At 64.4% G+C, this 115,343-nt stretch carries 82 protein-coding genes, 2 tRNA genes and 1 pseudogene (1 of these 85 running past the window's edge); 34 read left to right on the forward strand and 51 right to left on the reverse strand.

Features of this window, described 5'->3' with window-relative positions; genetic code table 11:
- Together CR105_RS28255 and CR105_RS08090 are read left to right on the forward strand one after the other, a co-directional pair.
- Positions 1-217, forward strand: a pseudogene (locus CR105_RS28255) (transposase); the annotation flags it as partial.
- Between the two features lie 32 nt (positions 218-249).
- Positions 250-1,293 carry an IS3 family transposase gene (locus CR105_RS08090; RefSeq protein WP_441295118.1) on the forward strand — a complete coding sequence of 348 codons (1,044 nt, stop codon included), beginning with the start codon at positions 250-252 and terminating at the stop codon, positions 1,291-1,293.
- A gap of 299 nt (positions 1,294-1,592) precedes the next feature.
- Here CR105_RS08090 and CR105_RS08095 read toward each other — a convergent pair.
- A tRNA-Ser gene (locus tag CR105_RS08095) sits at positions 1,593-1,683 on the reverse strand.
- A 95-nt stretch (positions 1,684-1,778) separates the two neighbouring features.
- On the reverse strand, positions 1,779-3,779 hold the full coding sequence (acs, locus tag CR105_RS08100; RefSeq protein WP_099787949.1) for an acetate--CoA ligase: 2,001 nt from the start codon (positions 3,777-3,779) through the stop codon (positions 1,779-1,781).
- A 204-nt stretch (positions 3,780-3,983) separates the two neighbouring features.
- Between acs and CR105_RS08105 the strand changes: the two genes are divergently transcribed.
- The 4 genes from CR105_RS08105 (at position 3,984) to CR105_RS08120 (ending at position 7,167) form a co-directional block, all read left to right on the forward strand.
- Positions 3,984-4,595, forward strand: a complete 612-nt coding sequence (locus tag CR105_RS08105) for a TIGR00645 family protein (protein WP_099787950.1) — start codon at positions 3,984-3,986, stop codon at positions 4,593-4,595.
- Between the two features lie 19 nt (positions 4,596-4,614).
- Positions 4,615-6,156, forward strand: a complete 1,542-nt coding sequence (locus tag CR105_RS08110; RefSeq protein WP_099787951.1) for a fumarate hydratase — start codon at positions 4,615-4,617, stop codon at positions 6,154-6,156.
- Between the two features lie 3 nt (positions 6,157-6,159).
- Complete coding sequence (gene murI, locus CR105_RS08115) at positions 6,160-7,008, forward strand: glutamate racemase (RefSeq protein ID WP_099788310.1); 849 nt, start codon at positions 6,160-6,162, stop codon at positions 7,006-7,008.
- 83 nt (positions 7,009-7,091) lie between these two features.
- Positions 7,092-7,167, forward strand: a tRNA-His gene (locus CR105_RS08120).
- A gap of 401 nt (positions 7,168-7,568) precedes the next feature.
- Here CR105_RS08120 and CR105_RS27735 read toward each other — a convergent pair.
- On the reverse strand, positions 7,569-7,964 hold the full coding sequence (locus CR105_RS27735) for a hypothetical protein (protein WP_131021659.1): 396 nt from the start codon (positions 7,962-7,964) through the stop codon (positions 7,569-7,571).
- A gap of 149 nt (positions 7,965-8,113) precedes the next feature.
- Here CR105_RS27735 and tnpA point away from each other — a divergent pair, with 149 nt between their 5' ends.
- Positions 8,114-8,407: an IS66 family insertion sequence element accessory protein TnpA gene (gene tnpA, locus CR105_RS29630; protein ID WP_441295117.1), complete on the forward strand. Its 294-nt coding sequence runs from the start codon at positions 8,114-8,116 to the stop codon at positions 8,405-8,407.
- Between the two features lie 476 nt (positions 8,408-8,883).
- Here the strand turns inward: tnpA and CR105_RS08125 are convergent, their stop codons facing one another.
- Positions 8,884-9,414 carry a hypothetical protein gene (locus CR105_RS08125; RefSeq protein WP_131021660.1) on the reverse strand — a complete coding sequence of 177 codons (531 nt, stop codon included), beginning with the start codon at positions 9,412-9,414 and terminating at the stop codon, positions 8,884-8,886.
- Positions 9,415-9,501: 87 nt separating this feature from the next.
- Between CR105_RS08125 and CR105_RS08130 the strand changes: the two genes are divergently transcribed.
- The gene (locus CR105_RS08130; protein WP_099787953.1) at positions 9,502-9,951 is read left to right on the forward strand and encodes a GNAT family N-acetyltransferase; all 450 of its coding nucleotides are present in this window, start codon (positions 9,502-9,504) and stop codon (positions 9,949-9,951) included.
- A 32-nt stretch (positions 9,952-9,983) separates the two neighbouring features.
- Here CR105_RS08130 and CR105_RS08135 read toward each other — a convergent pair whose 3' ends face one another.
- Genes CR105_RS08135 through CR105_RS08145 form a run of 3 tightly spaced genes read right to left on the reverse strand, consistent with a single transcriptional unit; the run spans position 9,984 to position 13,767 of the window.
- Positions 9,984-10,940, reverse strand: coding sequence for a UDP-glucuronic acid decarboxylase family protein (locus CR105_RS08135; protein WP_099787954.1), 957 nt, complete (start codon positions 10,938-10,940; stop codon positions 9,984-9,986).
- Positions 10,937-12,028: a glycosyltransferase family 9 protein gene (locus CR105_RS08140; protein ID WP_229413744.1), complete on the reverse strand. Its 1,092-nt coding sequence runs from the start codon at positions 12,026-12,028 to the stop codon at positions 10,937-10,939. The genes CR105_RS08135 and CR105_RS08140 overlap by 4 nt, the downstream gene beginning before the upstream one ends.
- Positions 12,028-13,767 carry a carbamoyltransferase family protein gene (locus CR105_RS08145; RefSeq protein ID WP_099787955.1) on the reverse strand — a complete coding sequence of 580 codons (1,740 nt, stop codon included), beginning with the start codon at positions 13,765-13,767 and terminating at the stop codon, positions 12,028-12,030. The genes CR105_RS08140 and CR105_RS08145 overlap by 1 nt, the downstream gene beginning before the upstream one ends.
- Before the next feature lie 146 nt (positions 13,768-13,913).
- On the opposite strand from CR105_RS08145, the gene CR105_RS08150 reads away from it, so the two are divergent.
- The 8 genes from CR105_RS08150 (at position 13,914) to CR105_RS08190 (ending at position 26,423) form a co-directional block, all read left to right on the forward strand.
- Positions 13,914-15,713, forward strand: coding sequence for an ABCB family ABC transporter ATP-binding protein/permease (locus CR105_RS08150; RefSeq protein ID WP_099787956.1), 1,800 nt, complete (start codon positions 13,914-13,916; stop codon positions 15,711-15,713).
- Positions 15,714-15,717: 4 nt separating this feature from the next.
- Complete coding sequence (locus CR105_RS08155; RefSeq protein ID WP_099787957.1) at positions 15,718-16,731, forward strand: glycosyltransferase family 2 protein; 1,014 nt, start codon at positions 15,718-15,720, stop codon at positions 16,729-16,731.
- An 8-nt stretch (positions 16,732-16,739) separates the two neighbouring features.
- Positions 16,740-17,687 (forward strand): glycosyltransferase, encoded by a 948-nt coding sequence (locus tag CR105_RS08160; RefSeq protein ID WP_099787958.1) that lies wholly within the window; start codon positions 16,740-16,742, stop codon positions 17,685-17,687.
- Between the two features lie 68 nt (positions 17,688-17,755).
- The gene (locus CR105_RS08165) at positions 17,756-19,027 is read left to right on the forward strand and encodes a glycosyltransferase (protein ID WP_180288148.1); all 1,272 of its coding nucleotides are present in this window, start codon (positions 17,756-17,758) and stop codon (positions 19,025-19,027) included.
- A gap of 2 nt (positions 19,028-19,029) precedes the next feature.
- Positions 19,030-19,770 (forward strand): SDR family oxidoreductase, encoded by a 741-nt coding sequence (locus CR105_RS08170; protein ID WP_099787959.1) that lies wholly within the window; start codon positions 19,030-19,032, stop codon positions 19,768-19,770.
- Positions 19,767-20,333 carry a D-glycero-alpha-D-manno-heptose-1,7-bisphosphate 7-phosphatase gene (locus CR105_RS08175; RefSeq protein ID WP_099787960.1) on the forward strand — a complete coding sequence of 189 codons (567 nt, stop codon included), beginning with the start codon at positions 19,767-19,769 and terminating at the stop codon, positions 20,331-20,333. The genes CR105_RS08170 and CR105_RS08175 overlap by 4 nt, the downstream gene beginning before the upstream one ends.
- A complete protein-coding gene (locus tag CR105_RS08180; protein WP_099787961.1) occupies positions 20,330-21,433 on the forward strand; it encodes a glycosyltransferase family 9 protein in 1,104 nt (367 codons plus the stop codon). The genes CR105_RS08175 and CR105_RS08180 overlap by 4 nt, the downstream gene beginning before the upstream one ends.
- A gap of 832 nt (positions 21,434-22,265) precedes the next feature.
- Positions 22,266-26,423, forward strand: coding sequence for an ATP-binding protein (locus tag CR105_RS08190; RefSeq protein ID WP_099787963.1), 4,158 nt, complete (start codon positions 22,266-22,268; stop codon positions 26,421-26,423).
- 20 nt (positions 26,424-26,443) lie between these two features.
- Here the strand turns inward: CR105_RS08190 and CR105_RS08195 are convergent, their stop codons facing one another.
- From CR105_RS08195 to dusA, 5 genes are all read right to left on the reverse strand, one after another.
- Entirely contained in the window at positions 26,444-27,658 is a 1,215-nt protein-coding gene (locus tag CR105_RS08195; protein WP_099787964.1) for an MFS transporter, read from the reverse strand.
- A 172-nt stretch (positions 27,659-27,830) separates the two neighbouring features.
- A complete protein-coding gene (locus CR105_RS08200) occupies positions 27,831-28,181 on the reverse strand; it encodes an energy transducer TonB (protein ID WP_099787965.1) in 351 nt (116 codons plus the stop codon).
- A gap of 33 nt (positions 28,182-28,214) precedes the next feature.
- Entirely contained in the window at positions 28,215-28,556 is a 342-nt protein-coding gene (locus tag CR105_RS08205) for an energy transducer TonB (protein WP_099787966.1), read from the reverse strand.
- A gap of 49 nt (positions 28,557-28,605) precedes the next feature.
- Positions 28,606-30,375, reverse strand: a complete 1,770-nt coding sequence (locus CR105_RS08210; protein WP_229413752.1) for a methyl-accepting chemotaxis protein — start codon at positions 30,373-30,375, stop codon at positions 28,606-28,608.
- 492 nt (positions 30,376-30,867) lie between these two features.
- Positions 30,868-31,869, reverse strand: a complete 1,002-nt coding sequence (gene dusA, locus CR105_RS08215) for a tRNA dihydrouridine(20/20a) synthase DusA (protein WP_099787968.1) — start codon at positions 31,867-31,869, stop codon at positions 30,868-30,870.
- Between the two features lie 303 nt (positions 31,870-32,172).
- Between dusA and CR105_RS08220 the strand changes: the two genes are divergently transcribed.
- Positions 32,173-34,677, forward strand: coding sequence for a TonB-dependent receptor (locus tag CR105_RS08220; protein WP_099787969.1), 2,505 nt, complete (start codon positions 32,173-32,175; stop codon positions 34,675-34,677).
- 50 nt (positions 34,678-34,727) lie between these two features.
- On the forward strand, positions 34,728-35,855 hold the full coding sequence (locus tag CR105_RS08225; RefSeq protein ID WP_218968676.1) for an ElyC/SanA/YdcF family protein: 1,128 nt from the start codon (positions 34,728-34,730) through the stop codon (positions 35,853-35,855).
- A 457-nt stretch (positions 35,856-36,312) separates the two neighbouring features.
- Here CR105_RS08225 and typA read toward each other — a convergent pair whose 3' ends face one another.
- From typA to aroG, 17 genes are all read right to left on the reverse strand, one after another.
- Positions 36,313-38,145 (reverse strand): translational GTPase TypA, encoded by a 1,833-nt coding sequence (gene typA, locus CR105_RS08235; protein WP_099787970.1) that lies wholly within the window; start codon positions 38,143-38,145, stop codon positions 36,313-36,315.
- 223 nt (positions 38,146-38,368) lie between these two features.
- Positions 38,369-38,911 carry a DUF2059 domain-containing protein gene (locus CR105_RS08240; RefSeq protein ID WP_099787971.1) on the reverse strand — a complete coding sequence of 181 codons (543 nt, stop codon included), beginning with the start codon at positions 38,909-38,911 and terminating at the stop codon, positions 38,369-38,371.
- A 206-nt stretch (positions 38,912-39,117) separates the two neighbouring features.
- Entirely contained in the window at positions 39,118-39,783 is a 666-nt protein-coding gene (locus CR105_RS08245) for a DUF2059 domain-containing protein (RefSeq protein ID WP_099787972.1), read from the reverse strand.
- 70 nt (positions 39,784-39,853) lie between these two features.
- Positions 39,854-40,777, reverse strand: a complete 924-nt coding sequence (gene truB / locus CR105_RS08250; protein ID WP_099787973.1) for a tRNA pseudouridine(55) synthase TruB — start codon at positions 40,775-40,777, stop codon at positions 39,854-39,856.
- Positions 40,777-41,202: a 30S ribosome-binding factor RbfA gene (gene rbfA / locus CR105_RS08255; RefSeq protein ID WP_099787974.1), complete on the reverse strand. Its 426-nt coding sequence runs from the start codon at positions 41,200-41,202 to the stop codon at positions 40,777-40,779. The genes truB and rbfA overlap by 1 nt, the downstream gene beginning before the upstream one ends.
- Positions 41,203-41,286: 84 nt before the next feature.
- Complete coding sequence (gene infB, locus CR105_RS08260) at positions 41,287-44,109, reverse strand: translation initiation factor IF-2 (protein WP_099787975.1); 2,823 nt, start codon at positions 44,107-44,109, stop codon at positions 41,287-41,289.
- Positions 44,110-44,155: 46 nt separating this feature from the next.
- Positions 44,156-45,721 carry a transcription termination factor NusA gene (gene nusA / locus CR105_RS08265; protein ID WP_099787976.1) on the reverse strand — a complete coding sequence of 522 codons (1,566 nt, stop codon included), beginning with the start codon at positions 45,719-45,721 and terminating at the stop codon, positions 44,156-44,158.
- The gene (rimP, locus tag CR105_RS08270) at positions 45,718-46,206 is read right to left on the reverse strand and encodes a ribosome maturation factor RimP (RefSeq protein WP_099787977.1); all 489 of its coding nucleotides are present in this window, start codon (positions 46,204-46,206) and stop codon (positions 45,718-45,720) included. Before rimP ends, nusA begins: the two co-directional genes overlap by 4 nt.
- 294 nt (positions 46,207-46,500) lie before the next feature.
- Entirely contained in the window at positions 46,501-48,495 is a 1,995-nt protein-coding gene (gene rluB / locus CR105_RS08275; protein ID WP_099787978.1) for a 23S rRNA pseudouridine(2605) synthase RluB, read from the reverse strand.
- Positions 48,482-49,264 (reverse strand): SMC-Scp complex subunit ScpB, encoded by a 783-nt coding sequence (gene scpB / locus CR105_RS08280; RefSeq protein ID WP_099787979.1) that lies wholly within the window; start codon positions 49,262-49,264, stop codon positions 48,482-48,484. Before scpB ends, rluB begins: the two co-directional genes overlap by 14 nt.
- 365 nt (positions 49,265-49,629) lie before the next feature.
- The gene (locus CR105_RS08285) at positions 49,630-50,667 is read right to left on the reverse strand and encodes a glucokinase (protein ID WP_099788314.1); all 1,038 of its coding nucleotides are present in this window, start codon (positions 50,665-50,667) and stop codon (positions 49,630-49,632) included.
- A 136-nt stretch (positions 50,668-50,803) separates the two neighbouring features.
- Positions 50,804-51,730 (reverse strand): VTT domain-containing protein, encoded by a 927-nt coding sequence (locus CR105_RS08290; protein WP_099787980.1) that lies wholly within the window; start codon positions 51,728-51,730, stop codon positions 50,804-50,806.
- Positions 51,731-51,793: 63 nt separating this feature from the next.
- Positions 51,794-53,479, reverse strand: coding sequence for an ABC transporter ATP-binding protein (locus CR105_RS08295; RefSeq protein WP_099787981.1), 1,686 nt, complete (start codon positions 53,477-53,479; stop codon positions 51,794-51,796).
- Positions 53,480-53,489: 10 nt separating this feature from the next.
- Complete coding sequence (locus CR105_RS08300) at positions 53,490-54,578, reverse strand: ABC transporter permease (RefSeq protein ID WP_099788315.1); 1,089 nt, start codon at positions 54,576-54,578, stop codon at positions 53,490-53,492.
- Between the two features lie 14 nt (positions 54,579-54,592).
- Positions 54,593-55,531 carry an ABC transporter permease gene (locus CR105_RS08305; RefSeq protein ID WP_099787982.1) on the reverse strand — a complete coding sequence of 313 codons (939 nt, stop codon included), beginning with the start codon at positions 55,529-55,531 and terminating at the stop codon, positions 54,593-54,595.
- Between the two features lie 214 nt (positions 55,532-55,745).
- On the reverse strand, positions 55,746-57,563 hold the full coding sequence (locus CR105_RS08310; protein ID WP_099787983.1) for an ABC transporter substrate-binding protein: 1,818 nt from the start codon (positions 57,561-57,563) through the stop codon (positions 55,746-55,748).
- Between the two features lie 465 nt (positions 57,564-58,028).
- Entirely contained in the window at positions 58,029-59,087 is a 1,059-nt protein-coding gene (gene aroG / locus CR105_RS08315; protein WP_099787984.1) for a 3-deoxy-7-phosphoheptulonate synthase AroG, read from the reverse strand.
- Positions 59,088-59,622: 535 nt separating this feature from the next.
- On the opposite strand from aroG, the gene CR105_RS08320 reads away from it, so the two are divergent.
- A complete protein-coding gene (locus tag CR105_RS08320) occupies positions 59,623-62,475 on the forward strand; it encodes a TonB-dependent receptor (protein WP_099787985.1) in 2,853 nt (950 codons plus the stop codon).
- Between the two features lie 69 nt (positions 62,476-62,544).
- On the opposite strand, the gene CR105_RS08325 is transcribed toward CR105_RS08320, so the two are convergent.
- The gene (locus tag CR105_RS08325) at positions 62,545-63,873 is read right to left on the reverse strand and encodes a S41 family peptidase (protein ID WP_099787986.1); all 1,329 of its coding nucleotides are present in this window, start codon (positions 63,871-63,873) and stop codon (positions 62,545-62,547) included.
- A 21-nt stretch (positions 63,874-63,894) separates the two neighbouring features.
- Here CR105_RS08325 and CR105_RS08330 point away from each other — a divergent pair, with 21 nt between their 5' ends.
- The gene (locus tag CR105_RS08330; RefSeq protein ID WP_229413754.1) at positions 63,895-64,578 is read left to right on the forward strand and encodes a winged helix-turn-helix domain-containing protein; all 684 of its coding nucleotides are present in this window, start codon (positions 63,895-63,897) and stop codon (positions 64,576-64,578) included.
- Positions 64,579-64,816: 238 nt separating this feature from the next.
- Complete coding sequence (locus tag CR105_RS08335) at positions 64,817-66,685, forward strand: ABC transporter ATP-binding protein/permease (protein WP_099787988.1); 1,869 nt, start codon at positions 64,817-64,819, stop codon at positions 66,683-66,685.
- Positions 66,686-66,741: 56 nt separating this feature from the next.
- Here CR105_RS08335 and CR105_RS08340 read toward each other — a convergent pair whose 3' ends face one another.
- The 4 genes from CR105_RS08340 to CR105_RS08355 all read right to left on the reverse strand — a co-directional run bounded on the left by CR105_RS08340 (position 66,742) and on the right by CR105_RS08355 (position 73,861).
- Complete coding sequence (locus tag CR105_RS08340; RefSeq protein WP_229413755.1) at positions 66,742-67,191, reverse strand: GNAT family N-acetyltransferase; 450 nt, start codon at positions 67,189-67,191, stop codon at positions 66,742-66,744.
- Positions 67,192-67,328: 137 nt separating this feature from the next.
- On the reverse strand, positions 67,329-68,789 hold the full coding sequence (gene tldD / locus CR105_RS08345; RefSeq protein WP_099787989.1) for a metalloprotease TldD: 1,461 nt from the start codon (positions 68,787-68,789) through the stop codon (positions 67,329-67,331).
- Positions 68,790-68,849: 60 nt separating this feature from the next.
- Positions 68,850-69,647, reverse strand: a complete 798-nt coding sequence (locus CR105_RS08350; protein ID WP_099787990.1) for a carbon-nitrogen hydrolase family protein — start codon at positions 69,645-69,647, stop codon at positions 68,850-68,852.
- Between the two features lie 20 nt (positions 69,648-69,667).
- Entirely contained in the window at positions 69,668-73,861 is a 4,194-nt protein-coding gene (locus CR105_RS08355; protein ID WP_099787991.1) for a YhdP family protein, read from the reverse strand.
- A 213-nt stretch (positions 73,862-74,074) separates the two neighbouring features.
- Here CR105_RS08355 and glnE point away from each other — a divergent pair, with 213 nt between their 5' ends.
- Positions 74,075-76,825 carry a bifunctional [glutamate--ammonia ligase]-adenylyl-L-tyrosine phosphorylase/[glutamate--ammonia-ligase] adenylyltransferase gene (gene glnE, locus CR105_RS08360; protein WP_099787992.1) on the forward strand — a complete coding sequence of 917 codons (2,751 nt, stop codon included), beginning with the start codon at positions 74,075-74,077 and terminating at the stop codon, positions 76,823-76,825.
- Between the two features lie 80 nt (positions 76,826-76,905).
- Here the strand turns inward: glnE and CR105_RS08365 are convergent, their stop codons facing one another.
- The 5 genes from CR105_RS08365 to tkt all read right to left on the reverse strand — a co-directional run bounded on the left by CR105_RS08365 (position 76,906) and on the right by tkt (position 85,798).
- Positions 76,906-78,216: a phenylacetate--CoA ligase family protein gene (locus CR105_RS08365; RefSeq protein ID WP_099787993.1), complete on the reverse strand. Its 1,311-nt coding sequence runs from the start codon at positions 78,214-78,216 to the stop codon at positions 76,906-76,908.
- 9 nt (positions 78,217-78,225) lie between these two features.
- Positions 78,226-79,314, reverse strand: a complete 1,089-nt coding sequence (locus tag CR105_RS08370) for an NAD/NADP octopine/nopaline dehydrogenase family protein (RefSeq protein ID WP_099787994.1) — start codon at positions 79,312-79,314, stop codon at positions 78,226-78,228.
- A 205-nt stretch (positions 79,315-79,519) separates the two neighbouring features.
- Complete coding sequence (locus CR105_RS08375; protein WP_099787995.1) at positions 79,520-82,378, reverse strand: TonB-dependent receptor plug domain-containing protein; 2,859 nt, start codon at positions 82,376-82,378, stop codon at positions 79,520-79,522.
- 273 nt (positions 82,379-82,651) lie between these two features.
- Entirely contained in the window at positions 82,652-83,665 is a 1,014-nt protein-coding gene (gap, locus tag CR105_RS08380; RefSeq protein WP_099787996.1) for a type I glyceraldehyde-3-phosphate dehydrogenase, read from the reverse strand.
- An 87-nt stretch (positions 83,666-83,752) separates the two neighbouring features.
- Positions 83,753-85,798, reverse strand: a complete 2,046-nt coding sequence (gene tkt / locus CR105_RS08385; RefSeq protein WP_131021661.1) for a transketolase — start codon at positions 85,796-85,798, stop codon at positions 83,753-83,755.
- Between the two features lie 84 nt (positions 85,799-85,882).
- Between tkt and CR105_RS08390 the strand changes: the two genes are divergently transcribed.
- The 4 genes from CR105_RS08390 (at position 85,883) to CR105_RS08405 (ending at position 95,002) form a co-directional block, all read left to right on the forward strand.
- On the forward strand, positions 85,883-86,608 hold the full coding sequence (locus CR105_RS08390) for a 16S rRNA (uracil(1498)-N(3))-methyltransferase (protein WP_099787998.1): 726 nt from the start codon (positions 85,883-85,885) through the stop codon (positions 86,606-86,608).
- A 645-nt stretch (positions 86,609-87,253) separates the two neighbouring features.
- On the forward strand, positions 87,254-90,250 hold the full coding sequence (locus tag CR105_RS08395; protein ID WP_099787999.1) for a TonB-dependent receptor: 2,997 nt from the start codon (positions 87,254-87,256) through the stop codon (positions 90,248-90,250).
- Between the two features lie 182 nt (positions 90,251-90,432).
- Complete coding sequence (locus CR105_RS08400; RefSeq protein ID WP_099788000.1) at positions 90,433-92,091, forward strand: NAD(P)/FAD-dependent oxidoreductase; 1,659 nt, start codon at positions 90,433-90,435, stop codon at positions 92,089-92,091.
- A 190-nt stretch (positions 92,092-92,281) separates the two neighbouring features.
- Positions 92,282-95,002 (forward strand): TonB-dependent receptor, encoded by a 2,721-nt coding sequence (locus CR105_RS08405; protein ID WP_099788001.1) that lies wholly within the window; start codon positions 92,282-92,284, stop codon positions 95,000-95,002.
- A gap of 67 nt (positions 95,003-95,069) precedes the next feature.
- Here the strand turns inward: CR105_RS08405 and corA are convergent, their stop codons facing one another.
- The 5 genes from corA to glnA all read right to left on the reverse strand — a co-directional run bounded on the left by corA (position 95,070) and on the right by glnA (position 100,866).
- Positions 95,070-96,035, reverse strand: a complete 966-nt coding sequence (gene corA, locus CR105_RS08410; protein WP_099788002.1) for a magnesium/cobalt transporter CorA — start codon at positions 96,033-96,035, stop codon at positions 95,070-95,072.
- A gap of 79 nt (positions 96,036-96,114) precedes the next feature.
- Complete coding sequence (gene ntrC / locus CR105_RS08415; protein ID WP_099788003.1) at positions 96,115-97,596, reverse strand: nitrogen regulation protein NR(I); 1,482 nt, start codon at positions 97,594-97,596, stop codon at positions 96,115-96,117.
- A gap of 66 nt (positions 97,597-97,662) precedes the next feature.
- On the reverse strand, positions 97,663-98,757 hold the full coding sequence (glnL, locus tag CR105_RS08420) for a nitrogen regulation protein NR(II) (RefSeq protein ID WP_099788004.1): 1,095 nt from the start codon (positions 98,755-98,757) through the stop codon (positions 97,663-97,665).
- Positions 98,754-99,269 (reverse strand): DUF4124 domain-containing protein, encoded by a 516-nt coding sequence (locus CR105_RS08425; RefSeq protein WP_099788317.1) that lies wholly within the window; start codon positions 99,267-99,269, stop codon positions 98,754-98,756. Before CR105_RS08425 ends, glnL begins: the two co-directional genes overlap by 4 nt.
- A 181-nt stretch (positions 99,270-99,450) precedes the next feature.
- On the reverse strand, positions 99,451-100,866 hold the full coding sequence (gene glnA / locus CR105_RS08430; RefSeq protein ID WP_099788005.1) for a type I glutamate--ammonia ligase: 1,416 nt from the start codon (positions 100,864-100,866) through the stop codon (positions 99,451-99,453).
- Between the two features lie 38 nt (positions 100,867-100,904).
- Here glnA and CR105_RS27745 point away from each other — a divergent pair, with 38 nt between their 5' ends.
- Entirely contained in the window at positions 100,905-101,162 is a 258-nt protein-coding gene (locus CR105_RS27745) for a hypothetical protein (protein ID WP_131021662.1), read from the forward strand.
- Positions 101,163-101,193: 31 nt separating this feature from the next.
- On the forward strand, positions 101,194-101,652 hold the full coding sequence (locus CR105_RS08435; RefSeq protein ID WP_099788006.1) for a rhodanese-like domain-containing protein: 459 nt from the start codon (positions 101,194-101,196) through the stop codon (positions 101,650-101,652).
- On the opposite strand, the gene CR105_RS08440 is transcribed toward CR105_RS08435, so the two are convergent.
- From CR105_RS08440 to CR105_RS28260, 4 genes are all read right to left on the reverse strand, one after another.
- Positions 101,649-102,986 (reverse strand): TAXI family TRAP transporter solute-binding subunit, encoded by a 1,338-nt coding sequence (locus CR105_RS08440; RefSeq protein ID WP_099788318.1) that lies wholly within the window; start codon positions 102,984-102,986, stop codon positions 101,649-101,651. The two genes, CR105_RS08435 and CR105_RS08440, sit on opposite strands and share 4 nt — an antisense overlap.
- Positions 102,987-103,108: 122 nt before the next feature.
- Positions 103,109-106,765: a transglycosylase domain-containing protein gene (locus tag CR105_RS08445; protein ID WP_099788007.1), complete on the reverse strand. Its 3,657-nt coding sequence runs from the start codon at positions 106,763-106,765 to the stop codon at positions 103,109-103,111.
- A gap of 303 nt (positions 106,766-107,068) precedes the next feature.
- Positions 107,069-107,905, reverse strand: coding sequence for an EI24 domain-containing protein (locus CR105_RS08450; protein WP_099788319.1), 837 nt, complete (start codon positions 107,903-107,905; stop codon positions 107,069-107,071).
- 37 nt (positions 107,906-107,942) lie between these two features.
- Positions 107,943-108,104, reverse strand: a complete 162-nt coding sequence (locus CR105_RS28260; protein ID WP_180288135.1) for a hypothetical protein — start codon at positions 108,102-108,104, stop codon at positions 107,943-107,945.
- Positions 108,105-108,253: 149 nt separating this feature from the next.
- On the opposite strand from CR105_RS28260, the gene CR105_RS08455 reads away from it, so the two are divergent.
- Together CR105_RS08455 and CR105_RS08460 are read left to right on the forward strand one after the other, a co-directional pair.
- Complete coding sequence (locus CR105_RS08455) at positions 108,254-108,610, forward strand: FKBP-type peptidyl-prolyl cis-trans isomerase (RefSeq protein ID WP_099788008.1); 357 nt, start codon at positions 108,254-108,256, stop codon at positions 108,608-108,610.
- A 29-nt stretch (positions 108,611-108,639) separates the two neighbouring features.
- Positions 108,640-108,897 carry an acyl-CoA-binding protein gene (locus CR105_RS08460; protein ID WP_099788009.1) on the forward strand — a complete coding sequence of 86 codons (258 nt, stop codon included), beginning with the start codon at positions 108,640-108,642 and terminating at the stop codon, positions 108,895-108,897.
- Positions 108,898-108,975: 78 nt separating this feature from the next.
- On the opposite strand, the gene CR105_RS08465 is transcribed toward CR105_RS08460, so the two are convergent.
- Positions 108,976-109,251: a polyhydroxyalkanoic acid system family protein gene (locus CR105_RS08465; RefSeq protein ID WP_099788010.1), complete on the reverse strand. Its 276-nt coding sequence runs from the start codon at positions 109,249-109,251 to the stop codon at positions 108,976-108,978.
- Positions 109,252-109,391: 140 nt separating this feature from the next.
- Between CR105_RS08465 and CR105_RS08470 the strand changes: the two genes are divergently transcribed.
- From CR105_RS08470 to CR105_RS08485, 4 genes are all read left to right on the forward strand, one after another.
- Complete coding sequence (locus CR105_RS08470) at positions 109,392-110,882, forward strand: gluzincin family metallopeptidase (protein ID WP_229413757.1); 1,491 nt, start codon at positions 109,392-109,394, stop codon at positions 110,880-110,882.
- A 4-nt stretch (positions 110,883-110,886) separates the two neighbouring features.
- Entirely contained in the window at positions 110,887-111,174 is a 288-nt protein-coding gene (locus CR105_RS08475; RefSeq protein WP_229413759.1) for a protealysin inhibitor emfourin, read from the forward strand.
- 190 nt (positions 111,175-111,364) lie between these two features.
- The gene (gene fdxA / locus CR105_RS08480; RefSeq protein WP_099788011.1) at positions 111,365-111,688 is read left to right on the forward strand and encodes a ferredoxin FdxA; all 324 of its coding nucleotides are present in this window, start codon (positions 111,365-111,367) and stop codon (positions 111,686-111,688) included.
- Positions 111,689-112,085: 397 nt separating this feature from the next.
- Positions 112,086-113,321: a polyhydroxyalkanoate depolymerase gene (locus tag CR105_RS08485; RefSeq protein WP_099788012.1), complete on the forward strand. Its 1,236-nt coding sequence runs from the start codon at positions 112,086-112,088 to the stop codon at positions 113,319-113,321.
- A gap of 92 nt (positions 113,322-113,413) precedes the next feature.
- Here the strand turns inward: CR105_RS08485 and CR105_RS08490 are convergent, their stop codons facing one another.
- Together CR105_RS08490 and CR105_RS08495 are read right to left on the reverse strand one after the other, a co-directional pair.
- Positions 113,414-114,610 (reverse strand): ABC transporter permease, encoded by a 1,197-nt coding sequence (locus CR105_RS08490; protein ID WP_099788013.1) that lies wholly within the window; start codon positions 114,608-114,610, stop codon positions 113,414-113,416.
- Positions 114,610-115,343: the 3' portion of an ABC transporter ATP-binding protein gene (locus CR105_RS08495; RefSeq protein ID WP_099788014.1), read on the reverse strand. Its footprint extends 46 nt past the window's final position; only the last 734 of its 780 coding nucleotides appear in the window; its start codon lies beyond the right edge, outside the window; the stop codon is at positions 114,610-114,612. The genes CR105_RS08490 and CR105_RS08495 overlap by 1 nt, the downstream gene beginning before the upstream one ends.

The following is a 115,343-nucleotide window of genomic DNA, read 5'->3' on the forward strand; positions in this document are numbered from 1 at the left end:
GTTCGTGCATCATCTGGAGGAATGGCGTACGGCATTCTGCCTTGACACGAAACCTGTCAACGCCGCCGTCGAGACACGCGAGGTACGCAGTCTGCAGCAAGAAAACGATAAGCTCAAAAAGGATCTGGATCGTAAAGATAAAGCCCTGGCGGAGGCCGCAGCGCTGCTTTTACTGCAAAAAAAGTTCAATGCGCTGTGGGAGGACGAGGTCAAATGACCTCACCTGCAGCGCGTATCGACATCGTCACGATGATAGACCAGGCAGTTTGCTCCGGGGCGCGCCAGTCCATGGCGTGCAATATCGTAGGTCTGAGCCTGCGCACAGTGCAACGATGGAAGCTGGCAAGCAGTGCAGAGGATGGGCGCACCACGCGCGTTCAACAGCCGTCGAATGCGCTTACGGCCCCGGAGCGCGAACAAATTCTGGCGATTGCAAAATCCGCCGAATTTGGCCAACTACCGCCGAGTCAGATTGTTCCGCGTCTGGCCGACCAAGGCATCTACATCGCGTCCGAATCGACGTTCTACCGGGTCATGAGGGAAGAAAATCTGGTCAAGCACCGGCAGGCGGCGCGTCCGGCTCAGGAGCGCAGCAAGCCGCGCGCCATTTGCGCCACAGCGCCGAACCAGCTCTACAGCTGGGACATCACCTATCTGCCAAGCGGGGTAAAAGGAATCTATTTTTACCTGTACATGTTCATCGATATCTACAGCCGAAAGGTCGTCGGGTGGCAGGTCTATCGAGATGAAAATAGTGACCAGGCGGCAGCGGTTATGCAGGACATTTGCGCGCGTGAAAAAATCCAGAAGCACCAAGTGATTCTGCACTCCGACAATGGCAGCCCGATGAAGGGGGCGACCATGCTGGCCACCTTGCAAACGCTCGGCGTCATGCCCTCGTTTAGCCGACCGGCCGTCAGTAACGACAACCCGTATTCCGAATCGATGTTCAGGACCTTGAAGTATCGTCCCGACTATCCAAAAAAAGCATTTGCGGACGTCGCGCAAGCGCGGAATTGGGTGACCAGATTCGTATGCTGGTACAACAACGAACATCGTCACAGCGCGATCAAATTCGTGACGCCTGCCCAACGCCACGCTGGCCGAGATATTGATCTGCTGACGGCTCGCACAGCCGTGTATGAGGCTGCCCGTGCTGCAAACCCGCTGCGGTGGTCAGGATCGATACGCAACTGGTCGCCGGTCAAAGAAGTACACCTCAATCCTGACGTGTCGATCAACGAAGCAACAATGCCGGCGTCGAATATGCCAGCGTTTAAAAAGGCGGCTTAGCGGCTGCTGACACGACAACTAGCTTGACAACCATCGCAATTGGACACGAACTCGAGCATTGCCGCAGTGGCGTAGTGTTGAGGGAATATTGCAGCTTGTAAAGCGCGCTTCGCGCTGGCGCCTCCGGCGCGCCACCGCTCACGCGGTGGCAAATGGGCGATTCGGAGCGGCACGCGCGAGTACGCGCGAGGCCTTCGAAATTGCCGCCTTGGCGACCCCGTAGGCCGCGCAGGCGGCCTACTTCTCTCCACCAAGAAATAAAAAAAGCCACCCGCAAGGGGTGGCTTCTTTTTATTTCTTGGCGGAGAGAGGGGGATTCGAACCCCCGGTAGAATATTATCCTACACACGCTTTCCAGGCGTGCGCCTTCAGCCGCTCAGCCATCTCTCCGGCTAAACTACAACTTCCTCGCTTTCACGAAGCCGCAGATTATAACAAACATTCAGCTGAGTACCAAGACATTCGCCCCGCCACTACTTCCCGCATCAGGACGCTTCCTTGAGCTGCTCCAGAATCGCCGGATTCTCTAACGTCGAGATGTCCTGCGTGATCGTCTCGCCTTTGGCCAGCACGCGCAATAACCGCCGCATGATCTTGCCCGATCGCGTCTTCGGCAAATTGTCGCCAAAACGGATTTCCTTCGGCTTGGCGATCGGCCCAATCTCCTTCGCGACCCAGTTGCGTAGCTCCTGGGCAATGCGCTTGGCTTCTTCGCCAGTCGGCCGCGCTTGCTTGAGCACGACGAACGCGCAGATCGATTCGCCCGTCGTGTCGTCCGGCTTGCCCACTACCGCCGCTTCGGCCACGATCGGATTGGCCACCAGCGCCGATTCGATTTCCATCGTGCCCATCCGGTGGCCCGACACGTTCAGCACGTCGTCGATGCGCCCCGTAATCGTGAAGTAGCTGGTGTCGCTGTTGCGAATCGCGCCGTCACCAGCCAGATAATATTTGCCGCCCAGCTCGTCCGGGAAGTAGCTCGTCTTGAACCGCTCCGGATTGTTCCAGATCGTGCGGATCATCGACGGCCATGGCCGCTTCACCACCAGGATGCCGCCTTGTCCGTTCGCCACGTCGGCGCCCGCCTCGTCGACAATCGCCGTCATGATGCCCGGCAGCGGCAGCGTGCACGAGCCCGGCACCATCGGCGTCGCCCCAGGCATCGGCGAAATCATGTGGCCACCCGTCTCAGTCTGCCAGAACGTGTCGACAATCGGGCAGCGCTCGCCGCCAACGTTCTTGTAGTACCACATCCACGCTTCCGGATTGATCGGCTCGCCGACCGATCCGAGCAGCCGCAGGCTCGACAAGTCGTAGTTTTTCGGATGTACTTTCGGGTCGACATCGGCCGCCTTGATCAGCGAGCGGATCGCCGTCGGCGCCGTGTAGAAAATGCTGACCTTGTGCTTGGCGATCGTCTCCCAGAACCGGCCCGCGTTCGGGTAGGTCGGAACGCCCTCGAACACGACTTCGGTCGCGCCCACCGCCAGCGGACCGTAGGCGATGTAGCTGTGCCCGGTCACCCAGCCGATGTCGGCGGTGCACCAGAAGACGTCGGCCGGCTTGATGTCGAACGTCCACTTCATCGTCAGCGCGGCCCACAGCAAAAAGCCGCCGGTCGAATGCTGCACCCCTTTCGGCGTGCCGGTCGAGCCGGATGTGTAGAGAATGAACAGCGGATGCTCGGCGCTGACCCACTCCGGCTCGCAATCGGCAGCCTGCGCGTCGACCAGGTCGCCAAGCCAGATGTCGCGCCCTTCGGTCCACGCGATGTTGCCGCCGGTGCGCTTGTAGACGATGACGTCGCGGATCGTGTCGCAGCCGCCCAGCGCCAGCGCCTCGTCGACGATCGCTTTCAGCGGCAGGTGCTTGCCGCCGCGCAGCTGCTCGTCGGCGGTGATCACCGCCACCGCGCCGGCGTCGATGATGCGCTCCTGCAGCGACTTGGCGGAAAAGCCGCCGAACACCACCGAGTGGGTCGCACCGATGCGCGCGCACGCCTGCATCGCCGCCACGCCTTCGATCGACATCGACATGTAGATGATGACGCGGTCGCCCTTCTTGATGCCGCGCGACTTCAGACCGTTGGCAAACTTGCAGACGCGCTCGTGCAATTCCTGGTAAGTCGCGCGCGTGACGGTGCCGTCGTCGGCCTCGAACACGAGCGCCGTCTTGCCGCCGTTGCCAGCCTTGATGTGGCGGTCCAGGCAGTTGTAGGAGGCGTTCAGCTCGCCGTCCTCGAACCACTTATAGAACGGCGCCTGCGATTCGTCGAGCACCTGCGCAAACGGCTTGTGCCAGTCCAGTTCCTCACGCGCCAGGCGCGCCCAGAAACCTTCATAATCGGCCTCCGCTTCGGCGCACAGCTTTTCGTACGCTGGCATGCCGGAGATGGCGGCGTTTGCGACGAAATCCGGCGGCGGCTGGAAAATACGACTTTCCTGCGCGCCCTGGTTTTCTTGCTGGTTGATGTCTGTTCCGGCCATGTTTGTCTCCCACGTAATTTTTTATCAACTGTAGGCGGACTCGCTTACTGAGCCCTTACAGTAGTAGGCAACGCTGGTGTGTCGTTGTCGATTCTACCAACCTTTTAACGACCCTTCGCGCTTATCGGCAGCCGCGCGCGGCGCGTGTAAAATGACGCGTAGAAAAATTTACCTTGAACCTGCTCGTCATCTGGAGTTTCACACATGTCCGTACCCGACTCGAATCGTCCACCTACCCAGCTGGCATTTCTGCCACGCCTTATTTTCGCCAGCCGCTGGCTGCAGCTGCCGCTGTACCTGGGCCTGATCCTGGCCCAGTGCGTCTACGTATTCCACTTCTGGGTCGAGTTGAAAGACCTGATCGGCGCCGTGATGGGCAACCAGACGGCACTGCAACATATCCTTGACGTCGTCGCCATCAGCGGCCAGGTGCGCCCCACCAAACTGACCGAAGCGACCATCATGCTCGTCGTGCTGGGACTGATCGACGTCGTCATGATCTCGAATCTGCTGATCATGGTCATCATCGGCGGCTACGAAACCTTCGTCTCGCGTCTCGGACTCGACCTCCACCCCGACCAGCCCGAATGGCTCTCACACGTCAACGCCTCGGTGCTCAAGACCAAACTGGCAATGGCGATCATCGGCATCTCCTCGATCCATCTGCTAAAGACGTTCATTAACGCCGCGGCGTACACGCCGGAAGTGATCATCGCGCAAACCGTCATCCATATGGTGTTCCTGTTTTCGGCCCTCGCCATCGCCTATACCGACCGCATCATGATCGGTACCCAGAACCAATCGAAGCCACACTAACTCTCATCGAGAATACTTCATGACTGTCATCAAGCAGGAAGACCTGATCGAATCGGTCGCCGCCGCCCTCCAGTACATCAGCTACTATCACCCGGCCGACTACATCGCGCACCTGGCGCGCGCCTACGAGGCCGAGCAAAGCCCGGCCGCCAAGGACGCCATCGCGCAGATCCTGACCAACTCGCGCATGTGCGCCGAAGGCAAGCGCCCGATCTGCCAGGACACCGGCATCGTCAACGTGTTCCTGAAAATCGGCATGGGCGTGCGCTTCGAAGGTTTCTCCGGCACCGTCACCGACGCCATCAACGAAGGCGTGCGCCGCGCCTACAACTTCGACGACAACAAGCTGCGCGCCTCGATCGTCGCCGACCCGCAGTTCGATCGCAAGAACACCAAGGACAACACGCCGGCCGTGGTCCACATGGAACTGGTCGAGGGCGACACCGTCGACGTCAAGGTCGCGGCCAAGGGCGGCGGCTCGGAAAACAAATCGAAATTCGTCATGCTCAACCCATCCGATTCGCTGGTCGACTGGGTCATGAAGACGGTGCCGACGATGGGCGCCGGCTGGTGTCCACCCGGCATGCTCGGCATCGGCATCGGCGGCACCGCCGAAAAGGCCATGCTGATGGCCAAGGAGGTGCTGATGGACGACATCGACATGTTCGAACTGAAGCAGCGCGGCCCGCGCAACAAGACCGAAGAGCTGCGCATCGAACTGTGCGACAAGGTCAACGCGCTCGGCATCGGCGCCCAAGGCCTCGGCGGCCTGACCACCGTGCTCGACGTCAAGATCATGATGTACCCGACCCACGCCGCCTCCAAGCCGGTCGCCATGATCCCGAACTGCGCCGCCACGCGCCACGCCCACTTCGTGCTGGACGGCTCCGGCGCCGCCTACATCGAGCCGCCTTCGCTGTCGAGCTGGCCGGAAGTGCACTGGACGCCGGACACCGAGAAATCGCGCCGCGTCGACCTCAATACCCTCACCAAGGAAGAAGTCGCCTCGTGGAAGCCGGGCCAGACCTTGCTGCTCAACGGCAAAATGCTGACCGGCCGCGACGCCGCTCACAAGCGCATCCAGGACATGCTGGCCAAGGGCGAGCCGCTGCCGGTCGACTTTACCAACCGCGTCATCTACTACGTCGGCCCGGTCGATCCGGTGCGCGATGAAGCGGTCGGCCCGGCCGGCCCGACCACCGCGACGCGGATGGACAAGTTCACCGACATGATGCTGGAGAAAACCGGCCTGATCGCGATGATCGGCAAGGCCGAGCGCGGCCCGGTGGCGATCGAATCGATCCAGCGCCACAAGTCGGCCTACCTGATGGCCGTCGGCGGCGCCGCCTACCTGGTGTCGAAAGCGATCAAGAGCGCCAAGGTGCTCGGCTTTCACGACATGGGCATGGAAGCGATCTACGAGTTCGATGTCACCGACATGCCGGTCACTGTCGCGGTCGATTCGAACGGCACCTCGGTCCATACCACCGGACCGAAGGAATGGGCGGCGAAGATCGAATCGCTCTCCAGTGTCGGCCAGATTCCGGTCGTCGTCGCGTAATTGATGGTCGCCGCTGCCAACGCCCCGATCGGGGTGTTCGACTCGGGCGTGGGCGGCCTGTCGGTGCTGCGCCACATCCGCGCGCAGCTGCCGCACGAGCATCTGCTGTATTTTGCCGATTCCGCGTTTGCGCCCTACGGCGACAAGCCCGAACAGGTCGTCGCCGAGCGCTCCCTGGCGATCGCCGGCTTTCTCGTCGCGCAAGGCGCCAAGGCGCTGGTCGTGGCCTGCAACACCGCCACCGTCGCCGCCATCAAGCTGCTGCGCGCACATTATCCTGACATGCCGATCGTCGGCGTCGAGCCTGGCCTCAAGCCTGGCGCGGCGGCCAGCCGCAACGGCAAGGTCGGCGTGATGGCAACCGATGGCACGCTTGCCGGCGAAAAGTTCCTGTTGCTGCGCGAGCAGATCAGCCAGGCGAGCAGCGCGCAGTTCGTGCTGCAGGGTTGCACCGGCCTGGCCGACCAGATTGAACTGGGCGAGCTCGATTCCGACGCCACCGCCGTCATGCTGAAACGCTACATCCTGCCGCTGCTCGACCAGGGCGTCGATACGCTGGTGCTCGGCTGCACCCACTATCCGCTGGTGCAGGCGACGATCGAGACCATCATCGCGGCCGCGACGCCGCGCGCCATCGTGCTGGTCGACACCGGCGAAGCGGTGGCCCGTCAGCTCGGCCGGCTGCTGGCGGCCGGCGGCAAGGAGCACGCCGAAGGGAGTTCTGCGGCCTCGCTCGACGGTTACACCAGCGCCAGCGCCACCGCGCTGACGCTGGCGTTTTCCAGCCTGCTCGGGCTGCAGGTGGCGGTGCAGGAGGTCGAACTCGGAACAAAGTCAGCCGATTCGGCGTGATCAGCAATTAGATTTGCCTGTTTCCTCGGATCTTTGTATAATATCGCTCTGTTCCGGAAGCATCGGAACTTTGTCAGACAGTGGTGGCTGTAGCTCAGTTGGTAGAGTCCAGGATTGTGATTCCTGTTGTCGTGGGTTCGAGCCCCATCAGCCACCCCACAGAATAAGTAGGAATATCAAAGACTTACACGCTTCGGCTTGTGAGTCTTTTTTGTTTCCAGCCTCGTACACACGTCCATGTAACCGCTGTGTAACCCGATTCGATAAATGCATTGCGGCCTTGTTGCCTGGTCGTCGCGGACACGGCGGCGGCGTTCTTGCAGTCATGTGCCCCATTGGCGTATCTGCAAGAGGGCGAATTTCGCAGATGCGCCCTTGAACCGCGTAACTTGCGCAACTGCTCGCCACGAAAGGTGCGCAACCATTTTCCGGCAATCTCCCTGTTGCGCGCGTATACACGCGCGCACGCGCATGGGTGTAAGAAAATTGCCGCAACTTTCGCCCCGTAACATTGCGAGTCACCTCAGAGCAATGCAACCAATCGCGCCAGTAGTAACACATCACGCAAAATCCACATCAGTGAAAGCCCCTTCAACCCGCTTTGCTATGGTCCCGTTTTTTACCACTTGTTCCCGTTTTGGTTTTTTGGTCGGAAATGCCGCTTTCCCGTTTTGTCCCACCACACCTATAGGAGGTGGGACAGAGCGGGGGATTTTTGGAGGGAAACGTTCATGGAACAAATGATTAATTGGTCCACTCCACTGAAGATGGGCGATGGAATAGGAACCACAGCGCCCGAAGTCTTCGTCCCGCGACAAGAACAGCAGCAGCTCCAAAATGGTCCCGGCCTCGGTGCTGGCACAGGCTGCTAAGGAGCGTCGATTTCGGGTTAGACGCCCGGTTGCTGGTGTAAAATCCAGTTTCAGTGCAAAGGCCGGTCTTCCGGCCGTTTTCACATGGCGGACGCCTTCAATCCGATGGCGCGAACGGATTCACTTACACTGGTAAAGCATGGCAAATCAACGTAAGCGTCCGGCCGTCCCATCTATGATTTTCTGATCACCCCGTCCACACTATTTCCCTTTCTACTCGAGGGAAGCCACCGATGAAGTTTGTAGAACGCGAGGCGCTTTGGCGGGAGCGCGTGGAGCAATGGCGTGGTAGCGGGTTGTCACAGCGCGCATTCGCGCGGAAGCATGGCTATCCTGTGCGGCAGGTGGGCTATTGGGTACGCCGGCTGGCGGCTCCGCAGTCGACACCACTGATGTTGCCGGTCGCAGTCGATAGCGCTGCGGCGCCGGCGGGGGCAATGAGCTTGCGCTGCGAGCGCGGCTGGATGTTGACGTTGCCGGGCGACGTGCCGGCAGTCTGGCTGGCCGAGCTGCTGCGCGCTCTGTAATGGAACTGCGCGCCGAATCGATCTAGCTGGCCACGGCACCAGTGGACATGCCCAGTTGCAGGCGACGAAGATGTTCGAGTTCAGTCACCACGTCTACCAGTGGCGAATCGAACGCGGGGTTCAGCAGAGTCAGGTCTTGGTGACGAAATGCGGGCATGATAGGACTCCGTGAAAACATCTGGAATAGTATCGCAAATTATCCCGAATTCGTCTCGATGTTATCTGTAAGAAGGCACTGCAACCCACTGAAATTGCTGCGTTTTTCGCACTCTCCGCACTTAAGTATCTAGGATAAGGGGCCTTCAGCATCTGCAATTCGAGCTTCCCGTTTTCTCCCACTGGTTCCCGTTTTGGTTCTTTGTGGGAAGGCCTCTCCCGTTTTTTACCACCAACCCTATAGGCGGCGGGAAACAGCGGGCGCAAACAGGAGGGAGTTTGAAAATTGGCTGTTTGACATCACCGTTGGTGCCCGACGGCTACGCGCGCGCCAGATACTCCCCCTTCAATACGATAACCTCTTTCGCTACAAGTGTGGCCAACGCTTGCTGGGCACGTTCAGTACGGCGCTTGGGCTCGCACGTCAGGCGCGCGGCAATAAGACCGATAGCCTCATCCATTCGAATGCATGGAGCTTGACCTGGCTCGCCGCCGTTATTGAACTCCACAGATTTGGAGAGCAACTCGTTCAACGTATCAAAGGCAATTTTTTGATTCCCTCCGGTCGGCAGCTTCGTCCGCTTCACTGCGCCCATCGTCGTCTCAGGCCCAGCCACGCACGAAGTGATGTCTTCGCCGTCAATGTCGCGTCCTACAGTCACCACGTCAAGTTTGAAGGAGCACAGTCCCCGTTTCATCGTCTTTTGACTTCGCCACACGCCATTCCCGGCGACTGTCGGTCTTGTTGACTTCAATCGCACCATCGAGCGCGGCGTAACACGCTTCGGCTTGTCGCCTTTTTTGTTTTTGTATTTATCGCCGTGCGCCGAGGCTGTTACATTCAGTAACATTGCCGCCGGCTGATTTACAAATACCTACCGGCAACACGCGGGCGCGCCCCATACACTTGTGCATCTCCCAAAACTTGAGATGCACAGATGGATTTTCCCCTCGTTTTTCGCCCTTTGCCGGCGCCACTTAGTAAGAAAACGATCCAGGCGTTTCGCAAGGATGCCGGTTGGCCCCCAGGTGGCGACGCGCCTGGCGGCAGCAAACCAACGCACGGCAAAGTGCAATGGGTCACGGTCGACTGCCGCAACAAGATGATTGGCATTGCACGACTGGAGCTGGCACCCCCGCAATTTTGTTACCTCTCTGACTTGATCATCTCGAGCGCATACCGCCGCAAGGGTGTGGGCGACTGGTTCATGAAAAACATCGAGCGCTATTGCCTTCAATTCGGCGTACCGCGCCTGTTGCTCGAACCGCGCGACGGCACCCGGGAATTCTATGAAAAGATGCACTTTGTCGCCGATCCGTATGTTGGCGGCTTCCTCAAAAAGGACTTGAATCCCTTCCAGCGGCGCACGCTTGCATTGAGCCGCTGATCAGTGGGCGGCTTCGCCAATGAAGCCGCCGGTCACCCCGCTTCACGTAGCTGCCGGAAGTAAGCAATTGTGCGCTCCAGCCCTGCTTGCATCGCCACCTGCGGCTCCCACCCCAGCGCTTGCCGTGCCAGCGAGATGTCGGGCCGCCGCCGCGCGGGGTCGTCGCTCGGCGCCGGCCGGAAATCAATGCCGGAGCGCGAACCGGTCAGCTCCGTCACCATCGCCGCCAGTTCCAGCATCGTGCATTCGACCGGATTGCCAAGATTGACCGGTCCGGTGAATTCGTCGGGACTCTTCATCAGCCGGTCGAAGCCGTCGATCAGGTCGTCGACATAGCAAAATGAGCGCGTCTGCGAGCCGTCGCCATAAATCGTGATCGGCCGCCCTTCCAGCGCTTGCATGATGAAATTCGATACTACCCTGCCGTCGTTGGGATGCATGTTCGGGCCGTATGTATTGAAAATACGCGCGACCTTGACGCGCATGCCATGCTGGCGCCGGTAATCCATGAACAAGGTTTCGGCGCAGCGCTTGCCTTCGTCGTAGCACGAGCGCAGCCCGATCGGATTGACGTGGCCGACATAGCCTTCCGTCTGCGGATGCACCTGCGGGTCGCCATACACCTCGCTGGTTGACGCTTGCAAAATGGCTGCCTTCACGCGCTTGGCCAGCCCCAGCATGTTGATCGCGCCATGCACGCTCGTCTTGGTCGTCTGCACCGGATCATACTGGTAATGCACCGGCGAGGCCGGGCACGCCAGGTTGTAGATCTGGTCCACCTCGACATACAAGGGAAACGTGATGTCATGGCGCAGCAGCTCGAAATTCGGCTCATCGAGCAGCGCAGCGATGTTGCGCTTGCAGCCGGTGTAGAAATTATCGAGGCACAGCACGTCATGGCCTTGCGCCAGCAAGTGCGCGCACAAATGCGAGCCGAGGAAGCCGGCCCCTCCGGTGACCAGGACGCGCTTGCTGTGCTGCTCTTTCATGACGTCATCTCCGATGCGCGCACGGGGCCGCTGCCGCACAATTCCAGCGCTGCATCGAGCACGCGCTCGGCGCTCACGCCCAGCGCGCACGGGTGGCCGATCGGACACGCTTCGAACGCGCACGGACGGCACCCGGCAGCTGCATACAGCACACGGTGGCGCGCGCGGTCGAGCGGCGCCCACCGTAGCGGATCGCCGCCGGAACTGATGATCACGCTCGGCGTGCCGCTGGCCGCTGCCAGATGCGACACCGCGGTGTCGTTGCTCACGACCAGCCCGGCGCGCGCCACCAGCAGCGCCAGCGAACCTAAGGTGGTGCGCCCGGTCAGGTCGAACGCGGGCGCCGCCATCTGCGCCATCACTTCGGCCGCGACCGCTTGTTCCTCGATGCTGCCGGTGAGCACCACCTGCCAGCCGCGCGCGGCAAGGCCGTCGGCCACCTGCCCGAACCGCGCCGCCGGCCAGCGCCGCGAGCGCATGCGGGCACCGGCATGGATGCAAACGAAGCGCCGCTCCGGCGGCAGCGGCCCAAGTGCGGCCACTGCGGCCCGGTCGGTCACCTCGAACGGGAATTCGAGCGCCGTGTCGTCGCCGCTGCAGCCGAGCGACTGCATCAGCCGCAGGTAGCGGGTCACTTCATGCTCGGGCTCGCCCCACGGCAAAAAGGTGGCCGGGTCGGGGCACCAGCCGTCGGCTTGGTGGAATCCGGCCATGCGCCGCGCGCCCAGCAGGGCGACGATCGAATTGCTCAGCGCGCCGCTGCCGTGCAGCTGGATCGCCAGGTCGAAGCGGCGCATGCGCGCATCGGTCAGGAAACGCGGCAGCGCGGCCACATCCGGAATGCGCTCGGGCAGCCCGGGAAAGCCGGGAAACACCATGAAGGCGTCGATGTAGTGACGGAAGCGGTCGGCAAATTCGCGCGCCCACGGCAGGCCGATGAGGGTGATCCGTGCCTGCGGCGCAGCGCGGTGCAAGGCCCGCAGCGCCGGCACCACGCACAGCATGTCGCCCAGCTGCAGCGCGCGGAACACGGCAATGCGCCGCATTGCCGCCAGCGCCGCAGGCGGGTATCCGGACATGTCGTCCATCACGCCCCTCCTCCGCCGGCGGCCACGCCGTGCTTCTCGAGCAGGAATGGACCGATCGCCAGCACATCGAGCGCCGTGCTGCAAAAAGATTCGAGCGCATCGCGCGGCGTGCAGACGATCGGCTGGCCGCGTGTGTTGAACGACGTGTTTACCAGCACCGGCACGCCGGTCAGCTCGCCGAATGCGCGCACCAGGTCGTAGTAGGCGCCGTGCTGGGCGCGGTTGATGGTCTGGATGCGCGCGCTGCCATCGACGTGGCGCACCGCCGGTATGCGCTCGGCCTTGTCGGGTCGCACCTTGTAGACAAACAGCATGAACGGCGAACGGCCGGCATCGACGAACCAGTCGGCCGCCGCCTCTTCCAGCACCAACGGCGCCACCGGGCGGAAGTCTTCCCGGTCCTTGATCTGGTTCAGCCGTTCCTGCATCGACGGATCGATCGGCGAGGCCAGGATCGACCGCGAGCCCAGCGCGCGCGGTCCGAACTCCATGCGTCCCTGAAACCAGCCGACCACCTTGTCCTGCGCCAGCAGGCGCGCCGTTTCCTGCACGATGTCCGCTGGGCGCCGGTAGGCCAGTTTCGATTCGCGCAGCAACTGTTCGACTTCGTCGTCGGGCCATGCCGGACCAAGGAAGGCGTGCTCCATGTGCCAGCGCCGCGCGCCTTGGCGTTGTTGCGCATCGACCCACAGCGCGACGCCGAGCGCGGTGCCGGCGTCACCGGCCGCCGGCTGCACCCAGATGTCAGCAAACGGCCCCTGCTCGCGCAGCCGCGCATTCATGACGCAATTGAGCGCCACGCCGCCGGCCATTGCAAGTTGCCGCATGCCGGTGCACTCGTGCAGCCAGTTGGCTATCCGCAGCACCGTTTCTTCCAGCACCAGCTGCAGCGAGCGGGCGATGTCGGCATGGCGCGCCTCGAGCGGCCCGCCGCGCGCGCGCGGCGGCCCCAGCGCCGCGGTCAGGTCGCATGGCAGCACCTGGTAGCGACCGGAACCGCCGTACCGCACCATCTCGTTGAACTGCGCGGCGAAGCGCGGCGCGCCGTACGACGCCAGCGCCATGACCTTGTACTCGTCGCTCGAGCGCAGAAAGCCCAGGTGGCTGGTGACGTCTTCATACAGCAGGCCGAGCGAATCGGGGTAGTCGATCTGGTCGATGCGCCGGTAGTGCCCGTCCTTGAATTCGCCGTAGCTCGAACACGCCCGTTCGCCACGCCCGTCCATGACCAGCACCGCGCACTGCTCGAACGGCGCCGCCAGGTACGCACTTGCCTCGTGCCCCAGGTGGTGCTCGACGAAATGCCAGCGGTAGGCCGGCCCTCCCTCGCCAGGCCGAAACAGCGCGGCCAGATGGTGCGGGGCGCCGCTGGCAAGCTGGCGCGGCGCATTGACGACGTACGACAGCGCCAGCGGATCCCATGGCGACAGCCAGTCCGACGGTTGAGCCGAGGGCTCCAGCGGCAAGGCGATGCTGGCGCGCTCGGCCCAGTCGGCCAGTTGCAGCGCCGGATCATATGAATATGCCGCGTGCGCAACGTCGCGCATGCTGATGCCGGCCTCGCGCAGGCAGCTGGCGATGGCGTGAAACGGCAGTTGCCATACCGTGAACGGCAATGGCCGCTTGCCGTGCTTCTGGCGCGTGAAGCGTTCTTCTTCAGCGGCCGCGATGACGACGCCATCTTCCACCAGGCAGGCGGAGCAATCATGAAACGCAGCGTTGATGCCAAGTGTGTACATGCAACCGCTCCATAGGTTGGGTCTACAGAGCTCAACATACTTGGCGCGCGTCGATTTGCAAGGCCGGCCTGCCAGTTCCGCGTCGCCGTTTGAGTTGGCACAGCGTTGATGCGCATCGACTGAGCGGCCGCCATGGTCGAACAGGTATGGACCCAACCGCCACCGCTCCACACGCACCAGCCCGCATGACGCAGGAGCTGTGGGACGTGCTGTCGCGCTACCGCTGGCGCATCGCCGCCGCGCTGGCCTTCCTGATCCTCGCCAAGCTGGCCGCGGTCGCGGTACCGCTGCTGCTCAAGCGAATCATCGACGCCTTTTCCCAGCCGGCGCCGCTGGCCGCCATCCCCTTGTATCTGCTGGCCGGCTACGCCGTCGTGCGCTTTATCGCCACCATGTTCAATGAATTGCGCGACCTGCTGTTTGCGCGCGTGACCCTGGACACCGTGTCCGCGTACGCCCGCCGGGTATTTGCCCACTTGCTGGCGCTCGACGCCGGCTTTCATGCGCGCCGCCAGATCGGCGCGCTGATGCCTGAGATCGAGCGCGGCACCAACGGCATCGCCTTCCTGCTCGGCGTGGGCATCTTCACCATCATCCCGACGCTGGTCGAAATCAGCCTGGTGCTGGGCATCATGGTGAGCCGCTACAGCATCTGGTTTGCCGTCATCATCGCGCTCACTTTCATGACGTACGCCGGCTTCACACTGATGTTTGCAGCGCGCCGCGTGATGTACCAGCGCCGCGTCAACAAGCTCGACTCGGTCGCCAAGAGCCACCTGGCCGACAGCCTGATCAACTACGACACGATCAAGTACTTCGCCAATGAAGCGGTGGAATCGCAGCGCTTCGCCGCCATGATGCGGCACTGGATGGATGCCGGCCAGGGCAACCAGCGCGCGCTGTTCGCCCTGCACATCGGCCAGAGCGCCATCATCGCGCTTGGCGTGGCGTTCATCATGCTGCTGGCCGGCGACGCGGTGTGGCGCGGCCGCATCAGCGTCGGCGACCTGGTGCTGGTCAACGCCTACGCCTTGCAACTGTGCCTGCCGCTAAACGCGCTCGGCTTCGTCTACCGCGAAGCGCGCGACGCCCGCGTCAATACCGAGCGACTGTTCGAGCTGCTGCGCGAACGCCCGGCCATTGCCGACGAGCCTGGCCTGGCGCAGCAGCAGCCTGGGCCGGGCGAAGTCACGTTCGACCATGTCGACTTCCACTACGACGCGGCGCGCCCGATCCTGCGCGACGTCAGCTTCCGCATCCCGCCGGGGCGCACCGTTGCGGTGGTGGGCAAAAGCGGCTCGGGCAAGTCGACCTTGGCGCGCCTGTTGTTGCGCTTCTACGACCCGGACGGCGGCGCCATCGCTATCGACGGCCAGGACATTGCCACAGTCCGGCCCAGCAGCGTGCGCGGTGGGGTCGGTGTGGTGCCGCAGGAAACCGTGTTGTTCAACGACACCATCGGCTACAACATTGCCTACGGGCGCATCGGCGCCAGCCACGACGAGATCGTCGCCGCCGCGCGCGCGGCCCACATCGACCAGCTGATCGACAGCCTGCCCGAAAAATACGACACGCCGGTCGGCGAACGCGGCGTCAAGCTGTCGGGCGGCGAAAAGCAGCGCATCGCCATTGCGCGAGTCATCCTGAAGAACCCGCGCATCCTTGTGTTCGACGAAGCAACGTCGGCACTTGATGCGGATTCGGAGCAGGCGATTCAGCAGGAACTGGAGCGCTTGTCGGCGAATCGAACCACTCTCGTCATCGCGCACCGCCTGTCCAGCATTGTCGCCGCGTACCAGATTCTCGTGATGGACCGCGGCAGCATCGTCGAACGCGGCACCCACACAGAACTGTTGCGGCGCAAGGGACTGTACGCCCGCCTGTGGCTGCTGCAACAGCGGATGGCGCGCGATGACACCGACCAGATGATTCCTACACCGGGGTAATGGGATGCAGACCGACGATACCGCTTCAGCCGCCGCCCCGCCCGCCATCTCCGTGGTCGTGCCTACCTGCGGCCGCGTGGAACTGCTGGCGCGCTGCCTGGCGGCGCTGGCGCATCAGAGCCTGGCCGCGCAGCGCTACGAGGTCATCGTCGTCGACGACCAGCCCAATGCGCAGACGCGTCAGCTGGTCGCTGCCTGGCACGCGGGCGGCGCCGGCTCCGGCACCGGCCCCGCCATCACTTACCTGCCCAACGAAGGCCGCCACGGGCCTGCGGCGGCGCGCAACCTCGGCTGGCGCGCCGCGCGCGCACCCATCATCGCGTTTACCGACGACGACACCGTGCCGTCGACCGGCTGGCTGCAGCACGGCCTCGACGCCTTCGGCGATGGCGTCGACGCACTGTGCGGGCGCGTCGAAATGCCGCTGCCGGCCAGTCCCACCGATTACCAGCGCGACGCCCAGCAGCTCGAAAGCGCCGAATTCGTCACGGCCAACTGCTTCCTGCGCAAGTCGGTGCTGGCGGCGCTGGGCGGCTTCGACGAACGTTTCCGGCTGGCCTGGCGCGAAGACAGCGACCTGCACTTCGGCCTGCTGGCAACGGGTGCGCGCATCGCACGCTCGGCGCAGGCACTGGTGGTGCATCCGGTGCGGCCGGCACCTTGGGGCGTCAGCCTGCTGCAGGTGCGCAAGATTGCCTTCGATGCCCTGCTCTACAAAAAGCATCCTCGCCTGTACCGGCAAAAAATCCGCGCCACGCCGCGCTGGGACTATTACGCCATCGTCGCCGCCATGCTGACGGCCCTGCTGGCGGCTGCCGCCGGGTCCATGGCGCTCGCCGCCGCGGCCGCCGCCGCCTGGGGCGTGGCGACCATGCTGCTGTTCGCACGGCGCTTGCGCGGCACGTCACTGCGCTTGTCGCACATTGCCGAAATGGCGCTCACTTCCATGCTGATCCCGCCACTGGCGGTGTTCTGGCGGCTCGCCGGCGCCATCCGCTACCGCGTCGCTTTCGCCTGAGGCCCGCCATGCGCCCACTCAATGTCCTCACCTGGCACACCCATGGCAGCTACCTGTATTACCTGAGCCAGGCGCCGCACAATTTCTACGTGCTGTCCAGACCGGACCGCCCGCCCGGATATGGCGGGCGCTGCGGCCACATTCCGTGGGGCGACAACGTACACGACATGCCGCTCGAGCAGGTTCGCGAGCACCAGTTCGACTGCATCGTGTTTCAGCAATGGCAGCAGTTCGAGCACGACCAGCATGCGTACCTGAGCGCGGCGCAGCGCGCGCTGCCGCGCATCTACATCGAACACGATCCACCGCGCGTGCATCCGACCGACACGCCGCATCCGGTCGACGACGCCAACACGCTGCTGGTGCACGTCACCCATTTCAACGCGCTGATGTGGGACAACCGCCGTACGCCCGTGCGCGTCATCGAGCACGGCGTGCGTATCCCGCCCGGCGTCGCCTACCGCGGCGACCTGGCGCGCGGGCTGGTGGTCATCAACCACCTGGCGCGGCGCGGCCGCAGGCTCGGCGCCGACGTCTTCTGCGCGGCGCGCGCCGAGGTTCCGCTCGAGCTGGTCGGCATGGAAGCTGAAACGCTGGGCGGGCTGGGCGAGATCGAACACGCCGCGCTGCCGGCGTTTGCCGCGCGCTACCGTTTCCTGTTCAATCCGATCCGCTACACCAGCCTCGGGCTGGCGGTGATCGAAGCGATGATGGTTGGCCTGCCGGTGGTCGCGCTGGCGACGGCCGAAATGGCGACCGTCATCGACAATGGAAAATCCGGCTTCATCGACACCGACCTGGCGCCGCTGCTGGCGGCGATGCACGAGCTGGTGCACGACCCCGGGCTGGCGCGCCAGCTTGGCGAGCGCGCGCAACGCCGCGCGCGCGAACGCTTCGGCATCGAACGCTTCAGCGCTGACTGGGACGCCGCTTTGCGCCACGTCTGCAGCGCGTGATCCAACCGCAGGGAGTCAACGTGGCACCGGACGATACCTTTCTTGTCTCCGCCCAGCGCCGGCCGGCGCTGCGCCGCATCGCCATCGTCAGCGAGCATGCGTCGCCACTGGCGCCGCCCGGCAGCATCGACAGCGGCGGCCAGAATGTCTATGTCGGCTGCCTGGCGCGCGAACTGGCGCGCAGCGGCTACCTGGTCGACATCTTCACCCGCCGCGACGCCGTCGGCCAGCGCCAGCTGGTGCACTGGAGCGACAACATCCGCGTCATCCACGTGCCGGCCGGCCCGGCCCACTTCATCCCGAAAGAACAAATGCTGTCGCACATGGACGCGTTCGCGCGTTTCGTGACCCGCTTCGCGCGCCGCCAGGGCGCCCCGTACGACATCGTGCACGCCAATTTCTTCATGTCCGGCATGGTCGCGCGCCATCTCAAGCAGGCCCTCGGCATCCCCTTCGTGATCACCTTCCATGCGCTTGGCCACGTGCGCCGGCTGGCGCAAGGGGCCGCCGATGCCTTCCCGCCGGCGCGGCTGGCGATCGAGACGGCGTTGATGCGCGAAGCGGACCGCATCATCGCCGAGTGCCCGCAGGACCGTCACGACATGCAGCAGCTGTATGGCGCGCCGCCCGAGCGTATCGCGCTGGCGCCATGCGGGTTCGATCCGCGCGAACTGTGGCCGTTGCCGGCCGGCGTCGCGCGCGGCACGCTTGGCCTGGCGCCGGACAAGTTCATCGTGCTGCAGCTGGGCCGCATGGTACCGCGCAAGGGCGTCGACAACGTCATCCGCGCGCTGGCCCTGCTGCGCGGCCGCCACGCCATCGACGCCGAATTGCTGGTCGTCGGCGGCGGGCCGGACCCGCAGGCCGACGCCAGCACCGACGAAGGGGCGCGCCTGCGCGCACTGGCCGCCGGCCTCGGCGTGGCCGAACACGTCACCTTCACCGGCCGCAAGGAACGCGACCAGTTGCGCTACTACTACAGCGCCGCCGATGTCTTCGTCACCACGCCATGGTACGAGCCATTCGGCATCACGCCGGTCGAAGCGATGGCATGCGCCCGGCCCGTAGTCGGCGCCAACGTCGGCGGCATCAAGAGCACCGTGGTCGACGGCGAGACCGGCTTCCTGGTGGCGCCGCGCGACCCGCAGGCGGTGGCGCGGCGCCTCACGGTGCTGCACGACAATCCGGCACTGGCGCACGTCATGGGCGAGTGCGGGCTGCGCCGCGCGTACCAGCACTACACCTGGCGCAGCGTCGCCGAGCAGTCCGTTGCCATTTACGCCGCCGCGCTGGCCGACGCCGCCGCGCGCGCCATCCCCAACCTTTCCAGCCAGGAGTGAGCATGCCGACGACCAACCAACCCACGCTGCGCGAGCAGAGCATCTTCATCACCGGTGCCGCCAGCGGCCTGGGCGCCGCGCTGGCCGGCCTGCTTGCCGCCGATGGCGCCAATATCGTACTTGGCGACATCGACGGCGCAGGCGCCGCCGCCACCGCCGCCCTGATCGGCGCCCATGGCGGGCGACCCCATGCGATCGGCTTCGACGTCGGCGACCCGGCCGCGGCGGCGCGCGCCATCGAGGAGGCGGTCGATACCTTCGGCACCATCGACGTACTGGTCAACAACGCCGGCACCGACGTCACACTGCCGATCGCCGAGCTGACGACCGAGCAATGGCTGCGCGTCATCAACACCAACCTGAACGGTCCTTTCGTGCTCGCCAAGCACGCCGCGGCGCACATGCGGCGCAGCGGCGCCGGCCACATCGTCAACGTCGCCTCCACCGCCGCCAAGCGCGCCTGGCCCAACGCCAGCGCCTACCACGCCAGCAAGTGGGGCCTGCTGGGCCTGTCGCACGCGCTGCACGCCGAACTGCGCGCGCACGGCATCAAGGTCACCGCGGTGATTGCCGGCGGCATGCGTACGCCGTTCCTGCTCGACCGCTTCCCCGACCTCGATGCCGCCATCTTGCAGGATCCATTGACGGTCGCCAACGCCATCCGCTCGGTGCTGCTGTTGCCGCAAGAGAGCGTCGTTGCCGAAATCACCGTGCTGCCGATGCGCGAAACATCCTGGCCATGAATGCCATTTTCCTCGACAAGGACGGCACCTTGATCGACGACATTGCCTACAACGTCGAGCCGCAGCGCATGACCTTGTGCAGCGGCGCCGGCCCGGCGCTGCGCCTGCTGACCGCGCTCGGTTACCGGCTGTTCGTCGTCAGCAACCAGGACGGTATCGGCAACGGCCGCTTCGGCGAAGAGGCGATGGTGGCGGTCGGCGCGCGCCTGGCGCAATTGCTGTCGCGCGAGCGCCTGTCACTGACGGGCTTTTATTATTGCCCGCACCACCCGAGCGCGGCGCTGGCGCGCTACGCCCGCCATTGCGCCTGCCGCAAGCCGCAGCCTGGCATGCTGCTGCAGGCCGCGCGCGAGCACGGCATCGACCTGGGCGCGTCGTGGATGATCGGCGACATCCTGCACGACGTCGAAGCGGGGAATCGCGCCGGCTGCCGCAGCGTGCTGCTCGACAAAGGCCACGAGACCGAATGGCTGCCCGGCCCGCAGCGCACGCCGACCCACACGGCGCCCGACCTCGATGGCGCGGCGCAACTGATCGCCGCCGCGCACGGGGCGCGCCGATGAGCGCGCCTGGCTGGGACGGCGCGCGCAACATATTGTGCGTGCGGCTCGACGCCCTCGGCGACGTGCTGATGTGTACGCCGGCAATGCGTACGTTGCGGCATGCCTGCCCAGGGCGCCGCCTGACCCTGCTCACTTCGCACAGCGGCGCCGCCGCCGCGCCCTTCATCGACGAGCTCGATGCCGTCATCGCCTACCAGGCGCCGTGGATGAAAAGCAGCGCCGTGCACGCGCCGTCGACCGACGCCGCCTGCGCCGAGGCGCTCGCCGCCGAGCGCTTCGACGGCGCCGTCATCTTCACGTCGTACAGCCAGAGCGCGCTACCGGCGGCCATGCTGTGCTATCTGGCGGGCATCCCGCTGCGGTTGGCCCACTGCCGCGAGAATCCCTACCAGTTGCTGACCGACTGGGTGGCCGACCCGGAGCCGGACGCGACGGTGCGCCATGAAGTGCGCCGCCAGCTTGACCTGGTCGGCGCCATCGGCTGCCGCGGCGGTGACGGCCCGCTGTCGTTTCGCGTGCGCGAGCGCGACATCGATGCGATGCGCGGCCGGCTCGATGCCGCCGGTATCGATGTGCGCAGCCGCTGGATCTTGCTCCATCCCGGCGCCAGCGCGCCGTCGCGGCGCTACCCGGCCGACAAATGGAGCGCGGCGATCCGCGCGCTGGCAGCGCGCGGCGCGGGCGCCTTGGTGCTGAGCGGAAGTGGCGAAGAACTGGCATTGATCGAGCAGATCCGTGCCGGCTGCGGCGTGCCGGTGCAGTCGCTGGCCGGCCAGGTCGATCTGGGCGAACTGGGCGCCGCGATCAGCCTGGCGTCGGTGATGGTGTCGAACAATACCGGGCCGGCCCACATGGCCGCCGCGCTCGGCACGCCGCTGGTCGACCTGTATGCGCTGACCAATCCGCAGCACACCCCGTGGCACGTCGAACACCGGCTGCTGTTCCACGACGTTGCCTGCCGCTTCTGCTACAAGAGCGTGTGCCCGCAAGGCCATCATGACTGCCTGGCAAGGGTCGATCCGGACGACGTCGCCGACGCCGTGTGCAGCCTGCTCGACTCGCCTGCACAGCAGTTGCGCAAGGCGCCGGGCCGTTTCTAGAGAAGCTGGCGGCGGCAATCGAGCAGGCTGACAGCAGTTCTGGCGGCATTGGTTCTGCGGCCGACCGTGCCATCGAGACGCTCATCCCAATGATCGCGAAGGCCGATGTCAGCCGAACGGTGCGCGAGAAATAGGCAGGCCGATTGTGGGACGCCCCTCAGGAAAACAATGTGCCCTATCTCATCTCTCGCCGCGTACTGCGGAGCGCTGTACTCGACGGCGGAAATTGCGTCCAACTGGGCCGACTGTCTGTCGCCAACGTTGACGACGTTGCGAAAGCACTGCGCGCAGTGGAGAAGATGGACATTTCAGGGCGCCGAGCGCGTGCCTTAGCGATGTATGCGGCTGGCCGCGATGACGACCTGCTGGCATTGATTGGGAGATCCGAGTACCGGTGCAAGTCGTGCACAACAGAGCGTGGAGGTTGGCGGTATGACATTACCAATGGCGACGTTCACGAGGCGTACGCGCGGCCGTAATGGCAGCGGCCGTGGCGGCGAGCGTGCATGACACTGTGGTCAAGGCGGATGTGCGGAAGCTGATGACTGCCTGCGGGTGATGGCGGCGACTTTGTTCTTAGGATGCTGACCAAACAGTCGCCTGACAGCACCCAAGAACGGCAGGGTGATTAGCAGCGTCGGTGATCAGCAATGGCGCTGCAATCACGGACGAGCCGCCCGCCATCCCCCCAATGGCAGATCGAGAAGGCGGCCACCGATCCGCGCATATGCAGCACATGAGCCAACGTCCGATTGTGGCGTCCGTGCGCCAAACCCTTGGCTGTAATACAATATTGCTACGCTGCCCAAACCATTCGATTGCCAACGCATCCATGTCCCAGACGCCACCGCACGCCCCCGACACGCACGACCTGAGCTGGCTTGGCGGCGGCGGCGAGATGGGCGCGCTGATCCGTTCGATGGACTGGTCACGCACACCGCTGGGGCCACTCCAGGACTGGCCGCAGAGTCTGCGCACCTCCGTCAGCCTGTGCATGTCGTCGACCTTTCCGATCCTGGTGGCATGGGGGCCGCACGACATCCAGCTCTACAACGACGCCTACCGCCCGATCTGCGGCGAACTGCATCCGCGCTCGATGGGCGCGCCGTTCAAGGAAATCTGGGCCAGCGCCTTGCCGGTGGTCGGCGCCGCCTTCGACCGCGCGCATAAGGGCGAAGGCGCCTACATCCGCGACCAGCGCATGTTCCTCGACCGCCACGGCTATCTCGAGGAAGCGTTCATGACGTTCTCGTTCTCGCCCATCCGCGACGAGTCGGGCGACGTGGGCGGCATCTTTCACCCCATCACTGAAGCGACCTCGGCGGTGCTGAACGCGCGCCGCAGCCAATGCCTGCGCGACCTTACCGCCGCCATCGCCGATAGCCGCAGCATCGGCGACGTCGGCCGCGACCTCGAGGCCCACTACGCCAGCATGGCGCTCGACCTGCCCTTCGTGCTGCTCTATCAGCTCGAGCCGCACAGCGGCCATTTGCTGCTGCGCGGCGGCGCCGGCCTCGACGCGCACCCGTCGCTGGCGCCGGCGCTGACGGACCTTAACGACGCCTGCTGGCCGTTTGCCCGCGCCATGGATGCGCGCGCCGCGCGGCAGGTCGACGGCCTCGCGGCCCGCTTCGCCGCCGCGCGCTGCGGCCCGTACGACAACGCGCCCGATGCGGCCCTGGTGCTGCCGATCCTGGTGCCGGGCCTGCAGGATCTGTACGGCTTTGTGGTGGCCGGCGTGAGCGCGGCGCGCGCGCTCGACGCCGATTACCGACACTTCTACGAACTGCTGGGCGCGACGATCAATACCGCGGTCGGCAACGTGATCGCCTACGAGCAAGAACAGCGCCGCGCCGAAGAGCTGGCCCAGATCGACCGCGCCAAGACGGCCTTCTTTTCCAACGTCTCGCACGAATTTCGCACACCGCTGACGCTGATCCTCGGCCCGCTCGAGGACGCTCTGGCCGACCAGACTGAGCCGCTCGGCCCGGCCCAGCAGCGCCGCCTCGAACTGACCCGCCGCAACGCCCTGCGCCTGCTCAAGCTGGTCAATTCGCTGCTGGACTTTTCGCGCATCGAGGCTGGCCGCGTGCAGGCGACCTACGCGCCGCTCGACCTCGCGCGCCTGACCGCCGAGCTCACAGGCGTGTTCGAATCGGCAATGAAACAAGGCGGGCTCGGCTACCGGATCGCGCTGCAACAGCTCGACCGGCCCGTGTATGTCGACCGCGACATGTGGGAAAAGATCGTCTTCAATTTGCTGTCGAACGCCTTCAAGTTCACCCTGCAGGGCAGCGTGACTGTGACGCTGGCGCAGCATGGCGAGCTGGCCCGGCTGTCGGTGCAAGACACCGGCAGCGGCATCGCCGCCGACGAATTGGCCAGCGTTTTCGAGCGTTTCCACCGTATCGAGGGCACGCCGGGACGCACCTACGAAGGCACTGGCATTGGCCTGGCGCTGATCGAGGAACTGGTGCGCCTGCACGGCGGCACCATCAGCGTGCACAGCGAACTGGGAGTGGGCAGCCGCTTCGACGTCGACATCCCGTTCGGCCACGCCCACCTGCCGGCGGAACGGCTGAGCCAGCCTGACGCCGACGCCGAGCCGGCCGGCGCCGGCACCACGGGCGCCGCTTTCGTCGAGGAAGCGCTGCGCTGGCTGCCGGACGACTCCCCGGCGGCGGCGACCGGCGCCGCCAGCGCGCCGGCGCGGGCGCTGCCGCGCGTCCTGATCGCCGACGACAATCACGATATGCGCGCCTACCTGAAGGCGCTGCTCGAGCCGCACGCCGAGGTCAGCGTGTGCGCCGACGGCGAAGCCGCGTTCGCGCTGTTGCAGCGCCAGCCGGTCGATCTGCTGGTGAGCGACGTGATGATGCCGCGGCTCGACGGCTTCGGCCTGATTGCGCGCATTCGCGCCGACCCGGCGCTCGGCGCGCTGCCGGTGATGCTGCTATCGGCGCGCGCCGGCGAAGAAGCCAAGGTCGAAGGCTTGCAGGCCGGCGCCGACGACTACATGGTCAAGCCGTTTGCCGCCACCGAACTGCTGGCGCGCGTGCAGCGCCAGCTGGCGATGGGCCGCGAGCGCCGCCTGCAGCGCGAGGCGCTGGAAATGCGCGAACATTATTTCCGTTCGCTGGTCGACCTGGCGCCGGTGATGCTGTGGACCATCGACGCCGACGGCGCCTGCACCTATTTCAGCCAGCGCTGGTGGGACTACACCGGCCGCAGCGCCGCGCGGGACCTGGGGCTGCGCTGGCTGCGCAACGTGCATCCGGACGACAGCGAGCGGGTCAGTGACCTGTTCCACAACGCCCTGACAATGCACGCGCCGTTCTCGTTCGACTACCGGCTGCGCCGCCACGACGGCGCCTACCGCTGGTTCGTGGCGTCGGCCAGCCCGCGCAGCGACGACGATGGCAGGTCGGCAGGCTACGTCGGCACCAGCGTCGACATCCATGCGCGCACCATGCTCAAGCAGCGTCTCGACCACGTCACCCGTGCCGCCGACATCGGCGTGTGGTACGCCGATGCGCCGTTCCACAACTACCACCTCAACGAGCAGCTGGCCGCGCAAATGGGCCTGGGCCATCTGCGCGACGCCACGCCGGCGGCGCTGCGGGCAGCCGTCAGCGACGCCGACCGCGCCCGCTTCGGCAGCGCGCTCGCGCTCGCCCAGCACCGCGGCGCCGCGTTCGACCTGGAGTACCGCAGCGCGGCCGACCAGCGCTGGCTGCGCGCGATCGGCTGGTGCGACCTCGGCGCCGACGGCCAGCCGGTGCGCTTCGACGGCGTCAGCCTCGACATCACCAGCCACAAGATTGCCGAGCATGAACTGCGGCGCCTGGCCGACGAGCTGCGCGAAAAGAACCGCATGCAAAGCGAATTCCTGTCCACGCTGGCGCACGAACTGCGCAATCCGCTGGCGCCGATCCGCACTGGCCTAGACCTGATGCGGATGATGCCGGCGACGGCCTCCACCGGGATGGTGCAGGCGACAATGCGGCGCCAGATCGATCACATGGCCCACTTGCTCGAGGACCTGCTCGACATGGCGCGCTTGTCGGAGGGAAAAATCGTGCTGAAGCGCGAATCGGTGTCGCTCGAGCAAGTTGTCGGCGATGCCATCGAGATCAGCATGCCGCTGATCGATGCCGGCGGTCATACCCTGGAGCGGCGCCTGCCCGCCGCGCTGACGCTGCACGTCGACCGCCACCGCCTTACGCAGGTGCTCAGCAACCTGGTCAACAATGCGGCCAAATATACGCCGCCGGGCGGGCGCATCGCGCTTGAGGCGCGGGTCCGCGCAAACAGCATCGCCATCTCGGTGACCGACAACGGCATCGGCATCGATGCCGCCATGCTGCCGGCAGTCTTCGATATGTACGCCCAGGCCCATCGCAGCCACAACATGTCGCGTGGTGGCCTCGGCGTCGGCCTGAACCTGGTCCGGCGGCTGGTCGAACTGCATGGCGGCACGGTCGAGGTGGCCAGCGGCGGCGCCGGCCAAGGCAGCCGCTTCACGGTCTGCCTGCCGCTCGACGAGGTGGCGCCAGCGGTGCCGTCGCCATCGGCTCCCGCGCCGGCAGCGACTGCGGCGACCGGCGCCGGCGCCTTGCGCGTGCTGGTGGTCGACGACAACGTCGACGCCGCGCAAATGCTGGGCGCCCTGCTCGAAATGCGCGGTCACGCGGTCACCCTGGCGCACGACGGCGCCGGCGCGCTGGCGGCGGCCGCGAGCGTGCACCCACAACTGGTGTTTCTCGACATCGGTTTGCCCGACCAGAGCGGCCTCGACATCGCCCCGGCGCTGCGAACGATCGACGGCATGGCGAATGCCACGCTGGTGGCGCTGACCGGCTGGGGAACCGAGCGCGACCGCGAGCGCACGCGGGCGGCCGGCTTCGACGCCCATCTCACCAAGCCGGCCGACCTGCCCAGCGTGGAACGGCTGCTGCGCGAGGTGGCACCGCCGCCGGGCTCTACCTAGACGCGCAGGGGCAATGTTGATCAGCCGCTGGCGGCCGCCGGCGCCGCCAGGCGCACGCTCCAGCCGCGCAGCCGCCAGCCGGCCCAGGCCGACAGCAGCGCGCCGAGCAGCAGCACCAGCCGGGTGTCGACCAGGGTCAGCACCGCGCCAGCCAGCGCCATCAGGATGTTGGCCAGGCAGAAGATGGTCGACAGCAGCCCCATCACCGCGCCCTGCCCGTAGCTGCCGAAGCGCTCGGCGCACCAGCCAGGCATGATGGCGTTGTAAAACGCATTCGGGATGCCAAACAGGATGATCGCCCCCATGCCAATCCAGAAGTTGCCGGCGGCGACCAGCGCCACCGCGCCGGCCACGCCGAACGCGTACCAGGCGGCGCGCCGCAGCGGCGCCACGCTGGCCGGGCCGCCGGCGAACACGAGCGAGGTAACGGTCATCAACGCGCACAGCCCGGCCGTGGTCCAGGCAATGCCGCGCGCGTCATAGCCGGCAACCTCCACCAGCCACAAGGGATAGAACTCGTAGAACGCCGTCACGCCGCAGGTATAGGCCAGCTGCACGATGAACAGCACGCGCATCTCCGGGTAACGCAGCAGGTCGAACGAATGCTGGTTGCGGGCAACGTGCCACCACGACGTCGTCGCCGTCGACGGCGCCTCGCGCGGCAGCACCGCCGCCACCAGCAGGGCCATCAGCGACAGCATGCCCACCGCCACCCAGAACGGCACCGTGATGCCCCAGCCGACAGTGACGCCGGCCATCAGCGGTCCTGCCAGCCAGCCCATGTAGAAGGCGCCGTTCAGCCATGAAAAGGCGCGGATGCGCAGATCGCCTTCGAGCTTGTCGGCCAGCAGCGCGCGCGCCACCGAGCCGTTGCCCTGGAACAGGCCGGTGCCGAAGCGCGCCACCAGGAACAGCGGATACGACTCGGCCAGCAGCGCCAGTGCGGCGAGCGCGTGGCCGGCGGCGCCGCCGAGGGCGGTGATGAGCAGCACCGGGCGGCGGCCGTAGCGGTCCGACAAGGGACCGAGCAAGGCCGAACCGAGCATCATGCCGAGTGGATTGATCGCCAGCGCAATACCCAGCAGCAGCTTGGGCGGCAGGGCGAGAAAGTTGTTCAGGTCGGTGGCAGTGCCGGCGGCAAACAGCGGCGCCAGGATCGGATATGGCAACGAGGCGCCGATGGTCGAGAACAATGCCAGCAGGCAGGCCGCGGCAATCAGGAGAACGGAAGTCATGCGGCGAATATACGGAAGGGCGCGCGTGGCGTATACGAAAGAATCGCGCTCGCCTGCCCGGCAGAACGTTCCGGCGACGCAAATTGCCGCGCAGCGAGCTGCTGCGGGCGGTTCGATGGCAAGAAAAAACCCCGGCGGCGCAGGCGGCCTGCCGGGGTCGTATGTCTACCGCCTAATCGAGCTTCCAGGCATAGTCGACCTTGGCCCAGGTCTGCGCCGGCGAGCCGTCCTTGGTGCCCGGCTTGAACTTGCAGGCGCTGATCGATTTCATCGCCGCCTTGTCGAGGTTCTTGAAGCCGCTGGTCTTGTCCAGTTTCGACTCCGTCACCGAACCGTCCGACGCCACCAGGAACGACATCGACACGGTGCCCTGCTCCTCGTTCATCAGCGACGCTTTTGGATACTCGGCCTTGCAGGTCTTCGGATCGAAGACCGCCGACACTTCAGCGGCCACTACAGCGACGGTCATACTGGACATCAGCACGGCAGCGAGGATACTCAGATAACGCGAATTTGTAGACATACCATTTCCCCAAAAAGTTGAAACGCTAAACGATTACAGCTTCCAGACGTAGTCGACCTTGGCCCAGGTCTGCGCCGGGGCGCCGTCCTTGGTACCCGGTTTGAATTTGCAGGCGCTCAGGCCCTTGACGGCGGCCTTGTCGAGGTTCTTGTGGCCGCTGGTCCTTTCGATCTTCGAATCGACCACGGTGCCGTCGGTCGACACCAGGAACGCCACTTGCACGTTGCCTTCTTCTTCGTTCATCAACGACGCTTTTGGATACTCGGCCTTGCAGGTCTTGGAGTCGAAGGTAGCGGCGACGTCTGCCGCGAAGGCGCTGCCAGCTGCTGCCGACAACAACATTGCTGCGATGAGACTGATTGAGCACTTGTTCATGATGCGATTTCCATTTCTTGTTAATAAATTCAAAAGGTGACGGTGTGACTTAAAACTCTTCCCATTCGTCGGCCGAGGCGGCGACGGCCTTCTTCGGCTTCGGTGCCGACGGCGCCGGCGAAGGAGCCGCTGACGGCGCCGGCTTTTTCAGCGCCGGACGGGTGCTGCGCAGTTGCGCCGGCCTGGCGGCGGCGGCCCTGACGGCGCTTGGCGCGGCCACAGCGGCCGGCTGCACCGCCTGATGCGTTTCCTCGCCTTCGACCAGCTTGAAGATGCTCACCACATGGGCCAGCTCGCTGGCCTGGTCCTGCAGGCTTTGCGCGGCGGCCGCGGCCTCTTCCACCAGTGCCGCGTTCTGCTGCGTCATGCTGTCCATCTCGATGATCGACAGATTGACCTGTTCGATGCCGGCGCTTTGCTCCTGGCTGGCGTTGGCGATCTCGCTCATGATGTCGGTGACGCGCTTGACGCTGGCGACCACTTCGTCCATCGTCACACCGGCCTGGCCGACCAGCTTGCTGCCGCGCTCGACCTTCTCGACCGAGTCGCCAATCAGGGTCTTGATTTCTTTTGCCGCTGCCGCGCTGCGCTGCGCCAGGTTGCGCACTTCCGACGCCACCACGGCAAAACCGCGGCCCTGTTCACCGGCACGCGCTGCCTCGACGGCCGCGTTCAGCGCCAGGATGTTGGTCTGGAAGGCGATGCCATCGATCACGCCGATGATGTCGACAATCTTGTTGGCCGATGCATTGATCGAACCCATCGTGTCGACCACTTGCGACACCACTTCGCCGCCTTTGCGGGCGACGTCCGACGCGGTCGCGGCCAGCAGGTTCGCTTCGCGTGCGTTGTCGGCGTTCTGCTTGACGGTCGAGGTCAGTACTTCCATCGCCGAGGCGGTCTTTTCCAGCGAGCTGGCTTGCATTTCGGTACGTGACGACAGGTCGATATTACCGGCTGCAATTTCACGCGATGCCGTGCCGATCGTTTCGGTGCCGACGCGCACCTGGCCGACGATGTTGACCAGGCTGTTACGCATTTCCTTCATCTCGACCAGCAGCGAACCCTTGTCCGAATCGGCGGTGTGAATGGCGATCGACAGGTCGCCGTGGGCGATGCTGCCGGCAATCTTGGCCGTGTAGTCCGGCTCGCCGCCAAGCTGCTTGAGCAAGCCGCGGGTAATCAGCACCGCTGCCAGGACGCCCATGCCGACTGCGAGCAGGCCCATCACCAGCATGAAGTTGCGCGCATTCTTGAACGCATCTTCGGCGTCGAGCTGCGACTGGGTATTGAGCTTGTCTTCCAGCGCGGCCAGCTGTTCCAGCGCTTCCATCCATTTTTTCTGCGCCGGACGGATTTCCTTGATCATCACGCGGGTCGCTTCTTCGGCCTTGCTGGCCAGCCACAGCTCGGACGCCTTGGCAATTGCCGGCATCGCTACCGCTTCGTGTTCCTTGACCTGGACCAGCAGCGCCTTTTCCTGCGGCGACGATTCAGCCGCGAACTTGTCGGTGAGCTTCTTTTCGATTTCGTCGTACTTGGCCGTCTGCGCCTTGATGCGGTTCATGTCCGTTTCCATCTCGTCCGGGCTCGACATCATGGTCAGGATGCGCAGCGAGTTGATGCGGTCGCTGACGTTGCCGCGCATGTCGATGACGAGGCGCGTGACGACGTTGTTGACGCCCACGACGTGGTCAAGACGGTCCTGGATCTGCGCCATGCGCACGATACCGATGACGGTGACGGCAACAAGGAAGAACAGGACCAGAGCGAATCCGAGGCCCAGGCGCGTTCCCACTTTCATGTTCGATAAATTCATTGCGTGGTCTTTTTATTAATAAAAACGATTAGTCGATTCGCCTGTGCCACCGGCATCCGTCATCCCATTGCCTTCGCGCCGATTGAACGCGGAGGGCAAGTATTGCTGTCAGGATAGAACAAAAATGACTGCGGATGCAAAATTATGAAGCCCAGAAGCAATTGTTTCGCTGGAACAACAGTTTAGGGATGAAAACTGCCGAAAATCGATGCCGAGCAGCAATTATAGAGCGTATATTTGCCTTGCAGCAAGAAAATTGCGGACTGTCTAGGAGTGTGTTGTTTCTATGCGGCAATTTAACGCGCAAATGTGGCGGGCTTGTCTATACCGCCTGCGAGAGACCAGCAGGGGTTTGACCCGCTTCCTTTGGATCAGACCCTGGATTTTCGGGCGTTAACTGATCCGGGGTCTGACCCCAGAAGAAAAATCGGGTCAGACCCCTGCTGCGGCGGCCCGCTGCTGGGACACCGCATGGTGCACGGCAACAACCAGCTAGGCCGCTTGTTGCATGCGCGCAGCCGCTTCCAACAGCAGGTGCGGGTCGGCGCTGGCCAGCTTCTTCGGATCCGACATCACCTGCCGGAAGCTGCGCGCCCCGGGCAAGCCGGCCATCAGCCCGAGCATGTGGCGGGTGATGCTGTTGAGCTTGAGCCCGCGCGCGGCGTGCGCATCGAGCTGCGCTTGTATATATGGAATCATCGCGGCCAGCACTTCCAGGCGCGTCTTCACTGCCGTATCGTCGCCGTAGAACCTGGCGTCATAGTCGGCCATCGCGTACGGGTTGTGATACGCCTCGCGCCCCAGCATCACGCCATCGACGTGCTCAAGGTGCAGCGCGACCTCGTCGCTGGTCTTGATGCCGCCGTTGATGATGATCTCCAAGTCGGGAAACTCGCGCTTGAGCGCGTACGCCACCTCGTACTTGAGCGGCGGGATCTCGCGGTTTTCCTTCGGCGACAAGCCTTTCAGGATGGCGTTGCGCGCGTGGACGATGAACGTGTTGCAGCCGGCATCGGCAATGGTGCCGACAAAGTCGCGCACAAAGCTGTAGTCATCGACCTTGTCGATGCCGATGCGGTGCTTGACCGTCACGTCGATCGACACAGCGTCGCGCATTGCCTTGACGCAGTCGGCCACCAGTTGCGGTTCTGCCATCAGGCAGGCGCCGAACGCGCCCTTCTGCACCCGCTCGGACGGGCAGCCGCAGTTCAGGTTGATCTCGTCGTAACCGTACTGCTCGCCCAGTTTCGCCGCAGTGGCGAGGTCGGTCGGGTCGCTGCCGCCCAGTTGCAGCGCAACCGGATGCTCTTCGTCATTGAAGCGCAGATGGCGCTCGACGTCGCCATACACCAGCGCCCCGGTCGTCACCATCTCGGTGTACAGCCAGGCGTGGCGGGTGATCTGGCGGTGGAACACGCGGCAGTGGCGGTCGGTCCAGTCCATCATCGGAGCGACCGAAATCCTTCGTCCTTTGCGAGCGCCCTGAATTTTCATGCTTTCCGGGACGGAAGCGGCGGTATTACTCATACTTAACTTTCATTTTATTCACGATTGCCAATATGTATGCAGAGCAATCATCCAACACGTGGCACATTTTACCGTTGATCGAATCGGGGCGTATAGGATGGCTCGACAAGCAACTCGTTTGCCGAGGTCGAGGTGCAACTGCTCGCAGATTCAGTGCGCGATTAAGCATCCTGAGAACAAAATACATTCTTTAAATGGGAAATAAAGCGGTCATAAATAGTTCCTATACTCCGGCGTGGACAACGGTCCTCTTTCCATCAGGAGTAATACATGAGCAAGAAAAGAACGACACTCGGCATGGGTTGCGCGATCGGCGCACTGTGCGCGCTGACAGCGCCCACGTTCGCCCAGGTAACATCGCAAGAGACGCCCCTTGCAGGCCAACCTGCCGACGCAGCCGATTCCCAGGTCGTGGTGGTCACCGGCTCGGCTCGTCCGCAACGGCGCTTCGACGTTTCCTATGCGGTGAACGCGCTGTCGCAAACGGACGTGCAAAAGCTTGCCCCCCAAAACATGGCGGACCTGCTGGGCAAATTGCCGGGTATCCAGGTCGAAGCGACCGGCGGCGAAGTGCAGAACGTGACGCGAGTGCGCGGCATTCCCACCGACGACGGCTACGCCTTGTTCCAGCAAGATGGCCTGCCACTGATGACGGAGATCAACGGCTATTTCTTCCGGGGCGACAGCATGAACCGCTACGACCTGATGACGAAGACGCTTGAAGTGGTGCGCGGCGGTCCCGCCCCGATCTACGCAAGCCAGGCCGCCGCCATCGTCAACAGCACGACGGTCGCTGGTACAAACAAAACCCGTGGCAAGGCCCAGGTGAGCATCGGCACCACGGGGCTCAAGCGCCTCGATGCCTACCAGGCCGGCCCGATCGACGATCGCACCTTTTATGCCATTGGCGGCTTCATTCGCCAGGATGACGGCCATCGCGACAACGGCTTTCCCAACGATCGCGGCGGGCAGATCCGGGCGAACATCAAGCACGTCACTGACGCGGGCACATGGAAGCTGAGCGCCAATCTCCTCAACGACCATAACGTCTTCTATCTGCCGATCCCTGTGGCCGATCCACGCAATCCCGCCGTTTCCCTCGATCCGTACATCGATTATTTCAAGGGTACGATGAACTCGCCATCGCTGCGCAACGTCCGCCAGAAAAGCCTCGATGGCGCCGGCGTGCTGCAGACCGACCAGCGCGACCTGGCCAATGGCCGCCATCTCAAGTTCGGCAATATCGGCCTGCAATACGAGGGCAATATGGGCGAGTGGCAGGTATCTGCCAAGGCCGGTCTCACCAAGGGCAAGCTCGACTTCGACGCCTTCTATTCGACGTCGAACCCGGCCGACCCGACGACCTTCGCAAACGGCTTCCTTGCCGCCTCCAGAGCCGCATTCGGCCCGGTCGAGCGCCTCGGCTATGCACTGTCGGGCACCAATGGCGCCCAGGCCTACAATCCCGCGTCCGCCTCCGGCCTCATCATGCAGGGACAGTTCCGGACCCTCACGTCGAAATTCTATTCGAACCAGGCGGACGTCAACTTCACGCGCAACTTCCAGACTGGCTTTGGCAACCACGACGTGAAAGCAGGCTTTTACGCCAGCACGTATGGCGCCACGAGCAGGTCGTTGTATAACGACATGCTGATCGAGGTTAACGGCCAGCCGCGCACGCTCGACCTCATCGCCTATTCGGCAACTGGCGCCGTGCTCGGTTCCGTCACCGACAAAGGCGTGCTGCGCTACACGACGACGCTCAATGAAGGCGACGTCGACGCCAGGATGGGCGCGCTGTACCTGAACGACACCTGGGAAGTCTCCGACCGCCTGCGCGTCGATGCGGGCCTGCGCACCGAGCGATATCATTACGACGGCTACGCCTTGCTGACGAACCAGGTGAACCTGGGCGACCCGGCGACGTTGGCCGATAATACGACGCGTGCCTTCACTGGCGAGCGCCAGGCGCACGTCATCAAGCCGAAAACCACCAACTGGACGGTGGGCGCGAACTACGATTTTTCCACCACGATCGGCGGCTACGTCCGCGTCTCCCACCTCGAAGTGCCGCCGACGATGCAGGTGGCGTCGTCGGTCTCGCCGCTCGTGCTGACGACGAAGGCCGACCAGTACGAAGTTGGCTTGAAGACGACGTTCGGCCGCTCCTACCTGTACATCACCGGCTTCTATGCGCAGTTCGATCCGTTGAACACTTCCTTCGTTGCGTTCAACCCGATTACCGGTCGCAATGACCAGACCGTGCCGTTCTTCGGCAAGGCCGTTATTCGCGGCGCCGAGATCGATGGCGCCTGGCACCTGACGAAACGCTTCGTCGTCAGCGCATCGCTGACGCTACAAGATCCCCAGTACCGGAACTTCGTGAGCGCGACGGGCGCCGATCCGTCGAAAGTGGTTGGCAACCAGATCGTGCGCGAACCGAAAGTGTTCGGCAATGTCCGTCCGAGCTACAGCTTTAACGTGGGCGACGACCTGGTCGACGTGTTCGGCAGCTATTCCCACACCGGCAAGCGCTACGTCGATTTGTTCAATACTACCGCCCTGCCTTCGTATCACTCCATCGGCGCAGGCGTCACGGTGACCCGTGGCGACTGGCAGCTTCAGCTCACGGGCGACAACCTGACGAACGCGAAAGGCCTCACCGAGGGCAACCCACGTACCGACACGCTATCGGGCCAGGGCAACAACGCGGCAATCTATGGCCGTCCAGTATTCGGGCGCAGCGCACGCCTGGTCGTGAGCAGGGCATGGTAACGAATCTTAAAACCCACACTTCAACCATGAGAAAACATTTCATACTCGCCGTGGCGCTGGCCATCGCACTTCCTTCCCATGCTGCCCCGGTTCAGGACCAGCATTGGGCGTTGATGGCGGCGCGCATGTTCCCGGCGGTGGCCAGCCTACAAGCCGGCCGCCAGCCGGAGCGCCTCGCCGCTGTGCTCGATAGCAGGAAAAAGCGTATCGATGCATGCCAGCAGGCGTCCAAATGCCTGTTCTTGGCTGCCACCTGGACCGATGAAGAAATGGATGCGGTGGCGAACGCCGTGGCCGCCGTCCCGGCATCGCCCGGGAAGCGCTCGCCAATCGCCGATGACGGGGTCAAGGCCCAGGTCGCGCGCGAACTGCGGGGCCTGAACGCCGTCCTGCAAATCTATGGTTTCGGTAACGAAGCGCGTTACCCGATGATTGACGGCCCGTTCGAAAAGCCCGGCAGCGAGGCTTTCAAAGCGTTGGTGGCGGACGCCATCTGGCTGGCCGATGCCGGAAAAAACGATCCGGGAATAAGCCTCGATCCCAGCATTTCGCTGGCAATCGCGCTCATCGACGCCAACGAACGGCCTGACGCAGTGCTGTTCGAGCCGCTCGACAAGGGTCTTAACGCGGCGCCGTATGCGCGGGCGCGCAGCATCGACTGGAAGCGCTACCGCTACACGGCAATCATCGTTCCAGGCGTCGGACCGGAGAATCCGGCGATTGCGATGAGTGCACGAGGCAAGCTGCACCTGAAGCTGGCGGCAAGCCGCTTCGCCGACGGCACCGCGGCGTTCATCATCGTCAGCGGCGCCGCTGTGCATCCGAAAGAATCGCGTTTCGTCGAGGCCGTCGAAATGCGCAAGGTGCTCATCGAGCGCTTCCACGTTCCGGCGGACCGCATCGTCATCGAGCCGTACGCCCGCCATACGACGACGAACCTGCGCAACGTGACGCGCCAGCTCGTTGCCATGGGAGCGCCGATCGAGCAGCCGACGCTGATCGTTGCCAACGTCAGCCAGAGCCGTTACATCGAAAGCCCGGAGTTCGCCGCCCGCAACCCGGCCGAGCTCGGTTACCAGCCCGGTACCGTCGGTCCCCGCATATCGCCTTACGAGTTGGAGTTCCGGCCGTCGCTGCGTTCGCTGCGCGTCGACCCATGGGATCCGCTCGATCCCTAGTCCGCTATCACCGGCCGGTTGCATCGCTTCCGGCCGAATCGGCATAGGGGAACGGCCCAGATGGGCCGAAGCGGGGCGTCCCCAGGTAAGGGCCGCACTCCTTCATCACACAACCGCTGCATCTACGCCATCTCTCCTTGACCACAAGAGCTTCGCGGATATCTGCCCGCTCACCCTGATCGACAGCGCCTTCTATGCAGTTCTTGTCCATCGGCTCATGATTTATGCTCCACGCTTCCTTCCCACGGTCGGTTACCCTTCCGCAGTTGCGCTTCACTTCGCTCACTGTGGTCAGCTCGCGGCGGGACTTGCACCCACAGGAGTGCGCCCATGCTGGGCGCACAGATAAAAAAATAGCCCACTTTGCGTGGGCTATTTTTATGTGCACCCAGCATCGACACACTCCCGTGCGGCAAAGCTGGGCACATGAAAAAGGGCGCCGAAGCGCCCTTGTTAATTACGCGTCGCGACCGGCGCGTTTGCGCTCGTTCTCTTTCAAGTAACGCTTGCGCAGGCGGATCGACTTCGGCGTGATTTCGACCAGCTCGTCGTCGGCGATGAATTCGACCGCGTACTCGAGCGACATCTGCACTGGCGGCACCAGGCGCACCGCTTCGTCGGTACCGGACGAACGCACGTTGGTCAGCTGCTTGCCCTTGATCGGGTTGACGACCAGGTCATTGTCGCGCGAGTGGATGCCGATGATCATGCCTTCGTAGACCGGATCGTTGTGGACCACGAACATGCGGCCGCGCTCCTGCAGTTTCCAGATCGCGTAGGCAACGGCGGCGCCGTCGTCTTGCGAAATCAGCACGCCGTTACGGCGGCCGGCCATTTCACCGCGGGTGTTGTCGACCGGTGCGTACTCGTCGAACACGTGGCTCATCAAGCCGGTACCGCGCGTCAGGGTCATGAATTCGCCCTGGAAGCCGATCAGGCCGCGCGCAGGAATCTTGTACTCGAGGCGAACGCGGCCCTTGCTGTCCGATTCCATGTTCTGCAGGTCGCCGCGGCGACGGCCCAGTTCTTCCATCACGCCGCCCTGGTTGGCTTCTTCGACGTCCACCGACAGTTGCTCGAACGGCTCGTGGCGCACGCCATCGACCATCTTGAAGACCACGCGCGGACGCGATACGGCCAGCTCGAAGCCTTCGCGGCGCATCGTTTCGATCAGGATCGTCAGGTGCAGCTCGCCGCGGCCGGACACTTCGAAAATGGTGTCGTCGTCGGTCGGCGCAACGCGCAGAGCAACGTTGGCTTTCAGTTCGCGGTCGAGGCGGTCGCGCAGCTGGCGGCTGGTGACGAACTTGCCTTCGCGGCCGGCCAGTGGCGAGTTGTTGACCATGAAGTTCATCGTCAGGGTTGGCTCGTCGACGGTCAGCATCGGCAGCGCTTCCGGGGTGTCCGGCTGGCAGATGGTCGAACCGATGCCGATTTCGTCGATACCGTTGATCAGCACGATGTCGCCGGCGACAGCTTCGTCGACCAGCACGCGCTCGAGGCCCTTGAAGTTCAGCACCTGGTTGATGCGGCCCTTGAACGGGGTCGAATCAGGACCGTTCATGACGATGACGTCCTGGCCGGACTTGATGCGACCGCGCGAGATGCGGCCAATGCCGATCTTGCCGACGTACGACGAGTAGTCGAGCGACGTGATTTGCATCTGCAGCGGACCGTCCGGATTGTCGTCGCGCACTGGCACGTGCTTGAGGATCGCTTCGAACAGCGGCGTCATGTCGCCTTCGCGCACTTCCGAGTCGAGGCTGGCATAGCCGTTCAGTGCCGAGGCGAACACGACCGGGAAGTCGAGCTGCTCGTCGGTGGCGCCGAGCTTGTCGAACAGTTCGAACGTGGCGTTGATCGCCCAGTCAGGACGGGCGCCCGGACGGTCGATCTTGTTGATGACGACGATCGGCTTCAGGCCCAGCGCCAGCGCCTTGCGCGTGACGAAACGGGTCTGTGGCATCGGGCCTTCCTGGGCATCGACCAGCAGCAGCACCGAGTCAACCATCGACAGCACGCGCTCGACTTCGCCGCCGAAGTCGGCGTGGCCTGGGGTGTCGACGATATTGATGTGGGTACCTTCGTACTCAACAGCGCAGTTCTTCGACAGAATGGTGATGCCGCGTTCTTTTTCGAGGTCGTTCGAGTCCATCACGCGGGTCTCGACCTGCTGGTTGTCACGGAAAGTACCGGATTGGCGCAGCAGCTTGTCCACCAGCGTGGTTTTGCCGTGGTCAACGTGGGCGATAATGGCGATGTTACGAATTGCGCGTTTTTGAGTAGACATGGTCGTAATGAACTGAGAAGGTACGTACTGAGGTACGAGGTGTACGAAGGTGTACGGTGTTTCTGATTTCTGGAACCGACTAGTATAGCACGCTTATGCGCGCTATCAGAGGCTGAGGCGGGAAATTGCGAGGGTTTTCAAGAACTTGCTGAACTATTAGCCGCGCGGCGTGGAGCGCGACACGGCGTGAAGCGCACTGCGCTTGCGCGCGCGCCGGCGTGCCTTAGCGTGGGTCGGTCTTGTATTTTTTCGCGAGATGGCGCATCGCGTCCGTAAAACTGGCGCGCGCGCGTGTCAGTTCTTCGCTGGATGACACGCGATTGTTAATCGCGTTCGCCTCGGCCAGGTGATTCTTGGCGGCCAGCGCCATTTCACGGGCGGCGGGGGAGGAATAAAACGCCACCGCCGCGCGCAGATCGGCCAACGACATGGTCGCGTAAGCTTTTGCGTGCAGCCCTTCGAGGTTGCTGAACAAGCTCGATGTGCACACGACTGAATAGAAATCGCGGTAAATCGCTTCCACTTCTGGCCAATACGCTGACTGGGGCGAGATGCCGTTGAAATTGGCGGGATTACGCACGTACAAGGCAACGATTGCTTTGGAGGAATCGGCGGAAACTTTGGTGCACTGGTTCTCCTCCAGATTGCGTTCTTTCACCTCCGTCAGCTCCACGAGACGGCGCGCCAGCGCGCCGCGTTCATCCGTATCGTCGGCGGACACGGCGGTGCAGTACATGATCAGCAGCAGGACGACAAGATGGCGCATTCGAACTCCAGGAAGTGGTTGCAAAATCAACAATTCAGCGATCGTACACACGAACCGCTGCGCGTTCAAGCGGCCCGCATGCGTTTCATGAGCATCGTCCTGCCGAATCGATCAAAGCAGGAGAACGGCGCTGGCACGCCGGGAGGACGTCGACGTTGCAGACGGCGGCACGGCCGTCGGGAATTCGGCGACCGTGCCAAGGCACCCTACTTCGGATCGTCTTCGTATTGGGTCTTGAGCCTCAGCATCTCCTGTTGGAAGACATCGAGCGCGTCGTCGCCATCATCGCTGCTCCGCTTTGCCAGCGCGTTTTCAAGCCCGGCGCGGGCGCGCTGGGTGGCGGCGATGAACGCGCGTCCGCTGGGCGTAGCCTGGAACGCGATCACGTCGCGCAGCTCGGCGGTCGACATTGCTTCGGCGTAGCTGCGGGCGAGAATCGCGGCCGGCGAATCGCCACCGCAGCGGTCGCCGCGATAGGCATGCCAGGCACGCACCACTTCGGGCCAATAAGCCGATTGCGGCGAAATGCCGTGGAAGTCGCCCGGCCGCGTACGGTAGGCTGCCGCCAAGTCGGCACGGATGGTCTCGGACGCGGCTGCGCATGATGCGTCCGGCTGCGCCTCGCCGGCGTTCTTCTGTCCCAGCGCCGCCAGTTGCCTGGCCAGCACCATGCGTTCGTCGGGATGTTCTGGCGGATCCGTGCGCTCCTCGGACAATTCCGTCTGCTCGGGGACTTGCTTGACCTGCGCCGCAACGTAGGGGCTCTGATCGGGCACTTCATCGGTTTGGACCGTGCGCACGCGGCGCTCGTCAGTCTGCGCGGCGGCGGCACAGGAAAAAAGGAAAAGGACAACGGCAAGCGAGCGACGCATACGACCTCCGATCCAGGATTGCACGACAGTGAAGTCAAATCGTACAATCCGGTCGGCCGCCACGATTGATCTAATCAGGCTTGAACGCTATTAGTCGTTCCGGTGCGAGGATGGAGAACTCCTGCAGGTTGGCGGTGCCGAGCAGCGCGTCGCCGTGATACACGCGCACCCTGCCCTGCTGCTGCGGCACGGCGATGTCTTCCTTGCCGAGCGCGAGACGCTGGCCGTTGAGGAAGCGCTTGGCCAGCTCGTCGGTGAGCTGAACCGCCGGAAATGACGACAGCAGCGCGTCGACCGGTGCCAGCATCGACAGCGGCGCCGCATTGGCCTGCAGCGTTTCGAGCGTGACCATGCCCTCGACCGTCAGCGCGCCGACCTGGATGCGGCGCAGCGCGTTGAGGTGGGCGCCGCATCCGAGCGCGTTGCCGATGTCTTCGCCGAGCACGCGGATGTAGGTGCCCTTGCTGCAGGTAACCAGCAGCTTCAGGAACGGCGCCTCGTAGGCGACGAACTCGAGTGTGTGAATGGTGACCGGGCGCGCCTCGCGCTCGAGCGTGATGCCTTCGCGCGCATATTCGTAATACGCCTTGCCGTCGCGCTTGAGCGCCGAATACATCGGCGGCACCTGCATGATCGGCCCACGAAACTGCGCCAGCACGGCCTCGATATCTTCGCGCGTCACGTTCACGTCGCGCGTGGCGATCGCTTCGCCCTCGGTGTCGCCGGTATTCGTGCTGATGCCAAGGTGAACGGTGGTCTCGTAGGTCTTGTCCGCTTCCAGCAAGTCTTGCGAGAACTTGGTCGCCTCGCCGAAGCACAGCGGCAGCAGGCCGGTGGCGAACGGGTCGAGCGTGCCGGTGTGGCCGGCCTTCTTGGCGTTGAGCACGCGCTTGGCCTTGATCAGCGCGTCGTTCGACGACAGGCCGACCGGCTTGTCGAGCAGCAGCACGCCGTCGACCAGGTCGCGCACGCGCTTAACATGAGGCTGCTTCATCAACGTTCTTGCGGCGCGTCCGGATCGGCCGGCACGGGATCGGGCTCGGCATCGGCGGCGCGGGTGGCGTTGGCCTGGTCGATCAAGAGCGACATTTCCATGCCGCGCGAGGTCGACGTGTCGTGCACGAAATGCAGCGCCGGCAAAGTGTGGATGTGCAGCAGCTTGCCCAGCTGGTTGCGGATGAAACCGGACGCGGCCTGCAAGCCGTCGTTGGTGTTCTTGATCGCTTCCTTCTTGTCGTTGAGCATGGTGTAGAACACCTTGGCATGCGCGTAGTCGGGCGTGATCTGCACTTCGGTGATGGTGACCATGCCGATGCGCGGATCTTTCAAGCCGGAGGCAAGGATTTCGGCCAGGTCGCGCTGGATCTGGTCGGCCACGCGCAAGCCGCGGGCGGGGATGTTTTTGCTGTGTTTAGCCATGATGAATAGTACTTCTTATAAAAAACGCAGGGCGCCAATCAGCGTGTGCCGATTGACGCCCTGCGGTGCTGCGTAACAGCTGAATTACAGCGTCCGGGCGATTTCCTGAACTTCGAACACTTCCAGGGTGTCGCCAACCTGGATGTCGTTGTAGTTCTTCAGCGACAGGCCGCACTCGAGGCCGGCGCGTACATCCTTGGCATCGTCCTTGAAGCGCTTGAGCGAATCGATCTCGCCGGTCCACAGCACGATGTTGTTGCGCAGCAGGCGTACCGACGAGGTCCGCTTGACCACGCCATCGGTGACCAGGCAACCGGCAACGGCGCCGACCTTCGATACCAGGATGACCTGGCGAATCTCGACCTGGCCGATGATGGTCTCGCGCTTTTCAGGAGCGAGCATGCCTGACAGAGCGGCACGGACTTCATCGATCGCATCGTAGATGATGTTGTAGTAGCGAATGTCCACGCCGTTCGACTCGGCCAGCTTGCGCGCCTGGGCATCGGCCCGGGTGTTAAAGCCGATGATGACCGCTTTCGAGGCCACTGCCAGGTTGACGTCCGACTCGGTGATGCCACCGACCGCGGCGTGCACGACTTGAACGCGCACTTCGTTGGTCGACAGCTTCTGCAGCGAGCTGACGAGCGCTTCCTGCGAACCTTGCACGTCGGTCTTGATGATGACCGGCAGGTTCTTGACCTCGCCTTCGCCCATGTTGTCGAACATGTTCTCCAGCTTGGCCGCCTGCTGCTTGGCCAGCTTGACGTCGCGGAACTTACCTTGACGGAACAGACCAATTTCACGCGCCTTGCGCTCGTCGGCCATGACCATGACTTCTTCGCCGGCAACCGGCACTTCGGTCAGGCCCTGGATCTCGACCGGAATCGATGGACCGGCTTCGGTGATCGGCTTGCCGTTTTCGTCGAGCATCGCGCGAACGCGTCCGAACGACGAGCCAGCCAGAATCACGTCGCCGCGGCGCAGCGTACCGGACTGGACGAGGATGGTCGCAACCGGGCCCTTGCCCTTGTCGAGACGACCTTCGACCACCAGGCCGCGCGCCGGCGCATCGACCGGCGCCTTCAGTTCCAGGATCTCGGCTTGCAGCAGCACTTGCTCGAGCAGGTCGTCGATACCCTGGCCGGTCTTGGCCGACACTGGCACGAATGGCGACTCGCCACCGTATTCTTCCGGCAGCACTTGCTCGGCGACCAGTTCCTGCGTCACGCGGTCAAGGTTGCCACCCGGCTTGTCGATCTTGTTGATCGCCACCACCAGCGGCACGCCGGCAGCTTTCGCGTGGGCGATCGCTTCCTTCGTCTGCGGCATCACGCCGTCGTCCGCCGCCACCACCAGGATGACGATGTCGGTCGCTTTCGCGCCGCGGGCACGCATGGCCGTAAATGCTTCGTGGCCTGGCGTGTCGAGGAAGGTGATCATGCCGCGCGGCGTTTCGACGTGGTAAGCGCCGATGTGCTGCGTAATGCCGCCCGCTTCGCCCGATGCAACCTTGGCGCGGCGGATGTAGTCGAGCAGCGACGTCTTGCCGTGGTCGACGTGACCCATGACGGTCACGACCGGTGCGCGCGGCATCGACTCGAAGTGGGTGTGTTCACCCTGGTCGGCCAGCAGCGCTTCCGGATCGTCCTCGGCGGCGGCAAATGCCTTGTGGCCCATTTCCTCGACGAGAATCATCGCCGTTTCCTGGTCCAGCACCTGGTTGATGGTGCACATCTGGCCCAGCTTCATCAACTGCTTGATCACTTCGGATGCCTTGACGGACATCTTGTGCGCCAGTTCGGCGACCGTGATCGTCTCAGGAACGTGAACGTCCTTGATGACCGCTTCGGTCGGCGCCTGGAAATTGGTTTCGCGGTCTTCGTTGTGCGAAGGACGGCGGCCCTTGGCGCCACCGCGCCAGCCATCGCGTCCGCCGCTACCGACGTTGCCGCGTGGCTTGATCGAACCTGGTGCGCCGCGTTTCTTGGCGTCGTCCGACCAGGTCGACGACACATTGGCCGACTTGATCGACTTCTTGTCGGCGGTAACCGGCTTCTTGTCGGCAGCTTTCTCGCCTGGCTTCTTGTCGGCCGGCTTGTGCAGCGTGCCTTCAGGAACCTTCGGCTTCAGCGCGGCGACCGGCGGCGCGACCGGCTCGGGAGCCTTGATCGCGCGGCGCGGCGCATTCATCATCGCCTTGATCTGGGCCACTTCGTCGGCGACGGCCTTGCGGGCCTTGTCGTTCGCTTCGGCGCGGTCAGCAACTTCCTTGGCGGCAGCGGCAGCCTTGGTCTTCGCTTCGGCGGCGGCAGCCTTCTTCGCTTCGTCGTCGGCGGCGGCAACGCCGGCGCTCGCAGCTTGCGCCGCGCTGCGCTTGGCTTCCTCGGCCGCTTCCTTCTTGGCGTCGGTCTCGGCCTGCTTGGCCTGGGCTTCTTTTTCAGCGTCGAGCTTGGCGAGGCGATCCTGCTTTTCGCGCAGGTCCGCTTCCTGGCGTGCGATCAGCTCAGCCTGGCGGCGGGCGTCGTCTTCACGGCGCGCCACTTCGGCGGCATCGATCACCGGCGCTACTGGAGCGGCCTCGACTACTGGCGGCGCGACCGGTTCGTCGCGCTGCACGAAGGTGCGCACTTTCTTGACAGCTACCTGGATCGTGCGTGACTTGCCCGAAGCGTCCGCCTGTTTGATCTCGGTGGTTTCTTTGCGCGTCAGCGTGATCTTCTTCTTTTCGGTGTCGCCCGCCGCGCCGTGGGTACGGCGCAGGTGGGACAACAACTTATCCTTATCATCTTTCGACAATGGATCTGACGTCGAACTTTTTTCGACGCCGGCAGAACGCAGCTGCGTCAGCAGCAAATCTGCAGGCATCTTCAGTTCGGTGGCAAATTGGGCTACGTTGTTACTCGCCATTCAGTCCTCTTTTCTATGTGTCGCGGAGATGATAAAGATACTCAAATTAAGCCTTGGCCACTTCTGCCAGGCTCCAGGCTTTCGCCTGCAATGCCTTGGCGCGGTCATCGTATTTTGAGTCGACCAGCTTCATCTCATCGTCGGTCACATCATTAAATTCATTTTTGATCAGGTCGCGCGCGCGCTCGGACGGCAACGCCAGGATGGCGCCAAATTCGTCGTACGCAAGGGCGGCAAAAGCGTCGAGGTTCTTGATGCCTGCCAGGCCCAGCTTGCCGGCCGTGGTGCGGTCCATGCCTTCCATGTTCACCAGCTGCTCTTCCATGCCTTCGAGGCCTTCTTCCGACGCGATCGCTTCGGTCACCAGGGCATCGCGGGCACGGGTGCGCAGCTCGTTGACGGTGTCTTCGTCGAACGATTCGATGTCGAGCATTTCCGAGATCGGCACGTAGGCGATTTCTTCCAGCGAAGCGAAACCCTCTTCGACCAGGATGTCGGCCACTTCCTGGTCGACGTCGAGTTTTTCCATGAACAGCGCGCGCACCGCCGCAGTTTCCTGCGCCGACTTGTTTTCCGATTCCTCGGCCGTCATGATGTTGATCTTCCAGCCAGTCAGTTCGGCTGCCAGGCGCACGTTCTGGCCCGAGCGGCCGATCGCGATGGCCAGGTTCTCTTCATCGACGACGACATCCATCGCGTGCTTTTCTTCGTCGACCATGATCGACGACACGTTGGCCGGAGCGAGCGCGCCGATGACGAACTGGGCCGGATCATCCGACCACAGCACGATGTCGACACGTTCGCCACCGAGCTCGCCGGTGACGGCCTGCACGCGCGAACCGCGCATGCCGACGCAGGTACCGATCGGGTCGATCCGCTTGTCGGCGGTGTAGACGGCGATCTTGGCGCGCACGCCAGCGTCGCGGGCAGCCGATTTGATTTCCAGCAGGCCCTGCTCGATCTCAGGCACTTCGAGTTCGAACAGTTTCATGATGAAGTCAGGCGCGGTGCGCGACAGGATCACTTGCGGGCCGCGCATGTTGCGATCGATGCGCAGGATGAAGGCACGCACGCGATCGCCGATGCGCAGGTTCTCTTTCGGGATCATCTGGTCGCGCGGCAAGCGCGCTTCGATCTTGCCCGATTCGACGATCGCGTCGCCGCGTTCCATGCGCTTGATGGTGCCGGTAACCAAGGCGTCGCCGCGCTCGAGGAAGTCGACCAGGATCTGTTCGCGCTCGGCGTCACGCACGCGCTGCAGGACCACTTGCTTGGTGTCCTGGGCGAAGCGGCGGCCGAACTCGACCGACTCGATCGGCTCTTCGATGTATTCGTCGACTTCGATATCGGGGATCGTTTCGACCGCCTCGAAGTGGAGGATTTCCTGGTCCGGCAGCTGCAGGCCGGCGTCGTCTTGCACGACGTGCCAGCGACGGAAGGACTCGAACTCGCCCGACTCGCGGTCGATGGAGACGCGGATATCGACTTCGCCTTCATAGCGTTTCTTCGTGGCCTGAGCCAGGGCGAATTCGAGCGCGCCGAAGACGACATCCTTATCGACGTTTTTCTCGCGCGCCAGCGCATCTACCAACAACAATACTTCGCGACTCATGCTTTGCCCTTCTTAAAATCCACCTGCGGCACCAAGCGTGCCTTATCCAAGTCGGCGAGCGTAAACTCCAACAGCGCCGGACCATCCTTACTTTCAAATTCCAAACCGATTTTGTCGCCTTGCGGCGCCTGCAGAACCCCGGTGTAGGTCTTGCGGTTGGCACTGCCGGCAAACGCGGTGCGCAGCTTGACGGTGCACTCCTCGCCGGCGAAGCGCTCGAAGTCGGCCATCGTGCGCACCGGGCGGTCCAGCCCCGGCGACGAGATCTCGAGGCGCTCGTAAGCGACGTTCTCGACCGTCAGCACGTGCGACAACTGATGGCTGACGGTGGCGCAATCCTCGACCGTGATCAGGCCTTTCTCGGCCGCGTCCTCTGCAGTGAAGTCGATGTATACGCGCAAAATCCCGCGCTCGCCCCGCTCCACATCCACGAGGTCGTAGCCCAGGCCAGCTACTGTCTTGGCGATCAAATCAAACTGCTGCAATCGGTCTCTCCAGATCCCAGGTCCGCGCACGGACCGCTAAAACGATTTACCAAAAAAAAAATGGGCATCTGCCCATCTTCTTATATTCCTGCCAGATGAAAGCACTTGCATCAGACTGAGCTGAGCGGCGAAGAACTTTTATTAGGCTATAGATTATAACGCTTTTCACTTCGCCCCGCAATCGCTCGCGGATCAAATGAACATTCAAACAACACTGTCCGCAGGGGTCAGACCCGGTGCTCAGCAAACAACGCAACCCGGCCAGACCCCTGAAAAGCCAAACCGGGTCTGACTCTAGCCGCGGCGGCCGCGCCGCGGCAGGCCATGGTCGGCGCCGCGCGGACCTTGCGGGCCCTGCGGACGGCGTGCCGAACCGGCGTTGCCGAAGCCAAAGGTCGTTTGCAGCGGATCCGGCTGGCGAGCACCTTTCGGACCGCCGGCACCACCGCCGCCGCCTGCCGACTGGCCCGGACGCCCGCCCGGACGACCCTGTCCCTGCGGCCGGCCACCCTGGCCACCACCTTCGGGACGGCCCTGGCCTTGCGGCCGGCCCTGGCCCTGGCCCTGGCCCTGCGGACGCCCTTGGCCGCCGCCGGCGGTCGGATGGCCGCCCGGCATGCCGCCGAAACCGGCACCGACCGGCGCTGCCTGGGGACGCCCGCCCGGGCGGCCACCGCGGCCACGGCCGTTCGGCGGACCGAAAGGATCGGCGTTGCGGTTGGCGTCGACACGGTCGATGCGGTTGCCGTCGTTGCGCGAGTCTTCGTCGAGCACGCGCGGGGTGGCCGGGCCACGGCCCTTGGCGCCGGAACTGCGCGCCTCGGGCGCGGCACGTTCACCCTTGTCGGCTTTCTTCTCGACGCCGAACGCGGTCAACAGCGCGCGCACGTCGTTTTCTTCCAGTTCTTCCCAACGGCCGCGCTTCAGGCCGCTTGGCAGGGTCATCGCGCCGTAACGGGTACGGATCAGGCGCGAGACGGTCAGGCCGATCGCCTCGAACATGCGGCGCACCTCGCGGTTGCGGCCTTCGCCGATGACCACGCGGTACCACTTGTTGATGCCTTCGCCGCCGCCATCGGCGATCTTGGTGAAGGAGGCCACGCCGTCGTCGAGCTCGACGCCGGCCAGCAGCTTCTGGCGCATGCCTTCTTCCAGCTCGCCGAGCGTACGCACGGCGTATTCACGGTCGATGTTGTAGCGCGGGTGCATCAGCCGGTTGGCCAGGTCGCCCGAGGTCGTAAAGATCAGCAAGCCTTCGGTGTTGAAGTCGAGGCGGCCGACGGCCAGCCACTTGCCGGCCTTCATGGTCGGCAGGCGGTCGAACACCGACGGCCGGCCTTCCGGGTCGTCATGGCTGACGATTTCGCCGGCCGGTTTGTGGTACACCAGCACGCGCGGCGGCTTGGTGCTGACCTTGCGGTGCACCAGCTTGCCGTTGATGCGTACCGCGTCCGACGGCAAGATGCGCTGGCCGATGTGGGCCGGCTCACCGTTGACCGAGACGCGGCCGGCGACGATCATGTCTTCCATGTCGCGGCGCGAACCGAGGCCCGCTTCGGCCAGCACCTTGTGCAATTTCGGCGCGTCGTCGTCGCTCGTCAGGTCGCGCTTGGCAGGCTTGGACGGCTGCGCACGGCCGCCGTCGTTGGCGTCGTAGGCGTCGGACGTCACGTACGAGAACGCCGCATCGGCGTCGTAGTTGCTGGTCTTCTTGTGGTGCTGCAGGCCGGGATTGCCCTTCTTGTTCTTTTTCTGGCGGATCTTGCCGTCGGAAATGCGCTCCGGGCGCGGACCGCGCGGCGGGCGCGCTTCGGCGCCTTCGACCGGCTCGGCGGTGGCGATCGCCTCGGCACTGTTGTCAGCTGGCGCAGGCGCCACGCGCGGTTCGCGCATCTGGCGCTCGGCGCGCATCTGGCGCGGGCCGCGCGGCGGACGCGGGCCACGCTCCTGGCGCGGCGCATCGGCGCTGTCGCCGCGCTCGGCCGGCTCGGTGATGGCGGCGGCGGATACTTCTGGCTTGGCAACCTGCACCTTGACGTTGCGCGGCTTGCGGGCAACGACGGGCATGTCCGCCTCGGCCGCGGCTGCGGCCGGCTGCGCCGCCGACGCGTCGCCGTCGGCCGGCGTCGCTTTCGGCGCGGCGGCCTTGCGGGCGCGCGGCGGCGCGATACCTGCCGCGGTGTCGGCCTCGATCTGGGCCTTGGTGCGGCGCTTCGGCTTGGCCGCTACGGCCTCGTCCTTGCCGGCCATGTCGGCGGCATCTGTCTCTGTTGGTTTAGTTGGATTCATCGTTCGTTCTTGGTTGTTGACCAGTCGCAGCGTCAACCGGATTCTCTGGCGCAGGGTCGTGTGTTGGGACTTCAACCGGAATTTCCACCGGTGAAGTGTCAGGGCCGGGCGTATCGTCACTGCCGCCTGCGCCGTCGGTGGCGGCCATCGGGGCCGCCGCTTTGTCAAAATTTTCCTGCAAGGCCGCTTCCAGCGCCTCCATCTCGAGGCCGCTGCCGCGCATGTCGGCCACTTCCTGCAGCGGCGGCAATTGCGACAAGGTCGCCAGGCCAAGGTCGTCGAGGAACTGCTTCGTCGTGCCCAGCAACGCCGGGCGGCCGATTACTTCGCGGTAACCCAGCACGTCGACCCAGCCGCGGTCTTCCAGCATCTTGATCGTCTGCGAGTTGACGGCCACGCCGCGAATCTCCTCGATGTCGCCACGCGTGACGGGCTGGCGGTAAGCAATGATCGCCAGCGTCTCGAGCGTGGCGCGCGAATACTTCGGCGGCTTTTCCGGACTCAGGCGATCGAGGTACTGCTTCATTTCGGGCCGGCTCTGGAAGCGCCAGCCGGTTGCCAGGCTGACGACCTCGATGCCGCGCCGATCCCAGTCGTGGCGCAATTCTTCGAGCATCAGCTTGATGGTGTCGGCGCCGACGCCGGCGCCCATCGGGCGGCCGTTGTCGTCGACATCGACGAACAGCTTTTTCATGCCGTGGATCGACAGCGGCTCGCGGGCGCACAGCAAGGCGGTTTCGAGGACTCTTTTAGCCTCATCAGTATTCATAACGATGTCGTCAGCGGATCTTGCAATGCCATGCAAAGAAAATATCAAACAAAAACCACTCAACGAACCGCGGCGACCGTCATCGAATGAGGCCGATTGGTACACAAAATTCGTTGAAACTGGAATCCGTTGCCGGGGCCGGAATGCGGCTGGCAGGATGGTACTGGTGGCGAGATCCGTACCCGGCCACACGGCTTTCCGCACACCTGGCGGGTCGCAAGCCGTTGATTTTCAAGCGGAACGCTTCGTCACGGGAGGCGCCGGGAGACCAGGCTCAGGGCGCGCGCCGCAGCAACGATCGACATCGTCTCTTCAAAACTGCGGCCATTGTACCTGATAAAACGGCGAATGTGACAATCGGCGCGCTAGCACGCGCCGGGCGTTGTTGCAAGCTTGTCGGCGAGAATTGCCGATACGCCGAGGAAAGCCGGGTACTCGGCAGTGATGACGAAGGTCGGCACTTGCGCAAGGTAGTTGACGAAGCGCCCCTTCTGCTCGAAGCGGGCACGAAACGACGAGCGTGCAAAACGCTCGCCCAGGCGCGGAACGATGCCGCCGCCTATATAGATGCCGCCCTGCGCGCCGAGCGTGATGGCGAGGTTGCCGGCAACGGTGCCGAGCATGCCGCAGAACGCCTCGATGACCTGGTCGCACAGCGCGCATTCGCCGGCCAGCGCGCGCCGCACGATCTCGGCCACGCCGAGCCGTTCGTCGGGCCGGCCGCCGTGGTGGGCCAGCGCCCGGTAGATCAGTTCGATGCCGACGCCCGACAGCAGCCGCTCAGCCGACACATGGTCGAACTCGGTCCAGGCGAAGCGCAGGATCGCCAGTTCGGCGTCGCTGGCGGGCGAAAACGTCACGTGGCCGCCCTCGCTGCGCAGCGCGCTCCAGCCGTCGCCGGCCGGAATCAGGCCGGAAACGCCGAGACCGGTGCCGGCGCCGAGCAAGCCGAGCGCGGCATGTGCGCGGGCGGCGCCGCCGCCGACCTGGCGCTTCTGCTGTGCGCCAAGGTGCGGCAAGGCGCAGGCCAGTGCGCTGAAGTCGTTGACGACGAGCAGCGTGTCGAAGCCGCATTCCTGCTGCAGGCCTGCGATCGAAAACTCCCAATGGTGGTTGGTCATGCGCACCAGGTCGCCGTCGACCGGATTGGCGATGGCGATCGCGGCGTGGCGGATCTGCCCGGCGCCGGCCAGTTCCGGCAACTGCAGGTAGGCGCGCAGGGCCGCGGCCAGGGTCGAGTAGCCGCCGCACGGCAATACGGCGATGCGCTCGATGCTGCCGGCGCCTGTTTCCAGCGCGAAGCGGGCGTTGGTGCCGCCGATATCGGCCAGCAGGCGCGGGCCGTCGGCATGGGCAATGGAGGTGGCGGATGGGGGCGGCGCGGCCTGAAGCTGAACGGTCATGGTCGAAAAGGAAAAAGTGACCACCAAGCTTAAGGACTTCTTGCCGCAGATGCAAGCAATCTTTGTAGTTTAGGTACAGCGATGGAAAGACAATAGCTTAACTCGCTCCGGCGTGGACCAACAATACGTAGTCAAGCTACGTGCCAGTCGCCTTGTGGTGCGCGTTCCAGGCATCGAGCCCGCCGTGCAGCGCCCGGGCCCGGTGAAAGCCGTTGGCGAGGAATTGCCGGGCGACCTGGGTGGCGGTGACGTCGTTGGGGCAGCTGCAATAGACGACGATGTGGCTGTCCTTGTCGAGCGCGGTCATCAGTTCGCCGGTTGTGCAGTCGAGGTAGTTCAACGAGCCCGGAATCGCCGCCTCGAGCTGTTGGGCGGTCAGGCTGCGGGCGTCGATGATGACCGGCGCCTGGCCGCCGTCGAGCAAGGAGTGCAATTCATGCATGTCGATGCGCTCGACCGGCTGCAGGCGCAGGAAGCGGCGCCGCTCGAGATACTTGTACAGCACGAACAGCACGAGCAGGCCGGCCAGCGTCGACAAGGCAGCGCCGCCCATCGTCTCGAGCGACGCCAGCAGCCGGTCGACGCTTTTGTGGAACCACATGCCGGCGCCGACGCCGACGCTGCTCCACAGCAGGCTGCCGGTAAAGCTGAACGCCAAAAACCGCGGCGTGCTGGTGCCCATCGCACCGGCCAGCGGCGGGCCGACCGCGTTAAATCCGGGGATGAACTTGGCCACGATCAATGACTTGATGCCGTAGCGGTGGAACTTGTCTTCGGTCTGGCTGACGCAGACATCGGGCGACAACGATATCTTGCACAGCAGCCGCAGCACGCGCTTGCCGTAGAAGCGCCCGGCGCGAAACCAGAAGAAGTCGCTGAGCATGCAGGCGGCGAGCGCGGCGGCAAGACAGGCGGGCCAGCTGATCTCGCCGCCGGCAGCGAGCGCGCCGGCCACGATCAGCAGCGGCATCGCGGGAATGGGCAGGCCGATCTGTTCGACCAGCACGACGGCGAAGACGATCAGCACGCCATATTGCTGGATCAGGAGGATAAGTTCGGACATCTCACCATGGTAACGGAATCTTTACATCAGCGTTCCAAACCGGGTCAGAGCCGGTTTTGGCATTCAGATGCCGCGCGGGATCGCACTGAGCAAGGTCTTGGTGTAGGCGTGCTGCGGGTTGCGGTAAAGCTCGTCGGAGTCGGCCAGTTCCACCACGCTGCCCTGGTGCATCACCATCACCTGGTCGGCCATGTACTTGACCACCGACAGGTCGTGCGAGATGAAAATGTAGCTCATGCCGAGTTCATCCTGCAAATCCTGCAGCAGGTTCAGCACCTGGGCCTGCACCGACACGTCCAGCGCCGACACCGATTCGTCGCACACCAGGATCTCCGGCTTCATCGTCAGGCAGCGCGCGATCGCGATGCGCTGGCGCTGCCCGCCGGAAAACTCGTGCGGGTAGCGGTGGAACGCCTGCGCCGGCAAGCCGACTTTTTCCAGCAGGGCCTGCGCCATCGCGATGCGCTCGTTGTCGCCGGCGCCGATCCGGTGGATCCGCATCGGCTCGAGCAGGATCTGGCCGACGGTAAAGCGCGGATTGAGCGAGGCGTACGGGTTCTGGAAAATGATCTGGATGCGCCGCTTGTACGGCATGTAGTCGCGCGCCGGCATCGAGATCAGGTCGCGCCCTTCGAACATGGCAGTGCCGGCGGTGGCCTGGTGCAGCCGCAGCAAGGTCAGGCCGACGGTGGTCTTGCCGGAGCCAGATTCGCCCACCACGCCGAGCGTCTTGCCGCGCGCCAAGGTGAACGAGACGTCCTTGACGGCCTTGAACTCGCGCTTGCCGAACAGGCCGTCGCGCGTATAAAAACTTTTCGACAGCTTGTCGACCACCAGCAGCGGCACGTCGCCAGGTGCGCTGCCGCGGCTGCGCTGCGGCAGGTCGGCCACGGCGGCGCCGGCGATGTAGTCGTCGATCACCGGCAGGCGCATCGGCCGCTCGTCGAGGTTCGGGCGGCAATGCAGCAGCGCTTTCGTGTAATCGTCGGCCGGCTGCTCGAAGATCTGGCCCACCGGGCCCTCCTCGCGCACTTCGCCGTGGCGCATCACGATGACGCGGTCGGCAATTTCGCCCACCAGGGCGAGGTCGTGGGTGATGAACAGCACCGACATCTGGCGCTTTTTTTGCAGGTCGGCGATGAGGCCCATGATCTGCTTCTGGATCGTGACGTCGAGCGCGGTGGTCGGCTCGTCGGCGATCAGCAGTTTGGGCTCGCAGGCAATCGCCATCGCGATCATCACGCGCTGCTGCTGGCCGCCCGACATCTGGCTCGGATAGGCGTCAATCTTGCGCTCGGGATCGGGGATGCCGACTTCGCCCAGCAGCGCCAGGGTGCGCGCCCTCGCCTGCCGGCGGTTCATGCCCATGTGCAGGCGCAGCACTTCGCCGATCTGGAAGCCCACCGTAAACACCGGGTTGAGCGAGGACATCGGCTCCTGGAAGATCATCGAGATGTCCTTGCCGCACATGTTGCGGCGCTCAGCGGGCGACATTGTCAGCAGGTCGCGGCCGTTGAACAGGATGCTGCTGGCTGGGTCGACGACGCTGTTTTCGCGCGCCAGCAAGCCCATCACTGCGAGCGAACTGACCGACTTGCCGCTGCCCGATTCGCCCACCAGCGCGACGGTGGCGTTGCGCGGCACGTCGAACGAGATGCCCTTGACGGCCTCGAAGCTGGTCTTCTTGTCGAGCCGGAACGAGACGCGCAGGTTGCGCACTTGCAGCAGCATGTTGTTATCTAGGGTCATGTGCCGCGCCTCATTTCAGTTTCGGGTCGAGCGCGTCGCGCAGCGCGTCGGTAAACAGCGAGAACGCCGTCACCAGCAGCGCCATCGCGGCCGCGGCGGCGGTCAGCTGCCACCACTTGCCGAGGATCAGTTCGTTTTGCGCCTCGTTCAGCATGCTGCCCCACGACACCACGCCGACCGGCACGCCGAAGCCGAGGAAGGACAGGATCACTTCGGCCTTGATGAAGCCGACCACCAGGATCGACAACTGCACCAGCGCGACGTGGCTGACATTGGGGAAGATGTGCGAGAACATCTTGCGCCAGGTCGAGGCGCCGATGGCGTCGGCCGCCATCACGTATTCGCGCGCCTTGTGCTTCATGTACTCGGCGCGGATCAGGCGGTACGGCCCGGTCCAGCCGGTCAGGCCCAGGATCAGCACGATGGTGGCGACGCCCTTTTGCTGCAGCACCGCGGCCACCGTCAGGATCATCAGGATCGACGGGATCGACGTGAAGATGCTGTAGAACCAGTTGAAGAAATCGTCGACCACGCCGCCGTAGTAGCCGGACACGGCGCCGAACATCGTGCCGAGCGCGACGGCCAGGGTGGCGGCGACCAGGCCGACGACGATCGACGTCTCGGCGCCCTTGATGGTTTTCTTGATGATGTCGTGGCCCCACTTGTCGGCGCCGAACGGCAGCGTTTCGCGGCGCGCGGTCTGGGCGCCGGCGGCGCCTTGTGTGACGGCGCGCAGTTCGGCCATCTCGGCGGCGAGCGGATCGGTGACGCCGTACATGTCGAGCGCGGCAGAACCGGACTGCGCGCGGATCGCCTTGATATCGGCTGCCAGCGGGTCGAACGGATTGTCGGGCACGGCGGCCTCTGGCGCGGCCGGCGACTTTTGCGCCAGGCCGCCGGCAGCGCCGGCAAAGTGCGGCGGCGCATAATTGACGCCGACTTCCTGTTCCCAGTCGGCCACGATCAGGCCGGTCGACGACAGCACCAGCATGGCCAGGAACGCCGCCACCACCGCCAGCGACACCATCGCGACCTTGTCGCCGCGCAGCCGGCGCCAGGCAAGCGCCCACAGGCCGGGCGAAGTTGGTTGATTGGTCATGTGTTGTTCGGCCATCAGGAAAGTTGAACGCGCGGATCGACGGCCTGGTACATCAGGTCGGTCAGCAGGTTGAAAAACATCGTGGCGGCGGCGACGTAGACGGTGATCGCCTTAATAACCGGAAAATCGCTGCGCTCGACTGCCAGGATCACTTCGCGGCCGATGCCCGGGATGCCGAAGAAGCGTTCGAGCAGGAAGGCGCCGATCAGCAGCGCCGGCAGGTTCGACATGACGTGGGTAATGATCGGAATCGACGCGTTGCGCAGCACGTGGACCCACATGATGCGGCGTTCGCCGAGGCCCTTGGCGCGCGCGGTGCGCACGTAGTCCTGGTTGGCCTCGTCGAGCACGAAGCTGCGGTACAGGCGCAGGGTCGGCGCGATCGACACTGCCAGGCCGATCAGGATCGGCAGCAGCGAATAGCGCAGCAGGTTTTCGCCGAAGCTCTCGCCCCAGCCCTGCACCGGGAACAGCCCCAGCTTGTAGGCGAAGCCGTACTGGAACACGATGATGTAGACCAGGATGGAAATCGACATGCCGACGGTGCAGGCGATCATCACGGCGCGGTCGGTCAGCGAGCCGCGCACGAAGGCGATCGCCAGCGCCAGGGCGATGCCGAAAAACGTTTCCAGGATCGTCAGCGGAATGAGCACCGTCAGCGACGGCCCCAGCCGGGTGGTGATGATGTTGGCGACCGATTCGCCGGTGGCCCACGAGTTGCCGAAGTCAAAGGTCAATATCTGCTTGACGAAGATCCACAGCTGCACGTAGTACGGCTGGTCGACGCCGAGCTGCTTGCGGATATTCGCGATCGCCTCCGCGTTCGACATCTTGCCCGCCAAAATATACGCCGGATCGCCGCCGACCCAGTTAAACAGCACGAACACGAGCACGACCACGCCGGCCATGGTGGGCAGCATCTGCCAGAGGCGGCGCAGGATATAGGCAAACACGATAGGTGCTCCAATACAATTTGGGGTCAGACCCCATTCTAATTTGGCAGAAACCCCAAACAACTAAATTAAATCGGGGTCAGACCCCAATGTAAATTGGCCAAACCCCAAAACAACTAAATTAAATTGGGGTCAGACCCGTTTTAAATTTTTTGTTGACCCGGCTTTCCGATGTTTTCTATCGAAGTGAAGTCGGTGGTGTACCACTGGCAACTCAACCGGGGTCAGACCCTTTTGAAGAAGGAACGGGTCTGGCCCCCAGGTCGATGTACTGCCACTCCTGCTTCATGATCGGGTGCTTCTTGTAGCCCAGCACATTTGGCTGGGCCAGCATGTTGCGGTAGCGCGCGTAGCCCATCCGCGAGGCGCCGGTCACTTCGATGCGCCGCGCCATCTTGTGGTACAGCGCGTCGCGCTCGGCGCCGGCCGGCATCTTCTGGGTCTGCGCGTACATCCGGTCAAATTCCGGGTCGGCGAAACAGCCGGCGTTGTTCTGGTGGATGTTGGGGCCGTAGTACAGCTGCATGAAATTGTCGCCGTCCGGATAGTCGGCGACCCACTGGTAGTTGCGGCTCTGCACCTTGCACAGCTGCTCGGCCTTGAGCAGGTCGCTGAAGATCATGCGGTCGTTTTCCATGCGGATGCCAAGCGACGTGTAGGTCTTGCGCCACACCTCGGCCTGCAGCACGCCGCTAGCCTCGTTGCGCGAGACGTAACGGATCACCAGCGGCTTGCCGTCCGGCAGCGTGCGCCAGCCGTCCTTGCCTTTCTTGTAGCCAAACCGGTCAAGCAGGCGATTGGCCAGCGCCGGATCGTATTGCAGCAGGCTCTTGTAAGCTGGATCATGCCCCACCACGCCCGGCGGGATCGGATAGTCGAGCCGCTCGGCCTGGCCGTTCCAGACGATGGCGATCTCTTCGTCGATGTTGTGGGCAATCGCGATGGCGCGCCGCAGCGCGATCTTTTCCTTTGACATGCCGCCGAGCAGCGGATCCTTCATGTTCCAGTAGTAATACGTCACTTCCGGATCCATCAGGCGCGACAGCTGCACGCCCTTGGCCGCCAGTTCCGGATGCAGCTTGCCGTCCTGCAGCGCTTTCGGCGCCAGCGGGCCGTCCAGCCAGAACAAATCGGTGCCGCCGCTCTGGAACGACAGCCAGCGCGACTGGTCTTCGACCATCACCGAAATTTCGACCCGGCCAATCTGCGGAATCGACTTGCCCTTCATCTGCGCGATGATGCGCTGGTCGTCGGGTGTGCCGTTGCCCTTGAAGTCCCAGGTCTCCGGCAGGTGATCGGTATTGCGCTCGAGGACGATGCGGTTGCCGCGCACCCACTGGCCCAGCTTGTAGTGGCCGGTGCCGACCGGGTTCGAGGAGACGTCGCCGCGCGCGTCGCCATAGGCGACGACGACTTCGCGCGCCACCGCCGACGTCGGCTCGTGCGCGAGAATCATGCCAAGGTTGAAATCGGTCTGGGTCAGGTGGATGCGCAAGGTGTACGGGTCGACCACTTCAAAGCCGTCGACCTTGGCGTCGTAGTCGAGGCGCCCGGTTTTCCTGGCGTCGGCGACGAGCTTGTCGAGGCCGACGACCTTGCCCTCGAACAGCCAGGCATGCGGCGACGCCAGTTTCGGGTCGAACAGGCGCTTCCACGAATAGACGAAGTCGGCGACGGTCAGTTCGCGGCGGCGGCCCTTGAACGCCGGGTCCGGCGTAAACAGGATGCCGCGCTTGAGGCGGATCGTATAAGTCTTGCCGTCGGCCGACACCTGCGGCAGCGCGGCGGCGGCCAGCGGCGCCAGCGTTGCCGGGCGCGCCAGGTAATCGTAGGTGTACAGCGTTTCGAACACCGCCTGCAGTACGTGGCCCGAATACAGGTCGCGCGCGACGGCCGGATCGAAGCCAGTCTCGGCCGCGGGGATGATGTAGCGCAGCGTCTTGAGCGGCTCAGCGGCGAGCGCCGGCGCCGCCGCTGCGCTGCCGCACAGCACGCCAAGGTACATCAACCAACGTACCACCGGTGATTTCATCGACTAATCCTTTGCCGCAGCAGAGTCCGAAAAAGGCGTAACGATAGCGCATATTTGCGCTGCTGGGCGGCAATTCGGCCGCGATAAGGACGCGATGGCGCACAAATCAGCCGCCAGCGGTTGAGCCAAGGGCACTCGAAACGCCGGGGTCACGAAACGCCGGGGTCAGGTCTGACAATCGGACAAAAATGTGGGGTCAGGTCTGACATTCGGACAAATAGCCGAGTTTAGTTACCAATCGCACACTGCTCGGTGATCGAATCCGCCGCATTGTTGATTGCGTGCATCTCACTGTCCGTCCCGGCAAGCGGAACGACCGAAATTGTCCGATTGTCAGACCTGACCCCGCGAAAATGTCCGAATGTCAGACCTGACCCCAGCGTTGTTTTTTGTGAAGTTGTAAGGCGCCGCCAAAAAAAAACCCGCGGGCATCACGCCCGCGGGTTTTTTTTCGTCTGCCTTTCCTTAGTCCTTGGTCAGCCGGCGCTGGCGCACCGCTTGCGCCAGGTCGTCGAGCACCTGCACGCTCTGCTCCCAGTCGATGCAGCCGTCGGTAACCGACTGGCCGTACAGCAGGTCCTTGCCCGACACCAGGTCCTGGCGCCCGCCGACCAGGTTCGACTCGACCATGACGCCGACGATGCGGTCGTCGCCGGCGGCGACCTGGCTGCCGATGTCGGCGCACACCGGCACCTGGTTCTCGGGCTTTTTCGAGCTGTTGGCGTGCGAGGCGTCGATCATCAGGCGCGCGGCCAGCCCCTGTGCGCCCATCTGGCGGCACGCTTCCTCGACGCTGGCGGCGTCATAGTTCGGCGCCTTGCCGCCGCGCAGGATGATGTGGCAATCCTCGTTGCCGTTGGTCGACACGATCGCCGAGTGGCCGCCCTTCGTCACCGACAGGAAATGGTGCGGCTGCGATGCGGCCTTGATCGCCTCGACGGCGATCTTGATGTTGCCGTCGGTGCCGTTCTTGAAGCCGACCGGACACGACAGCCCGGACGCGAGCTCGCGGTGCACCTGCGACTCGGTGGTGCGCGCGCCAATCGCGCCCCAGCTGATCAGGTCGGCGATGTACTGCGGACTGATCACGTCGAGAAACTCGGTGCCGGCCGGCAGGCCCAGCTCGTTAATGTCGCGCAGCAGTTCGCGCGCCATGCGCAGGCCGTCGTTGATGCGGAAACTGTTGTCCATGTAGGGGTCGTTGATCAGCCCTTTCCAGCCGACGGTGGTGCGCGGCTTTTCGAAATACACCCGCATGACAATCTCGAGGTCGCCGGCCAGACGCCGGCGCTGTTCGGCCAGGCGGCGCGCGTATTCCATCGCCGCCTTGGTGTCGTGGATCGAGCACGGGCCGATCACCACCATCAGGCGGTCGTCCTGGCCATGCAGGATGCGGTGCAGCGCCACGCGCCCGGCCGCCGCGGTCTGGCCGGCTGCCTCGCTGCAGGCAAACTCGCGGATCAGGTGCGAGGGCGGCGTCAGTTCCTTCATTTCGCGGATGCGTAGATCGTCGGTGCGGGGCATGCGGTTCTCCGGTTTTAAATGGTCAAGGCTGAAAATAAAAAAACCGCCATCGCTGGCGGTTTCTAGGATTTGCTGGATCTCGTTGTTGCTGCCACGTGAACCTGCCGCTACTCCACCGCCTTGGGGCTGGAATGGCTAAAGTAAAAAATGCAGGTAGACAAGGCGACTTGGTGCATGGCAAGAATCCGATTGGGTTGCAACGACTATAGCAACAACCGGCGCCGTTTGGCAAGCGCTTTGTCCCGCCGACTTTCCACACGGTTTTTGCGGCGAATGCGACGCACCGACTTGGCGAGGCAGTTGTGACAATCCCACACTTCGGGGCTCGGCCGTGACAGGTTTGATATACCTCAGTCGAATCGGCGCGTCGAATGCAAGACTCAGCCATTGACACCCCAGCCCGATCCGCGCGGTTGTGCTTGACGAAGAACAATTTTTCCTTCGGGATTAATTGAACTCGATCAAGGTTATTGCACCCCGACCTCGTCAGGGACGCGATCCGGGATGACATTGGCCTTCTACCTTGGAGTTCGACATGAAAGAAACTGTCTTGTCCCGATCAATGCGCGTTATTTTCGCCGGCGGCGCGGCCGGCTTTGGCTTGCTGGCGGCACTGCCGGCGCCGGCCCAGGACCTGGCCCAGCAGCCGGTGGCCCGGGTCGAAATCACCGGCTCGAACATCCGCCGCGCGCAAGCCGAAACCGCCTCCGCGGTGCAGACCCTGAACCGGGCCGACATCGAAAAATCGGGGCGTACCACCGTCGCCGAACTGCTGCAGACCTTGGCCGTCGACAACCAGGGCTCGGTGCCGACCAGCTTTGGCAATGGCTTCGCGCAGGGCGCTTCCGGCATTTCGCTGCGCGGCCTCGGCTCGGCCTCGACCCTGGTGCTGATCAACGGGCGCCGGGTCGCCCCGTACGGCCTGGCCGACGATGGCCAGAAGGTGTTTACCGACCTGAACATCATCCCGACCGAAGCGGTCGAACGGATCGAGATCCTGAAGGACGGCGCATCCGCCATTTACGGCTCGGATGCCATCGCCGGCGTCGTCAACGTCATCTTGCGGCGCGACTTCCAGGGCACCACGGTGCGCGCCAGCTACGGCAAGTCGAAGTACTGGGACGGGCGCGACGCGCGCGTGTCGATCACCCATGGCACCGGCAACCTCGACACCGATCGCTACAACGCGCTGTTCAGCTTCGAATTCGGCGGCCGGCGCGAAGTGTTCAACCGCGACCGCGACGACCGCGAACAGATCGGCCGCGGCGACCTGCGCGGATGGGGCTTCAGCGCACTCGAAGGCCTGGGCGGCACCGGCGCCATCACCACCAACAACGCCGCCGGCAGCGCCATCAACGGCAACGCGCGCAACCCGACCACGCTCGACTACTATAACCGCGGCAACCCGGCCGGCGTCGGCTTCACCCGTACCTTTCCGGCGGCCGCCTGCAGCAACTTTACCAGCCATCCGCAGGGCGACCCCGGCGGCGGCTGCCTGATCGACGCCGACCAGTCGTACGAACAGATCCAGCCACGGCAAAATTCCTACAACCTGTTTACCCGCGGCACGTTTCAGTTCACCCCGCAGATGCAGGGCTACGTCGAGGCAAACTACTACTGGACCGAGTCCGAATCGTCGGGCACGCCGTCGGGCATCAACGCTAACGTCGGCTACCCGGGCGGCCCGGTCAGCAACGCGGCCGTGGCGCTCGGCGCGGCCCATCCGGACAATCCCTATTTCGGCACCGCCGCACGGCTGCGCTACCTGGCCGCCGACGTCGGTCCACGCACCAGCTCGCTCAATTCGAAGTTCGGCCGCCTGGTGATGGGCGTCAAGGGCACGATGTACGACTGGGACATCGACGCCGCACTGCTGTTTTCCGGCAACAAGGTCTACAACAAGCGGCGCAACTACCTGCAGCGCGACATCGCCTTCGCCCTGCTCAATCCGACTCCGGCCAACGTCGCCGCGGCCGCCGCGCGCAGTCCGGCGTACGCCGCGCTGCCGCCTGGCACCGTGTGGCGCATCGCGGAAAACGCCGGCCTCAATTCGCCGGCCATGTACGCGGCGCTGTCGCCGGTCATCGGGAACGATGCGGAAACGCGCATCAGCCAGATCGACTTCCGCGGCACGCGCGAAATCGGCCAGCTGCCGGGCGGGCCGATCGGGGTGGCCGCCGGCGCCGAGTTCCGCCACGAGCGCACCGACCTGGCGCCGACCTCCGGCACCGAGATCGGCAACATCATCGGCCTGGGCTACTCGGCCTATTCGGGCCGGCGCGACGCGACGGCCTTGTATGCGGAGATACTGGCGCCGGTGATCAAGCAGGTCGAGGTATCGGGCGCGCTGCGCTACGACCACTTCTCCGACGTCGGCAATTCGTGGACGCCGAAAGTCGGCGTCAAGTGGAACCCGACGCGCCAGCTGGCACTGCGCAGCACCTTCGCCAAAGGCTTCCGCGCGCCGAGTTCGGCCGAAAACGGCGTCGGCGGCCTGGCGGCGTTTTCCACCGCTGCCGATCCGCTGCGCTGCTCGCTGGGCGTGGCGTCGGCCTGCGACGCCACCTCGATTGCGATCATCACGTCGCCGAATCCGGCGCTCAGCCCGGAGCGCTCGAAGAACTGGTCGGCCGGGGTGATCTGGGATCCGATTCCGCGCACCAGCATTTCGCTCGACTTCTGGCAGATCAAGCGCAAAAACGAGATCAACCAGCAGCAGACCGACGCGGCGATTGCGGCCGGCCAGGTGTCGCGCGATCCGACGACCGCCACCGGCATCCCGGGCGACCCGGGCGCCATCACGGCGGTGCTGGCGCGCTACGTCAACTCGGCCCAGACCAAGGTGCGCGGCATCGACCTCGACGCGCGCACGGCGTTCAACCTGGGCACCGGCCGCGGCACCTTGGCGATGGACGCGAAGTGGACGCACCTGTTCAAGTGGGTGCGTACCGAGCAGGATGGCAGCGAGCGCGACTTTGCCGGCACGCACGGCAACTGCGACGTCACCAACTGCATCGGCACGCCGGACGACCGCATCAATCTGGGCGCGACCTGGGAACTGGCGCCGGTGCGCGTGTCGGCCACCGTCAACTACCGCGCGCCGATCAAGAACACGCTGTTCAAGGACGATCCGGAAGGCTGCGCGATCCACTTCGCCAACGGCGAGGATGCACCCAACGGCTGTGAGATCGCGTCGTTTACGACGTTCGACGTGACGGCGCGCTGGAACCTGTCGTCCAGGACCGAGCTGTTCGGCACCATCCAGAACCTGTTCGACAAGGTGGCACCGCTCGATCCGCTGACGTACGGCGCGCAGTCGTACAACCCGCTCGACTACAGCGGCGCAATGGGACGGTTCTTCAGCGTGGGCCTGCGCCACAGGTTCTGACGGGCCGTGCGAATGCGGACAACAAACCCGGCAATGCCGGGCTTGTTGTCGGCAGCGCGGCCCCGGAGGCTATGGCGACGGTTGCCGCCGACTGTGCGCGAGCACCGCGTCAATCATCGCGTCCGGTTTGACCAGATCGTCCGCGATGACCAGGTCGGGAGTAAACAGCCGCGGCCGGCGCAGTCCTGAAGGTCGATCAAGCACGAACCGGGGACTGCTGACTACCAGCCCTGTCCGTGGCAACACAAACCGCAGGGTTCCGCCTGATTGGCGAGCGCGCACCGCACCGCCGGGTCCAACCACGGTGCCAAAGCCGAAATCCTGAACGGTGTTGGCAAACAATATCGCCGACGAATAGGTGGCATCGCCAGTCAGCACATACACGCGCCCGTCGAAATTGAGCGGCTCGGCAACGGCCGGCTCAACCCAGCCGGCAACCTCTCCGGCGACGATGTCGCCCGTGCGCTGCCCCGGCTCCGCGCGCCCTTCCAGCACGCGCTTGACATAGGTCGATGCCCAGCGAAAGCGCTTGGCCGCCACGTACCGCAGCACGCCGTCGATCCAGTAGTCGTCATTGCCGCCGCCGTTGAGCCGCACATCGATGATGAGCGTGTTCACACGCTCCTCCCTGATGCGGGCGAAGGCCTCTCGGGTGAACGCGACGAAGCGTTCTTTGTCGGGCCAGGCGAAAGACCCGAGCACCAGAACTGCAGCGTTGGGTGGGAGCAGGCGAGACTGGAACTGGCGCTCGAAGCTGGCGTCATCTTGCAGAACGACCGCTTCGCTGCGGGCCTGGGTCAGGCGCATCCCAGCGGCGGACCCGAGTTCTACCGTATAGCTTGCCGGTGCGCCGTACATTTTCCACAGCAAGAACCAGAACCGTTGTCCGAGCAGCCTTGCGCGAAACTGCAGCGTGTCGCCATGCACCCGTTCCATCAGTTCGGCGACCACGACTTTCGCATCGCGGCCATTGATGCGCGCGATACGCGAACCGGCGAGCAACGATTCCTGCCCGCCGAGCCAGGCGAGTATGCGCACGTTACCATCACTGTGGATTGATACTTCGAACGGGAAGAACCCGCCGCCCGATCGCAGGTGCGCCCGTGCTTCGCCACGCCAGTCGGCATAGCCGATCATGACATGGGCGTCGGCGAATGCCGGATTGAGGCGCGCCATCACCGACCACGCTTCGTCGCGCGTGAGATTGCTGGAAAGATCGTTGGAAATCGACCCTGTCGCCGCGTCCAGATCAAGTTCGAGCGCAGGATGCGTGCGTTCGATGAATGCCCGCGCCGCACGCAAGTCACCGCGCACATCATCGGGCGTGATCAGTATGCTGTCCGTAGCATGGCTTGCGGCGCAAAAGAAGATTAACAGCCCAATGGCGAAAAGTCGCATCGCGCCTCCGTTGAAAAATTAATGCCACATTTCAACATAGAAGCCCCTTCCGACACAAGCATTACGTTGAAAAAATTTGGTATCATTTCAACAGAACATTCACAGGCAGACTCCATGGACGCAAAAACGCGCGGCGAAATATCGGCGCCAGAAGACATCGCACTGCTTGCCTCGGGCGTGCGGCAGGAGCTGGTCGATACCTTGGCCGCAATGGGTGGTGAGGCCAGCGTTGGCGAGCTCGCCAATGAATTGGGCCGGCCGATGGACGGGCTGTACTACCACCTTGAATTGCTCCGCAAAGGCGGGATGGTGAAGGAGAACAAGCACCCCGACAGCGGGGAGCGGCGCTTCCGGCTCGCCGGTGCAAAGGGCGTTCCATTGCGCATGGTGTACAAGCCGAGCGTGCCAGGAGTGAGTGTGGCCCTGACCAAATTTTCCCAGCAATTACTGCACATTGCGGCGCAGGATTTTGCAGTTGCCCTGGCGCTCCCGGGCGTGCAAGTATCCGGGCCCCGTCGCCAATTGTGGATCTCCCGCAATAAGGGATGGGTGAGCAATGCGGACCTTGAAGAGGTCAACGCGCTCCTTCTAAGCCTGGGGCAACTCACCAGCCAGCCGCGTTCAAGCGAGCGCGGGCAGTTAGTCAGCCTGGCGTTTTCCCTTTCTCCGATACAGCCCAAGGCGAAGCGGCGCCAAGCCGATTGACCGCATTCATTGTCGGGCGAGGGCGGCACAGTCTGACACCGAAGAGTCTTACGCGAGCGCCATATTTTCCCCGTTTAAATTGACCAACGACATCTTGTGTCAGTTGGCGCACGGAACGTTTCCGTATGAAACCTTATGCTTGGGGTGACTGAACCATGCATGGCCAAGCTGCGCACAGAACGAACAATCATCGAACTGGTGAGTTCGGACCTTAGCCGATTACCCCGATTTCCCGACAATGAAACCATCTGATTCCGCTACCGCCGCCGCCAAGCCTGCCGAGGCGCCGGCTCCATCCAGCAAACGACGACGTCGGCCCCCTCCTCTGTCGCTCGCTGCATGGAAGCAGTTCGTCCGGGTGGCAAAACCGTACTGGCTCGAGGAAGGAGAAAGGAAGAAAGCCTGGGGCCTGCTGCTGTTGCTGATCGTGCTGATGCTGGTCGAGACCAAGTTCGCCGTCATGCTCAACAACCAGGCCGGCGAGATGACGTCTGCGCTGGCGGGCAAGGACGCCGACCGCTTCTGGAAGTCGGTGCGCGCCTGCCTGTTCGTGCTGGCGTTCGCCGTGCCGATCTACGCGTTCTACTACTACATGCGCGACATGTTCGCCAACCAATGGCGGCGCTGGCTCACCAGCCGCTTCCTCGATGGCTACCTGAATGGGCGCAAATATTACAAGCTCGGTGCCGAAGGCGAAATCGACAATCCGGACCAGCGCATCAGCGAAGACATCAACAGTTTTACCGGGCGCTCGATCCACTTCCTGCTCATTTTCCTCGGCTCGTTCATGCAGCTGATCGCCTTCAGCGCGGTGCTGTGGTCGATCTCGCACTTGCTGGTCGGCGTGCTGGCGGTGTACGCCCTGATGGGCACAGTGGTCGCTCTTTGGGTGTTCGGCAATCCGCTGATCCACTTGAACTTCGCCCAGTTGCGGCGCGAGGCCGATTTCCGCTTCAGCCTGATGCGCTTGCGCGAGAACGCAGAATCGATCGCCTTTTACCGCGGCGAGACGCAAGAGCGTGCGCATATCGACAGCAAGTTCGACAAGGTGATTGAAAACTTTGCCCGGTTGATCAAGAAGCAGCGCGCGCTCAACCTGTTCCAGCGCGCCTTCAGCCGACTCGACCTGGTGCTGCCGGTCGTGATCCTGGCCGACGCCGTCCTGTCGGGCCAGTTGGAAGTGGGACGCGCGATCGCCGCGGCCGGCGCATTTACTGCTGTGCTGTCGGCGGTCGGCGTCATCGTCGACAACTTCGAGAGCCTGAGCCGCTTTGTGGCGGGCATTGACCGCCTGCAGGCCTTGTCCAAGCTCGTGCTGCCCGATGTCGGCGCCGAGCCAGTTGCCGACGCCAAGCAGGCGGGCATCGAGCGGCGTGAAGGCGCGCAACTGTCGCTGCAATCGGTCACCGTCTATCCGCCCCAATCGGCGCGCGTGCTGATCAAGGAGCTGACACTCGAATTGAAGCCGGGCGACGCGCTGCTCATTACTGGCGACAGCGGCTGCGGCAAAAGCTCGCTTTTGCGGGCCATTGCGGGTCTGTGGAATAACGGTAGTGGCGTCATTCACCATCCGCCGCTGGCAGATTTGTTCTTTCTTCCGCAGCAGCCCTATCTGCAATCGGGCACGCTGCGCAGCCAGCTCATCTACCCGAGCGCGCAGTCAGACCTGAGCGACGAGCAACTTGCTGACATTCTGGAAAAGGTGCATCTGCCCCGGCTGGCCGAGCGCGTAGGCGGGCTGGACGCGGTGCACGACTGGGAGAAACTGTTGTCGGTCGGCGAGCAGCAGCGCCTGGCCTTCGGCCGCGTGCTGGTGCATGCGCCGAGCATCGTCATCCTCGACGAGGCGACGAGCGCGCTCGACAGTGGCAACGAAGCGTCGCTGTATGCGCTGCTGCGCGACAGCGGCACTACCCTGATCAGCATCGCGCACCGCTCCGCCGTGCTGCGTCACCATACCCACGTGCTGCGGTTGAAGGCCGAGGGCGCATGGGAGGTGCATGAGGCGAGCGGTTTTCAATTCGATGCGCCAGTTGTCCGCGTGACCAAAGCCGAATTCACCTCAACGCCGGTTCAGCAAGCGCGCGAGGTGGCGCCTGTAGCGTAGCGGAGTAGAGGGCAAACGTCCGCAGCCGGCCCGAAGCGGATGTTAGCTCAGGCAGCTTACTCAAGTGGTCGCGACCTGGTCAATGAGTATCCGACATCGGTAGAGCTGACAGGTGTACGCATCCAACCCTGCATAAAATAAAAGCGATCTGCTCTTGTGTTCGCGCCAGTAGTCAAATGGACACAGTCGTGACCAATCTCGAACAACCAGTCTACTGCTTGCTTGAGCAATGATTGACCAAGACCCTGCCCTTCATAGCCCGGGCATACGAAAAGCGCCCAAATAGATGCGTTCACTTTGTCTGCATAAGAAAAGGCGACAATCTCCCCATCATGTTCTGCAACCCAACCACGTCCGGTCTGCTCCAAAAACTCCTCGTACATTTCGTCGGTAACGCGCGCCGGGTCAGATAAGGCATTTTCCGTAACGGACAGCCTAATCCGTGACATGGCAGGAATGTCGGTGCGCACAGCGCGCCTGATGAATGGATCGTATTTTCGTTGCATTATGATTCAAATTTTTTATGGAAGACGTGCAGCGCGGACAGTGCGGAATGACTGCTGCTGGCTGCGGATTTCCTAGGCGAACAACGAAAAGCCCGGATATCCGGGCTTTTTCTGTACTGCTTGCGACTGCCTGAACGTCAGGCGGTGCCGCCGACCGTCACGCCGTCGATGCGCAAGGTCGGCTGGCCGACGCCGACCGGCACGCTCTGGCCTTCCTTGCCGCACACGCCGACGCCCGAATCGAGGCGCATGTCGTTGCCGATCATCGAAACGCGGTTGAGCACGTCAGGACCGTTGCCGATCAGGGTGGCGCCCTTGACCGGATAGGTGACCTTGCCGTTTTCGATCATGTACGCTTCGCTGGCCGAGAAGACGAACTTGCCGTTGGTGATGTCGACCTGGCCGCCGCCGAAATTGACCGCGTACAGGCCGTTCTTGACCGACGCCAGGATTTCTTCCGGGTCCTTGTCGCCGCCGAGCATGTAGGTATTGGTCATGCGCGGCATCGGCAGGTGGGCGAACGATTCGCGCCGCGCGTTACCGGTGACCGGCATCTTCATCAGGCGCGCGTTCATCGTGTCCTGGATGTAGCCTTTCAGGATGCCGTCCTCGATCAAGGTGGTGCACTGGGTCGGGTTGCCTTCGTCGTCGATGTTGAGCGAGCCGCGGCGATTTTGCAAGGTGCCGTCGTCGACCACGGTGACGCCCTTGGCCGCCACCCGTTCGCCGATGCGCCCGGAAAACGCCGACGAGCCCTTGCGGTTGAAGTCGCCCTCGAGGCCGTGGCCGATCGCCTCGTGCAGCAGCACGCCGGGCCAGCCAGGTCCGAGCACGATCGTCATCGGACCGGCCGGGGCCGGACGCGCGTCGAGGTTGACCACCGCGGCCTTGACCGCTTCGGTGGCGTATTGGTCGAGGATGGTGTCGTCGAAGTAGGCGTAGTTGTAGCGCCCGCCGCCGCCGGACGAGCCCATCTCGCGGCGCCCGTCCTGCTCGACGATGACGGTGACGGACACGCGCACCAGCGGGCGGATGTCGGCCGCCAGCACGCCGTCGCTGCGCACCACCAGCACCACGTCGTATTCGCCGGCCAGGCCAGCCATCACCTGCACCACGCGCGGATCCTTGGCGCGCGCCATCTTTTCGACGCGTTCGAGCAGCTTGACCTTGGCCGTGGCGTCGAGCGACTCGAGCGGGTCGTTGGGCAGGTACAGCGAGCGTCCGCCGACCGGCTGGGTGGCGGTGGCAATCTTGATCTTGCCGCTGCCGACCCGCGCGATGGTGCGCGTGGCGGCGGCAGCTTCGAGCAGCGCCGCTTCGGAGATTTCGTCGGAGTACGAGAACGCCGTCTTGTCGCCGGAAATGGCGCGCACGCCGACGCCCTGGTCGATCGAGAAGCTGCCGGTCTTGACGATGCCTTCTTCCAGGCTCCAGCCTTCGCTCTTGGTAAATTGGAAATACAGGTCCGCGTAGTCGACCTTGTGCGTAAACATCGTCCCGAGCGCCTTCAGCAGCTTCGCTTCGTCAAGGCCAAACGGCGTCAGCAATACGTCGCGCGCCACCGCCAGGGTCGTCAGGTTCGGTTCAAATGGAGTCATTGTGCAGGTCCTTCACTAGTGATGCAGGCATTGTGCCATAGTCAGCCTGTTCGCACCGCGTCATAGCCGGCGGTGCTTGAGGGCAGGCAAGCTTTCGCGCACGCTGGCGAGGAAGTCAGCGTCGAGCTCGCCGCTAATGACGCCCTCGCCCTCGGCCAGCTGCGCCTTGACCTCGCCCCACGGGTCGATCAGCATGCTGTGGCCGTAGGTGCGGCGCCCGTTCTGGTGGCGCCCGCCCTGGGCCGAGGCCAGCACGTAGCACTGGTTTTCGATGGCGCGCGCGCGCAGCAGCACTTCCCAGTGGGCAAGACCGGTGGTGTGGGTAAAGGCGGCCGGCACGACGATCAGCGCGCATTCGCCCATCGCCCGGTACAGCTCGGGAAAGCGCAGGTCGTAGCAGACAGACAAGCCGACGCGGCCGAACGGCGCCTCGAAAGTGCCGACCGCCGCGCCAGGCACGATGGTGCGCGACTCGTTGTACGATTCATCGCCCTTCTCGAAGCCGAACAGGTGCATCTTGTCGTAGCGCGCCGCCGGCTCGCCGTCCGGCTGGTACACCAGCGTGGTGTTCATCACCCTGGCGGCGTCGTTCGAGACGAGCGGCAAGGTGCCGCCGATCAGCCAGATGCCGTGCTCGCGCGCCGCGTCGGCCATGAACTGCTGGATCGGCCCGTCGCCGACCTGCTCGGCGTGCGCCACCTTGTCGGTGTCGCTCATGCCCATGATGGGCCAGTACTCGGGCAGGCTGACCAGGGTGGCGCCGCCGGCGGCCGCTTCGGCGACCAGGCGCCTGGCGCTGGCGATGTTTTCCGCCACGTCGGGCGTCGAGACCATCTGGATGGCTGCCACTGTCGTCATGCGCTACTCCTGTTGTGTGCTTACTTGTTGGTGGCCGTCGCCGGCAACGCGTTGCGGTCGAGCTTGGTAATGACCGGCGCCTTCCACGGCCCGGTGATCTGCATATGGTACGTCAGTGCCTTCATCATCGGTGCGCGCAGGAACAGTTGCGCCAGGAAGCTGCCGATGCCGACCACCGGGTTGACCGCCAGCGCATACACCAGCGGACCGGTGCCCAGATTAAATTCGGGAATGACGACCACGTGCAGGTTGGTCGATTCGTTGGCGATGTCGGCGGTGCCGTCCATCAGCACGGTGGCGGCGACGCCGTGCATTTTGAGGTTGTCGGTTTTGAGCACGCCGCGCGTGATGATGGCGTTGGCGCTGATGCCGTCGAACGCCAGCCCTTCCGAAAAGACGTCGTGGAAATCGAGCTTGAGCAGGCGCGGCAGCGCCTGCAGGCTCAGCACCCCCAGCAGCTTGGCCGCGCCCGGGTCCTGCTTGAGGAACTGGCCCGCTTCGACGTTCAGCTGGATCTGCCCGGACAGGCTCGGGATGTCGAGCGAATACGGCAGCCCCATCCAGGACAGGTCGCCCGACAGCTTGCCCTTGCCGCGCTTGAGCGTGTCGGGAAAGCCGAAGCGGTCCAGCAGGCGGCCGGCGTCGGCGATGTCGATGGTGAAATTGAGGTTGGTGTTGCTCTTGCCATCCTTGGTCAGCCACTTGCCGGTGGCCTTCAGGTCGCCATCCGGATTGGCCAGGCTCAGGCGATTGATGCGCCACTCGCGCCCGGCCAGCGCTTTCTCGTTGCTGGCCTGCAGGTCGAGCCGGCCCAGCTGCTTGTTGAACAACTCGAAGCGCTCGGCGACGATGTCGAGCGAGGGAATCGACGCCGTCGCGCTCTTGTTCTCCAGCAGGTCCTTGACGTCGGCGGCGGCCGATTCCGGAATGATCAACGACGACAGCCGCGCCGTCACCTTGCCCAGCCCCTGTCCGCTCGGCCCCTCGTTCCACGTCACGTAGCCGGACGCCTGGCGCGAATCGATGTTGGCCTGCCAGCTGCCCTTCTGGTGGGTGGCGCCGACCACCACATTGTCGAGCTTGCGGTCGGCCACGATCAGTTCGCCGGCGCGCGCTGCCATCACGTCGGGCACGACGTACTGGGCCAGGCCGGGCGCGGCCGGCGATGCCGCGCTCGAGTCCGCGGGCGCGGCGACGCTTGCAACGGCCGGGCCGGGCCCGGCGATCGCGCTGCCCAGCGCGATCCACTGGTCGACGTTGAGCGCCTTGGTATTGACGTTGACCATCAGCCCGCTGTCGGGCTCGGGGGCCGGCACGTTGATGCCGATGCCGCCGCGCACCACGCTCCAGGGTGCGCGGCCCTGGCGCTGGCGCTGGTAGCGCGCGGCGATGGCCGAGCCGAGCGAGACGCGGATCTCGTCGCGCGCCAGCCCGCTGTCGGTGACCGGACTGCCGGTCAGCACGAAGTGCAGCGGCATCGCGTCGGACGCGGCGGGCTTACTGGCCGGCGCCGGGAACGACAGGCCGAGCCCGGCCAGGGTCGAGTCGACCGTCACCTGCAGCTGGCGATCCTTGACCGCCACCGAACCGGTGTAGCGGGCGCCGCCGCTGAAGTGGCTGCCGAGGCGCTGCATCGCCGGCGCCGGCCACGTCTTGCGCATGCCTTCGGCGGTCATCGCGCCGGCCAGCTTGATCAGGATGCCGCCGCCGGGCTGGGTGCCGCCGGTCAGCGCCAGCGGCCCGCCCATGACGCTGGCGCCGACGCCGTTCAGGCTGACGCCGCGCTCGGTGAAATCGATCTTGCCGATCGCCGCCTGCAGCGGCGGCAAGTCGTCGAACAGCACCACGTCGTTGTTGATCAGCTGCAAGCTGCCCTGCACCTTGGTGTCGTGCAGGTGCGCCATCGGCATGCGCAGCTTGAGCGCCAGGCGGGCGTTGGCCGACGCTCTGGTGTCTTCGGTGAAGCGGCCGATCCAGTCGAGCACCGGGCTGGCGGCGACGTAGCGCAAAAATTCCTGCATCGGGCCGGCGGCGTTGCCGTCGATCTCGAGCTGCATGTCGTGCGAGGCCAGGTCCGGCACCACCGCCTTGACGGCCGACAGCGCCACGCCGCCGGTGGTGGCGCTGTCGGCCTTGATCTCCATCCGCGTGCGCTCGAACAGGATGGTGCCGTTGATTTTCTCGGCGAGCGGCCACAGCGGCGACTTGCCATCCTTGGCCGGATGGCCGGGCGTGTAGTTCAGCTTGCCGTTCTCGATGCGCCCGGCGACGCGGAACTCGCCGCGCGCGCGCTCGCCGGCAGTGTCGGCGCGAAACGGAAACTGCGCCAGCTCGCCGCGCAAGCGCACCGTCACGTCTTGCGCCACGCCGTCCTGCAGCGCGCCGGTCAGCCAGGCGCGCAGGTTCGGCCCGGTCTGCAGCGGCAGGTAGCGGTCGATCGTGTTGATCTGGAACCCGGTCAGCGTGCCGCTCAGGTCGGCCGTGCCGAGACCCTTGCCGGCTACCAGCGGCATCACGTGGCTGCCGGCCAGGGTGCCCTTCAGCGCGCCTTGCGAGAAACTCATCGAATCGAGCTGCAGTGCCAGCTGCTCGCCTTTCGGATACGACCAGCGCGCCTGCATCTTGAGTGCGTCGAACGGCATCGCCGGGTCGGCGAACCAGGTCGGCAGCTGCAGCACCAGCTGTTCGGCGTCGATGGCGATGCTGCCGCCCTTGTCGCTGGCGTCGATGGTGCCGCTCAGGTTGTCGAAGCCCGGAATGGCCGGCATGGCCGCGACCGCCTCGTCGGTGGCGGTCTTGGCGCGGGCCGGATGGGCCGGCTGCGCCTTCAGGCCGAGCTTGTCGAGCTTGCCCTTGACGCGGTAGGTGGCGATGGCCGGATAGCGCCCTTCCCATTCGGCGGAAAAATCGAGGATCTTGCCGCGCGGGGCGAAGTCGTCGAGCATCTGGCGCCGGTTCGCGCTGATCGGCAGCTGCTCGGCCAGCTCGGCCAGCATCGCCAGGTCGAGCGCGCGGGCGGAGACGACGAACTTTTCCGGCCGCCCGCCGCGCGCCGGCGTAAACGACTGGAACAAGGTGGTCGGCGGCAAGGTCAGGCCGTCTGCGGTCTGCACCGAAAAATTGTCCAGCGTGACGCTGTGGCCGTGGCTGCCGAAGGTCGGGGTGCCGTCTTCGACGCCGGCCGGGACCTGTTCGCGCGCCGACAGGCGACCGCTGACGCGTGCCAGGTCGAGCGGCGGCAAGTCCTTGCCGAGCCGGGCCTTGACGCCGGCCAGCGCGACATCGGCGGTAAAGCCGGCCAGCTTGGCCTGGTCGAGCGCGAGCCAGGCGCGCACCGATCCCTTGCCCTGGGTGAGCTCGAACGGGTAGTTGACATACGCCTTCCAGCCGGCCAGGTCGGTCTCGCGCAGGTCGGCGTACAGCTCGCCTTTCCACAGCTTGACGTCGGCGCGGTTGGCGGCAAAGCGCGGATGGGTGAAGTCGGCGCGCAGGTCGAACGGCTGCGCCAGCGACGCCGGCGGCGTGGCGTGCAGCGCGATGCGGTGGCGGTTCCAGGTGTTTTGCAGCAGCAGGTTGACGTTGGCCAGCGCCAGTTCGGGCGCCCCGCGCAGCTGGTCGGTCCAGCGCACCTGGCCTTCGCGGATGACGATCTGGCGCTGGCGCAGCGGCCAGTCATTCGGCGCGCCGCCGCCGGCGCCGTCGAACGACAGGCCGGCCACGGTCAGCTTGCCGCGCGCGTCGCGCCGCACGTCCAGGGTCGGACGGATGATGTCGAGCGTTTCGAAGCGCGCTTCGCCAGCCAGCAAGCTCCACCAGGCCAGGGTGGCCGACACGCTCGGCAACGTCAGCGCGGCGCGGCCCTGCGGGTCGCGCACGACGACGTCGCCAAGGAACAGGTTCGGCCGCAGCCCGTCCCAGGAGGCGTAGATGCGCTCGATCGATACCGGGTTGCCGAGCGCGCGGCTGGCTAGCCGCTCAATGTCGCCCTTGTAATAGTCAATATTTGGCAAGATGGCGTAGCGCACCATCAGGAACACGAACGCCAGCGTGAAATAGAACAGCAGCGCCAGCTTGACGGTGAAGCCGAGGATGTGGTGCGAGGCCAGGTTACAGATGCGATAAGCCGCACGGACCCGGCGCCAGCGCTCTGCCAGCGGCAGGTGTGGGGCGACGTCGGCGACTGGGGCGACGTCTGCGGTATCCGGGTTGTGCATCGTTAGACTAATATCTCGCTTGCGATTAATACAGCTGCGCGTGCAAACAACCGCGCGTTGATCAAACGGGTAAAACCGTCAACACGGACGACAGCGCTTGCGCCAACGCCGCCGCCCCTTTACCATCGTACCGACCGGGGAAGAATCGGGCGGCCCAATTTTACCGCATAGCAGCTTTCCCGAACTCCACTTTTCACTCTGCCGGACCATTCCATGCCCCCAACTTCGCAGGCCCTGTCGTCGCGCTTCTATCAACGCTGGCTCGACGCCGATCCGGGCCGCGCGGCGCGGGTCGAGGAACTGTCCCGATTATCGCTCGACCGGCTCGATCTTGGCGCGGCGCTGGCGCACGAGGCCGCGGCCGGCGGCGCGCAGCCGCTGCCGCTGCCGCGCGCGCTGCGGCGATTGCGCAACCTGCTGGTGGCGGCCATCATCCGCCGCGACCTCGACGGCCAGGCCGACCTGGCCGAAGTGGTGGCGGCGATGACGGCGCTGGCCGACTTTGCCATCGGCCGCGCCCAGGGCGCCGCGATGGACGAGCTGGTCGCGCTGCACGGCATGCCGACCGGCGCCGAATCGGGCCTGCCGCAGCAGATGATGGTGTTGGCCATGGGCAAGCAAGGCGGCGGCGAATTGAACGTGTCGTCCGACATCGACCTGATCTTCGTCTACCCGGAGGACGGCGACACGCAAGCGCAGGCCGGCCAGCGCGCGCTGTCGAACCACGAGTTTTTCGCGCGCCTGGGCAAGAAACTGATCGCCGCGCTGTCGGAAGTGATCGAGGACGGCTTCGTGTTCCGGGTCGACATGGCGCTGCGGCCGAACGGCGCCTCCGGGCCGCTGGTGGCGAGCCTGAACATGGTGGAGAACTACCTGATCGTGCAGGGCCGCGAATGGGAGCGCTACGCCTGGGTCAAGGCGCGCGCGGTGACGGGCGAGGCGCTCGACATCGCCGCGCTCGACGCCATCGTGCGCCCGTTCGTGTTTCGCCGCTACCTCGATTTTGGCGTCATCGACGCCATCCGCACGATGCACGGCCAGATCCGCGCCGAGGTCGACCGCCAGGAGCGGCTGCACCCGGACCGCAGCAACAACGTCAAGCTCGGGCGCGGCGGCATCCGCGAGATCGAATTTTTGGCGCAGGTGTTCCAGCTGATCCGCGGCGGGCGCGACGCCGCGCTGCGCGAACGCTCGACCCGCGCCACCTTGCGCGTGCTGGCCGAAAAGGAACTGCTGCCGGCCGACACCACCGAGCAGTTGCTGGCCTCCTACACGTTCTTGCGCAACCTCGAGCACCGTCTGCAATACCTCGACGATGCCCAGACCCACACCCTGCCGGCCAGCGACGTCGACCGCGCGGTGATCGCGCGCATGATGAACCTGCCGGGCGTGGACGCGCTGCTGGCCGAGCTGGCCGCGCACCGCGCCTTCGTCGCCGGCCAGTTCGATGCGATCTTCAGCGACAAGAGCGAGGGAGCGGGCGGCGGCGAAGACTGCGTCAACCCGAATTCGAGCGACGCCGCCGCCGACCTCGACAACCGCGCCGAGATCGAGGCACGGCTGGCCGCGCTCGGTTTTGACGGCGCCGCCGGCGCCGCCCAGCGGGTGATGGCGACCTGGCAGGCGCCGCGGCTGCAGGCGCTGCCCGAAGCGAGTCGCACGCGGCTGCTGGCGCTGCTCAATGCCGCGCTGCCGCTGATTGCGGGCGTCGTCACCGACGCGGGCGTTGGCAGCCACAGCGCGACGCTGGGGCGCCTGCTCGACTTTTTCGAGGCAATCGCGCGCCGCTCGGCCTACCTGTCGCTGCTGACCGAGTACCCGCACACGCTCGAGCGGGTGATCCGCATGATGAATGCAAGCGGCTGGGCAGCGACGTTCCTGGCGCAGCATCCGATCCTGCTCGACGAACTGCTCGACGACCGCCAGCGCGACGCCACCCCGGACTACCAGGCGCTGGCGGCCGAATTGCGCCAGCAGCTCGACGGCGCCGTCGGCGACACCGAGCGCCAGATGGACATCTTGCGCGAGACCCATCATGCCCAGCTGTTCCGGCTGCTGGCGCAGGACCTGGCCGGCGAGCTGACGGTCGAGCGGCTGGCCGACTACCTGTCGGCGCTGGCCGATCTGATCGTCGACGCCGCCATCCAGGCGGCATGGGAGACGATCGCCGCGCGCCACCGGCCAGTGCCGCAGTTCGCGGTGATCGCCTACGGCAAACTGGGCGGCAAGGAACTGGGCTACATTTCCGACCTCGACGTCATCTTCTTGTTCGACGACGACGACCAGGAGGCGCCGGGCAACTACGCCAAGCTGGCGCAGCGCTTCATTACGTGGATGACGGCGCATACCTCGGCCGGCAACTTGTTCGACATCGACACGGCGCTGCGCCCGGACGGCGCCTCCGGCATGCTGGTGTCGTCGGTGGCCGCGTTCGAGCGCTACCAGGACAGCTCGGCGTGGGTGTGGGAACACCAGGCGCTCACGCGCGCGCGCTTTTGCGCCGGCGACGCCGCCATCGGCGCGCGCTTCGCGGCGATCCGCGAGCAGGTGCTGCGCAAGGACCGCGACGCCCAGGCCGCTCAGCTGCGCGACGAAGTGCTGAAGATGCGCGCGCGCATGCACGAGGCCTCGCCGAGCCGCGACGGCCTGTTCGACCTGAAGCAGGAGGCCGGCGGCATGATCGACATCGAATTCATGGTGCAGTACCTGGTGCTGCGCCATGCGCACCAGTATCCGCAGCTGACGGCCAACACCGGCAACATCGCGCTGCTCAAGCTGTGCGGCGAGCTGGGGCTGATCGATGCGGCGCTGGCGGCGGCGGTCGGCGACGCCTACCGGGCGATGCGCAAGCTGCAGCACCAGGTGCGCCTGCAGGGGCAGGACAATGCGCGGGTCGAGCCGGCGCTGGTGGCGAAACACGCGGCGCAGGTGGTGATGCTGTGGAAGGCGATGTTCGGGCAGTGACGTCGAGCCATAGTTAGCTCGTCGTTCCCGCGACGACGGTCTTTGGGCTAACTCAGCGAACAACGGTAGAAGGATCGGCATCACGCGCTCCCCAGTTGGCTGACCACCAGCTGGCGCTTGCCGTTCGGCGCCAGCGGGATGTCGTCGGCTTCCTCGATGGCGATGTCGAACCAGCCGCCCCAGCGGCGCAGCTGGGCGTCGAGCACGAAGTGCTTCTGCTGCTCCGACAGGCGCCGGTAGCGCGCCACCACGCACAGCGTGATCGCGCCGGCGACCCGCTGGCGCACCTGGTACAGCCGCACGAAGTCCCAGGTCGCTTCGTCGATGACGATCGACAGGCCGGGGATGCTGGTGCCGTCGCGCGCGACCAGGAACTCCTGGCGGCGCCCGTCGATCGATGCGCATAGGCCGTCGGCGCCGATGGCGCCGAAGTCGTCGCTGCAATAGCGAATCAGCGGCATCACGTCGTTCCACAGCGAGGTGCCGACAATTTCGCTGCGCTCGCAGCCACGGCGGTTCTCGTGCAGCGCGTACAGCGGCTCGAAGCGGTATGGGCCGGTAACGCCGTCGCGGTGGCCGGCAAACGCCAGGCTGGTGCGCTCGGTCAGGCCGTAGCAGACCGATACCGGGCAGGCGAAGCGCGCGCCGATGGTGGCGAGCTGCTGGCGCGTGGCCGGCTCGGAGGCCAGCAGCACGGCGCGCAGCCGCAGATCGAGCGCGGCCGGATCGATCATCTCGGCCAGCGCCGCCGCCGAACTCGGATAGGCGTGGATGTAGCGCGGCCGGAAGCGCGCGATGGCGGCGACGATGTCGCCGCGGTGGCGTGGCGTCAGGTGGTAAGGCGAGAGCATCAGGCGGTTGCCGACCACCCGCACCGGTCCCTGGTGCGCCAGCCGGCGCGCGTCGGCGCCGATGCGCAAAATGCGCGCCTTGTCGGCGCTAAAACCGAACTGTCCCCATTCGTGGGCAAAAAAGGCTTTTTCGATGTCGGCCAGCCGCTTGCTGCGCCACAGGCCGATGCCCTGCCCCGACGAGCCGCCGCTGGTGGCGTAATGCAGGCGCCGGGTGCTGGCGCGCTCGTCGAGGAAGTCGTGCTGGCATGCCATCACCTGCGCCTTTTCCAGAAAGGGAAAGCGCTGCAGCAGCTCGCACGGCGGCTCGTGCGCCAGCTCGGCGGCGCTAAGGCGAACGCTGCGGCGGTAGAAAGGCACGTGCGCGGCCGCGCTGGCGAGCACGTGGCGCAGCCGCTGTTCGGCCGCGGCGCGGCGCCGCTGCGGATCGGCCGCCAGCAGCTTGCGCACGCGGAAGTAGTCCGGGTGGTACAGGCAGCGCGCCGGCACCCAAGCGCGACTGGCGTAGTAGCAACGCAGCAGGCGATCCTGGTAGCCCATGGCCTGCCCTTAACCGTTGATGGCGCGCCTGAATTCGTCGGCGCTGCCGGACAAGCCCAGCCTGGCCAGGGTGCGCGACTCGGCGCCGAAGTCGCGTCCGAGCAGGCCGCCGGCGAGGACGATCAGCGCTTCGGCCACCGGCGTGGCCACGCCCATCAGGCGGCCGATCGACGCCAGCAGCCCCAGCCCCATCGGCACGTCTTCGGTGATGAAGCGGGTCTGCATCGTCGCCGGCCCTTTCGGTCCGCCCTCGCGGGCGTAGCGGCGAAACACCTCCAGCGCCGGCACGGTCAGGTCAGGCTCGTTGCGGAAGCGGCATTCGTCGAAATACGGCGACGGCGTGCCACCGGTGGCGGCGATGACGGCGTTTTTTTCGGCATCGAGCCGGGCCAGCAGCTTGAGCACCGACGGCGTGAACGCCTCGCGGTACATCCAGAACTCGCCCTGGGAGAACTCGATGCGACTGGCCGACAGCAAGGTGCCCAGCGTATGCACCACCAGGTTCGGGTTGTGCATTGCCGATTCGACCAGGTTGGTGCGCACGGCAACGTAAGTGGGGAAGAAGCGGGCCGCCAGCGCCAGACCTTCGGCGCTGCGCGCGCGCGGCAGGAACGCCAGCGCATTGCGGGTGTTGCGGTACAGGATGTTGACGACGCCGGGCGCCGTCAGGCGAGCGTCGTACGGCAGGCTCTCACCTTCGGCCAGCAGGAACGGCACCTGCGCCCGGTACGGCAGGAAGTAGCAGGCGCCGAGGTAACCGGGCGCCAGCAAGACCAGCTGGTGCGGCTGCAGCCACGGGCCGATCAGGCGGGCGACGTCGGCGTGGCAGCTGGTCTGGGTGGTGACCATGACCAGGTCGGGCGCGACGCCGAACGCGGCGGCGACGTCGCGCGTGGCCAGCGCCAGCTGCGCGCTGCTGCGCTCGCCGCCGTCGGGGTTGCTGACGAGGTCGAGCCGGCCAGTGTCGGCGATGTGGGCAAAATTTTCGTCGTGCAGCGCGGTCGATGTTTTCAGCAACGCGACCCGGTGGCCGTCTTGCGCCAGCACCGCGGCCAATGCGCAGCCCGCGTTTCCCGCCCCTACCATCAGCACATTCATGGCGCGCCCCCCGTGGATGTCAGCTTGCGTCCTTGATGACCCAACATAACAGCCGTGGTGCGCCCGCGCTTGCGCACACTCAGCGCGGCGGACGGAACTCGCGCCAATGGCATGCACGGCAACGTGGACGAAAAAAAACCGCCGGGTTTGCGCCGCGCGGTTTTTCAAGATGCGGCAGCCGTCAGGCCGCCGCTGCGTTCAGGGATTACTTGAACGTGTAGTTTGCGCTGACACGGAAGTAACGACCGGTGGCGCTATGGAGCTGCGAGTTGTAGCCGGCAGATGCGTAGCGTGGATCGTACGGCGCCTTGGTGTCGAGCAGGTTACGGATGTTCAGGCTCAGCACCAGGTTCTTGATACCCGAGTACGAGTAGTTCATGCCGACCTGGGTGAAGGCATCAACCTGGCAAGTACCGTTCGCAGCGTCGCTAAAGCGCGGCAGGCCGCCCAGCTGGTAAGCGCCGCTTGGTTGGCCGACGCCGTAGTGGCAATATGGCACAGCGTAGGTCACGGCATCGTCGGTACGACGCAGCAGCGACACTGCCGACACGAAGTCGACCGAACCGGTCAGCGAGTGAACGCCGCGGGTCCAGTTGGTGCTCCATGCAGCGCGGTGGCGAGGAATATCGCCGACGCTGGTGGCCCAGTCCGAAATGCCGCCGTTGGTGCCGACTGCATTGTTTTCCTTCTCACCTGGACGCTCTGCGCGGCGATAGCTGATGGCGTATTCCCAGGTCAGCTTGCTGCTCAGGTTGCCCATTTCGCCGAGCGACTTGCGCATTGCCACTTCAAAGGCCAGACCGGAAACTTCGGTGCTGCCCTGGTTGACGTAGGCGCGGTTCACGGCCGAGATCGGGCCTGAATCAGCAATGATCTTGCCGGAGGCGTCGACCAGTTGAACTGCCGGGTTCTGGTCACGGATGACGCGGCCTGGGAACTTGGCAGGGTTGTCGATGACGAACTGCGCGGAGAGCAAAGCGGTTTCTTTCTCTTTGCGGATCTTGTAGTAGTCGATCAGGATGTCGACGTTCTTCGTTGGCGTCAGGATCAGGCCCATCGAATAGCTCTTCGACGTTTCCGACTCGAGGCCCGGGGTACCAGCCGACAGGCTCGAGATCGAGCGGCTGCAGTCAGCTTGCTCGGCGCCGGACACAGGCGTGACGCCGTTCGGGCAGCGGACCGAGTCGGTGATGGTGCTGAACGACTGCACGCCACCTGGCGAGACCTGGATCAGCGCTGGTGCGCGGAAGCCGCGGGCGAAGGTACCGCGCACGGTTGCCATCGGGCTCACTTCCCACTTGGCGCCGACCTTCGGCACGAAGCTGTTTTCGTCAGGGTACTGGTCGAAGCGACCGGCAAAGTCCATCTCGAACGACTTGGTGAACGGGGTGCGCACTTCGGCGAAGGCCGATTTGACTACACGCTTACCGTCAATTGCCGAGTTGGCCAGGCCGATGATCTGGCCGGTGCGGGTCAGCTCGTCCGGGCTCAAGACGATCTTCTCTTCGCGCACTTCGGCACCGAATGCCAGGCCGATATCGCCGCCAGCGAGCTTGCCGATCGTGGTCGATGCCTTGGCGTCGAACTGGATGACCTGGGCTGCGCCCTTGTTGATAACGTCCTTGGTTGCCGTCGGATCAGCCAGCGTGGCTGCCAGCGTGCGGTTTTCCGTCATGATGCGCATCAGCGTCGGCTTGTATTGCATGCCGAAGGTCGTCTCGGTACGCTCGCTGCGGTTATACAACGCGGCCGCTTCCCAGTCCCAGGTGCCGACGGTGCCTTTCAGGCCGGTCAGGGCGCGAACACCCTCATTGACGTTGTCCGAACCGCCCTTCGACGCGTAGCGCAGGCCGACGGCCGCGCGCGAGGTCGGGAACGGATTGTCCGGGTGGCCGACTGGCAAGATGAGCTGGAAGTCGGAAGCGCTGCCGAGCGCGAACACGGTGCTTGGCGACAGACTCTGCACCGTGCGTGGCACGCCGAGGTAGTCGCGCTGCGAACGGCTGTAGCTGAACTCGGAGAACGAGGTCATGTTCGGGGTCAGCTGGAACGTCACGCGCGACAGCACGTTGGCGTCCTTGGCGGCGCCTTGAGCTTCGGCGAAATCGTTGGTGTCGAAGTTACAGAAGGTGCGATCGACCAGGGTCGAGGTCGGCAACAGGTTGTGGGCAGCGACGCTGCCCACCAGCTTTTGCGTGTTCGCAGGGCAGTTGGTGCGGTTGATGACGTCGGCGCGCAGGGCGTACGAGTTGGCGAAGTTACGCGCGCCAGCGGTGCGCTCGCGGTAGAAGAACGGCTCCGAGGTCAGCTGGTTGGTGTACGGATTGAGGCGGTTGTTGACAGCAGCCAGGCGCGCCAGGTTGATGTCCTTGACTTCCTTGATCGTGGTCACGCCGCGCTGCGACACGTCGGCGCTGATGAAGACGTTGTAGCGGTCTTTGTCGAGGTCGCCGAAGCCGGCGGTGACGTTGGCGGTCTTGCGGTTGAATTCGTTGTTGTCGTTGCCGCTGTACGAACCGCCGAGCTTGAGGCCCTGGTAGTCGTTCTTGGTGATGAAGTTGATGACGCCGGCGATCGCGTCCGAGCCGTAGACGGCCGATGCGCCGTCCTTGAAGATTTCAATGCGTTCGATCGACGAGACAGGAATCGTGTTCAGGTCATACACGGCCGACTTGCCCTGGTTCGGATCGGCATAGGCGGACGCGGTCATGCGGCGGCCGTTGAGCAGGATCAGGGTCGAGGACGAACCGAGGCCACGCAGCGATGCGGTGGCCGAGCCCTTGGCGAAGCCGCCGTCGACGGTGTCGATGTTCGAGCCCGAACCGAAGGCCGGGATCGAGTGCAGCAGGTCAGCTACGGTGTTCGCGCCGGTGTCGGCGATTTGCCTGGCGGTTACCACTTCGACTGGCGAAGTGCCTTCCTTGTCGGCGCGCTTGATGTTCGAACCGGTGACAATCACCTTGATCGGCTCTTGAGCCGCTTGCTGCGCCATCACGACGTGCGAAGACGCCAGGGTAAGGGCGACTGCGATGACGCTGCGTTTAATTGTGAACTGCGATTTCAAAGTAATTCCCCTGTCTGTAAGTTCTGATAGTTTTTCCTGTCGCCGCACTGCGTTATGTACTGTGCATGCGTGCAACAGAGCGAGATTCGCATAAATCTCAGTAGCAAGTAAAGGCGCGCGGCTTGCTTTCAGTAAGTTTATGCAAAGTGTGTTGTTTTTCACCGAATAAATGTCCGTTTGGCATATGCATAAAAACAGGCGAAAAAAAACCCGAGCGCCCGGCTCGGGTTTTACGCTGCGGCAATTCGCCGCGGCGGCGTCGGTACGACATAGTTACTTGGCGTTCATCAGCGCGACGGTCGTGTCGAGCATGCGGTTCGAAAAACCCCACTCGTTATCGTACCAAGAGGAAACTTTTACCAGGCGGCCGGAGACCTTGGTCAGCGTCGAATCAAAATTCGACGACGCCGGATTGTGGTTGAAGTCGATCGACACGAGCGGCTCGGTCTGGTACGTCAGGATGCCTTGCAGCGGGCCCGACGCGGCGGCCTGTTCCATCAGCGCATTGACTTCTTCGACCGTGGTGTCGCGCTTGGCGATGAAGGTCAGGTCGACCAGCGAGACGTTGATGGTCGGCACGCGGATGGCGAAGCCGTCCAGCTTGCCGTTCAGTTCAGGCAGCACCAGGCCGACCGCGGCGGCAGCGCCGGTCTTGGTCGGGATCATGCTCATCGTGGCCGAGCGGGCGCGGCGCAGGTCTTCGTGCATCACGTCCGACAGCACCTGGTCGTTGGTGTAGGCGTGCACGGTTGTCATCAGGCCGGTTTCGAGGCCGATGGCGTCGTTGAGCGGCTTGACCAGCGGGGCCAGGCAGTTGGTGGTGCAGGACGCGTTCGAGATGACCGTGTCGGTGCTCTTGAGCACGTCCTGGTTGACACCGAACACGATGGTGGCGTCGACGTCCTTGCCGCCCGGCGCCGAAATGATGACCTTCTTGGCGCCGCCCTTCAGGTGGGCCGACGCTTTTTCCTTGGTGGTGAAAAAGCCGGTGCATTCGAGGACGACGTCCACGCCCAACTCGCCCCACGGGATTTCGGCCGGGTTGCGCTGGGCGAACACGCGGATCGAATCGCCGTTGACGATCATGTTGTCACCTTCGACGGTCACGGTGCCGGGAAACTTGCCGTGCGCCGTATCGTAGCGGGTCAAGTGGGCGTTCGACTTGGCGTCGCCCAGGTCGTTGATGGCGACGATCTGGATGTCCTGTTTCTTGCCGCCTTCATAGAACGCGCGCAACACATTGCGGCCTATGCGGCCATAACCGTTGATTGCAACTTTGATCGTCATTCTCTGCTCCTGATAAGTAAAAAACCTTTTTTATGCGGCGCCGGCGGGGACCGCCGGCACCGCTCCCTGTTCATGCAAGCTGCGTATTTATGCTGCGATGACCAGCTTGACCTTGGCGACCACGTTGTCGACGGTAAAGCCGAAATGCTTGAACAGCTCCGGCGCCGGGGCCGACTCGCCGAAGGTGTCGATGCCGACCACGGCGCCTTCGAGACCGACATATTTATACCAAAAATCGGTCACGCCGGCCTCAATAGCAACACGCGGCGTGCCGCGCGTCAAGACGCTGGCCTTGTAGGCCGAGTCCTGGCGGTCGAACACGTCGGTCGACGGCATCGATACCACGCGCGCCGGCACGCCCTGCTCCTTCAGCGCCGCGGCCGCCTTGACGGCCAGCTCGACTTCGGAGCCGGTGGCGATCAGGATCACCTTGGCACCTGGCGCGTCCTGCAGCACGTAGCCGCCACGGGCGATGTCGGCGATCTGCTGCGCGTCGCGCTGCTGGTACGGCAGGTTCTGGCGCGAGAAGATCAGCGTCGACGGGCCGTCGGCGCGGCGCACCGCGGCGCCCCAGGCGGCCATTGTCTCGACGGTGTCGCACGGGCGCCAGTTGTCCAGGTTCGGGATCAGGCGCAGCGACGACACGTGCTCGACCGACTGGTGGGTCGGGCCGTCTTCGCCCAGGCCAATCGAATCGTGGGTGAAGACGAAGATCGAACGCAGCTTCATCAGCGCGGCCATGCGCAGCGCATTGCGGCTGTAGTCGGAGAACGTCAGGAAGGTGGCACCGAACGGGATGAAGCCGCCGTGCAGGGCGATGCCGTTCATGATCGCGCTCATGCCGAACTCGCGCACGCCGTAGTTGATGTGGTTGCCCGGCTTGCCGGAGCGCAGCGCGACGCATTCTTTCCAGTTGGTCAGGTTCGAGCCGGTCAGGTCGGCCGAGCCGCCGAGGAACTCAGGCAGCACCGGCGCCAGCGCCTGGATCGCGTTCTGGCTCGCCTTGCGGGTGGCAATCGTTTCCTGCTTGTCGACGCAGGCGGCAATCGCCGCGGCCAGGGTGGCGTCGAAGTTGGCCGGCAGCTCGCCGCTCATGCGGCGCTCGAGTTCGGCCGCTTCTTGCGGGAACGCGGCGCGGTAAGCGTCGAAGCCGACATTCCATTGCGCCTCGAGCGCGGCGCCTTTTTCCTTGGCGTCCCAGGCGGTGTAGACAGCGGCCGGGATGTCGAACGGCACAGCATCCCACAGCAGGTGGGTACGCACGGCGGCTACTTCGGCGTCGCCCAGCGCGGCGCCGTGCACCTTGTCGCCGCCTTCCAGGTTCGGCGCACCCTTGCCGATGATGGTCTTGCAGCAGATCAGGGTCGGCTTGTCGGACTTGCGCGCCTGCACCAGCGCGGCGTCGACCGCCGCGACGCTGTGGCCGTCGACGTCCGGTATCACGTTCCAGCCGTAGGAGGCGAAGCGCTGCGGCGTGTCGTCGGTAAACCAGCCTTCGACCTTGCCGTCGATCGAGATGCCGTTGTCGTCGTACAGCGCGATCAGCTTGTTCAGGCCAAGCGTGCCGGCCAGCGAGCACACTTCGTGCGAGATGCCTTCCATCAGGCAGCCGTCGCCGAGGAAGGCGTAGGTGTAGTGGTCGACGACCTGATGGCCAGGCTTGTTGAATTCGGCCGCCAGCAAGTACTCCGACAAGGCCATGCCGACCGCGTTGGCGATACCCTGGCCGAGCGGGCCGGTGGTGGTCTCGACGCCGGGCGTGATGTCGACTTCCGGGTGGCCCGGAGTCTTCGAATGGAGCTGACGGAAACTCTTGATGTCGTCGATCGTCACGGCGTAGCCGGTCAGGTGCAGCAGCGAATAATGCAGCATCGAGCCGTGCCCGTTCGACAGCAGGAAGCGGTCGCGGTTGACCCACTTTGGATTGGCCGGGTTGTGGCGGTAGTGACCGTCCCACAACGCCACCGCGATGTCGGCCATGCCCATCGGCATGCCCGGGTGGCCGGAATTAGCTTTCTGGACGGCGTCCATTGCCAAAGCGCGGATTGCGTTGGCCATCAGAGTAGTGGTTTGCATAGGTTTCATCGATCGAATTGTTGAAGTCGTAAGAATGGGGATGCGAAGGCGGGGCATGGATAACTGAGCCAACTATTTTACCAGACCGGGAGGTGCCGAATTAAAATGCGCTAGTTTTCTCAGCTCTTCAACAGGACTTTCATGCCGCGTTTTTATTGCCCCCAGCCGCTGGCGGCCGGCCACACCGTCGCCCTGCCCGACCCGGTGGCGCACCACGCCTGGGTGGTGCGGCTGCAGCCGGGCGCCGCGCTGACCTTGTTCAACGGCGACGGCGGCGAATACCTGGCCGAACTGGCCACCCTGGACAAAAAAGGCGCCAGCGCGCGCATCGTCGCCTTCATCGACCAGGAGCGCGAACTGCCGTACCGGATCACCTTGGCGCAGGCGCTGCCGGAAGCGTCGAAGATGGACTGGATCATCGAGAAAGCGGTCGAACTTGGCGTGTCGGCGGTGCAGCCGCTGGCGGCGCAGCGCTGCGTGGTGCGCCTGACGGGCGAGCGGGCCGAGAAGAAATCCAGTCACTGGCAGGGCGTGATCGTGTCGGCATCCGAGCAAAGCGGGCGCAACCGGCTGGCCAGCCTGGGCGAGCTGTGCCAGTTCGAGCAGTGGATAGGGCGCGCCGACATGGCCAGTTGTTTGTTGCTGACGCCGCGCAGCACGCAGTCGCTGGCCAACTGGTCGCGCATGGCGGCGCCGCGGGCGATCAGCCTGCTGATCGGCCCCGAGGGCGGCTACACGCAACAGGAAGAAGATGCGGCAATTGCGCGCGGCGCCATCGCCGTGTCGATGGGGCCGCGGATTTTGCGTACCGAGACGGCCGCATTGGCCGCGCTGGCGACGATCTCGGCGACGTGGGGCGGAATGTAGCTTGCTGGCGCATCGATATTGACGCGAATATCGCCAAGCGCCTCAACGTGCCTGACCGGCGCTCAAATACAACGCGCCCGGTCCGCAATCGCCTGCGATCGGTCAATGCGCGACCCAAATGCATCATCAGGTCAAAATCGAACTGCATTTTTATTCGATGACCCGCATTGGGGCAAAAGGTGCCGAATAATCTTTGCCGCCTTCAGGAGCGGCTTTTCGATCGTCGCCAACAACGCCGCCCAGCAAATCCGAATTCCCCGATTGGCGTACGTAAAGGTCAGTTTAGACGACGAAGCGCGCGTTTTGGCAACGCACCGAAACCGCGCGCGCGCGAGTGGCGACGCACCCTTGAGGGGCGCGGAAATCGTTTGACGCGCCGATAAGAACGCCGGGGCGTAAACACATTCGTAATAGGTGTGGTTATTACGCCACCACCGTTAGATCTTAACGTTGACACCATGCTGCCGGGAATGTTCTTATGCTCCTCTAACTTTTCTTTGCCGAAAAGATTACCGGAGCAAAGCTAATCAACAATCTAGCTATTTGTACCTGGCTGTTTGTCGTTCGCATTGCTCCGATTTTAAAAAATCAATTAAATCTGGGAGAATTATGTTGCATACTGCGAAACAAACGTCACGAGCAGCCATGCTGCGCCGGTCTGCAATCTCGTTGGCAGTTGGCATGTGCTTCGTCGGCGCGGCCTGGGCCGCCGAATCGGGCGGCTTGCGTATTAACATTACTAGCGCTACGGGCCAGCCTGTCGCCGGCGCTACGGTAAAGATCAGTTCGCCAAGCAGCCTGGTGACCAAGACCGCCGTGACCGAAGCCGATGGCTCCGTCCGCGTTGCCGGCCTCGATCCGGCGTCGGACTACAAGGTCGAAGTCGTCGCACCTGGCTACTCGACCCTCAGCGCCGCTGATGTCGTCGTCGTCAGTGGCCAGAACCTCAGCCTGAACTACCCGCTTGGCCTCGTCGGCGCTGCCGGCTCGGACGTGCAACGCGTGGTCGTGACGAGCTCGCGCCTGGCACAGGTCGATTCGACCTCGGCTACCGTCGGCACCATCCTGAACCTGGGCGTGGTCGAATCGCTGCCAACCGCCCGTACCTATCAAGGCTACCTGCAACTGGTGCCAGGCGTGAAGCCTTCGCAGTCCGGCAACCCAGCATCGAAATCGGGCGTCAACTACGCCGACATCGCCGGCGCAACCGGCACCTCGTCGGACAACGTCTACATCCTCGACGGCGTCGACGTCACCGACTCGAACACCGGTACCTTCGGTTCGAACATCAACTCCGAAATCATCCAGGAACAACAGATCCTGACCGGCGGTATTCCAGCCGAGTACGCAGGCGGCTCGGGCCTCGTGTCGAAAGTCATCACCAAGTCCGGTGGCGACGAGTTCCACGGTTCGGTCAACTACTATTTCCAGAACGACAGCCTGGTTGCCGACAACAAGCATGAGCCGGGCGCGAAATTTTCGACCTATGACGCAGCGGTCACCCTGGGCGGTCCGATCATCAAGGAAAAGCTGTGGTTCTTCGGTTCCTATCAGGTCAAAGAGCGCGACACCGACGTGGCAGACCCGAACGGCGTAGCATTGCGCACGGTCAACCGCGAAGACAAGCTCGGCTTCGGCAAGATCACCTGGCAGCCAACCGAGAACGACCGCTTGGTCGCCTCGTTCTTCAACGACCCGGCCACCATCAGCGGCTCGACCACGGCGACCACGCCGAACAACCGTGACACGCGCCAGGTGCAGGGCGGCGACAACTACAAGCTCGACTACACGCGCGACATGGACAAGCTGCGCGTGAACGTCTACGCGTTCCGCCACGAAGGTGAAGTGTCGACCTATGCGGCCGACCAGACCACCCGCAACGACATCCTGTTCCGCAATCCCGCGACGACGCCGACGACGGCAATGCGCAGCCTCGGCGGTACCGGATCGGCACTGGCATCGTCGCGCAATCGTGACGAAGTCGGCGCCAGCGGCGAGTATTTCCTCGAGACCAAAGACTGGGGCAGCCACACCTTCAAGTCCGGCTTCTCGTACTCGAAGAACGCGTACGTCGAAGACTCGCTGGTGATCGGCGCGGACAAGGCGCGCTACACGTCGATCTCGACGGCCAACGCCGGCGTCACCCTGGCCGAGCACCTCGGCACCGGCTGGGTCGGAACCCGTCAGCTCGTCGCTGCCGATCTTCCGCGTTTCACCACCGCCATCAACGCCAGCCCGAACAAGGCGTTCTTCGTCAACCTGCTCGATACCAACCGCGACGGCACCATCTCGACGCCGGAATATAACGCCTACCGGTTCACCAGCACCGCCGGCAACCCAGGCGGCCAGGTCAACAACTACCGCATCATCGAGACGCAAGCTGCGCCGTACACCGTCGAGGCGACCGGCAAGACCTTCTACTTCCAGGATACCTGGACCAACAAGAAGCTGACGGTCAACGCCGGCGTGCGTGCCGAAGAGTGGGTTCACCTCGATTCGAAAGGCGACGAATCGGCCAAGTTCAAGTGGAAGCTGGCACCACGCCTGTCGGTCGTGTATGACCCTGCCGGCGATGGCCGCAGCAAGGTCTGGGCGTTCGCCGGTCGTTACTACGATCCGGTGCGCACCAACATGTCCGACTTCGCCGGCAACCTGACCGGTCCAGTGCTCGAAGAGCAGGTCTTCCTGGGCGACCGCTGGCTGACGTTCCGCACCCGTGGCGGACCGAAGACGCCAGACGCGCTGATCTCGCCGTCGACCAAGACGCCGTTCACCGACGAGTTCATGCTCGGTTATGCGACCTCGCTGGGCAAGGATTACACCGTGTCGGCAAGCTACACCAAGCGTAAGACGCGCGACATCCTGGAAGACTACGATCTGGGTCTGTACTCGGATCCGACCCTCACCGTGGCAACCGCCGGCGAAGGCTATGCAGCGCCAGGTTCGGCTTACTACCTGCCATATTCGTACTTCGGCTACAGCGGCAAGCCGAATTCGAACTATGTGATCGGCACGCTCAAAGGCGGCAAGCGCGACTACCAGGGCGTCGAACTGAGCCTGACCAAGGCCAAGCGCGACAACTGGCAGGGTGCCGCTTCGTACACCTGGAACGACGCCAAGGGCAATACGAACTCGGATAGTAACGCTGACTTCCAGGGTGACTGGGTTGCACTCGACCCACGCGCGCCTAACGCGTACGGCCCACAGCCAGGCAACATCGAACACCAGGTCAAAGGGTACGGTTCGTACTTCTTTAACAATGGTCTCGAGGTGAGCGCAGTGTTCAACTGGAACAGCGGCCTGCTGTATAGCCGTACCCAGGCAATTTCCGGCCGTAACCTGCCGGTGATGGACGCTGCGTATGTCGATGGCGGCGTGCTCGATACGTTCATTTCGCCTAACTCGGTCGGTAGCCAGACCGGTCCGTCGTACTACACGCTCGACATGCGCCTGAAGTATGTCTACAAGTTCACCGCCAGCCAGAAGGTGGAGTTGTTCCTCGACATCTTCAACGTGCTCGACAAGCAGTCGCCAACGGCGCATCAGTCGCTGGTGGCCGGCTCGGCCTTCTACAAGTTCGGCCAGCCGAACGAATTTGTCCAGCCACGCCGCCTGTACGTCGGTGCACGCTACTCGTTCTGATCTAACTGATCCGAACAGCTTCATCGCTTAAAGCCGGCCCCGCAAGGGGCCGGCTTTTTTTCGTCGGTACGTCACCAATTAAGTGTGCGTTCGGCGCCCTGCCCATTTCGCCGCCACCCCATCACGGGTAAAATAGCCGGTTGCACCGCCCCGCCCTCCCCTTGTACTGATGGATACCCGTAATGCTGCGAATTAACGAACTGAAACTGCCACTGACCCATGAAGAAGCCGAACTGGAAGCGGCGCTGCTGGCCCGGCTCGGCATCGGCAAGGACGCGTTGCGTGGTTTCACCATCTACAAGCGCAGCTACGACGCGCGCAAGAAAAGCGCCATCGTGCTGATTTATTCGATCCATGCCGACGTTGCCGACGAGGCCGGCGTGTTGGCGCGCCTGCAGCACGACATGCACGTGATGCCGGCGCCGGACACCGACTACCGTTTTGTGGCCGGCGGCGAGCAACTGCAAGGGCACGACCGCAACGAGCGTCCGGTGGTGGTCGGCACTGGCCCGTGCGGCCTGTTCGCCGCGCTGATCCTGGCGCAGATGGGCCTGCGCCCGATCATCCTCGAGCGCGGCAAGGTGGTGCGCGAACGCACCGTCGACACCTTCGGCTTCTGGCGCAAGCGCGAACTCAATCCGGAATCGAACGTGCAGTTCGGCGAAGGCGGCGCCGGCACCTTTTCCGACGGCAAGCTGTACAGCCAGATCAAGGACCCGAAACACTACGGGCGCAAGGTGCTCACCGAGTTCGTCAAGGCCGGCGCGCCGGACGAGATCATGTACGTCAGCAAGCCGCACATCGGCACCTTCCGGCTCGTCAAGATGGTCGAGCAGATGCGCGAGAACATCATCGCGCTCGGCGGCGAATACCGCTTCTCGAGCAAGGTCGTCGACGTCGACATCGAGCGCGACGGCGACAGCGGCCAGGTGCGCGCGGTGGTGCTGGCCAGCGGCGAGCGCATCGCCACGCGCCACCTGGTGCTGGCGATCGGCCACAGCGCGCGCGACACCTTCGAGATGCTCTACGAGCGCGGCGTCTACATCGAGGCCAAGCCGTTCTCGATCGGCTTTCGGGTCGAGCACCCGCAGTCGCTGATCGACAATGCCCGCTTCGGCGCGAACGCCGGCAACAAGATCCTCGGCGCGGCCGACTACAAGCTGGTGCACCACGCCTCGAACGGGCGCTCGGTGTACAGCTTTTGCATGTGCCCGGGCGGCACGGTGGTCGCCGCCGCGTCGGAACCTGGCCGGGTGGTCACCAACGGCATGAGCCAGTATTCGCGCAACGAGCGCAACGCCAACAGCGCGATCGTGGTCGGCATCACGCCGGAGGTCGACTATCCGGGCCATCCGCTGGCCGGCATCGCGCTGCAGCGCCGCCTCGAGGAAGGCGCGTTCGCGCTGGGCGGCGGCAACTACGACGCGCCGGGCCAGCTGATGGGCGACTTCGTCAACGGCCGCGCCTCCAGCGCGCTGGGCGCGGTGCAGCCGTCGTTTACGCCGGCGGTGCATCTGACCGACCTGGCCGGCGCCCTGCCCGACTACGCCATCGTCGCCATGCGCGAGGCATTCCCGGCGTTCGACAAGCAGATCCGCGGCTTTTACCGGGCCGACGCGCTGCTGACCGGGGTCGAGACGCGCACGTCGTCGCCGATCCGCATCAAGCGGCGCGACGATGACCTGCAAAGCCTGAACACGCGCGGCCTGTTCCCGGCCGGCGAAGGCGCCGGTTACGCCGGCGGCATCCTGTCGGCGGCGGTCGACGGCATCAAGGTGGCCGAAGCGGTGGCGCTGTCGATGGCCGCCGGCGCCGGCGCCGGCGCCGGCGCGCGCCTGTAACACCGCCAGCTGGCCGGCAATGCCATAGGCGATTCAAGCGGCGCGCACGTTGTTTTTTTGCATCATTTACAAAAAGTTTAAATTTGACAGGCGGACACCCCAGATGCTTTCATCCTCCACGGAGAAAATTTCACATATTTGAAATATTCTCCGAGCTTATTTTGATACATCGCAATCTGGAGGAGTTTGAATGTTGAATGAAACAGTTCTATCGCGGTCAATCCGCGTCATGTGCGCCAGCGGCGCCATCGTGGTCGGCCTGGGCATGTCCAGCGCCGTGATGGCCCAGCAGGCAGCCGACAGCGCGCCAATGCAGCGCGTCGAGATCACCGGTTCGGCCATCAAGCGCATCGATGCCGAAACCGCCGTGCCGATCACCGTGATCAAGATGGAAGACCTGAAAAAACAGGGCGTCACCACCATCGAACAGGTCATGGGCAACCTGACCGTGTCGCAATCGTCGCAGGGCACCAGCCAGGTCGTCGGCCTCGGTACCGGCGGCGCATCCTACGCCGACCTGCGCGGCATTGGCGCCAACAAGACGCTGGTGTTGCTGAACGGCCGCCGCCTGGCCAACAATGCATTCGACAGCTCCTCGCCCGACCTGAACATGATCCCATTCGCCGCGCTCGAGCGCGTCGAAGTGCTGCGTGACGGCGCCTCGGCCCTGTACGGCAGCGACGCCGTCGGCGGCGTGATCAACTTCATCACCAAAAAAGACTTCCGTGGCGGCACCGCGTCGGTCGGCGTCGATTCGCCGCAGCATCCAGGCGGCAAATCGAAGAGCGCCAACTTCGGCTTCGGCTTCGGCGACCTCGACACCGACGGCTACAACATCTTCGGCGTCATCGATCACCAGGAACAGCAGGCCATCACCGGCACCCAGCGCGATTTCAACCGTCGCTACCCGGGCGGCCTGTCGCCAACGACCAGCCCTGCGAACTACTTCCAGGACGACAAGAGCGGCAACCCGGCAGCACCGGGTTGCACCAGCGCGCCGAACCTGATCCCAAGCTCGGACCGCACCAGCTGCCAGATGACGACGTCGAGCTTTGTCGACTACGTCCCGCGCAGCCAGCGTGATTCGGCACTGGTCAAGGGCACGTTCAAGCTCAACGCCGACCACCAGCTGAGCCTCGAGGCACTGAAGACCCAGAGCACCGTGCGCAGCCAGATCGCCCCGGTACCATACGGTGGCCTGCGCCAGAACCGCACCCGCCTGGACGGTTCGCTGAACCCGTTTTACCCTGGTAACCCAGGCGCGGTCACCCCGAACATCCCGCTGAGCCCGACCTTTACCGGCAACACCGGCACCCTGCCGGCCGGCGCCAAGCCTGGCTTCATCAACGTCAAGTGGCGCGACCTGCCAAACGGCCCGCGCGCCGACGAAAACATCAACGACCAGCAGCGCTTCGTCGCCTCGCTGTCCGGTGTGATCGCAGGCTGGGACTACGAGGCTGCCCTGACCTACAATGAAAACAAGGTCAAGGAAAACCTGAAGGGTTACAGCGACGGCGGCATGATCACCGCTGGCGTACTGAACGGCATCATCAATCCGTTCGGCGAGCAGACCGCCGCCGGCACCGCGCTGATCAACGCCGCGGCGCTGGACGGCACCGTGCGTACCGCCAAGGGCAAGACCACTGGCGCCGATGCACACGCCAGCCGCGAGCTGGGCGACTGGATGGGCGCAGGCCGCAAGGCAGCGCTGGCAGTTGGCGCGCAGTACTCGAAAGAGCAGTTCCTCAGCGTCGCGGAAAAAGAGTACGCATCGAAGGTCGTCGCCAGTACCGGTATCGATCCTGAGTCGCGCGACGAAGGAACCCGCAAGGTCTACGCCGCGTATGCCGAGCTCAACGTTCCATTGCTGAGCACGCTCGACGTCACCGCCGCCATCCGTTACGACAAGTACAGCGACTTCGGCAGCTCGACCAATCCAAAGTTCGGCTTCCGCTTCCAGCCGACCAAGACTGTGCTGCTGCGCGGTTCGTACTCGACCGGCTTCCGTGCGCCGTCGCTGTATGAAATCAACGCCGCCCAGACGTACACCAATACGTCGCAGCGCAATGATCCGGTCAACTGCCCAGGCGGCAAAGCCATCCCAGGCAAGCCGACCGCGGCGAACTGCAACCAGCAGTTCCAGGCTCTGTACGGCGGCAACAAGAACCTCGACCCGGAAACGTCGAAGAACGCCACCATCGGCCTGATGATCGAGCCGGTCAAGGACCTGAACATCGGCATCGACCTGTGGGCGATCCAGCTCAAGGATTCGATCGGCAGCATCAGCGAAGACGACGTGTTCGACAACCCTGGCCTGTATCCAGGGGTGTACAAGCGCACCGCTGCCGGCAACCTGGCCACCGACGGTTCGCAGTGCCCGGACCCGGTCACTTGCGGCTACGTTGACCTGCGCAACCTGAACCTGGGCGGCGTCAACACCAACGGTATCGACCTGAGCCTGGCGTACAAGATGCGCGTCGGCAGCATCGGCAACTTTGCGCTGAACTCGACCAACACCTATGTGCGCAAGTACGAGTACCAGAACTCCGAAGGCGGAGTCTGGAACCAGAACGTCGGCATCTTCTCCGGCGCCGGTCCAGTGTTCCGCTGGCAGAACACCACTTCGATCAACTGGTCGAAGGGTTCGCTGTCGGCAGGCCTGACCGGCCGCTACAAGACCGGTTACCTCGATCAGGATGAAGAGACCCGTGTCGCTTCGTACACCACGTTCGACGCGTTCGCTGCCTACGCCATGCCGAAGGGCTTTGGCCTGACCGTCGGCGTGCGCAACCTGGCCGACCGCGCTCCGCCGCTGTCGTACCAGACCAACACGTTCCAGGCTGGTTTCGATCCACGCTACACCGATCCAATCGGCCGTACCTACTACGTACGCGGCACGTACAACTTCTAAGTTGTAACGGCGTGAAAAAGCCCGGGAAGAACATCTCCCGGGCTTTTTTTCGTCCCGCGTTTCGGCGCTACAGCCAGCCCGACTTCCTGAAGCGCCAGTACAGATAGCCGGCCACGCTGAACATCGACGCCAGCGCCACCGGGTAGCCATACTTCCACTCGAGCTCCGGCATGAACTTGAAGTTCATGCCCCACAGGCCGGCAAACGCGGTAAACACGGCGAAGATCGCCGCCCATGCCGCCAGCCGCTTGTTGACTTCACTCTCGTCGATCGCCACCATCGACAGGTTCACCTGGATCGCCGTGCTGATGGTGTCGCGGATGGTGTCGACGGTGCCGGCGATGCGGTACAGGTGGTCGTGGACGTCGCGAAAGTACTCCTGGGTGTCGAGCGCCAGTGCCGGCACGCGCCCGCCGTACAGGCGGCCGACGCCTTCCATCAGCGGCATCACCGAGTGGCGCAGCATCAGCACCTTGCTCTTGAGTTCATACAGGCGCTCGATGTTGGCGCGCTGCGAGCCGCGGATGAAGATGCGGTCCTCGATCTTTTCCAGTTCCGATTCGAGCAGGTCGACTACCGGGAAGTAGCGGTCGACCACCGCGTCCATCAGCGCGTACAGCACGAACGCCGAGCCTTGCGCCAGCAGGTGCGGTTCGCGCTCGGCGCGCGCGCGCACGCCGAGAAAGCCTTCCGAGGCATTGCGGCGCGATGACAGCACGTAGTTCGGCCCGACGAACACGTCGACCTCGCCGACTGTCATCTCGTCGCCCACCAGCTCGACCGTCTGCAGCACGGCAAACAGCGAGTCGCCGTACTCCTCGACCTTGGGGCGCTGGTTGCCGCGCGTGGCGTCTTCGACGGCCAGCTCGTGCAGGCAGAATTCATCCTTCATCCGCGCCAGCTCGGCCGGATCGGGGTCGCGCAGCGAGACCCAGACGAAGTAGCCTGGCCTGGCCAGGTACTCGCTGATCTCTTCGACCGGAATGTCGGCCAGTTTTTTGCCTTCCTGGTAGGCGACGCAGTTAATCAACATGACGATCCAATATAGACGGGGCACATGCCGCCGAGGCAGAGCTTACTATATTGGCGCGCCTGTGACGCTCGCCGCCGCGCTATTCGTCCTTGGCGCCGTCGATTCCCAGCTCGGCGATCTTGCGGGTGATCGTGTTGCGGCCGATCCCGAGGCGCACGGCGGCGTCGTTCTTGCGTCCGTGCGTGTGCCTGAGCGCCGTCTTGATCAGCGCCGACTCGAACTGGCGTCCCAGCACATCCATCACCTCCGACTGGCCGGCGTTGAGCATGCCGGCCGCCTGCAGTTCGAGCAGTCCGATCCAGCTATCGGCGCTGCCGGCGGCGGCCGGCGCGGCGGCGCGCGGCCAGGTATGCGGGTCGGCCGACACTGTAGAGGGCGGCGGCGCGCCGGCCTCGGCTGCGCCGTCCTGGCTCTGGGTCAGTTCCAGCGGCAGGTCCTTGATGTCGACGGTCTGGCCGGGCGCCATCACGGTGATCCAGTTGCACAGGTTTTCGAGCTGGCGCACATTGCCCGGCAGGTCGAGCCCGGACAGGAAGTGCAGCGCCCCTTCGCTCATGCGCTTGGCCTCGACGCCGAGCTGGCGGGCGCTTTGCACCAGGAAGTGGCGCACCAAAAGCGGGATATCCTCGCGCCGCTCCCGCAAACTGGGCAGGCGCAGCCGGATCACGTTGAGGCGGTGGTACAGGTCTTCGCGAAACAGGCCGTCGCGCACCCGCTGTTCCAGGTTCTGGTGGGTGGCGGTGATGACGCGCACGTTCGCCTTGAGCGGCTGATGGCCGCCGACGCGGTAGAAGTGGCCGTCCGACAGCACCCGCAGCAGGCGCGTTTGCAGATCGAACGGCATGTCGCCGATCTCGTCGAGAAACAGCGTGCCGTTTTCGGCCTGCTCGAAGCGGCCGCGCCGGGTGGTCTGGGCGCCGGTGAAGGCGCCGCGCTCGTGGCCGAACAGTTCGGACTCGAGCAGGTCTTTCGGGATCGCCGCGGTGTTGAGCGCGATGAACGGCTGCTGCGCGCGCGGGCTGTGCTTGTGCAGCGCGCGGGCGACGAGCTCCTTGCCGGTGCCCGATTCGCCCGTGATGAGCACCGTCACGTTCGACTGCGACAAGCGGCCGATCGCGCGAAACACCTCTTGCATGGCCGGCGCCTGGCCGAGGATTTCCGGCGTCTCGGCCGGGCCCGACTCGACGCTGGTCTCGCGCAGGCTCTCTTCCAGCGCGCGGCGAATCAGCTCGACCGCCTTGTCGATGTCGAACGGCTTGGCCAGGTACTCGAAAGCGCCGCCCTGGAATGCGGCGACGGCCGAATCGAGGTCGGAAAAGGCGGTGATGATGATGACCGGCAGGCCGGGGTAGCGCTGCTTGACCGCCTGCAGCAGGTCGAGGCCAGATTCGCCCGGCATGCGGATGTCCGACACCAGCACTTGCGGCGTCTCGGTCTCGAGGGCGGCCATGGCGTCGCGCGCGTTGGAAAAGCTGCGGGTAGCCAGGTTTTCGCGCGCCAGCGCCTTCTCCAGTACCCAGCGGATGGAGGCGTCGTCGTCGACAATCCAGATTGGTTTCATGTATTCGCGTGTCCCGCACTATTGGTGTTCAATCGGTGGGATCCGTCCCCGCCCCCGAGCACCCGCTTATGGCAGGGGCAGCAGGATGCGGAAGTCCGTCAATCCAGGCCGGCTCTCGCATTCGATCACGCCCAGGTGCTGTTGCACGAAGGTTTGCGCCAATGTCAGCCCCAGCCCGCTGCCGCCGTCCCTGCCCGACACCAGCGGGTAGAAGATACGATCGCGGATCTGCGGCGAGATGCCCGGTCCATTGTCGATGATATGCAAGTCTAATGCCAGCCCGTAGCGGACCTTGGCCAGGGTGACCTGGCGCGCCACCCTGGTGCGCAAAACCAGCTCGGCGTCGCCGGCGGCGATGCGCTCGCGCAGCGCCTGGGCGGCGTTGCGGGCGATGTTGAGCACCGTCTGGATCAGTTGCTCCTTGTCACCCCTGAACTCGGGAATCGAGGCGTCGTAGTCGCGCCGGATCGACAGCCCGGTGGGAAATTCTGCCACCATCAGGCTGCGCACCCGCTCGCACACCTCGTGGATGTTGACGTCGCCGACGATGTGCGGGCGCCGGTGCGGCGCCAGCAGGCGGTCGACCAGCGTTTGCAGCCGGTCCGCTTCCTTGATGATGACCTGGGTGTACTCGCGCAGCCCATTGAGGTGCTTTTCCGGCAGCTCCAGTTCAAGCAGCTGGGCGGCGCCGCGGATGCCGCCCAGCGGATTCTTGATTTCGTGCGCCAGGTTGCGGATCAGTTCCTTGTTGACCTGGCTCTGGTCGAGCATGCGCTCTTCGCGGTCAAGCTTGAGCTGCTGGACGTTTTCGCGCAGCTCGACGATGACGCCGCCGTCGCCGGTGACGCTGACGATGCTGTGCACGTGCAGCGCGTCGCGCCCGCTGCGCTCGAGCGCGAGGTCCTGGCGCAGGTCGGCGTATTCGTGCGCCAGCGCCTGCGCGCACAGGTTGGCCAGTTCGTCGCCGTTGAGGAACAGCGCGGCGATCTGCATGCGCGCCAGCGCGCGCGCGGAAATTTCGAGCAGGTGTTCGGCGGCCGCGTTGGCATAGCGGATCTGGCCGTCGGCGCCGACCAGCAGCACGGCCGACGCCAGCAGGTCGAGCCCCGCCAGCGCCGTATCGGCGGCGGGTCGGGCGGGCGGGCCGGCGGGCCGGTTCATCGGATGTTCGCGATCTCGCGCTTGAGGGCGTCGAGGTTCTTTTCGGCGCGGCCGACACTGTCGCGCAGCTGCGCCACGCGTTCGAGGTACTTGGCGTAGTTCTTCTCGTTGCCCTGGCGTTCAGGCTCGCCGTTGTTGAATTCGCGCCGTAGTTCGGCCAGCTTCTTTTCTTCGCTGCGCAGTTCCTCGTTGAGGATCTCGCGGCGGTCGTCGTCGCGCGCCTTCTGCTGGTAGGTGCTCACGCGCGGGAACTCGGCCGGCGTGGCGGCCGGCGCGGCGCTGCTGCGCGGAGTCGCCGCTGTGGCTGCGCGGCGCGGCGGCGCGGCGACCGGGCCGCTGGCGCCGGTCGATGGCAAGTCGAGCGCCTTGCAGCCCGGCTTGAGGGTGTCGGTGTAGAGCACGTGGCCGCCTTCGTCGACGCATTTGTACATCACCTGGCCGTGCGCGATGCCGCTCACCGCCAGCGAAGCGATGGCGACTGCGCCGGCTCGTCCGAAAGACCTCTTTATCATAAACATCAGCATTGGTGCGCGGCGGTGCGCGCGGTTATTGGGTTCAGCCCGAATATACAACATCCGAAAAAAAACGCGGTGAAAGCCGTGGCTTTCCCCGCGTTTTTTACACAGCATTTACACTTTCGATATCGGCACTACAAGAGCTGCTGACATCGGCATAACACTGTTGGCGTTTCGCTTACAGCGAGTAGTACATGTCGAATTCGACCGGGTGCGTGGTCATGCGCATGCGCTGCACGTCCTGCATTTTCAGTTCGATGTAAGCGTCGATCATGCTGTCGCTGAACACGCCGCCGCGGGTCAGGAACTCGCGGTCCTTGTCGAGGTTCTCGAGTGCTTCTTCCAGCGATGCGCACACCGTCGGGATCAGCGCGTCTTCTTCCGGCGGCAGGTGGTACAGGTCTTTCGATGCCGCCTCGCCCGGGTGGATCTTGTTGGCGATGCCGTCCAGGCCGGCCATCAGCAGCGCGGCGAAGCACAGGTAGACGTTCGCCAGTGGATCGGGGAAGCGCGTCTCGATGCGGCGACCCTTCGGGTTGGCCACGTGCGGGATGCGGATCGATGCCGAGCGGTTGCGGGCCGAGTAGGCCAGCTTGACCGGCGCTTCGTAGCCAGGCACCAGGCGCTTGTACGAGTTGGTGCCAGGGTTGGTGATCGCGTTGAGCGCCTTGGCGTGCTTGATGATGCCGCCGATGTAGAACAGCGCGGTGTCCGACAGGCCGGCATAGCCGTCGCCGGCGAACAGGTTCTTGCCGTCCTTCCAGATCGACTGGTGCACGTGCATGCCCGAGCCGTTGTCGCCGACGATCGGCTTCGGCATGAAGGTGGCGGTCTTGCCGTAGCTGTGGGCGACGTTCCAGACGACGTACTTCAGGTTCTGGGTCCAGTCGGCGCGCTCGACCAGGGTCGAGAAGCGGGTGCCGATTTCGTTCTGGCCAGCGCCGGCCACTTCGTGGTGGTGCACTTCGACCGGGATGCCCATCGCTTCGAGGATAAGGCACATCTCCGAACGCATGTCCTGGAACGAGTCGACCGGCGGGACCGGGAAGTAGCCGCCCTTGACGGTCGGACGGTGGCCATGGTTGCCGCCTTCGGTCTTGGCGTCGGTGGCCCACGAGGACTCGTCCGAATCGATCTTGACGAAGCAGCCGGACATGTCGATTTTCCAGCGGACCGAATCGAAGATGAAGAATTCCGGCTCCGGGCCGAAGTAGGCGGTGTCGCCCTGGCCGGACGACTTCAGGTAGGCTTCGGCGCGCTTGGCGATCGAACGCGGATCGCGGTCGTAGCCCTTGCCGTCGGATGGCTCGATGACGTCGCACTGCATGAACAGCGTGGTCTCTTCCATGAACGGGTCGATGTTGGCGGTCGACGGATCCGGCATCAGGATCATGTCGGACGCTTCGATGCCCTTCCAGCCAGCGATCGACGAACCGTCGAAGGCGTGACCCGACTCGAACTTGTCGAGATCGAAGTGGGAGATAGGTACGGTGACGTGCTGCTCCTTGCCACGGGTATCGGCAAAGCGGAAATCAACGAATTTGACTTCGTTGTCTTTTGCCATCTTCAGCACTTCTGCGGCGGTCTTTGCCATTCAAAATCTCCTAGATAAAAAGGGGGGAGCGCGCGCTCATGGGCGTACGCAAACTCACAGGAATCATAGCAGAAACCATGCCAGCCATTAATTCCAACGCTAAAGTCCAGTTTAGTGCGGGACTTGCTAAGGAAGGTAGGAAAATCGCCAGCGGCGCACGGAATCTGCCGGTCCACGCACCGCCGTGGAGCACCAATATGGTGCGTTGGCAGAAAAATGCACCAAGGCGGCACAATGCGCCCCAAAAGCGAGAGCCGCTGCGCGCGCCGTTCGGCCACGGCGATGTGGCCCTATAATGGACAATCTGCCAACCCAAGGAAAACTGCCATGAGCGCCGCCGACCACATCCTTGCCACCGCCCGCCAGCGCGGCGCCGACCAACCGTACGCCGGCGCGGTGACGCCGCAGGAGGCGTTCGCGCTGCTGCAGTCGGACCCCAGCGCCAAGCTGGTCGACGTGCGCACCAACGCCGAGCGTTACTGGGTCGGCCAGGTCGCCATCGCACCGGGCCAGCACGCCGCCGTCGAATGGAGCAGCTGGCCGAGCGGCGTGGTCAACCCGCAGTTCGTCGAGCAACTGGGCGAAGTAGCGGGCAAAAACGACCTGCTGCTGTTTTTGTGCCGCTCCGGCGTGCGCTCGCGCCATGCGGCCAAGCTGGCCACCGATCACGGCTTCACCAACGCGTTCGACATCCTCGAAGGCTTCGAAGGCGGCAAGGACAGCGACGGCCACCGCAAGCAGGTCGAAGGCTGGTGCAAGGTTGGCCTGCCGTGGATCGGCGGCTAGCGCGCCGCGGCCGCCGTTTTCAGCGTCAGCAGTACCCGCTGGCGCACGAAGTTGATGTGGCTGCGCAGGCCGTACAGGTTATCGGCGAATGCCAGCGGGATCGACATGTGGTTGACGCGCGCCTCGATGTCGTCGAGGCGTTTTAGCAGCTCGTCGCAGACCTGCTCGCGCCCGTCCGCGGCGCCCTCCTCGAGCTCCTGTTCGATCGTGCGCAGCTGGCCGTACCAGCGGTAGATGCGCGACTTGATGCGCCACACGTACAGCGGCGGCACCACTTTCGAAAACGGGATGATCAGCGCGGCCAGCGCGACCACCACCACCCACAGCCGGTCGAACAGGTTGGCGACCCAGAACGGCATGTAGCGCTGCAGCAGCGGCGCTCCGTCCTTGTAGAACTTGGCCGCCTCGCGCGCGACCGGGATCTCGGTGTAGCGCGCCGACGGGAACTGGCCCTGCTGCTGGAACCAGCCGGCGCCGCCGTGGATCTCGGTGGCCGCCTGCACCAGCAGTTCGATCAGCGCCGGGTGCAGGTTGGCGCGCGCCACCAGCGTGGCGGTGGGCGCAATCAGGTGGTAGTCCTGCGGCGGCAGGTCGCGCCCGAGGTCGACGATCCCGCGCGGCAGCACCACGTGCGACAGGAACGGCAGGCGCCGCGCGTAGGCTTCGGCCTGGTCGAAGTTGAACAGCCGGATGCCGGGCGTTTGCAGCAGCATCTGCACCAGCAGCGCGTCCGGCCCGGACGAGAACACCAGCGCGTCGATGCGCCCTTCGAGCAGTTCCACGGTGGCCGGCGTATTCTCCAGCGCGCCGATGGCCAGGTCGGCCGGCTCGACGCCATTCAAGGCCAGCACCTGGCGAAACAGCTTGGGGATGCCGGTGCCTTCCGGACCGAGGTTGATGCGCAGGCCCTTGAGCTGGCCAAGCTGGGTGACGGCGACCGGTTCGCGCATGAACAGCCAGACCGGTTCGGTGAACAGGCTGCCGAGCGACACCAGGCCCTTGCGCTGGGCGGCCGCTTCGTCGGTCGAGCCGCTCTGGACGAATGCGGCGTCGACCTTGCCCTCGTTGAGTTGCTGCAGGTTCTGCTGCGAGCCGAGCGAGCGCACCAGTTCGGCCTTGATGCCATCCTTGGCCAGCGCCGCCGCGTACTTGGTGCCGAATTGTTCGTAGGCGCTGTTTTCCTGGCCGGTGGCCAGGCGCATGTGGCGCGGCGGGGCCGGGTCGACGATGACGTAGGCCAGCGCGCACAAGGCGCCGATCAGCAGGATGGTGGGGCCAGCGGTGGCGACCAGGTCGCGAAACGAGAACTGGGAGAACTTGCGGATACGGGACATCACTTGGCGCATGGGTTTCATGGGTGGCTACGATGCCAACAATTGACCCAATATGCAAGTGCCGCGTCCGTGGCCTGCCCCCGCTGGGTCAGACCGGTGCAGATGCAGGCCCTGATCGGACGTCAGAACAGCACTTGCGGACGTGGCGCTTCCTGCTTTGGCTTTGGCTGGACGGGCTTGACGGGCTTGACGGGCTTGGCGGCGTCCGCGGCAGGCGCCTTGGCTGCCGCTTTCGGCTTGTCGGCGGCGGCATCGCCAGCTTTTGGCGTGGCCGGCTTGGCGACAGCAGCCTTGGCGACAACAGCCTTTTCGGCGACCGGCTTGGCCGCGGCCGGCCTGGCGACGACTGGCTTGGCGGCGACTGGCTTGACGACTGCCTCGCCCTCGCCCGCAGGTTTGGCGACGGCGTCCTTGACGACGGCCGGCTTGACGACGGCGCCAGGGGCGGCATCGGCTTCTGCCTTGGCGACCTTCGCAGCGGCGCCAGCGGCGGCCGCAGCCTCAGCGGCAGCCTTCTGCTTGGCCGCCGCCTCCGGATCGATCATCGGCATCAAGGTCGGCGCCAGCACCGTCAGCAGCTGCACCGGCAAGGCGCTGGTGAAGTCGTAGTTCTCGGAGTCCGGACCATGCACGTAGGCGGTCATGCTGCCGAAGAAGCGCTCGCCGATGTTGAAGACGAAGGTGGCCGACCGGTTGACGAAGCGCGATTCGATCAGGCGCCCGCCGCCGCCGTAGACGTCGAAGCGCTGGTCGCCGGTACCGGTCTTGCCGCCGACTGCGATGATGCTGCCGTCGGCGGCGACGAACGCCGCCTTGACGCGCTTGGCGGTGCCGTCCGATACCACGCCGCGGATCGCTTCCGACACCGCTTGCGCCACTTCCGGCGCGATCACCTGCTCGAACTTGTCGGCCTTGGCATGCTTGACCAGCGTCTCGTACGGCGTGCCCTTGGCGAAGTGCAGCGAGTCGATCCGCTGCACCGGTTTGCGCATGCCGTTGTTGACGATGATGCCCATCATCTCGGCCAGCGCGGCCGGCCGGTCGGCCGAGGCGCCCAGCGTGGTGGCGTACGACGGCACCAGCGAATCGAACGGGTAGCCCATGCTCTTCCACTGCGCGTGGATCTTGAGGAAGGCTTCGACTTCAATCAGGCCGGCGATGCGCTTGTCCTGCGCGTGCTTGCGGTGGGTGTTGAACAGCCACGAGTACACGTCCTGGCGCTCCTTGACGCTGGCGTCGGCGACCTGCTTCCAGCCGGCGTCCTTGTTGCTGCGCAGGTAGCCGACCACCCACAGTTCCAGCGGATGGAGCGATGAGACGTAACCGCGGTCCGACAGCGACATCGCCGCCGGTGCGTACGTTTCGTACATGCGGGCGATGCGGTCGGCCGGCACCTCGTTGGCCGACGGCAGATTGTCGTTGATGAAGGCGCCAAATTCGGCCAGCGTGCCTTGCGGCCAGACGGTGCGATGCACCGCGGCCAGGCGCGTCGGCGTCGGCCGGAAGCTTGCCAGCAGCGCCTTTTGGGCGTCGGCTGGCGTCTTGCCCTTGTACTTGCTGTAGAACTTGCCGAGGAATTCGCGCCCTTCGCGGTCGGCGAAGCGGGACAGATATTCGGCGCGGCGCGGATCGTTGGCGTCGGCCAGCAGCGCCGCCGACGAACCGGGCAGCTGGAACATGTAGTAGCGCACCACGTCGCGCATCATGCGCACGAACACCAAGTTGGTCGACTGGCGCAGCGCCTGGCGTACCGTCATGATCTTCGAGTCGTCGAGCTTGCTGAAGTTGCCGAACGTGTGCAGGCCGCCGCCGGTGAAAAAGCTCTCGCCGGGGCTGGCTGAATACTTGCGCTCGAACGCCGCTTCGAGCATCGGCGCCAGGCCGCGGTCGGCGCTGGCCTTGAGGCCCTGGAAGTATTCGACGCCCCACTGCGACATGCGGTCCTTCGGATCGAGCACCACTTTCTTCAGTTCGACCGGTGTCATTTGCGCATAGCGCTTGTGCAGCTGGTCGACGATGTCCATGTAGGTGACCAGGGTGCGCAGCTTGGCGGTCGAACCGAGATCGAGCTTGGCGCCTTCGTTGATGTCGAGCGGCTGGTCGTAGTTGTCGGTCTGGACGCGCAGGTAGTTGGCGTCGGCGCCGCGCTCGATCAGGGTGAAGCTGTAGACGACGTTGGCCGGGTCGCCGTTGCCGAGCATGCCCTTGCCGGTCAGGCCGGCGGCGGTGGCCGATTCGACGTCGCGCAGGCCGCGCAGGCGCGCCGTGACGGCCTTCTGCGCTTCGGCGTTGAGGGTGCTGGCCACCGCCAGGTCGAGGCGGTCGACGTTGTACAGGCGCGAGTCGCCCAGCAAGCCGGCCAGGTGGGTGCGCACCGCGTTCGAGGCCTTGCGGGTGGTGAAGGAATTGGCCGCCGGCGGCGCCACGCCGGTGCCCGACGCAGGGTGGAGCTTCTGGCTGGTGGCGAGGTCGCGCAGTTTCGGCGTGATGACGCCGGCCTGGGCCAGCACGCGCAGGTGGACGTTGGTCAGTTCTTCGAGGTCGTCCGAACCGGCGCCGAGGTAGTGGGCCGGGCGACGCTGGGCGATGAACAGGCTGAGCGCCTCCTTGTAGGCGAGCGCCGCGTCAGGCGTGTCGATGGCGCCGCGCAAGGCGCGGTTCAGGTCGTCGAAGTTGCGGCCGTACCAGACCCACATGCCGTCGCCGATGCCGTTTACTTCGCCGTAGCCAAGCTTGGCCGACAGCGGCACCGTGTTGATGTAGTCGACCACGATCTGGCGCCGCGCCATGGTGGTGTCCTCGCCGTCCTGGTAGGCGCGCAGCGACGCCGACACCATCTGGCGCAGCTTGTCCGACAGCGAATTGGTGCGCCCGTCCGGCGAATGGCGGTATTTTTCGATCTGCGTGGCGAGCGTGCTGCCGCCGGCGGAGCGCTTGTCGGCGCCGGTCACCACGTGCAGCGACTTGTCGAACACGGCTTTGCTGAAGCGGTCCCATTCGACCGCCGGATTGCGTTTCGGGTAGGTCGTGTCGAGCAGCTCGCGGTTCTCGATGAACAGCAGGCTCTGGATCAAAGGCAGCGGCGTGGCGTCGAAGCCGCCGTACACGCGCTCGGGAAAGCGGGCGCTAAACAGCGGCTGCTGCTTGTCGTCGAAGATCTCGAGGCCGACCTGGGTCTTTTCGCGGTAGGTGGCGAACAGGCCCATGTCGGCCAGCTCGATCATTTTCGGCGACAGTCGCGCCTGGGAGGCGATGACGTAGTCGTGCCCCTTCAGCTTGGCCAGGTAGTCGGGCAGGTTGGCGTAGCCGAGCCGCTCGTCGTACGGGCTGTCGGACGGGAAGCGGATCGCGTTGCTCGGGCCAGGCTCGACCTTGTAACTGATCTTCCTGGCCAGGCCGGTGAAGAACTGCGCCTGCATCGACGAGGTCTGGCTTTCGCGCACCAGCCACCAGGCGAACAGCGACAGCAGCATCAGCAGCAACAGCACCAGCGCCGGCTTGATGCGGCTGCGGCGCTTGGGCGGCTTGCCATCGGGGGCGCCTTCGGCCGGCTGCTCCGGCGGCTCGGTTACCAGCGACAGGTGGGTTGGCGCGGAGCGCAGTTCGGCGGCCTGCTGGTCCTGCAGTTCGTGTTGCAGTTCCTGCTCGAGCACGGGCGCGGCGGCGGTGGCGGCGGCGCCGCGCGAGCGGCCCAGGTTGATCGATGCGGCGCGTGCACGCAGCGCGCGAACTGCACTCGCAACGCTGTAGTTCCGCCCTGCTTGGCTATTACTTTCCATGATGGCTCAACCGGTATGAATCAATCGTCAGCGCCCTGCGTCCCGACCATCGCCATCCATGCATGGGTCGTTGCAACGGAGCGAGGCCGTTTCGTGTTTCGCGAATAACAACCAAAATCCCACTCCAGAACCTGGCCATCGCATGCTTACCATTCCACCACATCAATGCCTCCACGACGTAGCACTGATCGACAAATTGTCGCCCGGCCGATTGTTTTCGCAAAAAAACAACGGCTCAGTCCGCTAGTAAAAGCACTTCGACAACATCCGCAAATGCCGCCGCGCGTTTGCAATTTGCTACGGTCAGTGTGCCACTAAATCGCTCGGCGGCCGGGCATCTGCATCAAGCGCGCGCAGCTCGCGCAAGGCCTGCAGGCAGTAGTACTGGAACCACAGGCCGGTGAAGATAAAGATCACCAGGTACAGCCAGATCGACAGCATCGCCAGGAACGGAAACAGCACCACTGAAATGAGCGCGCCGCCGATCCACACGATGCCGGGCAAGGCGCCGAAGGCGCCCGAGACCATGCCGATCGCCAGCAGCGGCCAGCGGTGGCGCTGCATGATGGCGCGCCGCTCCTCTGCGCTGGCGTGGGCGGCCAGCGCGTCGTAGCTCATCACGCGCGCGGTCAGCCAGCCCCACAGCGCCACTTGCGCCGCCAGCGCCAGCGGGGCAAAAAAGTACAGCGGCAACGTCATCAGCCACAGCGGCACGAACAGCAGCACCGCGCCGAAGTTGATGGCCAGGCTGCCGAGCGTGCTGCCGCCCTGCTTCATGTCGAGGCCGGCAAACTGGCGCGCGCTGACGTGGCGTCCGATCGCCGGCATCGCCACGATGCCCATCACCAGCAGCGACGTCAGGATCATCAGCGGCAGCAGCAACAGCATCGCCACCAGCGGCACCACCACCGCTTTGAGCACACCGAGGCCCATCGACGAGAGCATCCCGCCGCTGGCCTTGTAGATGCCGTATTGTTCGAACAGCACCTGCACGTAATCGATCAGCGGCTGCATGCCGAAGTACAGCAAGGTGCCCCACAACGCCACCGACAGCGCAAACGGCAGCGCCGACAGCAGCAGCATGCGAACGCTCAGCTGCGAGGCCAGCGCGCGCCCGTAGGCGTTCAGCACGGCGCGCATCAGGCGCTGCCGCGGCGGCCGGATTGGACCATCCGCTTCAGGCCCGGCCACTGCTGCTGCCAGAAGCGGTGTTGCCGAACGTATGGAAGTTGCGGGCGACATGCGCGCTTGCGGCGCCGGCGATCGAAGCGCGGCAAAGGACGGCCGAGGCGAGCCGGAGAATACTGCGCAGCATGGGAGTTTTCAGGTTAGGAAGCATATGGATATTCTACGTGGGAAATGCGCTGCCGGTACGTCCAGCACGTCAACGCTGCCGCTGCCACAGCACCGCTGACACGGGGTCGCATAGCGCTTTGACACGTCATGCACTACAATTCTCCAACACTCCCTGATCAAGAAAGAAACATCATGTCTACAATTACAACCGATTCCGGACTGCAGTACGAAGACACCATCGTCGGCGATGGCGCCGAGGCGAAAGCCGGCCAGCACGTGACGGTGCACTACACCGGCTGGCTGCGCAATGACGACGGCACAACCGGCGCCAAGTTCGATTCGAGCAAGGACCGCAACGACCCGTTCCAGTTTTCGCTCGGCGGCGGCCAGGTCATCAAGGGCTGGGACGAAGGCGTGCAGGGCATGAAGGTCGGCGGCGCGCGCCGCCTGACGATTCCGGCCAGCTTGGGCTATGGCGCTCGCGGCGCCGGCGGCGTCATTCCGGGCAATGCCACCCTGATCTTCGACGTCGAACTGCTGGCAGTTTAAGTTCCTTTTTCAGCCCACAGGAGTTTCATATGAGCTTGCAAGAACAGTTTGCCCAGGCACAGGCCGATTCGAAGAATCTGCCTGAGCGTCCCGACAACATGACGATGCTGAAGATCTACGGACTGTACAAGCAGGCCTCGAGCGGCGACGCCACCGGCGAGCGCCCTGGCTTTACCGACATGATCGGCCGCGCCAAGTTCGATGCCTGGGACGGTTTCAAGGGCACGTCGAAGGACGACGCGATGCAGCAGTACGTCGACCTGATCGAAGAGCTCAAGGACGAGTAAAGCAGGCGCCAACCCAGGGGTCTGACCGGATTTTTCTTTTACGGTCTGACCCCGATTTAGTTGACGCTCGCACCGCCGCTACGCAAACACCTTGCGCATCTTGTCGGCCACCTTCGTCTCGATGGCCGCCGAAAACGCGCTCATCGGGAATCCCAGCGTGATCGCCATCTCGGCGCGCTGTCCCTGCAAGGTCAGCGCGCCCTCGACGCCGCTGCGCCCGAACTTCAACACGTCGCCATCCCACTTGCATGCCAACTGATAATCGCCGGCCAGCTTGTCGGCCACCTGTTGCGCCGCCGCGCGCGCCTGCTCCTGGCTCAGGCTGTGCGCCTGAACGATACTGATCTGCGCCATCTGCTGCTTTCTGTCTGTTTCCGAGTAGCGCGCATTTTATCGCACCGGCAGCGCTTATTGACGAGCATCAAACAGGGCAAGCGCGCATGGCGCGACTATTTCCTTCGGCAAACACCGCGTTTTTCGAAGGAGAACTGCAGATGAACCCACGCGACACCCTGCCCGACGACCCGCTGGCCGAGCGCACCGACGCGCCCGTCAGCTACGTCCCTACCCCCAGCGCGGCCTACCGCCAGCACCGCAAGGCGGCCCAGCTGCTCGACGAGCCGGGCCAGCCGCGCGGCGACGGCGAGCCGGCGCCGCCGGTGCCGCTGCCGTTCGCCTTCGGCGCGCGCGTGCTGATGTGGAAGCAGGATCCGTCGGTGAGCGAAATCGGCACCCGCAAGGCGTTCCTGCCAGGCATTGTGCTCGACGGCCCGCGCGACGCCCGCATTGTCTCTGGCGACCCGGGCATCGCGCCGGTCAGCCCGAACGCGTTCGGCGACTTCATCAGCATGCCCGACACGCCGCAGTTCAACGCCGTCCACACCTTCGCGGTGGTGCGCCAGACGCTGACGATGTACCAGCGCGCGCTGTCGGCCGCCGGCGCCGACATGCCGCTGCCGTGGCAATGGAACAGCAGCGTCGACACCGCGCCGCTGCAGATCTTCCCGTACGGGCTGCCGAACGTGATGAACGCGTTCTACAGCCGCTCGCAGTGCTGCCTGAAGTTCGGCGACTTCGTCCCCAGCGGGCAGGACGCGCGGGTATTTACCTGCCGCTCGTTCGACATCGTCTCGCACGAGACGGCGCACGCCGTGCTCGACGGCCTCAAGCCCGACTGGCTCGGCGCCGACAACCCGCCGCAGACGGGCGGACTGCACGAGGCGTTTGGCGACCTGACGGCGATTTTCCTGGCGCTGTCGCAGCTCGACCAGTGCGAGGCGGTCATCGCCCAGACCAAGGCGCGGCTGCACGACAAGACCTTTTTGGCCGACATCGCCGAGCAGTTCGGCCTGGCGCTGGGCGGCTCCACCGGCCTGCGCAACGCCGACAACGAGCTCACGCTGGCCGACGCCGGCACCCAGGTGCACGCGCTGTCGCAGGTGTTCACCGGCGCCATCTACGACATCCTGGCCGACCAGTTCGCGCTCGAACGCGACCCGGCGCTGCGCGACGACGCGCTGGTGCTGCACGAAGTGGGCTGCTACCTGCGCGGACTGCTGCTGCGCGCGCTGGTGGCCGCGCCCGACGTCGCCGCCACCTATCCCGACGTGGTCAACCAGATGCTGCGCCTGACAGCCGAAGACGGCAAGCCGGTCACCTACCGCGACAGCATCCGCCACCGCTTCACACTGCGCCAGGTGGTGGAGACGCCGGCGCCGCTGGCCGACGACGACCGCGATCCGCTCGAATGCCTGCCCGGCGTGCAGGATCCGCCCGGCGCCGTGCAGGACCGGCGCGCCTGCTGCGGCACGATGAACCTGGCCGAGTACTACAACCTCGAACATGTGCTCGCGGCCGAGTCGCAGGCGCTGGCGCGCTGGTGCGCCGAGCACGGCCGCAACCGCGCGCCCGTGCCGGCCGTCGTGCCGGCCGTCGTGCCGGACGACATGCTGTCCGCGCTGCCCCTTCCGGCCAGGCTGCGCTAATATCATGGCCATGAAGATCACGGCCACCGGCGGCGGCGGCTTTAGCGGCCGCGCCGAACACTACGAGCTCGACACTGGGCGAATCGAGCAGGGGGCGGCGCTCGAAGCGCTGCTGCGCGACCTCGATTTCTTCGCCGCCGCGCCGCCGCAGCCGGTCGGCGCCGACATTGGCCGCTGGGCCATCACGGTCGCCGACGGCGCGCGCGAACACACCGTCCGCTTCGCCGAGGACGGCAGCGCCGATTCGGCGCCGTGGCAGTCGCTGCTGTCGCAATTGCGCAATCTGGCGTGAAAGCCGGCAGCCGCACCGGGGTCTGACTCCATGCGGTCAGACCCGAAACCGCCCAGAGCTCACATATGCTTATGCGGATTGTGTATGACTCGCATTTGTGGGAATAAGCGAATTGCCTTAAAATACAGTGCTTTGCCAAGGTTGGCGGAACTCCTGCGCCACTGAGCAACACTTCATTGATAGGACTGTTATGACCCACGTTGTCACCGAATCATGCATCAGCTGTCGATACACCGATTGCGTCGATGTATGCCCGGTTGATTGTTTCCGGGAAGGCCCGAATTTTCTGACGATCGATCCGGACGAGTGCATCGATTGCGCGGTCTGCGTGGCGGAGTGCCCGGTCAACGCGATCTTCGCGGAAGAAGACGTGCCGGCCGACCAGGTTGCTTTCATCAAAATTAACGTTGACCTGGCGCGCGCCTGGCCGTCGATCACCAAGACCAAGGCGGCCCTGCCTGACGCGGACAAGTGGAAAGACGTCAAGGACAAGATGGACCAGCTGATCCGCTAGCGTGCCCGGCCGCCACGCGGCGGTGTTTCATCCACAGTATCCTTACTATCCGCGTTGCCGGGCCACCCCGGCAACGCATCTGCATCCATTCCCGGCGCCCGCGCGCCGCGGCCTCGACCAGCTCCCCGCCGACACCCGATATTGCACTGATCACGTTCCGTTTCCGCTGCGTCACAAACGCGCGCGGTTTTTTGCGCCTATGTTGGGCGCTGCACGGACGAGAGATCGCCTGGCGTGATACAAAGCGTGAATGGGGAAAAACTACCGGATGTCTGTGATCCACGTTAATCAATTGCTAAGTAGAACGGCAAATTGCAGTACGGTGACCGGTATAGCCTATAATTAATTCACGGACCGCCGCATTAGCGGCGGCCAAGCAGCCCACGAAGGAACTTCCATGCTCTACCAATTGCACGAGATGCAACGTTCATTCCTGACCCCCATGATGCAATGGGCAGAAGCATCCTCGAAACTGTTTTCGAACCCGGTCTCGCCCTTCGCGCACACCCCGTTTTCCCAGCGTATCGCCGCGGGATACGAGCTGATGTACCGCCTCGGCAAGGATTACGAGAAGCCGGCTTTCGACATCGGCAGCACCCTTGTCGCCGGCGAAACGGTGGGCATCATGGAGCGCACCGTCGTCACGCGCCCATTCTGCCGCCTGCTGCACTTCAAGAAAGACCTCAGCGACAAGCAGATCGCCAAGCTGGCTCAGCCGAAAGTGTTGCTGGTCGCGCCATTGTCGGGCCACCACTCGACCTTGCTGCGCGACACCGTGCGCGGCTTGCTGCACGAGCATGACGTCTACATCACCGACTGGACCGATGCGCGCATGGTGGCGGCGTCGGAAGGCCCGTTCCACCTCGACGACTACATCTATTACGTGCAGGATTTCATCCGCCTGCTGGCGCCTGACCTGCACGTCATTTCCGTGTGCCAGCCGACGGTGCCGGTGCTGGCCGCCATTTCGCTGATGGCCAGCGCCAACGATCCGCAGCTGCCAAAAACGATGACGATGATGGGCGGCCCGATCGATCCGCGCAAGTCGCCGACCGCGGTCAACGACCTGGCCGTCGAAAAGCCGTTCTCGTGGTTCGAGAACACGGTGATCTACGCGGTGCCGGGCAACTACCCCGGTTTTGGCCGCAAGGTCTATCCCGGCTTCCTGCAGCACGCCGGCTTCATCGCGATGAATCCTGGCCGCCACGCGCAGAGCCACCGCGAGTTCTACCAGCACCTGGTGCTGGGCGACGATGAGCCGGCCGAGAGCCATCGTCAGTTCTACAACGAGTACAACGCGGTGCTCGACATGCCGGCCGAGTACTACCTCGACACCATCAAGACGGTGTTCCAGGAACACCGCCTGCCGAAGGGCACGTGGGAAGTCGGCGGCCAGCTGGTGCGCCCGCAAGACATCACGACGGTGGCGCTGTTTACGGTCGAGGGCGAGCTGGACGACATCTCCGGCGCCGGCCAGACCCAGGCCGCGCACGACCTGTGCACCGGCATCCCGGCCAACATGCAGCAGGACTACGTCGCCCCTGGCGCCGGCCACTACGGCATCTTCTCGGGCCGCCGCTGGCGCGAGACGATCTGCCCGAAGATCGGCGAGTTCATCAAGAAGCACGGCTGATTCCATCAGCCGTAAAAAAAACGCCTCGCTGCTCATCCAGCGAGGCGTTTTTTATTGGCCGCTCATTGTGCGTGCCCGGAGACGGCGCCGGCTCAGTCGCGGAACAGCACCTCTTCGCGGCTGAACCAGCGGCGGCAAAACGCCAGCAAGATGGCCGCCAGCAGCGTGCTGGAAAACAGGATCATCAGGAACTTCGGATAATCCATTGTCCCCTTGACGATCTCCTTCATCGCCAGCGCGATGTTGGTCAGCGGGACGGCCGACCATAACCAGGTCAGCTCCACGCCAGGGATCATCGCCACCATCATCGGCATGATTGCGATGATCATCATCGGCTGCATCATGCCGGCCGCTTCCTTGTAACTCTTGGCGTAGATCGACATCGACAGCAAGATCGCGGCAAACATCGCCGCCGTCGGCACCAGCATCAGCGCGATCATGCCGAGGTCGCCGATGCTGATCGCCGCCACCACCGCCGCCAGCGCAGGGTCGAGCCGGCCGGAGTAAAAGCGCAGCAGCAAGCCAAGGCTGCTCACCATCAGCAGCGACGCCGCCAGCGCCACCGTAAACAGCACCAGGAACTTGCCCATCACCAGTTGCGAGCGCGACACCGGCGCCAGCAGCAGCGTCTCGAGCGTGCCGGCTTCCTTCTCGCCGGCGCCAATGTCGATCGCCGGATACATCCCCGCCATCAGGCACACGAAGATGAGCAGGTAAGGCAGCATGCCGCCCACCAGAGCGCCGATGCGCTCGCGCTGGTCGGCCGTCGAGCGCACGTCGATGGTGACCGGATTGAGGACGAAGGCGAGCTGCGGCGCGGTCAGCTTGAAGTCCGACAGCGCCTTGTCGCGCAAGGTCGCGTTGTATTGTTCGACCACCGCGTTGACACGCTTGCGGGTGATTTCGCCGGCGTCGGCGCTGTTGAAGTGCAGCTCGATGGCGGCCTGCTGGCTGGCGCCGATGGCGCCGGCGAATTGCGCCGGCACGTTCAGCGCCAGCTTGATGCGGTCGTCACCGATCGCGCCGCGGATGTCGCCGGCGCTACCGAGCTTCACTTCGCGGTAGCCGGCATCCCTGGCGAACAGCTCGGCCAGCGCCGGCGCATTCTGCGCACCGAAGATGGCGTACTTGATCTGCTCGGTGCGCGCCTTTTCGCTCAGCTTGCTCATCACCTGCGTCATGCCAAAGCCGATCAGCGGCAAGGCGATAATCGGAATCAGGATCGTGAAAATCAGCGTCTTGCGGTCGCGCAGCAGCGAGCGCAGTTCCTTCAGGTAGACGATCCACATCAGGCGGCACTCCTTTCGTTGATGACGCCGATGAACGCGTCGAAAATATCGCCGCCGCCCCGCTGGCGGAATGCACCCGTCGTATCGTTGAACACCGTGGTGCCGCCATTGATGACGCAGACGCGGTCGCACAGCTTGTCGACTTCGTGCAGATGGTGGGTCGAGAAGATCAGCGGAATCTGTCGCCGCTTGCAGTCGGCCATGAAGTCGAGCAGCACCTTCGCTGCCATGACGTCGAGGCCGCTGGTCGGTTCATCGAGAATGATGACCTTCGGATCGTGCACCACGGCGCGCGCGATCGAGCACTTCTGCTTCATGCCGGTCGACATCTCGTCGGTGCGCTTGTGGGCAAAGTCGTGCAGCTGCAACTGCTCGAACAGTTCGTCGCAGCGGCGCTGCAGGCGCGCTTCGTCCATGCCGTGCAGGCGGCCGAAATATTCGACGTTTTCGCGCCCGGTCAGGCGCCCGTACAAGCCGGTGGTGCCGGATAAAAACCCGATCTGGCGGCGCGCCTGCATCGGCTCGGCGACGATGTCGACGCCGTTGACGAAGGCGGTGCCCTGGTCGGGCTTGAGCGCGGTGGCCAGCAGGCGCAAGGTGGTGGTCTTGCCGGCGCCATTCGGGCCGAGCAAGCCCAGCACTTCGCCGGGCGCGCAATGAAAGCTGACGTCACGCACGGCCTGGAAATAGCCGTCGCCTTCGCGCGCATCGCGGCGCCTGGACGGATCCGATT

The organism is Massilia eurypsychrophila, assembly GCF_002760655.1.
GTDB lineage: Bacteria > Pseudomonadota > Gammaproteobacteria > Burkholderiales > Burkholderiaceae_D > JAFCUW01.

Excerpts from the sequence above, each read along its gene's own strand:
- CR105_RS08180 (WP_099787961.1), top strand. The coding sequence starts at position 20,330 with ATGAGCGCGCCTGGCTGGGACGGCGCGCGCAACATATTGTGCGTGCGG.
- murI (WP_099788310.1), top strand. The coding sequence starts at position 6,160 with ATGGTCGCCGCTGCCAACGCCCCGATCGGGGTGTTCGACTCGGGCGTG.
- gap (WP_099787996.1), bottom strand. The coding sequence starts at position 83,665 with ATGACGATCAAAGTTGCAATCAACGGTTATGGCCGCATAGGCCGCAAT.
- CR105_RS08340 (WP_229413755.1), bottom strand. The coding sequence starts at position 67,191 with ATGCAACGAAAATACGATCCATTCATCAGGCGCGCTGTGCGCACCGAC.
- CR105_RS08400 (WP_099788000.1), top strand. The coding sequence starts at position 90,433 with ATGCTGCGAATTAACGAACTGAAACTGCCACTGACCCATGAAGAAGCC.
- CR105_RS08125 (WP_131021660.1), bottom strand. The coding sequence starts at position 9,414 with ATGTTACTGAATGTAACAGCCTCGGCGCACGGCGATAAATACAAAAAC.
- CR105_RS08365 (WP_099787993.1), bottom strand. The coding sequence starts at position 78,216 with ATGGGCTACCAGGATCGCCTGCTGCGTTGCTACTACGCCAGTCGCGCT.
- CR105_RS08475 (WP_229413759.1), top strand. The coding sequence starts at position 110,887 with ATGGCCATGAAGATCACGGCCACCGGCGGCGGCGGCTTTAGCGGCCGC.
- CR105_RS08425 (WP_099788317.1), bottom strand. The coding sequence starts at position 99,269 with ATGATAAAGAGGTCTTTCGGACGAGCCGGCGCAGTCGCCATCGCTTCG.
- CR105_RS08135 (WP_099787954.1), bottom strand. The coding sequence starts at position 10,940 with ATGAAAGAGCAGCACAGCAAGCGCGTCCTGGTCACCGGAGGGGCCGGC.
- CR105_RS08190 (WP_099787963.1), top strand. The coding sequence starts at position 22,266 with ATGTCCCAGACGCCACCGCACGCCCCCGACACGCACGACCTGAGCTGG.
- nusA (WP_099787976.1), bottom strand. The coding sequence starts at position 45,721 with ATGAGTCGCGAAGTATTGTTGTTGGTAGATGCGCTGGCGCGCGAGAAA.
- aroG (WP_099787984.1), bottom strand. The coding sequence starts at position 59,087 with ATGCCCCGCACCGACGATCTACGCATCCGCGAAATGAAGGAACTGACG.
- CR105_RS08105 (WP_099787950.1), top strand. The coding sequence starts at position 3,984 with ATGTCCGTACCCGACTCGAATCGTCCACCTACCCAGCTGGCATTTCTG.
- glnL (WP_099788004.1), bottom strand. The coding sequence starts at position 98,757 with ATGAACCGGCCCGCCGGCCCGCCCGCCCGACCCGCCGCCGATACGGCG.
- CR105_RS08325 (WP_099787986.1), bottom strand. The coding sequence starts at position 63,873 with ATGCGACTTTTCGCCATTGGGCTGTTAATCTTCTTTTGCGCCGCAAGC.
- CR105_RS08295 (WP_099787981.1), bottom strand. The coding sequence starts at position 53,479 with ATGACCCTAGATAACAACATGCTGCTGCAAGTGCGCAACCTGCGCGTC.
- CR105_RS08440 (WP_099788318.1), bottom strand. The coding sequence starts at position 102,986 with ATGTCCCGTATCCGCAAGTTCTCCCAGTTCTCGTTTCGCGACCTGGTC.
- typA (WP_099787970.1), bottom strand. The coding sequence starts at position 38,145 with ATGTCTACTCAAAAACGCGCAATTCGTAACATCGCCATTATCGCCCAC.
- CR105_RS08470 (WP_229413757.1), top strand. The coding sequence starts at position 109,392 with ATGAACCCACGCGACACCCTGCCCGACGACCCGCTGGCCGAGCGCACC.
- CR105_RS08245 (WP_099787972.1), bottom strand. The coding sequence starts at position 39,783 with ATGCGTCGCTCGCTTGCCGTTGTCCTTTTCCTTTTTTCCTGTGCCGCC.
- glnE (WP_099787992.1), top strand. The coding sequence starts at position 74,075 with ATGCCCCCAACTTCGCAGGCCCTGTCGTCGCGCTTCTATCAACGCTGG.
- CR105_RS08435 (WP_099788006.1), top strand. The coding sequence starts at position 101,194 with ATGAGCGCCGCCGACCACATCCTTGCCACCGCCCGCCAGCGCGGCGCC.
- CR105_RS08140 (WP_229413744.1), bottom strand. The coding sequence starts at position 12,028 with ATGGACGACATGTCCGGATACCCGCCTGCGGCGCTGGCGGCAATGCGG.
- CR105_RS08220 (WP_099787969.1), top strand. The coding sequence starts at position 32,173 with ATGAGCAAGAAAAGAACGACACTCGGCATGGGTTGCGCGATCGGCGCA.
- CR105_RS08300 (WP_099788315.1), bottom strand. The coding sequence starts at position 54,578 with ATGACCAATCAACCAACTTCGCCCGGCCTGTGGGCGCTTGCCTGGCGC.
- CR105_RS08195 (WP_099787964.1), bottom strand. The coding sequence starts at position 27,658 with ATGACTTCCGTTCTCCTGATTGCCGCGGCCTGCCTGCTGGCATTGTTC.
- CR105_RS08205 (WP_099787966.1), bottom strand. The coding sequence starts at position 28,556 with ATGAACAAGTGCTCAATCAGTCTCATCGCAGCAATGTTGTTGTCGGCA.
- glnA (WP_099788005.1), bottom strand. The coding sequence starts at position 100,866 with ATGGCAAAGACCGCCGCAGAAGTGCTGAAGATGGCAAAAGACAACGAA.
- corA (WP_099788002.1), bottom strand. The coding sequence starts at position 96,035 with ATGTTGATTAACTGCGTCGCCTACCAGGAAGGCAAAAAACTGGCCGAC.
- CR105_RS08145 (WP_099787955.1), bottom strand. The coding sequence starts at position 13,767 with ATGTACACACTTGGCATCAACGCTGCGTTTCATGATTGCTCCGCCTGC.
- CR105_RS28260 (WP_180288135.1), bottom strand. The coding sequence starts at position 108,104 with ATGCTTCCTAACCTGAAAACTCCCATGCTGCGCAGTATTCTCCGGCTC.
- CR105_RS08130 (WP_099787953.1), top strand. The coding sequence starts at position 9,502 with ATGGATTTTCCCCTCGTTTTTCGCCCTTTGCCGGCGCCACTTAGTAAG.
- tldD (WP_099787989.1), bottom strand. The coding sequence starts at position 68,789 with ATGACTCCATTTGAACCGAACCTGACGACCCTGGCGGTGGCGCGCGAC.
- CR105_RS08155 (WP_099787957.1), top strand. The coding sequence starts at position 15,718 with ATGCAGACCGACGATACCGCTTCAGCCGCCGCCCCGCCCGCCATCTCC.
- CR105_RS08320 (WP_099787985.1), top strand. The coding sequence starts at position 59,623 with ATGAAAGAAACTGTCTTGTCCCGATCAATGCGCGTTATTTTCGCCGGC.
- scpB (WP_099787979.1), bottom strand. The coding sequence starts at position 49,264 with ATGAATACTGATGAGGCTAAAAGAGTCCTCGAAACCGCCTTGCTGTGC.
- infB (WP_099787975.1), bottom strand. The coding sequence starts at position 44,109 with ATGGCGAGTAACAACGTAGCCCAATTTGCCACCGAACTGAAGATGCCT.
- CR105_RS08395 (WP_099787999.1), top strand. The coding sequence starts at position 87,254 with ATGCTGCGCCGGTCTGCAATCTCGTTGGCAGTTGGCATGTGCTTCGTC.
- acs (WP_099787949.1), bottom strand. The coding sequence starts at position 3,779 with ATGGCCGGAACAGACATCAACCAGCAAGAAAACCAGGGCGCGCAGGAA.
- CR105_RS08200 (WP_099787965.1), bottom strand. The coding sequence starts at position 28,181 with ATGTCTACAAATTCGCGTTATCTGAGTATCCTCGCTGCCGTGCTGATG.
- CR105_RS08285 (WP_099788314.1), bottom strand. The coding sequence starts at position 50,667 with ATGACCGTTCAGCTTCAGGCCGCGCCGCCCCCATCCGCCACCTCCATT.
- CR105_RS08390 (WP_099787998.1), top strand. The coding sequence starts at position 85,883 with ATGCCGCGTTTTTATTGCCCCCAGCCGCTGGCGGCCGGCCACACCGTC.
- CR105_RS08210 (WP_229413752.1), bottom strand. The coding sequence starts at position 30,375 with ATGAATTTATCGAACATGAAAGTGGGAACGCGCCTGGGCCTCGGATTC.
- CR105_RS08310 (WP_099787983.1), bottom strand. The coding sequence starts at position 57,563 with ATGAAATCACCGGTGGTACGTTGGTTGATGTACCTTGGCGTGCTGTGC.
- CR105_RS08455 (WP_099788008.1), top strand. The coding sequence starts at position 108,254 with ATGTCTACAATTACAACCGATTCCGGACTGCAGTACGAAGACACCATC.
- fdxA (WP_099788011.1), top strand. The coding sequence starts at position 111,365 with ATGACCCACGTTGTCACCGAATCATGCATCAGCTGTCGATACACCGAT.
- CR105_RS08350 (WP_099787990.1), bottom strand. The coding sequence starts at position 69,647 with ATGACGACAGTGGCAGCCATCCAGATGGTCTCGACGCCCGACGTGGCG.
- CR105_RS08445 (WP_099788007.1), bottom strand. The coding sequence starts at position 106,765 with ATGGAAAGTAATAGCCAAGCAGGGCGGAACTACAGCGTTGCGAGTGCA.
- CR105_RS08460 (WP_099788009.1), top strand. The coding sequence starts at position 108,640 with ATGAGCTTGCAAGAACAGTTTGCCCAGGCACAGGCCGATTCGAAGAAT.
- CR105_RS08090 (WP_441295118.1), top strand. The coding sequence starts at position 250 with ATGATAGACCAGGCAGTTTGCTCCGGGGCGCGCCAGTCCATGGCGTGC.
- CR105_RS08405 (WP_099788001.1), top strand. The coding sequence starts at position 92,282 with ATGTTGAATGAAACAGTTCTATCGCGGTCAATCCGCGTCATGTGCGCC.
- CR105_RS27745 (WP_131021662.1), top strand. The coding sequence starts at position 100,905 with ATGGGCGTACGCAAACTCACAGGAATCATAGCAGAAACCATGCCAGCC.
- CR105_RS08490 (WP_099788013.1), bottom strand. The coding sequence starts at position 114,610 with ATGTGGATCGTCTACCTGAAGGAACTGCGCTCGCTGCTGCGCGACCGC.
- CR105_RS08150 (WP_099787956.1), top strand. The coding sequence starts at position 13,914 with ATGGACCCAACCGCCACCGCTCCACACGCACCAGCCCGCATGACGCAG.
- CR105_RS08110 (WP_099787951.1), top strand. The coding sequence starts at position 4,615 with ATGACTGTCATCAAGCAGGAAGACCTGATCGAATCGGTCGCCGCCGCC.
- CR105_RS08175 (WP_099787960.1), top strand. The coding sequence starts at position 19,767 with ATGAATGCCATTTTCCTCGACAAGGACGGCACCTTGATCGACGACATT.
- CR105_RS08485 (WP_099788012.1), top strand. The coding sequence starts at position 112,086 with ATGCTCTACCAATTGCACGAGATGCAACGTTCATTCCTGACCCCCATG.
- CR105_RS08330 (WP_229413754.1), top strand. The coding sequence starts at position 63,895 with ATGCCACATTTCAACATAGAAGCCCCTTCCGACACAAGCATTACGTTG.
- ntrC (WP_099788003.1), bottom strand. The coding sequence starts at position 97,596 with ATGAAACCAATCTGGATTGTCGACGACGACGCCTCCATCCGCTGGGTA.
- truB (WP_099787973.1), bottom strand. The coding sequence starts at position 40,777 with ATGAAGCAGCCTCATGTTAAGCGCGTGCGCGACCTGGTCGACGGCGTG.
- dusA (WP_099787968.1), bottom strand. The coding sequence starts at position 31,869 with ATGAAAATTCAGGGCGCTCGCAAAGGACGAAGGATTTCGGTCGCTCCG.
- rbfA (WP_099787974.1), bottom strand. The coding sequence starts at position 41,202 with ATGGCTAAACACAGCAAAAACATCCCCGCCCGCGGCTTGCGCGTGGCC.
- CR105_RS08335 (WP_099787988.1), top strand. The coding sequence starts at position 64,817 with ATGAAACCATCTGATTCCGCTACCGCCGCCGCCAAGCCTGCCGAGGCG.
- CR105_RS08370 (WP_099787994.1), bottom strand. The coding sequence starts at position 79,314 with ATGAATGTGCTGATGGTAGGGGCGGGAAACGCGGGCTGCGCATTGGCC.
- tnpA (WP_441295117.1), top strand. The coding sequence starts at position 8,114 with ATGAAGTTTGTAGAACGCGAGGCGCTTTGGCGGGAGCGCGTGGAGCAA.
- CR105_RS08465 (WP_099788010.1), bottom strand. The coding sequence starts at position 109,251 with ATGGCGCAGATCAGTATCGTTCAGGCGCACAGCCTGAGCCAGGAGCAG.
- CR105_RS08290 (WP_099787980.1), bottom strand. The coding sequence starts at position 51,730 with ATGTCCGAACTTATCCTCCTGATCCAGCAATATGGCGTGCTGATCGTC.
- CR105_RS08240 (WP_099787971.1), bottom strand. The coding sequence starts at position 38,911 with ATGCGCCATCTTGTCGTCCTGCTGCTGATCATGTACTGCACCGCCGTG.
- CR105_RS08355 (WP_099787991.1), bottom strand. The coding sequence starts at position 73,861 with ATGCACAACCCGGATACCGCAGACGTCGCCCCAGTCGCCGACGTCGCC.
- CR105_RS08450 (WP_099788319.1), bottom strand. The coding sequence starts at position 107,905 with ATGCGCGCCGTGCTGAACGCCTACGGGCGCGCGCTGGCCTCGCAGCTG.
- CR105_RS08170 (WP_099787959.1), top strand. The coding sequence starts at position 19,030 with ATGCCGACGACCAACCAACCCACGCTGCGCGAGCAGAGCATCTTCATC.
- CR105_RS08160 (WP_099787958.1), top strand. The coding sequence starts at position 16,740 with ATGCGCCCACTCAATGTCCTCACCTGGCACACCCATGGCAGCTACCTG.
- tkt (WP_131021661.1), bottom strand. The coding sequence starts at position 85,798 with ATGCCCCGCCTTCGCATCCCCATTCTTACGACTTCAACAATTCGATCG.
- rluB (WP_099787978.1), bottom strand. The coding sequence starts at position 48,495 with ATGAATCCAACTAAACCAACAGAGACAGATGCCGCCGACATGGCCGGC.